General features: G+C 73.9%; 65 protein-coding genes and 1 pseudogene (1 of these 66 running past the window's edge). 34 read left to right on the top strand and 32 right to left on the bottom strand.

What is annotated here, in order from left to right; genetic code table 11:
* Positions 1 to 355 (bottom strand): annotated as a pseudogene (locus IE275_RS47230) (MSCRAMM family protein) (its annotated part extends 584 nt beyond the left edge of the window); the annotation flags it as partial.
* Between the two features lie 474 nt (positions 356 to 829).
* On the bottom strand, positions 830 to 2,728 hold the full coding sequence (gene htpG, locus IE275_RS17125) for a molecular chaperone HtpG (RefSeq protein WP_189712177.1): 1,899 nt from the start codon (positions 2,726 to 2,728) through the stop codon (positions 830 to 832).
* A gap of 271 nt (positions 2,729 to 2,999) precedes the next feature.
* On the opposite strand from htpG, the gene IE275_RS17120 reads away from it, so the two are divergent.
* Entirely contained in the window at positions 3,000 to 4,178 is a 1,179-nt protein-coding gene (locus IE275_RS17120; protein WP_189712176.1) for an MFS transporter, read from the top strand.
* A gap of 50 nt (positions 4,179 to 4,228) precedes the next feature.
* Positions 4,229 to 5,059, top strand: coding sequence for a maleylpyruvate isomerase family mycothiol-dependent enzyme (locus tag IE275_RS17115; RefSeq protein WP_189712175.1), 831 nt, complete (start codon positions 4,229 to 4,231; stop codon positions 5,057 to 5,059).
* On the opposite strand, the gene IE275_RS17110 is transcribed toward IE275_RS17115, so the two are convergent.
* Positions 5,052 to 5,495: a MarR family winged helix-turn-helix transcriptional regulator gene (locus IE275_RS17110; protein WP_189712174.1), complete on the bottom strand. Its 444-nt coding sequence runs from the start codon at positions 5,493 to 5,495 to the stop codon at positions 5,052 to 5,054. The two genes, IE275_RS17115 and IE275_RS17110, sit on opposite strands and share 8 nt — an antisense overlap.
* 85 nt (positions 5,496 to 5,580) lie before the next feature.
* Here IE275_RS17110 and IE275_RS17105 point away from each other — a divergent pair, with 85 nt between their 5' ends.
* Positions 5,581 to 7,077, top strand: a complete 1,497-nt coding sequence (locus IE275_RS17105; protein ID WP_189712173.1) for an MFS transporter — start codon at positions 5,581 to 5,583, stop codon at positions 7,075 to 7,077.
* Positions 7,078 to 7,156: 79 nt separating this feature from the next.
* Positions 7,157 to 7,441, top strand: coding sequence for a DUF6332 family protein (locus IE275_RS17100; protein ID WP_189712172.1), 285 nt, complete (start codon positions 7,157 to 7,159; stop codon positions 7,439 to 7,441).
* On the opposite strand, the gene IE275_RS17095 is transcribed toward IE275_RS17100, so the two are convergent.
* From IE275_RS17095 to IE275_RS17085, 3 genes are all read right to left on the bottom strand, one after another.
* Complete coding sequence (locus IE275_RS17095) at positions 7,402 to 8,067, bottom strand: response regulator transcription factor (RefSeq protein WP_189712171.1); 666 nt, start codon at positions 8,065 to 8,067, stop codon at positions 7,402 to 7,404. The genes IE275_RS17100 and IE275_RS17095 overlap by 40 nt on opposite strands.
* Positions 8,064 to 9,293, bottom strand: coding sequence for a sensor histidine kinase (locus tag IE275_RS17090; protein WP_189712170.1), 1,230 nt, complete (start codon positions 9,291 to 9,293; stop codon positions 8,064 to 8,066). The genes IE275_RS17095 and IE275_RS17090 overlap by 4 nt, the downstream gene beginning before the upstream one ends.
* Before the next feature lie 514 nt (positions 9,294 to 9,807).
* On the bottom strand, positions 9,808 to 10,509 hold the full coding sequence (locus IE275_RS17085) for a TetR/AcrR family transcriptional regulator (protein WP_189712169.1): 702 nt from the start codon (positions 10,507 to 10,509) through the stop codon (positions 9,808 to 9,810).
* Between the two features lie 152 nt (positions 10,510 to 10,661).
* Here IE275_RS17085 and IE275_RS17080 point away from each other — a divergent pair, with 152 nt between their 5' ends.
* Positions 10,662 to 11,117, top strand: a complete 456-nt coding sequence (locus IE275_RS17080) for a nitroreductase family deazaflavin-dependent oxidoreductase (RefSeq protein WP_189712168.1) — start codon at positions 10,662 to 10,664, stop codon at positions 11,115 to 11,117.
* Positions 11,118 to 11,129: 12 nt separating this feature from the next.
* On the opposite strand, the gene IE275_RS17075 is transcribed toward IE275_RS17080, so the two are convergent.
* Entirely contained in the window at positions 11,130 to 12,368 is a 1,239-nt protein-coding gene (locus IE275_RS17075) for a geranylgeranyl reductase family protein (RefSeq protein ID WP_189712167.1), read from the bottom strand.
* A gap of 193 nt (positions 12,369 to 12,561) precedes the next feature.
* Here IE275_RS17075 and IE275_RS17070 point away from each other — a divergent pair, with 193 nt between their 5' ends.
* The gene (locus IE275_RS17070; RefSeq protein ID WP_189712166.1) at positions 12,562 to 13,917 is read left to right on the top strand and encodes a dipeptidase; all 1,356 of its coding nucleotides are present in this window, start codon (positions 12,562 to 12,564) and stop codon (positions 13,915 to 13,917) included.
* Positions 13,918 to 14,176: 259 nt separating this feature from the next.
* Here IE275_RS17070 and IE275_RS17065 read toward each other — a convergent pair whose 3' ends face one another.
* From IE275_RS17065 to IE275_RS17055, 3 genes are all read right to left on the bottom strand, one after another.
* The gene (locus IE275_RS17065; protein WP_189712165.1) at positions 14,177 to 15,220 is read right to left on the bottom strand and encodes an NUDIX hydrolase; all 1,044 of its coding nucleotides are present in this window, start codon (positions 15,218 to 15,220) and stop codon (positions 14,177 to 14,179) included.
* Positions 15,221 to 15,370: 150 nt separating this feature from the next.
* Positions 15,371 to 15,559: a hypothetical protein gene (locus IE275_RS17060; protein WP_189712164.1), complete on the bottom strand. Its 189-nt coding sequence runs from the start codon at positions 15,557 to 15,559 to the stop codon at positions 15,371 to 15,373.
* A 290-nt stretch (positions 15,560 to 15,849) separates the two neighbouring features.
* Positions 15,850 to 16,794 (bottom strand): ROK family protein, encoded by a 945-nt coding sequence (locus tag IE275_RS17055; protein WP_189712163.1) that lies wholly within the window; start codon positions 16,792 to 16,794, stop codon positions 15,850 to 15,852.
* A 234-nt stretch (positions 16,795 to 17,028) separates the two neighbouring features.
* Between IE275_RS17055 and IE275_RS17050 the strand changes: the two genes are divergently transcribed.
* From IE275_RS17050 to IE275_RS17040, 3 genes are all read left to right on the top strand, one after another.
* Positions 17,029 to 18,066, top strand: a complete 1,038-nt coding sequence (locus IE275_RS17050; protein ID WP_189712162.1) for a LacI family DNA-binding transcriptional regulator — start codon at positions 17,029 to 17,031, stop codon at positions 18,064 to 18,066.
* Positions 18,067 to 18,072: 6 nt separating this feature from the next.
* Positions 18,073 to 18,810 (top strand): hypothetical protein, encoded by a 738-nt coding sequence (locus IE275_RS17045; protein WP_189712161.1) that lies wholly within the window; start codon positions 18,073 to 18,075, stop codon positions 18,808 to 18,810.
* 356 nt (positions 18,811 to 19,166) lie between these two features.
* Positions 19,167 to 19,556, top strand: coding sequence for a VOC family protein (locus IE275_RS17040; protein ID WP_189712160.1), 390 nt, complete (start codon positions 19,167 to 19,169; stop codon positions 19,554 to 19,556).
* A gap of 26 nt (positions 19,557 to 19,582) precedes the next feature.
* Here the strand turns inward: IE275_RS17040 and IE275_RS17035 are convergent, their stop codons facing one another.
* The gene (locus IE275_RS17035) at positions 19,583 to 20,887 is read right to left on the bottom strand and encodes a DUF6986 family protein (RefSeq protein WP_189712159.1); all 1,305 of its coding nucleotides are present in this window, start codon (positions 20,885 to 20,887) and stop codon (positions 19,583 to 19,585) included.
* Between the two features lie 184 nt (positions 20,888 to 21,071).
* Between IE275_RS17035 and IE275_RS17030 the strand changes: the two genes are divergently transcribed.
* On the top strand, positions 21,072 to 21,983 hold the full coding sequence (locus IE275_RS17030) for an endonuclease/exonuclease/phosphatase family protein (RefSeq protein WP_189712158.1): 912 nt from the start codon (positions 21,072 to 21,074) through the stop codon (positions 21,981 to 21,983).
* Between the two features lie 59 nt (positions 21,984 to 22,042).
* Here IE275_RS17030 and IE275_RS17025 read toward each other — a convergent pair whose 3' ends face one another.
* The 4 genes from IE275_RS17025 to IE275_RS17010 all read right to left on the bottom strand — a co-directional run bounded on the left by IE275_RS17025 (position 22,043) and on the right by IE275_RS17010 (position 25,195).
* Positions 22,043 to 23,005 (bottom strand): electron transfer flavoprotein subunit alpha/FixB family protein, encoded by a 963-nt coding sequence (locus tag IE275_RS17025; protein WP_189712157.1) that lies wholly within the window; start codon positions 23,003 to 23,005, stop codon positions 22,043 to 22,045.
* Positions 23,006 to 23,056: 51 nt separating this feature from the next.
* Positions 23,057 to 23,845: an electron transfer flavoprotein subunit beta/FixA family protein gene (locus tag IE275_RS17020; RefSeq protein ID WP_189712156.1), complete on the bottom strand. Its 789-nt coding sequence runs from the start codon at positions 23,843 to 23,845 to the stop codon at positions 23,057 to 23,059.
* Between the two features lie 218 nt (positions 23,846 to 24,063).
* Complete coding sequence (locus IE275_RS17015; RefSeq protein ID WP_189712155.1) at positions 24,064 to 24,573, bottom strand: flavin reductase family protein; 510 nt, start codon at positions 24,571 to 24,573, stop codon at positions 24,064 to 24,066.
* Between the two features lie 208 nt (positions 24,574 to 24,781).
* The gene (locus IE275_RS17010) at positions 24,782 to 25,195 is read right to left on the bottom strand and encodes a thioredoxin family protein (RefSeq protein ID WP_189712154.1); all 414 of its coding nucleotides are present in this window, start codon (positions 25,193 to 25,195) and stop codon (positions 24,782 to 24,784) included.
* Positions 25,196 to 25,270: 75 nt separating this feature from the next.
* Between IE275_RS17010 and IE275_RS17005 the strand changes: the two genes are divergently transcribed.
* The 3 genes from IE275_RS17005 to IE275_RS16995 all read left to right on the top strand — a co-directional run bounded on the left by IE275_RS17005 (position 25,271) and on the right by IE275_RS16995 (position 27,774).
* On the top strand, positions 25,271 to 25,687 hold the full coding sequence (locus IE275_RS17005; RefSeq protein WP_189712153.1) for a DUF4395 domain-containing protein: 417 nt from the start codon (positions 25,271 to 25,273) through the stop codon (positions 25,685 to 25,687).
* 187 nt (positions 25,688 to 25,874) lie between these two features.
* On the top strand, positions 25,875 to 26,603 hold the full coding sequence (locus IE275_RS17000; RefSeq protein WP_189712152.1) for a lysophospholipid acyltransferase family protein: 729 nt from the start codon (positions 25,875 to 25,877) through the stop codon (positions 26,601 to 26,603).
* Positions 26,604 to 26,691: 88 nt separating this feature from the next.
* Complete coding sequence (locus IE275_RS16995) at positions 26,692 to 27,774, top strand: hypothetical protein (protein WP_189712151.1); 1,083 nt, start codon at positions 26,692 to 26,694, stop codon at positions 27,772 to 27,774.
* Between the two features lie 12 nt (positions 27,775 to 27,786).
* Here IE275_RS16995 and IE275_RS16990 read toward each other — a convergent pair whose 3' ends face one another.
* The 5 genes from IE275_RS16990 to IE275_RS16970 all read right to left on the bottom strand — a co-directional run bounded on the left by IE275_RS16990 (position 27,787) and on the right by IE275_RS16970 (position 33,059).
* A complete protein-coding gene (locus tag IE275_RS16990) occupies positions 27,787 to 29,109 on the bottom strand; it encodes a hypothetical protein (RefSeq protein WP_189712150.1) in 1,323 nt (440 codons plus the stop codon).
* A gap of 49 nt (positions 29,110 to 29,158) precedes the next feature.
* The gene (locus tag IE275_RS16985) at positions 29,159 to 29,734 is read right to left on the bottom strand and encodes a transglutaminase domain-containing protein (RefSeq protein WP_189712149.1); all 576 of its coding nucleotides are present in this window, start codon (positions 29,732 to 29,734) and stop codon (positions 29,159 to 29,161) included.
* Between the two features lie 75 nt (positions 29,735 to 29,809).
* The gene (locus tag IE275_RS16980; protein ID WP_189712148.1) at positions 29,810 to 30,883 is read right to left on the bottom strand and encodes a threonine aldolase family protein; all 1,074 of its coding nucleotides are present in this window, start codon (positions 30,881 to 30,883) and stop codon (positions 29,810 to 29,812) included.
* A complete protein-coding gene (locus IE275_RS16975; protein ID WP_189712147.1) occupies positions 30,880 to 31,626 on the bottom strand; it encodes an SDR family NAD(P)-dependent oxidoreductase in 747 nt (248 codons plus the stop codon). The genes IE275_RS16980 and IE275_RS16975 overlap by 4 nt, the downstream gene beginning before the upstream one ends.
* Before the next feature lie 35 nt (positions 31,627 to 31,661).
* Complete coding sequence (locus IE275_RS16970) at positions 31,662 to 33,059, bottom strand: DUF6421 family protein (protein WP_189712146.1); 1,398 nt, start codon at positions 33,057 to 33,059, stop codon at positions 31,662 to 31,664.
* Positions 33,060 to 33,316: 257 nt separating this feature from the next.
* On the opposite strand from IE275_RS16970, the gene IE275_RS16965 reads away from it, so the two are divergent.
* Positions 33,317 to 34,000, top strand: coding sequence for a glycerophosphodiester phosphodiesterase (locus IE275_RS16965; RefSeq protein WP_189712145.1), 684 nt, complete (start codon positions 33,317 to 33,319; stop codon positions 33,998 to 34,000).
* 6 nt (positions 34,001 to 34,006) lie between these two features.
* Here the strand turns inward: IE275_RS16965 and IE275_RS16960 are convergent, their stop codons facing one another.
* Positions 34,007 to 34,555: a GNAT family N-acetyltransferase gene (locus tag IE275_RS16960; RefSeq protein WP_189712144.1), complete on the bottom strand. Its 549-nt coding sequence runs from the start codon at positions 34,553 to 34,555 to the stop codon at positions 34,007 to 34,009.
* A gap of 124 nt (positions 34,556 to 34,679) precedes the next feature.
* Between IE275_RS16960 and IE275_RS16955 the strand changes: the two genes are divergently transcribed.
* Positions 34,680 to 35,072, top strand: a complete 393-nt coding sequence (locus tag IE275_RS16955) for a VOC family protein (RefSeq protein ID WP_189712143.1) — start codon at positions 34,680 to 34,682, stop codon at positions 35,070 to 35,072.
* A 445-nt stretch (positions 35,073 to 35,517) separates the two neighbouring features.
* Positions 35,518 to 36,282: a VOC family protein gene (locus IE275_RS16950; RefSeq protein ID WP_189712142.1), complete on the top strand. Its 765-nt coding sequence runs from the start codon at positions 35,518 to 35,520 to the stop codon at positions 36,280 to 36,282.
* A 10-nt stretch (positions 36,283 to 36,292) separates the two neighbouring features.
* Here IE275_RS16950 and IE275_RS16945 read toward each other — a convergent pair whose 3' ends face one another.
* The 3 genes from IE275_RS16945 to IE275_RS16935 form a co-directional block, all read right to left on the bottom strand.
* Positions 36,293 to 38,860, bottom strand: a complete 2,568-nt coding sequence (locus tag IE275_RS16945; RefSeq protein WP_189712141.1) for a carbohydrate-binding protein — start codon at positions 38,858 to 38,860, stop codon at positions 36,293 to 36,295.
* 114 nt (positions 38,861 to 38,974) lie between these two features.
* Positions 38,975 to 39,643, bottom strand: a complete 669-nt coding sequence (locus IE275_RS16940; protein ID WP_189712140.1) for a MarR family winged helix-turn-helix transcriptional regulator — start codon at positions 39,641 to 39,643, stop codon at positions 38,975 to 38,977.
* Positions 39,640 to 41,331, bottom strand: coding sequence for an FUSC family protein (locus tag IE275_RS16935; protein ID WP_189712139.1), 1,692 nt, complete (start codon positions 41,329 to 41,331; stop codon positions 39,640 to 39,642). Before IE275_RS16935 ends, IE275_RS16940 begins: the two co-directional genes overlap by 4 nt.
* A 147-nt stretch (positions 41,332 to 41,478) precedes the next feature.
* Between IE275_RS16935 and IE275_RS16930 the strand changes: the two genes are divergently transcribed.
* From IE275_RS16930 to IE275_RS16910, 5 genes are all read left to right on the top strand, one after another.
* Positions 41,479 to 42,024 carry a DUF5134 domain-containing protein gene (locus tag IE275_RS16930; RefSeq protein WP_189712138.1) on the top strand — a complete coding sequence of 182 codons (546 nt, stop codon included), beginning with the start codon at positions 41,479 to 41,481 and terminating at the stop codon, positions 42,022 to 42,024.
* 132 nt (positions 42,025 to 42,156) lie between these two features.
* Positions 42,157 to 43,092, top strand: a complete 936-nt coding sequence (locus IE275_RS16925) for a M56 family metallopeptidase (RefSeq protein ID WP_189712137.1) — start codon at positions 42,157 to 42,159, stop codon at positions 43,090 to 43,092.
* Positions 43,093 to 43,161: 69 nt separating this feature from the next.
* Positions 43,162 to 43,833, top strand: coding sequence for a phosphatase PAP2 family protein (locus tag IE275_RS16920; protein ID WP_189712136.1), 672 nt, complete (start codon positions 43,162 to 43,164; stop codon positions 43,831 to 43,833).
* Complete coding sequence (locus tag IE275_RS16915; RefSeq protein ID WP_189712135.1) at positions 43,830 to 44,345, top strand: hypothetical protein; 516 nt, start codon at positions 43,830 to 43,832, stop codon at positions 44,343 to 44,345. Before IE275_RS16920 ends, IE275_RS16915 begins: the two co-directional genes overlap by 4 nt.
* A 209-nt stretch (positions 44,346 to 44,554) precedes the next feature.
* Positions 44,555 to 45,361, top strand: coding sequence for a TetR/AcrR family transcriptional regulator (locus IE275_RS16910; protein WP_189712134.1), 807 nt, complete (start codon positions 44,555 to 44,557; stop codon positions 45,359 to 45,361).
* On the opposite strand, the gene IE275_RS16905 is transcribed toward IE275_RS16910, so the two are convergent.
* Positions 45,349 to 46,851 (bottom strand): LVIVD repeat-containing protein, encoded by a 1,503-nt coding sequence (locus tag IE275_RS16905; protein WP_189712133.1) that lies wholly within the window; start codon positions 46,849 to 46,851, stop codon positions 45,349 to 45,351. The genes IE275_RS16910 and IE275_RS16905 overlap by 13 nt on opposite strands.
* A gap of 178 nt (positions 46,852 to 47,029) precedes the next feature.
* Between IE275_RS16905 and IE275_RS16900 the strand changes: the two genes are divergently transcribed.
* From IE275_RS16900 to IE275_RS16890, 3 genes are all read left to right on the top strand, one after another.
* On the top strand, positions 47,030 to 47,668 hold the full coding sequence (locus tag IE275_RS16900) for a DUF305 domain-containing protein (protein WP_189712132.1): 639 nt from the start codon (positions 47,030 to 47,032) through the stop codon (positions 47,666 to 47,668).
* A gap of 165 nt (positions 47,669 to 47,833) precedes the next feature.
* Complete coding sequence (locus tag IE275_RS16895; protein WP_189712131.1) at positions 47,834 to 49,168, top strand: FAD-dependent oxidoreductase; 1,335 nt, start codon at positions 47,834 to 47,836, stop codon at positions 49,166 to 49,168.
* 146 nt (positions 49,169 to 49,314) lie between these two features.
* On the top strand, positions 49,315 to 50,712 hold the full coding sequence (locus IE275_RS16890) for a nucleobase:cation symporter-2 family protein (protein ID WP_189712130.1): 1,398 nt from the start codon (positions 49,315 to 49,317) through the stop codon (positions 50,710 to 50,712).
* Positions 50,713 to 50,825: 113 nt separating this feature from the next.
* Here the strand turns inward: IE275_RS16890 and IE275_RS16885 are convergent, their stop codons facing one another.
* Positions 50,826 to 52,214 carry an extracellular catalytic domain type 1 short-chain-length polyhydroxyalkanoate depolymerase gene (locus IE275_RS16885; RefSeq protein WP_189712320.1) on the bottom strand — a complete coding sequence of 463 codons (1,389 nt, stop codon included), beginning with the start codon at positions 52,212 to 52,214 and terminating at the stop codon, positions 50,826 to 50,828.
* Between the two features lie 269 nt (positions 52,215 to 52,483).
* Here IE275_RS16885 and IE275_RS16880 point away from each other — a divergent pair, with 269 nt between their 5' ends.
* Complete coding sequence (locus IE275_RS16880; RefSeq protein WP_189712129.1) at positions 52,484 to 53,290, top strand: pectate lyase; 807 nt, start codon at positions 52,484 to 52,486, stop codon at positions 53,288 to 53,290.
* Positions 53,291 to 53,369: 79 nt separating this feature from the next.
* Here IE275_RS16880 and IE275_RS16875 read toward each other — a convergent pair whose 3' ends face one another.
* Positions 53,370 to 54,116, bottom strand: a complete 747-nt coding sequence (locus IE275_RS16875) for a PaaX family transcriptional regulator C-terminal domain-containing protein (RefSeq protein WP_189712128.1) — start codon at positions 54,114 to 54,116, stop codon at positions 53,370 to 53,372.
* 71 nt (positions 54,117 to 54,187) lie between these two features.
* Between IE275_RS16875 and IE275_RS16870 the strand changes: the two genes are divergently transcribed.
* Positions 54,188 to 55,840, top strand: a complete 1,653-nt coding sequence (locus IE275_RS16870) for an acyl-CoA dehydrogenase family protein (RefSeq protein ID WP_189712127.1) — start codon at positions 54,188 to 54,190, stop codon at positions 55,838 to 55,840.
* 109 nt (positions 55,841 to 55,949) lie between these two features.
* On the opposite strand, the gene IE275_RS16865 is transcribed toward IE275_RS16870, so the two are convergent.
* Positions 55,950 to 56,528: an Rv1733c family protein gene (locus IE275_RS16865; RefSeq protein WP_189712126.1), complete on the bottom strand. Its 579-nt coding sequence runs from the start codon at positions 56,526 to 56,528 to the stop codon at positions 55,950 to 55,952.
* A 272-nt stretch (positions 56,529 to 56,800) separates the two neighbouring features.
* Between IE275_RS16865 and IE275_RS16860 the strand changes: the two genes are divergently transcribed.
* The 8 genes from IE275_RS16860 (at position 56,801) to IE275_RS16825 (ending at position 64,295) form a co-directional block, all read left to right on the top strand.
* Positions 56,801 to 57,886, top strand: coding sequence for a WD40/YVTN/BNR-like repeat-containing protein (locus IE275_RS16860; protein ID WP_189712319.1), 1,086 nt, complete (start codon positions 56,801 to 56,803; stop codon positions 57,884 to 57,886).
* Between the two features lie 355 nt (positions 57,887 to 58,241).
* On the top strand, positions 58,242 to 59,015 hold the full coding sequence (locus tag IE275_RS16855) for a thioesterase II family protein (RefSeq protein ID WP_189712125.1): 774 nt from the start codon (positions 58,242 to 58,244) through the stop codon (positions 59,013 to 59,015).
* A 743-nt stretch (positions 59,016 to 59,758) separates the two neighbouring features.
* Positions 59,759 to 60,598 carry a thiamine pyrophosphate-dependent dehydrogenase E1 component subunit alpha gene (locus IE275_RS16850; protein WP_189712124.1) on the top strand — a complete coding sequence of 280 codons (840 nt, stop codon included), beginning with the start codon at positions 59,759 to 59,761 and terminating at the stop codon, positions 60,596 to 60,598.
* Positions 60,595 to 61,578, top strand: a complete 984-nt coding sequence (locus IE275_RS16845; protein WP_189712123.1) for an alpha-ketoacid dehydrogenase subunit beta — start codon at positions 60,595 to 60,597, stop codon at positions 61,576 to 61,578. The genes IE275_RS16850 and IE275_RS16845 overlap by 4 nt, the downstream gene beginning before the upstream one ends.
* Entirely contained in the window at positions 61,575 to 61,823 is a 249-nt protein-coding gene (locus IE275_RS16840; RefSeq protein WP_229870300.1) for a biotin/lipoyl-containing protein, read from the top strand. Before IE275_RS16845 ends, IE275_RS16840 begins: the two co-directional genes overlap by 4 nt.
* A 73-nt stretch (positions 61,824 to 61,896) precedes the next feature.
* Positions 61,897 to 62,145: a phosphopantetheine-binding protein gene (locus tag IE275_RS16835; RefSeq protein WP_189712122.1), complete on the top strand. Its 249-nt coding sequence runs from the start codon at positions 61,897 to 61,899 to the stop codon at positions 62,143 to 62,145.
* Positions 62,142 to 63,077 (top strand): ketoacyl-ACP synthase III, encoded by a 936-nt coding sequence (locus tag IE275_RS16830; protein WP_189712121.1) that lies wholly within the window; start codon positions 62,142 to 62,144, stop codon positions 63,075 to 63,077. Before IE275_RS16835 ends, IE275_RS16830 begins: the two co-directional genes overlap by 4 nt.
* Before the next feature lie 117 nt (positions 63,078 to 63,194).
* Positions 63,195 to 64,295 carry an MDR/zinc-dependent alcohol dehydrogenase-like family protein gene (locus tag IE275_RS16825; RefSeq protein ID WP_229870298.1) on the top strand — a complete coding sequence of 367 codons (1,101 nt, stop codon included), beginning with the start codon at positions 63,195 to 63,197 and terminating at the stop codon, positions 64,293 to 64,295.
* Positions 64,296 to 64,360: 65 nt separating this feature from the next.
* Here IE275_RS16825 and IE275_RS16820 read toward each other — a convergent pair whose 3' ends face one another.
* The 4 genes from IE275_RS16820 to IE275_RS16805 all read right to left on the bottom strand — a co-directional run.
* Positions 64,361 to 70,660 (bottom strand): type I polyketide synthase, encoded by a 6,300-nt coding sequence (locus IE275_RS16820; protein WP_229870296.1) that lies wholly within the window; start codon positions 70,658 to 70,660, stop codon positions 64,361 to 64,363.
* A 5-nt stretch (positions 70,661 to 70,665) separates the two neighbouring features.
* Entirely contained in the window at positions 70,666 to 90,816 is a 20,151-nt protein-coding gene (locus IE275_RS16815) for a type I polyketide synthase (RefSeq protein WP_189712120.1), read from the bottom strand.
* Positions 90,817 to 90,903: 87 nt separating this feature from the next.
* Positions 90,904 to 106,611, bottom strand: a complete 15,708-nt coding sequence (locus tag IE275_RS16810) for a type I polyketide synthase (protein ID WP_189712119.1) — start codon at positions 106,609 to 106,611, stop codon at positions 90,904 to 90,906.
* The coding region (locus IE275_RS16805) for a type I polyketide synthase (RefSeq protein WP_189712118.1) at positions 106,608 to 115,343 on the bottom strand (8,736 nt) is incomplete at its 5' end. The genes IE275_RS16805 and IE275_RS16810, both read right to left, overlap by 4 nt.

Below are 115,343 nucleotides of genomic sequence, written 5' to 3'. Positions count from 1 at the left end.
CGGCGGCGGTGATGAGGACGTAGGTGCCCTCCCCCGGCGCCTCGACGGAGTAGAGGCCGTCGGCCCCGGCGAGCGCGCGGCCCACCTGGCGGCCGCCCGGCGAGATCAGCGTGACGGAGGCCCCGCACACGGGTACGTCCTCCGCGCCCCGGACCTGTCCACGCACGGCGTGACCGCCTGCCCGTCCGCCGTCGGCCAACCCCGGTACGACCGCGACCAGTTCGGCCACGGCGCGGGCGAGCGGGACGGCCACGGCGGCTCCGACGGCCCGCCCCTCCTGGGCGACTGCCGCATCCACGGGCCGCCGCTCCGGGACGACTGCCGCATCCACAGCCCGCCACTCCGGGGCTGCCCGCCCGTCCTTCGAGGCCGGCGCGGCGGCCGGACCGCCCGCCGGCAGCTGCCGTCGCGGCCGCCCCTTCCCCTGCCGCCGTCCCGGAACGAACGCGGCGACGGCAAAGGCCAGCACGGCGACGAGGAAACCGGTCCGCGGCGCCGCGGGCTCCCCCGGCGTCTCGGAATCGCCGGCCGGTATGGACTCCGCCGGCGTCTCGGGATCGCCGCCCGGCACGGACTCCCCCGTGACCACGGAATCGTCGCCCGGTATGGACTCCCCCGTCACCACGAGATCGCCGCCCGACAGGGGCTCCCCCGCCTCGGCGGGCCGCGAAGGGGCATGGGGCATGGTGGGGCCTCCGTGGGGGGACGCGAGCCGGCACGACTGCGCAGCATCGTAGGCCTAGTTGATTGAGTCAACCAATTAGGAGGCGGGGTGTGCGGCCGGTGAAGAATCCGGGCAGGAGGAGGCCTCCTGCCCGGCCCCGAGGCGTTACAGCGAGCGCTCCAGATGGTCCGCCACCAGCTTCACGAACCGTCCCGGCTCCTTCGGCCGGCCGCCCTCGGCGAGCACCGCGAGACCGTGCAACAGCTCGGCGGTCTCCGCGAGTTCGGTGCGGTCCTCACGCTCCTTGTACGCCTGGTTCAGGCCCTTCACCAGCAGGTGACCGGGGTTGAGTTCGAGGATCCGCTGGGCCGTGGGCACCTCCTGCCCCATCGCGCGGTACATGTTCTCCAGCGCCGGGGTGAGGTCGTGGGCGTCGGAGACGATGCAGGCCGGGGAGACGGTGAGGCGGGACGAGAGGCGGACCTCCTTGACGTCCTCGCCGAGCGTCTCCTTCATCCAGCCGAGCAGCCCGGCGTACTCCTCGCTCCGCTTCTCCCGCTCGCCGTCGCCCTGCTCGCCGTCCTGCGTGCCGAGGTCGACCTCGCCCTTGGCGACGGAGCGCAGCCGGCGGCCGTCGAACTCGCCCACGACGTCGACCCAGACCTCGTCGACGGGGTCGGTGAGCAGCAGGACCTCGATGCCCTTGGCCCGGAACGCCTCCATGTGCGGGGAGTTCTCGATGCTCTCGCGGGTCTCGCCGGTCAGGTAGTAGATGTCCTCCTGGCCGTCCTTCATCCGCTCCGCGTACGCCGCCAGCGTGGTGGGTTCGTCGTCGGCGTGCGTGCTCGCGAACGACGCGACGGCGAGGAGGGTCTCGCGGTTGTCGGAGTCGGAGAGCAGCCCCTCCTTCAGGACCGAGCCGAACTCCCGCCAGAACGTGGCGTAGCGGTCCGGGGCCGCGGTCATCGTGTCCTTGACCGTGGAGAGGATCTTCTTCGTCAGCCGGCGCTGCATCATCCGGATGTGGCGGTCCTGCTGGAGGATCTCGCGGGAGACGTTCAGCGAGAGGTCCGCCGCGTCGACCACACCCTTGACGAAGCGCAGGTAGGGCGGCAGCAGCGCCTCGCAGTCGTCCATGATGAAGACGCGCTTCACATACAGCTGCACACCGCGCTTGTAGCCCTGCGTGTAGAGGTCGTGCGGGGCGTGCGAGGGGACGAACAGCAGGGCCTGGTACTCGAAGGTGCCCTCCGCCTGGAGCCGGATCGTCTCCAGCGGCTCGCGCCAGTCGTGGCTGATGTGCTTGTACAGCTCGTGGTACTCGTCGTCGGACACCTCCTCGCGCGAGCGCGCCCACAGGGCCTTCATCGAGTTCAGCGTCTCGGGCTCGGGAGCGGCGTCCCCGTCGGTCTTCCCGGGGACGGTCCGGATCGGCCAGGTGATGAAGTCCGAGTACCGCTTGACGATGTCCTTGATCGTCCAGGCGGAGGTGTAGTCGTGCAGCTGGTCGTCGGAGTCCGCCGGCTTGAGGTGCAGGGTGACCGACGTGCCCTGCGGCGCGTCCTCCACCGTCTCCAGCGTGTAGGTGCCCTCGCCGCGCGAGGACCAGCGGGTGCCCTGGCTCTCGCCGGCGCGCCGGGTCACCAGGGTCATCTCGTCGGCGACCATGAAGCCGGAGTAGAAGCCGACGCCGAACTGCCCGATGAGCCCCTCGGCCCCGCCCGCGTCCTGCGCCTCGCGCAGCTCCTTCACGAACTGCGCCGTGCCCGAGTTGGCGATGGTGCCGATCAGCCGGCCCACCTCGTCGTACGACATCCCGATGCCGTTGTCCCGCACGGTGAGCGTGCGGGCCTCGCCGTCGGTCTCGATGTCGATGTGCAGGTCGGAGACGTCGGCGCCGAGCGTGTCGTCCTTCAGCGCGGCCAGGCGCAGCTTGTCCAGCGCGTCGGAGGCGTTGGAGACGAGTTCGCGCAGGAAGACGTCCTTGTTCGAGTAGACCGAATGGATCATCAACTGGAGCAGCTGACGGGCCTCTACCTGGAACTCAAACGTTTCAGTCGGCATGGTTCGCGTGTACCTCACGGTTTCCGGGGACTCCAGGACAGATGAACCCACTCTAAAACACCAAGTCAGGCGGCAATCAAGCTCGTTCGAGGTCACCTGTGCGGATCGAACGGCCCTTCGACCGGTTTCGCGCGGGGTCCCGCCGGTCCACCCCGACGGCCGAACGGCGCGGGGGCCCACCCGCCCCCGCCCACGCTCCCTTGCCCCGGCCCGCGGCCGCACCTAGCCTGACTTTGTGCCGCAAATAAACAAAACCCGATCGCACAACGTCGTGCCGGGCCCCGACCTCACCCGTCTCCGGATCGTCCTGACCGCCTTCTTCGCCCTCGACGGCTTCGTCTTCGCCGGCTGGGTCGTCCGCATCCCCGCCATCAAGGAGCAGACCGGCGCCTCGGCCGGCGCCCTCGGACTGGCCCTTCTCGGTGTGTCCGCGGGAGCGGTCGTCACCATGACGCTGACCGGCCGGCTGTGCCGGCGCTACGGCAGCCATCCGGTCACGGTCGTCTGCGCGGTGCTGCTCTCCCTCAGCGTCACCCTGCCCCCGCTGACCCACTCCGTCCCGGCGCTCGGCGCGGCCCTGTTCGTGTTCGGCAGCGCCTACGGCGGGATCAACGTCGCGTTCAACAGCGCCGCCGTCGATCTGGTCGGCGCGCTGCGCAGGCCGATCATGCCCACCTTCCACGCGGCCTTCAGCCTGGGCGGCATGATCGGCGCCGGGCTGGGCGGGCTGGTCGCGGGCTCCCTCTCCCCCACCCGCCATCTGCTCGGCCTCGGGATCATCGGCCTGCTCGTCACGGCCCTCGCCGGACCCCCGCTGCTGCGGCAGGCCCCGCCCCGGCCGCCGGACGAGCGCACGGGGGCCCGGCCCGGCAAGGCGGTACCGGGTACGGGCTCCGACCGCCTCGATCCCCGCACCCGGCGGCTCGTCGTCGTGTTCGGGCTCATCGCCCTCTGCACGGCCTACGGCGAGGGCGCCCTCGCCGACTGGGGCGCGCTCCATCTCCAGCAGGATCTGGGCAGCTCGGCCGGTGCCGCGGCCCTCGGCTACTCCTGCTTCGCGCTCGCCATGACCCTCGGCCGGCTGACCGGCACCACGCTGCTCGAACGGTTCGGCCGCACCCGTACGGTGGTGATCGGCGGTTCCGTCGCGGCGGCCGGGATGCTGCTCGGCTCCCTGGCCCCGGCGCTCTGGGCGGCTCTGCTGGGGTACCTGATCACGGGGCTCGGGCTGGCCAACCTCTTTCCGGTGGCCGTCGAGCGCGCGGGCACGCTGGCCGGGCCCAGCGGGGTGGCCGTCGCCTCCACCCTCGGCTACGGCGGCATGCTCCTGGGCCCGCCCGCCATCGGTTTCCTCGCCGAGTGGCTCTCCCTCTCCGTCGCCCTCACCAGCGTGGCCGCCCTGGCGGGCCTGGCCGCGCTGATCGGCCTGGGCACGCGACGGGCGGGCTGAGGCGGGCGTTCACGACGGCGGCCCGCTCCCCGTCCGGCAGACTCACCCCCATGGAGACCTCCGAGTTCATCCGCATCCTCGACCGGGAAGGGCGGGCGCTGGCCGACGCGGCGGCCGGGGCCGGGTCCGACGCCAAGGTGCCGACCTGTCCGGAGTGGCAGGTCAGGGACCTGCTGCGGCACACGGGCATGGTGCACCGCTGGGCCGCGTCGTTCGTGGCCGAGGGCCGCACCACCTACCACCAGGAGGAAGGCCGGCCGGACCTGGACGGCGCCGAGCTGCTGGAGTGGTTCCGCGAGGGGCATCGCCGACTCGTCGACACACTGGCGTCGGCCCCGCCCGACGTGGACTGCTGGCACTTCCTGCCCGCGTCCTCGCCGCTCGCGTTCTGGGCGAGGCGGCAGGCGCACGAGACGGCCGTGCACCGGGCGGACGCCGAGTCGGCGCTCGGCCGCACGCCGGAGGCGATCGCCGCCGGGATCGGCGCCGGCTTCGCGGCCGACGGGATCGACGAACTGCTCGGCGGATTCCACGCACGCACCAGGAGCCGGGTGCGCACCGAACGACCCAAGGTCCTGCGGATCCGGACGATGGACACGACGGACACGGCCGGTACGGCGGATACGGCGGATACGGCGGATACGGCCGGTACGGCGGGCACGACCGGCGCGGACGACGCCACCGGCGGCGCCGTATGGACCGTACGGCTGTCGCCCGAGCCGCCCGCGACGGAGCGAGGCGCCGACGGGGAGGCCGATTGCGAGATCTCCGGGCCGGCGGGCCTGCTCTACCTGGCGTTGTGGAACCGGTCGCCGTTCCCCGAGGTGACGGGGGACGCGTCGCTCGCGGCCCTGTGGCGGGAGCGGTCCGCCGTCATCTGACGTCGGTCTCCGGGCGGGCGAGCATCCGCGTCAACACCGCGCGCTGCACGGGCAGGACGTCGCCGTGCAGCGCGCGCCCCTTTCCGGTGAGCGCCACCCGGACGCCCCTGCGGTCCTCGGGACACATGCCGCGCTCCACGAGTTCGTCCTTCTCCAGCCGGGCGATCAGCCGGGACAACGCGCTCTGGCTGAGGTGGACGCGCTCGGCGATCTCCTGGACGCGGTAGCTGCACACGGCGCCCGGCGCGGCGGTCACGGCAGTCGCGGCGAGCACGTCGAGCACCTCGAAGTCGCTTGCGCACAGGCCGTGCCGCTGGAGCGCGCGGTCGAGTTCGCAGTGGGTGCGCGCGTGCAGCGCCAGCATGTCCCGCCACTGCTCCACGAGTGCCTGATCGGCCTCATCGGGCTGCCCGGCCCCTGCCTTCTTCGCCGCCATGGCCGCACCGTAGCAGAGAATCGAAATTATTGCAGCGGAATTAAATGCGTTTGCATTCGATGCATACGCATGTACTGTCTGCGGCATGACCTCTCCGCTCACCACCCCCGCCGCCCCCTCCTCGGCGGTGCGCTGGACCTCCCGGCTGTGGGGCACCCTGCTGGTGCTGTGCGCCGCGATGTTCCTGGACGCGCTGGACGTGTCGATGGTCGGCGTCGCCCTGCCGTCCATCGGCTCCGACCTCGGCCTGTCCACCTCGACGCTGCAATGGATCGTCAGCGGCTACATCCTGGGCTACGGCGGCCTGCTGCTCCTCGGCGGCCGCGCCGCCGACCTGCTGGGCCGCCGCCAGGTCTTCCTCGTCGCCCTCGGTGTCTTCGCGCTGGCCTCGCTGCTCGGCGGGCTCGTCGACTCCGGTCCCCTGCTGATCGCCAGCCGCTTCATCAAGGGCCTGAGCGCGGCCTTCACCGCCCCGGCCGGCCTGTCGATCATCACCACGACGTTCCCCGAGGGTCCGCTGCGCAACCGCGCCCTGTCCATCTACACCACCTGCGCCGCCACCGGCTTCTCCATGGGCCTGGTCCTGTCCGGTCTGCTCACCGAGGCCAGCTGGCGCCTGACCATGCTGCTTCCCGCGCCGATCGCCCTCATCGCGCTGGTGGCGGGCCTGAAGCTGCTCCCGCGCAGCGACCGCGAACGGAACCACAACGGCTACGACGTCCCCGGCGCCGTCCTCGGCACCGCGTCGATGCTGCTGCTGGTCTTCACCGTCGTACAGGCGCCGGAAGCCGGCTGGACCTCCGCCCGTACGCTGCTGTCGTTCCTGGCCGTGGCCGTCCTGCTGACCGTCTTCGTCCTGGTCGAACGGCGCTCCGCCGGACCGCTGATCCGGCTCGGCGTACTGCGCTCCGGGAGCCAGGTCCGCGCCCAGCTCGGCGCGATGGCCTTCTTCGGCAGCTATGTCGGCTTCCAGTTCCTCGCCACGCTCTACATGCAGTCGCTGCTGGGCTGGTCGGCGCTGCACACGGCGCTCGCGTTCCTGCCGGCGGGCGCGCTGGTGGCGATCTCCTCGACCAAGGTGGGCTCGGTCGTGGACCGGTTCGGCACGCCACGGCTGATCGCGGCGGGCTTCGCCCTGATGGTCGCCGGGTACGCGCTGTTCCTGCGCGTGGATCTCGACCCGGTGTACGCGGCGGTGATCCTGCCCAGCATGCTGCTGATCGGCGCGGCGTGCGCGCTGGTCTTCCCCTCGCTCAACATCCAGGCCACCAACGGCGTGCCGGACCACGAGCAGGGCATGGTCTCGGGGCTGCTCAACACCTCCGTGCAGGTGGGCGGGGCGATCTTCCTCGCCGTGGTGACGGCGGTGGTGACCGCGGGCGCCCCGGCCGACCCCACTCCGCAGGCCGTCCTGGACAGCTACCGCCCGGGCCTGGCGGTGGTGACGGCCGTCGCCGCCGTCGGCTTCCTCGTGACGCTCACCGGACTGCGCACCCGGCGCGGACAGGGCTCGGTCGTGGTGGCCAAGTCCGTGGAAGCGGAGACAAAGGCGCCTTCGCAGTCGGTGGCGGTTCGCGACTAGGGAGCGTCTCGACGTCTTCCTGAAGTGCGCCCGGCGGGGTCTGTTGCCCCGCCGGGCGCCCGGCTGTGAGACTCGGTGCATGAGCGGGTACGGGGGGCGGCGCACACAGGCCGAACGGGACGCGGTCACCGTGGAGATCGGATACGCGCTGGCCAGCGCGGCGTTCGTGGCGGCGGTGACCTTCGGGGCGCTCGCCGGTCCGGCCCTGCTCCTCCCGCTCCCCCACCTGGCGGAGAGGTTCCTGGCACGGGCGGCGCCGGTGCTCGCGCCCGTGGTGTTCGTGGTCCGGGTGGTGTCCGTGCTCGTCGCCTTCCGGCAGCGGCCTCAGCCCAGCCAGCCCGGGCGCACCAGCCCCGACTCGTAGGCCAGGACGACCAGTTGGGCCCGGTCGCGGACGCCCAGCTTCACCATGGCGCGGCTGACGTGGGTCTTGGCGGTGAGCGGGCTGACGACCAGCCGGCGGGCGATCTCCTCGTTGGACAGGCCGATGCCGACCAGGGCCATCACCTCCCGCTCCCGCTCGGTCAGCCGGCCCAGCTCGTCCGCCGCGGCGGGCTCCTTGGAGCGGGCGGCGAACTCGGCGATGAGCCGGCGCGTCACCCCCGGTGAGAGCAGCGCGTCCCCGGCCACCACCGCCCGTACGGCGCGCAGGAGTTCGTCGGGTTCGGTGTCCTTCACCAGGAAGCCCGAGGCGCCGGACCGGATCGCCTCGAAGACGTACTCGTCGAGTTCGAAGGTGGTGAGCATGACCACCTTGACCTCGGCGAGCGCCTCGTCACCGGTGATCCGGCGGGTGGCGGCCAGTCCGTCGAGCAGGGGCATGCGGATGTCCATCAGGACGACGTCCGGCCGCAGCGCGCGCACCCGGCGCACCGCCTCCTCGCCGTCGGCGGCCTCCCCGGCCACCTCGATGTCGGACTGCGCGTCGAGCAACGCCCGGAACCCGGCCCGGACCAACGACTGGTCGTCGGCGAGCAGTACGCGGATCACTGGTCCTCCCCCTCGGCCGGCAGTTCGGCGAGCACCCGGAACCCGCCGTCGGGGCGCGGCCCCGCCTCGATCGTGCCACCGAGCGCCGCGGCCCGCTCCCGCATTCCGGCGAGTCCGTTGCCGCTGCCGCCCGCGTCCGCGCCGGTGGCCGGGCCGTCGTCGTCGATGCGCAGCCGCACCGTCCCGCCCGCCCGTTCCAGCCGCACGCGCGCGTGACGCGAACCGGAGTGCCGTACGACGTTGGTGAGGGCCTCCTGGACGATCCGGAAGGCGGCGAGGTCGGTGCCGGGCGGCAGCCGGGGCGGTTCCCCCAGGACGTCGACGGTGAGGCCGGCGCGGGCCGCCTGCTCCACCAGTTCGGGCAGCCGGTCCAGGCCGGGCGCCGGAGCGCGCGGCGCGGCCCCGGGCGCGCGGAGGGTGTCGAGCACCTGGCGCACATCGCCGAGCGCTTCCTTGCTGGCGGACTTGATGGTGGTGAGGGCGGTACGGGCCTGGTTCGGGTCCGAGTCGAGGAGGGCGAGGCCGACGCCGGCCTGCACGTTGATGACGGAGAGGCTGTGCGCGAGGACGTCGTGCAGCTCGCGGGCGATCCGCAGCCGTTCCTCGTCGGCGCGCCGCCGGGCCGCCCGCGCGCGTTCGGCCCGCTCCCCGGCCCACTGCTCGCGCCGGGTCCGGGCCAGTTCCGCGACCGCCACGATCGCCACCAGCCAGCCGGTGACGACGATCTCCTGCCCGAAGGAGGCCGGTGTGTCCCCGGACGGCGGCAGCCATCGGTACAGCCAGTGCGCGACCAGCAGATGGACGGCGCACAGGATGCCCAGGGCCGTCCAGGCGGCCCGGCGGTGCCCGGCGACCACGGCGCCGAAGCAGGCCACGGCCACGGTGAAGAAGACCGGGCCGTACGGGTATCCGGCGCCCAGGTAGAGGGCGACCGCGACCGAGGTGCCGAAGACGACGGCCACCGGGTACCGGTGACGCCACAGCAGGAGGCCGCAGGCGACGAGGAGCAGGGCGCGCGCGAAGGGGTCGAGCGGGGCCCGCTCGGCCTCCTGGGCGTGGGCCGCGAAGGTGGAGCCGGCGAGGACGAAGGCGGTGAGCAGCAGGGTGGACCGCCAGGGCCATCGGGCCGCCCGCGGTTCGTCGTCCGCCCAGCGGCGCAGCCACGGCGGCCCGTGCCGCCACCACCGCCCCGGGCCGCCGCCCCCGCTCACCTGGAGTTCGTCCATGCCCGCCACGCTAGACGCCGCCGGCCCCGGCGGACGTCCGCCGGACGAGGTGACCGTCCCTACTCCCCCTGACGTACGTCCGCCGGGCGAGGACCGTCCGCCGGATCACGGGCACCGACCTGCGCCGCCAGTCGCTCCGGTCCGGGGGCGCGGTGGTTCGACGCGTCCGGGAGCGGGGCGGACCACTCCCGGAGCCGTACGCCCCCGCGACGCACACGCACGCCCGCTCGGCCGGGCGGGCGGGCGGGAGGGAGGGAGGGAGGGAGGGAGGCCGACACCGCGGCCGGCACACGTCACGCGACCCGACACCGCACGCCGGCGCACACCACGCAACCCGACACCGCACCTCGACGCATCTCCGGCAGCCCCGGCCCCGGAAAGCCACCGCACGCACACCCGGCCCCGCCTCCGACGCCGCAGGCCGGCACACGTCACGCAACCCCACACCGCACGCCGGCGCACGTCACGCAACCCGACACCGCGCGTCAGCGCACCGCAGCCCCGCCCCCGCAGGTCAGCCCCCCTCGCGCAGCCCGACCCCGTGCGCCAGTCCGGTCACGGCGTGCCGGAAGAACGGCTCGCGGTCCTCCACCACGCGGTGGAACTGCCCGAACACCTCGAAACCGACCAGTCCGTAGAGCTGGGCCCAGGCCGCGACCAGGGCCGCGACCGTTTCCGGGGGCAGGTCCGGGGCCAGGTCGGCGGCCATCCGCTCGGCCTCCGGGCGCAGCTCGGCCGGCAGCGGCAGCGGGGCGAGTCCGGGACCCTGGCCGGCGTCCCGCACGATGCCGATGAGGAGGAGGCCGACCCGGGCGGCGGCGGGGACGGTCGACTGGGGGGCGCTGTAACCCGGCACGGGGGAGCCGTAGATCAGCGCGTACTCGTGCGGACGGTCCAGTGCCCAGCCGCGTACCGCTTCACAGACCGCGACCCAGCGCCGGACCGGGCCGGCGCCGGCGTCGGCGACGACGGTGTGCGCGGCCTCCGCGCGCTCGCCGAGGGAGTCGTAGGCGTCGATGATGAGCGCGGTCAGCAGGTCGTCGCGGCTCGGGAAGTAGCGGTACAGGGCGGAGGAGACCATGCCCAGCTCGCGGGCCACGGCGCGCAGCGAGAGCTTGGCGGCGCCCTCGGCGGCGAGCCGGCGGCCCGCCTCCTCCTTGATGGCGGCGGTGACTTCGATCCTGGCGCGGGCCCGGGCGCCCTGTGGGGTGCTCATACGGCCAGTGTCCCATGAAAGCAGAGCAGTGCCCACATTCGAGAGCGGTGAACAAAAAAGAGAGCACCGCTCTTGCCATGCCACACCGAACTCCTGCACACTCGAATCGAGCGAGAGCAGTGCTCACACTTTCCGCCGAGGAGGCAGCAGCCATGTCCACCCACGTCCAGAAGCCCGGTTGGTTCACCGTCAACGTCCTCAACCGCTCCGTGGCCTGGCTGACCCGCCGCGGTCTGAGCGTCTGGGGATCCCGGGTCCTGGCGGTCCGCGGCCGCAAGAGCGGCGAGTGGCGGACCACGCCCGTGAACCTGCTGACCGTCGACGGACAGCAGTACCTGATCGCACCGCGCGGCCATGTCCAGTGGACGCACAACATGCGCGCGGCGGGCGGCGGCGAACTGCGCCTCGGCAGGAGCGTGGAGGAGTTCACCGCGGCGGAGGTCGCCGACGACGACAAGGCCCCGCTGTTGCGGGCCTACCTCAAGCGCTGGAAGGCCGAGGTGGGTGTCTTCTTCAACGGGATCGGGCCGGACTCGCCCGAAGCCGAGCTGCGCCGGATCGCCCCCGACCATCCGGTGTTCCGGATCACCGTCACGAACCGACGGTGATCCGGCACGGCCTCAGGAATCGCTCTCCTCGGCCGGCGGCGTCTCCCGCCGGTCCATGGCGGCCAGTCCGCGCTGGGCCATCGGGTGGGAGCGGATCAGCTCGCCCAGGGTGGTACGCCCGCGGGTGATGTCCGCGAACGCCCGCCAGGCCGGGCGGAAACCGGTGAGAGCCGCGTGGAACAGCCCCGGCCGGCGCTCGAAGAGCGTGAGCATCCGCTTGCCCACGGACATCTCCACGCCGAGGCCCGCCTTGACGGCGAACGCGTAGTTCAGGGCCTGGCGGCGGGTGTCCACCGCGTCGTGCGCCTCGGAGATCCGGACCGCCCACTCGCCCGCCAGCCGGCCCGAACGCAGGGCGAAGGAGATGCCCTCGCGGGTCCACGGCTCCAGCAGACCCGCCGCGTCCCCGCAGACCAGCACCCGGCCGCGCGACAACGGGGAGTCGTCGGCACGGCAACGGGTCAGATGACCGGAGGAGATGCTCGGCTCGAAGCCGGCGAGGCCGAGGCGGCCGATGAAGTCCTCCAGATACCGCTTGGTGGCGGCGCCCTCGCCGCGCGCGGAGATCACACCGACGGTCAGCGTGTCGCCCTTGGGGAACACCCAGCCGTAACTGCCGGGCATCGGCCCCCAGTCGATGAGAACGCGCCCCTTCCAGTCCTCGGCGACCGTGTCGGGCACCGGGATCTCCGCCTCCAGGCCCAGATCCACCTGGTCGAGCTTCACACCGACATGCGCTCCTATGCGGCTCGCGCTGCCGTCCGCGCCGACCACCGACCGCGCCAGCACGGTCTCGCCGCCCTGGAGGACGACCGCGACCGTACGCCGGTCCGGCACCGCCGAGCCGTGCTGCTCGACCCGGCTGACCGTGACGCCGGTCCGCAGCTCGGCGCCCGCCTTCTGGGCGTGCTCGACGAGCTGCTGGTCGAACTCGGGCCGGTTGATCAGCCCGAAGAGCATCTGCCGGGACCGTCGCGTCCGGGTGAAGCGCCCGTTGTTCGAGAAGGTCACCGCGTGCACCCGGTCGCGGAAGGGCAGGTCGAAGCCGGGTGGCAGGGCGTCGCGTGAGGGGCCGATGATGCCGCCGCCGCACGTCTTGTAGCGGGGCAGCTCCGCCTTCTCCAGCAACAGGACACGCCGCCCCGTGACAGCCGCCGCATAGGCGGCCGAAGCCCCCGCGGGTCCCGCGCCCACCACGACGACGTCCCACACCTGCCGCACGTCGTCCGCCGAAGAGTTCTCGCTGCTCACGATGGTCTACTGCTCCCGATCAAGCCGCTTGCCGCACCTGTCCCCCGCATCCTACGGCGGAGATCGCCACGGTCCGCTGTGGGAGGATCGACGGCGTACGCGAACCCCACCCCGGCAGGCGCGTACGCTCGCACGGTCACCCGTGCGGACCACTGTTCATCCGTACAACGTCGCACCCACAAGGAGCGTGCCCATGTCGTCGAATCCGGTCGCCGAGACCGTCGCCTCGCTGATGCCCAGGGCGCGGGCGGAGCTCACCGAACTGGTGGCCTTCAAGTCGGTGGCGGACTTCGACCAGTTCCCCAGGAGCGAGAGCGAGGCCGCGGCCCGCTGGATCATGGACGCGCTCGGCGCCGAGGGCTTCCAGGACGTCGCCGTCCTCGACACGCCGGACGGCACCCAGTCGGTCTACGGCTACCTCCCCGGGCCCGCCGGCGCGAAAACGGTTCTCCTCTACGCCCACTACGACGTGCAGCCGCCGCTCGACGAAGCCGCCTGGACCACCCCGCCGTTCGAACTGACCGAGCGTGACGGCCGCTGGTACGGGCGCGGCAGCGCCGACTGCAAGGGCGGCGTCGTCATGCACCTCCTCGCGCTGCGCGCCCTCAAGGCGAACGGCGGCGTCCCGGTCCACGTCAAGGTGATCGTGGAGGGCTCCGAGGAGCAGGGCACCGGCGGTCTGGAGCGGTACGCCGAGGAGCACCCGGAGCTGCTCACCGCCGACACCATCGTGATCGGCGACGCGGGCAACTTCCGGGTCGGCCTGCCCACCGTCACCTCCACCCTGCGCGGCATGACCATGCTGCGGGTGAGCGTCGACACCCTCGAGGGCAACCTGCACTCCGGCCAGTTCGGCGGCGCCGCGCCCGACGCGCTCGGCGCGCTGATCCGTGTCCTGGACTCGCTGCGCGCCGAGGACGGCTCGACCACCGTGGACGGGCTGACCGACGACTCCCGCTGGGAGGGCCTCCAGTACGACGAGGAGCAGTTCCGCCGGGACGCCAAGGTGCTGGACGGCGTGGAGCTGATCGGCTCCGGCACGGTCGCCGACCGCATCTGGGCCCGCCCGGCCGTCACCGTGCTCGGCATCGACTGCCCGCCCGTCGTCGGCGCCACCCCGTCGGTGCAGGCGGCCGCCCGTGCGCTGATCAGCCTGCGGGTGCCGCCGGGCATGGACGCCGCCGAGGCGACGAAGCTGCTCCAGGCCCACCTGGAGGCGCACACCCCGTGGGGCGCCCGGGTGAGCACCGAACAGATCGGCCAGGGCCAGCCGTTCAGCGCCGACACCACCAGCCCGGCGTACGCGGCGATGGCCGAGGCGATGGCGGTGGCCTACCCGGGCCAGGAGATGAGTTACGCCGGCCAGGGCGGCTCCATCCCGCTGTGCAACACCCTCGCGGCCCTGTACCCGGACGCGGAGATCCTGTTGATCGGGCTGAGCGAGCCGGAGGCGCAGATCCACGCGGTCGACGAGAGCGTGTCCCCGCAGGAGCTGGAGCGGCTGTCGGTGGCCGAGGCGCTCTTCCTGCGCACCTACGCGGCGGGCTGATCCCGCGCGGGGAACGGCGGACAACTGCCGTTCCCCGCGGTGCCGATCGGGCTCGTGTCCGCGAACCTCCCACCTGCACCGGCACGTCGGCGCTTCGCGTGCGGCCGCGCCGAGGGGCTGCGGCCGGGGGAGGTTCCGCAGGGGCCGCTTCGCCGGTGAGCCGGCACGCGCCGGTCGCCGTCTGCGGGGGGCTTCGAGCGCCGACCGCGCGAACGGGGCGACTCACCGCCGTACCCGGCGGAGCCGGTGTCCCGGGCACTCACCCGAGCGGAGTGCCGGCCTCCAGGTACAGCGCCGCCCCGCGCTCCCGCGCCCGCAGCGCCCAGCGCAGCCGCTCGTAACGGACCGGCGGCAGCAGGCCGGCCGCCTCCTCCTCGGTGACGAAGCGCCAGCCGCGCAGTTCGGGGCCGGGCAGCCGCAGACCGGCGGCGGCGGCGGAGTCCAGCCGTCCGCCGTCGAAGAGGAGACGCAGCCCGCCGTACCGGGGCGGCAGCGGCCGTTCCCAGTCGACGACGAGCAGCCGGGGTACGTCCCGCAGCAGGATGCCGGTCTCCTCCTCGACCTCGCGCATCCCCGCGCGCGCGGGCGCCTCCCCCGGTTCCACGACCCCGCCGGGGAACTCCCAGCCGGGCTTGTAGGTCGGGTCGACCAGCAGCACCCGGTCCTGTTCGTCGAAGAGCAGCACCCCCGCGGCCACGGTCTCGGCGGTGGGCTCGGGGGTCTGCACGATCTCGCAGGCACGTGCGGCGCCGCTGCCGACGGCCTCGGCGATCCGGGCGGCGGCCTCGTACGGAGTGAGGGCGCCGGTGTCGATGGGATGGGCGTCGGCTGTGAGCCAGGAGGCGAGCGCGGCCCGGTAGGGCTCGATGTGGTCGTAGGACCACTGCCGGATCCGTATCTCGCCGTCGGGGAGGTCGGCCGGGACCTCCCGGCCGGCTATTCGCTCGCGCAGGATCGTTTCCGCCGGGGCGAGGAGCACATGCCGGACGGGGATCCGGCGGGCGGCGAGACCGCCGAAGATCTCGTCCCGGTACTCCTGGCGGAGCAGGGTCATGGGGACGACGAGGGTGCCGCCGAGTTCGCCGAGCAGCGCGGCGGCGGTGTCGATCACGAGCCGGCGCCAGATCGGCAGGTCCTGGAAGTCGCCGACCTCGGCGAGGCGCTTGGGCGGCAGCAGGTGCGGCAGCGCTCCACCGATGACCTCGGGGTCGAAGAGCGTGCTGTTCGGGAGCAGGTCGATCAGTTCCCGTGCGGTGGTGGTCTTTCCCGCACCGAACGCGCCGTTGATCCAAACGACGGTCACGGTTCCCCCTCTTCTGTTGGCCCCCTGAGGCTTGCCCGCTCCACCCTGCCATGGAAACCAGTTCCCGTTGAGGGCGCACGAACGCGGTGGCGCCGGTGCCCCCTTCCCCGCGGGACACCGGCGCCAGGGGCTTCTCGCGTCGCGTCGGCCCTACTGCCCGAGCGCGTCGTCGTCGACGGCGAGACTCTCGCTGGCGATCGTGTGGTCGAGGCTGCTGAGGGTGTCACCCACGTTCAGACCGTCGAGGTCATCGGCCCCCTGGCCGTGCGAAGGGGTGATCGCCGCGACGACGAATCCGGTGGCCAGGGAGGCGATGGCGAGCATGCTGCGCTTCTTCATGCCCGGATCAACTGCACGAGCGGGCTCGGGGTCACGCGTTTTCCCGCACCGGGCCGCGCGATGCCACGCCGCCGCGCGCGGCGCGCCCCGAGAGGGGAGCGGGGGGCGGCCGAACATCGCGGGCGGGACCGGACCGACGGGCCCATGATTCCGGGGAGGACGGGGCGACCCGGTCGGGACCCGCCCGGCGCTCCGTCTCCGCCCCGTCCGGCTGTTCGAGCGGCCCGCCGGACCGGTTGCGGCCGGCCGGTCCGCCCACGAACCGCCTGAACGTTCCTGCTCCGCCCGGTTCAGACCCGTGCCGCCGTCGCCCCCGCCAGGGCCGCCGCGGCCGCCCCCACCAGGCCCGCGTCCGTGCCCATCCGGGCCGGGGCCACGGTCAGGCGCTGGACGAAGGAAAGGGTCGCGTAGTCGGCGAGGAAGCGGCGCAGCGGGGCGAAGAGGATCTCGCCCGCCTTGCCCACGCCGCCGCCGATCACCGCGATGTCGATCTCGACGAGGGTCGCGGTGGCCGCTATGCCGGCGGCCAGGGCCTGGGCGGCACGCTCGAAGGAGGCCACCGCGACCGGGTCGCCGGCCCGGGCGGCGGCGGCCACTGCGGCCGCGGAGGCGTCGCCGTCGGGGCCGGGCCGCCAGCCGTTCTCCAGGGCCCGGCGGGCGATGTTGGGCCCGCTGGCGATCCGCTCCACGCAGCCCCGGGAGCCGCACGGGCAGGGGTCGCCGTCGAGCTCGACGCAGATGTGGCCGATGTGGCCCGCGTTGCCGGTGGGGCCCGCGTGCAGCCGTCCGCCCAGGACCAGGCCGCCGCCCACCCCGGTGGAGACCACCATGCACAGCGCGTTGTCATGACCGCGGGCGGCGCCCTGCCAGTGCTCGGCCGCCGTGATCGCCACGCCGTCGCCGATCAGCTCGACCGGCAGGTTCCCGGTCGCCGCCCGGACCCGGTCGACCAGCGGATAGTCGCGCCAGCCGGGCACGTTGACCGGGCTGACCGTGCCGGCGGAGGCGTCGACGGGACCCGCGCTGCCGATGCCGAGGGCGTAGGCGCGCGGCCACAGCGGTGACACGGTCAGCTCGGCCAGCACCTCCTCGACGGCACGCATCACCGTGTCGCCGTTCTCCCGCGCGGGAGTGGGCCGCTGCGCGCGCAACAGGATCGTGCCGTCGCCGTCCACCAGCGCTCCGGCGATCTTGGTACCGCCGATGTCGAGCGCGGCCACGAGGTCGGTCTGCATCAAGGTCTCGGTTCTCCCCGTCAACCATGGAAAAGGTCCGGCCGGTCCAGCGCTGGGGGACGCGGGCCGAAGATGGGCGATGAACAGTGTCCCCTGCATCTGACAACGTTGTCCAGGCTCTATGCTCGACGCCACATCCTCATACAACCCCAGGGACCCGCGCAGCCCCCTCGCAACATTCTGTGGAAGAGGCGTGGCCGGCCTCCCGTGGACGACAGGACAGGACACCGCATCGTGCCCGAGACGCCCCGCCGCCCCGACAGCCGCTACGGCAACCGTCCGACCATGAAGGACGTCGCCGCCCGCGCCGGAGTGGGCCTCAAGACGGTCTCGCGTGTGGTGAACGGCGAGCCGGGGGTCACCCCCGAGACCGAGCGGCGCGTCCAGGAGTCCATCGAGGCGCTGGGCTTCCGCCGCAACGACAGCGCGCGCGTCCTGCGCAAGGGCCGCACGGCGAGCATCGGCCTGGTCCTCGAGGACCTCGCCGACCCGTTCTACGGCGCCCTCAGCCGCGCCGTGGAGGAGGTGGCCCGCGCCCACGGCACGCTGCTCATCAACGGCTCCAGCGCCGAGGACCCGGAGCGCGAGCAGGAACTGGCGCTGGCGCTGTGCGCCCGCCGGGTGGACGGGCTCGTGGTGATCCCGGCAGGGGACGACCACCGTTATCTGGAGCCGGAGATCAAGGCGGGCGTGGCCACGGTCTTCGTCGACCGCCCGGCCGGGCGGATCGACGCCGACTGCGTCCTGTCGGACAACTACGGCGGCGCCCGCGAGGGGGTCGCCCATCTGATCGCGCGCGGGCACCGCCGGATCGGCTTCATCGGCGACATGCCGCGCATCCACACCGCGGCGGAGCGGCTGCGCGGCTACCGGACCGCGATGCAGGACGCCGGGATACCCGTCGAGGACGCCTGGATGTCGCTGGGCGCCACCGATCCGCAGCGGGTGCGCCACGCGGCCGAGGAGATGCTGTCCGGGCCCGAGCCGGTCACGGCCGTCTTCTCCGGCAACAACCGGGTGACGGTCACCGTGATCCGGGTACTCGCGGAGCGGACGCGTCCGGTCGCCCTGGTGGCCTTCGACGATCTGGAGCTGGCCGACCTGCTCCAGCCCGGCGTCACCGTGGTCGCCCAGGACGCGGCCGCGCTCGGCCGTACGGCGGCGGAGCGGCTGTTCCGGCAGCTGGAGGGCGGCCTCGCCACCCCCGAACGGATCGAGCTGCCGACCCGGCTGATCGCCCGCGGCTCGGGCGAGCTGCCCCCGGCGGACTGAGACGAGATGGCCGAGAGTCACGAGCACCGCACACTGGAGGCGTTGGGCCTGGCCGACGCGCCGCGTGACCGTCCGCTGTCCTACCCCGGAGCCTGGCCCGCCGAGTCGGGGCTGCTGGACGGCGATCTGCTGCTTCCGCTGGACCGCCTCACGCACCCCGGCCGCGCCCCGGTCCTGGCCGTCGGTTCCAACGCCAGCCCCGCCCAGCTGCGCCACAAGCTGGCCGCGCCGGGGGCCGGCTCACCCGTCCCGATGGTGAGGGCCCGGGTCACCGGCATCGACGTCGGCGTCTCCGCGCACATCAGCCTCCACGGGTACGTGTCCGCCTCCCCCGTCGTCGCCCCCGAGGTCTCACGGGAGTTGTTCGTCATCTGGCTGGACGACGACCAGCTCGCCCGCGTCGACGCCACGGAGCCGAACTTCGACCGGGTCCGGCTGCCCGCCCCGCGGTTCCGTGTCGAGCTGGACAACGGCGAGACGCTTCCCGAGGTGTTCTCGTACGTGAATCGCCATGGCGTGCTGCACAACGGGAGCGGCTTGGCGCGCAGCCATCCCGGCCAGCGCCCGCTGATCGCCGAACTCCTGGCGGGATCGGTGGAGTTGCGGCGAAGGTTCGGGGTGACCCCGGAGGAGTTCGCGGCCCGGGCGCGGGCCGACGCGCGGCTCTGCGCGTGGGGTACACGTCTGTTCGCGAAGGAGAAGTGGGTGACGAACTCCGGGCTGGAACGGCTGCGTTGTGGCTAGGGCCTGTCTTTCGGATCAGGCCGGCTCCGGTCCGCGGGAGTTGCCAGAGGGGCCGAGCGGGGTCGTGGGAGCCCCTCCCGCTCGAGCGAAGCCGAGAGTGGGGGAGCGTGCAGCTGCAAGGCGGAGGAGGGCGGCAACGCGGTGGGGGCACCCCCGGCCGGAGGCTGGGGGACGTTGACAACCGACGACAACGCCGCTGGGGGTCCCCCCTCTGGGGGAGTGCGTGCCAGACCCCGCGACCCCCGGCAAGATCCGAAAGAGAGGCCCTAGGATCCTGGCACGGCATCGCGTGTCGGTCACCGTCCGGGTGAGGCATGGAGGTGCCCGTGAGTTTGCCTTACGGAGGCATTCCACACATGTCAGTCGAGCTGAATCACACCATCGTCCACTCCCGTGACAACCGGGAGTCCGCCGCATTCCTCGCCCACGTCCTCGGACTCGAGGTCGGGACCGCATGGGGCCCGTTCGTCCCGGTCGGCACCGCGAACGGCGTCACCCTGGACTTCGCCGCCGTCCCGGCGGAGTCGATCGTCATGCAGCACTACGCGTTCCTCGTCTCCGACGACGAGTTCGACGCGGCCTTCGAGCGGATCACCCGGGCCGGGATCACGTACTTCGCGGATCCGCAGGGCAGGCGGCCGGGCGAGATCAACCACCATCACGGCGGCCGGGGCCTGTACTTCATGGACCCCGCCGGGCACGGGATGGAGATCATCACGCGCCCGTACGAGTTCCCCGAGCAGTAGCCCCCGACGGCCCCGCGGGGCCGTGACTACTGCGCCGAGGCCGTGAGATCGCCTCGCCGAGGTGCCGCGAAGCCCTCCAGGGCCGCCCGGGTCAGCCCGGTCGCACCGGTCACCTCTGCGAGGTCGAGCGCCCCGCAGTCCAGGCCGCGCAGGAGATAGCCGCCGAGGGCCTTCGCGGTGGCCGGCTCGTCCATCACGTCGCCGCCTTCCCGGCCGGCGTACCGGGACAGCCGCTCGGCCGCCTGCGCGAAGCCCTCGCGGTAGAAGGCGAAGACGGCCGCGTAACGGGTGGGGATGTGTCCGGGGTGCATGTCCCAGCCCTGGTAGTAGGCGCGGGCCAGGGCGCGCCGGGTGAGGCCGTAGTGCAGCCGCCAGGCGTCGTGGACCCGCTCGGTGGGGCCCACGGGCAGCACGTTCGTGGAGCCGTCCGAGACGCGTACGCCGGTGCCGGCCGCGGCGACCTGCATGATCGCCTTGGCGTGGTCGGCGGCCGGGTGGTCGCTGGCCTGGTGGGCGGCCGACACGCCGAGGCAGGCGCTGTAGTCGAAGGTGCCGTAGTGCAGACCGGTGGCGCGGCCCTCGGCCGCCTGGATCATCCGGGCGACGGTGGCGGTGCCGTCGGCGGCGAGGATGGCCTGGCTGGTCTCGATCTGGATCTCGAAGCCGAGCCGCCCGGCGTCCAGCCCGCGCGCCTTCTCGAAGGCCTCCAGGAGCCGGACCATGGCGGTGACCTGTTCGGGATAGGTGACCTTCGGCAGGGTCAGCACCAGGCCGTCGGGCAGGCCGCCCGCCTCCATCAGGCCGGTGAGGAAGATGTCGAGGGTGCGGATGCCGCGGTCGCGCACGGCGGCCTCCATGCACTTCATGCGGATGCCCATGTACGGGGCCGCCGTGCCGTTCGTGTACGCCTCGGCCACCAGCCGGGCCGCCCGGGCGGCGGTCGCGTCCTCCTCGGCGTCCGGACGGGGGCCGTAGCCGTCCTCGAAGTCGACGCGCAGGTCCTCGACGGGCTCGCGCTCCAGTTTGGCGCGCACGCGCGTGTACACGGGCTCGGCGAGGTCGTCGGAGAGGCCGAGGACGGCGGCGAAGGAGCCGGCGTCGGGGGCGTGCGCATCGAGGGCGGCGAGCGCCTGGTCGCCCCAGGAGCGGATCGTGTCGGCGGCGAAGGCGTCACCGGGGACGTAGACGGTGTGGACGGGCTGGCGGGTGCCGGGGTCGCCGGGGTAGCGGCGGTCGAGTTCGGCGTCGACCGGGGCGAGGGAGGCGCTGATCTCCTCGCTGACGGCGCCCGCGAGGCTTGTCGCGACCGTCTCCTGCTGGCCCTGACCCATCCCGCACCCTCCTGTTTTCCGCTGTACGGAATCAACAATCCGTAGAATGAAGCTATCCGTGGACCTTCCGACGGGTCAACACCCTGTCCACGCCGTGGTCCGCTGTGATCACTTCCGCATCCGCACCCCCTTCCGCACCGGCCGTGCTCACCTTCATCCTGGCTCACGAGGCGAGGGGGGATCCATGACGGGTGACGCGAGGCCGACCCGGCGGGCCGGGCTGAGAACCTTGGCGGCCGCCGCGGCCGCCGTGCCCCTGCTCGGCACGGCCGGGTCGTCCGCGGCCCGTCACGAGAGCTCCGCGCCCCGCAGGAGGGCGAGGCGGGTACCTCCGTTGGAGGTCATGAGCTTCAACCTGCGCGTCCCCGCCGCCAAGGACCCCTGGCCGCTGCGCCGCCCGGTCATGCGCACGCTGCTGCGGCGGGCGGCCCCGCAGGTGATCGGCACCCAGGAGGGGCAGTTCACCCAGCTGCGGAACGTCTGGGCCGACCTCGGGCCGCACTACGACTGGATCGGCACGCCCGGCAGCGGCAACGAGGAGTCCACGGCCGTCTACTACGACGTCCGCCGGCTCGACCCGGTCGAGCACGATGTCTTCCGGCTCTCCGACACGCCCACCGTGCCCGGATCCAGCACCTGGGGCGGGGCCTTCCCCCGGCTGGTCACCCGGGTCCGCTTCCGGGACCGGCTCGACGCGGGACGGGAGTTCCACGTCCTCAACACCCATCTCGACCACCGCGGCGCGTACGCGCGCTCGCGTGCCGCCGCCCTGATCGCCGAACGGATCCGCGGCCTCGGCCCGGACCTGCCTGTCCTGCTGACCGGGGACTTCAATGCCGCCGCCCACGCCAGCACGGCCTACGACACGCTGCTGGCCTGCGGACTCGTCGACACCTGGGACACCGCGCGGCGGCGCGGACCGGCGTACGGGACGTTCCACGGGTATCAGGCGCTGAGGCCCGACGGGGACCGGATCGACTGGATCCTGGCGACGCCCGGTGTCACGGTGCACCGGTCGTGGCTCGACACGTTCGCCGTGGACGGCCAGTACCCGAGCGACCATCTGCCGCTGCTGGCGTCGCTGAGCCTGGGCTGAACGCGCCGAGGCCCCCGTGACCGGTGCGGTCACGGGGGCCTCGTACAGCCGGTCGGCGATCAGCCCTTGCGGGTGTTGATCTCCTCGGTGAGCTGCGGGACGACGTCGAACAGGTCGCCGACGACGCCGTAGTCGACCAGGTCGAAGATCGGGGCCTCGGAGTCCTTGTTGACGGCCACGATGGTCTTCGAGGTCTGCATGCCGGCGCGGTGCTGGATGGCGCCGGAGATGCCGTTGGCGATGTAGAGCTGCGGCGAGACGGACTTGCCGGTCTGGCCGACCTGGTTGGTGTGCGGGTACCAGCCCGCGTCCACCGCGGCGCGGGAGGCGCCGACGGCCGCGCCGAGGGAGTCGGCGAGGGCCTCGATGATCGCGAAGTTCTCGGCGCCGTTGACGCCACGGCCGCCGGAGACGACGATCGCGGCCTCGGTCAGCTCCGGGCGGCCGGTCGACTCACGCGGCGTGCGGCCGGTGACCTTGGTGCCGGTGGCCTTCTCGGAGAAGGTCACCGCGAGGGCCTCGACCGCGCCGGCGGCCGGGGCGGCCTCGACCGCCGCGCTGTTGGGCTTGACGGTGATGACCGGGACGCCCTTGGAGACACGGGACTTGGTGGTGAAGGACGCGGCGAACACCGACTGGGTGGCCACCGGGCCCTCGTCGCCGGCCTCGAGGTCGACGGCGTCGGTGATGATGCCGGAGCCGATGCGCAGCGCCAGGCGGGCGGCGATCTCCTTGCCCTCGGCGGAGGACGGGACGAGCACGGCGGCCGGGGACACCACCTCGACGGCGGCCTGGAGCGCCTCGACCTTCGGTACGACGAGGTAGTCGGCGTACTCGGAGGCGTCGTGGGTGAGGACCTTGACGGCGCCGTGCTCGGCGAGCGCGGCGGCGGTGTTCTCGGCACCGGCGCCGAGGGCGACGGCGACGGGCTCGCCGATGCGGCGGGCGAGGGTCAGCAGCTCGAGGGTCGGCTTGCGGACGGCACCGTCCACGTGGTCGACGTAGACGAGGACTTCAGCCATGGGATTGCTCTCCTGCGAAACGAAGTTGAGGGGCGGTCGGCGTGTCGAGCCTTAGATGAACTTCTGGCTCGCGAGGTACTCGGCGAGCTGCTTGCCGCCCTCGCCCTCGTCCTTGACGATCGTGCCGGCGGTGCGGGCCGGGCGCTCGGACGCGGTGTCGACCGCGGTCCAGGAGCCCTCCAGGCCGACCTCTTCCGCCTCGATGTCGAGGTCGGACAGGTCCCAGGACTCCACCGGCTTCTTCTTGGCCGCCATGATGCCCTTGAAGGACGGGTAACGCGCCTCGCCCGACTGGTCGGTGACCGACACGACGGCCGGCAGGGAGGCCTCGAGCTGCTCGGAGGCGGCGTCGCCGTCCCGGCGGCCCTTGACGGTGCCGTCCTCGACGGAGACCTCGGACAGCAGGGTGACCTGCGGGACGCCCAGGCGCTCGGCCAGCAGGGCGGGGACCACGCCGGCGGTGCCGTCGGTGGAGGCCATGCCGGAGATGACCAGGTCGTAGCCCGCCTTCTCGATGGCCTTGGCCAGCACCAGGGAGGTGCCGATGGCGTCGGTGCCGTGCAGGTCGTCGTCCTCGACGTGGATGGCCTTGTCGGCGCCCATGGACAGCGCCTTGCGCAGGGCGTCCTTGGCGTCTTCCGGGCCCACCGTCAGAACGGTGATCTCCACGTCGTCGTCGGAGTTCTCGGAGATCTGCAGCGCCTGCTCGACGGCGTACTCGTCGAGCTCGGAGAGCAGACCGTCCACGTCGTCCCGGTCGACGGTCAGGTCATCGGCGAAGTGCCGGTCGCCAGTGGCGTCGGGCACGTACTTCACAGTGACAACGATCCTCAAGCTCACGCCGGCTCTCCTACTGCATCGTCAGTTCTCGGCTGCCCTTCTCCAGGCAGCATAGGCGCCACAAGCGGCCGATCCCGATCGGGGCGGCCCGCGCTCCGAACGAAATATTACTCGTCAGTACACCCAGTTCCTGCCCGCTAAGCAAGCGCTTTGAACTGTGACGTCTGCAACGCAGCGTAATCGGAATTCGATGGCTCCGCAGGAGAGCGCGGCAGTGATCAATCCCGCAGAGCGGTGAACCGGCCCTGGTGGTAGAGCAGCGGACGGCCCGCGCCCGCGGGGTCCCCCAGGACGACCTCGGCCAGCACGATGCGGTGATCCCCGGCCGGCACCCGCGCCACGATGCGGCACACCAGCCAGGCGAGCACGTCGTCCAGGACGGGCACCCCTTCGGGCCCCTCCCGCCAGACGGTGGGCGCGCCGAAGCGGTCGGCACCGCTGCGGGCGAAGGTGGCGGCCAGTTCCCGCTGGTGCTCACCGAGCAGGTGCACGCCCACGTGCTCCGCCCCGGATATCGCGGGCCAGCTGGAGGCACCCGTGCCGATGCCGAAGGAGAGCATCGGGGGCTCCGCGGAGACGGAGCTGAGGGAGGTGGCGGTGAAGCCGACCGGCCCGCCGTCGCCGGACGCGGTGATCACGGCGACTCCGGCCGCGTGCCGCCGGAAGACGGAACGCAGGAGATCGGGGGAGGCGAGCTGAGGGGCGCGGAGGTCGGGCGTGGCCGTCATGGAGTTGTCCTTCTGCGGGAAGAGGCGTCGGCGTCCTTGGGTGCTCAACGGCCCGGACAGCGCGCGCTCGCGGTACGGGCGAGGTCGATATGGACCCGTCCGTGGAGAAGGAGTTCCTCAGGCATACGGTCAGGCTGACGAGAGGTGCCGGGCAGCGTCAAGTACGTCCCGGAATCTGGGAGATCCCTCACCGTCCCCCGACGGCCCGTCACACGGCCTCGCCCAGGGCCGCGATGACGTCGGCCTTGCGGGGCTGGCCGGTGGCGCGCCGCACCACCCGGCCGCCGGCGTCCAGGACCAGCACGGTGGGGGTCTTGAGGATCTCCAGCTCGCGTACGAGCTCCAGGTGCTCCTCGGCGTCGATCTCGATGTGGGCGACGCCGGGGACCAGACCGGCCACCTCGCCGAGGATCCGCCGGGTGGCCCGGCAGGGCGCGCAGAAGGCGCTGGAGAACTGCACGAGCGTGGCCCGCTCCCCCAGTTCGCCGCCGAGCCTGTCCGCGCCCAGCCGCTTCCCGTCGTCGCGCCCGCGCACCCGTACCCTCCCGCTCCGCCGCTGTTGCAGCACTCCGAGGACGCCCGCGGCGGCGAGCACCAGCACACACACCACCAGTCCGGTCATCAGCTGCTCCAGCGTTCATGAGACTGCAAAGATTCCCGCCCCCAGGAATCGTTTCCGCTGCGGAATGCTTGATTCATGGACATCGATGCGAGAGGCCCCCGTTTCGGGGCCGCCGTGACGACCGTAGTGCTCGCGGTCGTTCTGGTCACGGGCAGTGCCTGGCTGCTGGCCTGGCAGACGCTGGCGTTCGCGCTCGGCGCGGCGGGGGGCCCGGCGCGCTCACCGTACGGCTGGGCGTTCCGCACGCTGGTGCGGCCGCGGATCGGGCCGCCGACCGCGTTCGAGTCACCGCGGCCGCCGCGGTTCGCGCAGGCGGTGGGGCTCGTCTTCGCGGTCCTGGGACTGGCCGGTTACGCGCTGGGACCCCAGTGGCTCGGACTGGCCGCGACCGGCGCGGCGCTCGCGGCCGCCTTCCTCAATGCCGCTTTCGGGTACTGCCTGGGATGCGAGATGTACCTGCTCGTACGGCGGGTGACGGTGCGCACGGAGTAAAGGCGACTTAAAAGCCCGAGGTGGATCAAGGGGACGAAGTGACGAGGATCTCGTCGCAGTGGGGCACCAGGACTGGCTCCTTGGCCGTTCTTCGGGCACGATCTGCGACATGCCGTAAACCTACGGCTGCGTAACTTTGCCCGAGGGGTATCCCTCTCCCGGGCAGAAGGAAGGGTCCGTCCCGCCCATGGCAGAGCTTGTCTACCGTCCCGTCGTCGGCCTCGCCCAGACCCTTTTCAAGGCCTGGGACCTCAAGATCGACTGCAAGGGGTCGGAGAACATCCCGCGCTCGGGTGGAGCCGTGCTGGTGAGCAACCACATCAGCTACCTCGACTTCATCTTCAACGGCCTGGCGGCGCTCCCGCAGAAACGTCTCGTTCGGTTCATGGCGAAGGAGTCCGTCTTCCGCCACCGGATCTCCGGTCCGCTGATGCGCGGGATGAAGCACATCCCCGTGGACCGCAACCAGGGCGAGGCGGCCTACCAGCACGCGCTGGCGTCCCTGCGCTCCGGCGAGATCGTGGGCGTCTTCCCCGAGGCGACCATCTCGCAGTCCTTCACGCTGAAGAGCTTCAAGTCGGGCGCGGCCCGGATGGCGCAGGAGGCCGGCGTCCCGCTGATCCCGATGGCCGTCTGGGGGACCCAGCGGCTGTGGACCAAGGGCCACCCGCGCAACTTCAAGCGCAGCCACACCCCGATCACCATCCGGGTCGGCGAGGCGATCGAGGCCTCCCGCGACAAGTACGCGGGCGCGATCACCCGTCAGGTGCGCGAGCGCGTCCAGGAGCTGCTGGAGGCCGCCCAGCGCGCCTACCCGGTCCGCCCCAAGGACGCCCACGACACCTGGTGGATGCCGGCCCATCTGGGCGGTACGGCGCCGACGCCGGAGCAGGTGCGCGCGGCCGAGGCCCGCTGACCCCGGCCCACCCGCGGCCGGTACGGCCCCCGGCCGGAGCGGACGTGGCGGCGGCCGGTAGGGTCCCGGTCTCGTAAGCGGAGGCCGGGTGCCCGGGGCCGTCGAGCGGTCCCCGGCCCGGCCGTCGACCGCCGGACGCGCTACGGGGGCGAAGATGCGGCGCTGGATCAAGGTGTCGGTGACGGCCGCGGTGATACTCGGCCTGGGCGGCTGGATCGCCGCGCCGTACGCACAGGACTGGTGGCTGGTGCGCAACGTCTGTGACGGCGCGCTGCCCGGCGACGCGGTACGGCGGATCGCGCCGGACGGCCTGCACTTCACGGACGAACAGACCGACCGGAGCCGGGAGCTGGGCGACTACCGCTGCTTCCTCGCCTACGAGGGCGACGACGGCGACGAGGCACAGCTGCTGCACCTCCAGGCGTACACCCGGCGGGACGACCAGGACCGGCGGTTCTTCTCCTCCTTCCCCGAGGAGGGCTTCTCCGAGCAGGCACCCCTGGCGGACGGGGTGCCCGGGTTCGTCGACTCGGGCGGCTATCTCCAGATCCTGCTCACCTGCCCGGACCTCGGGAAGGACGCCGAGGGCCGCAAGCGCTCCCTGCTGGTGCGCGGCTGGCTGGGCCGCGAGGCGGTCCTCGACCGCCGGGCGGTCTACGAGACGCTCGTGGCCTTCGCCAACTCCGCGTCGGACCGCACCGGTTGCGGTGCCGAACCGCTGGAGGTCCCGGCCGGCGAGCTCGGACCGGTGAAGATCGAACGCGAGCCGGAGCCGGTGCCGCTCGCCGAGGCCGGCGACACGGCCTGCGGCCTCCTGGCGAAGGCCGGACTCCCCCGGCCGTCCGAGTGGCGGCTTGCGTCGCTGCTCAACGAGGCGGCCCCGAGCGGGCGTTGCGACCTGTACACCGAGGAAGCGGGCGACTGGCGCAAGCGGCTGACCCTCGTCGCCTGGTACGGCGACTGGAGCAACCGCCTGGCCGTGGACGAGGACGGCGTACGACGCCCCGGGACGGCGACCGCCCGGTGCGACGGCGAGGCCGCCAACTTCGCGGTCAGCGCCTCCGACGAGCTGCCCGGGGTGGGCCGGGCGAAGCAGCGGGAACTGCTGGAGTCCTTCGCGCGCGAGCGGACGCGGCTGCGGGGCTGCTCGGATCCCGTGCTGACCGGCTGATCCCCCGGGCTGTCACATCAGCAGCCACAACGCCCGTACGTAGGCGTCGTCCATGATCTGCCGTACGGCGCTCACGCGGCCGTCCGGCACGTCGCGGGCCTCGGCCCAGGCGTCCACGGTCCGGAACATCTCGTACCGGCCGTCCGCGTAGTCGCCCCGCAGGGGTCCCGAGGCCGGCCGGTCGGCGATGTCGCCCATCGGCGGCCGGGTCGTCGCCTGCCGCGCGGCGGGCCGGTACGCACCGCGGGTGTGCCGCCGTACCGCCGCGTCGAAGTCGGCGAGGTCGGGGATGACGCCTTCCCTGGCGTAGCCCGCCCGGTACTTCATCAGGGTGCCGATGCGCTCGCCGATGTCCTCGAGGTCGTTGTCGGGCCAGGTCGTGGCGGTCGACGACCAGCCGCCCTTCTTCTTCTCGGGACGGAAGTCGGGGTCGCCGCCCTGCCGGGTGAGGCGTTCCAGGTAGTGGGCGAGGTAGGCGCGCTCGGCGTCGTAGAGGATCGCGAACGCCTCGGGATCCTCGGCGAGTTCGGCGATCAGAGCGTCCGGGTCGGGGCGCGCGTCGAGGGAGGAGTCGGCGTACTCGAAGTCGGCGTGGGCCTCGCCGGGGGCGAGGAAGCGGCCGTAGCGGGTCCAGCCCTGATCGTCCGGCGCGGCCAGCTCGGGCGAGGCCGTCGGGCGGGCGGCGTCACTGACGGAACTCAGGAAGCGGGAGCCGTCCACGATGTACTCGGCCATCATCCGGGCCACACCGGGCGCCATGCCCGCCGGGAGTTCCGTGTCGTACAGGGCCGCGGCGACGGCGTAGGCGCCGCGGGCCTGGGCCATGGTGTGCGGGCGCCCCGGGCCCGTGGCGCGGGTGGCCGAGTCCACGAGGGCACCGAGGACCTCCCCGCCGTCCCCGCAGGGGTTCTCGTGCACCAGCAGCGCGCGCACGGCGGCCAGCCGGGACAGGTCGTCGCCGGGGTCGAGCGCCCGGGTCGCGGCCGCCGGATCCTTCGCGAGGGCGCGGGTGGCCGCGGGGATCTCCTCACAGGGCGTGCCGTCACCGGACGCGGCGAGGACGAGGGGGACTGCCGTGGCGGTCGCGAGCAGCGCGAGGGCAACGGCGGCGGTGAGCAGCCGGTGCTTCTTCAGCCGGGTGAGGAGGGTGGGGGTGGGGGCAGGCTCGGAGGCCGGTCGGTCGGCCGGGCGCGGCGCCTCGGGGCTGTCGGGCTCGCCCGGCCCCGCTCGTCTCGGCTGCTCGGCCCCGGCCGTGCCGGGCGCCGGCGGCTTCTTCGGCCGCGGTCCCGTGGTCCCTTCCGCATCGGCCCCGTGGGCCGCTCCCCCGTCACGCATGCCGGGGAGGTTAGCGACCGCGACCGGGCGGGGATGCGGCGGGGGGTGGTCAGGACAGGGTGGCGGGGAGGGTCTCCCAGAGGTGGGGGCGGTCCCGTGCGGCCTTCAGCGCGTCCAGGACGGCCGGGTGGGCGGTGGCGTACAGGCCCGGATAGTCCAGTTCGCCCGCCTCGGGGTCGGGCAGGAAGGCCAGCCGCTCGCCGTCGAGGGAGAACCGGGCGTCCACCCCCGGCTTGTTGCCGCGCGGGTCCTGGCGGTGCCAGGCGCCGTTGAACCGGACGGCGACCAGCCCGTGCACGACGTCGAACCTCTGGTAGCAGAGCGCGGTGGGGATGTCCTCGGCCCGCAGCAGCGCGGCCAGCGCGTGGGCCTTGGCGTAACAGATGCCCGTGCCCTGCGCGAGGACGTCGGAGGCGCGCCAGGTGACGCGCGGATCGCCGGAGTCCTGGGAGTGGGGGATGGTGTCGCGCACGAACTCGAACGCCAGACGTGCATAGGCATACGAGTCGGTGGCGTCCTTGGCGAGCCGCGCGGCCGTTTCACGGACGAGCGGGTGGTGATGGTCGACGACCTCGTCAGCGGCCAAGTAGGCGGACAGGTCGGGGTTCTCCTGGATCAGCTCCATGGCCGCAGAGCATAGAAACGCGATCACCCGATCGTCAATTATTTTTCGAGTGACCGCATATCTATGCAGAGTCGGCTACTGGCGCGCCATCTCCTCCTTGACCGCCGCGACGAACGTGTCCACGTCCTCCTCGGTCGTGTCGAACGCGCACATCCAGCGCACGACGCCCGCCGCCTCGTCCCAGAAGTAGAACCGGAACCGCTTCTGGAGCCGCTCGCTCACCTCGTGCGGCAGCTGCGCGAAGACGCCGTTGGCCTGCACCGGGTAGAGGATCTCCACGCCGTGCACCGCGCGCACGCCCTCGGCGAGCCGCTGGGCCATCTCGTTGGCGTGCCGGGCGTTGCGCAGCCACAGGTCCTTGGCGAGCAGCGCCTCCAGCTGCACCGACACGAAGCGCATCTTGGAGGCCAGCTGCATGGACAGCTTGCGCAGGTGCTTCATACGGCGGACGGCGTCCTGGTTGATCACCACGACCGCCTCGCCGAAGAGCGCGCCGTTCTTCGTGCCGCCCAGGGAGAGGATGTCGACGCCGACCGCGTTGGTGAACGTCCGCATCGGGACGTTCAGCGAGGCCGCCGCGTTGGCTATCCGGGAGCCGTCGAGATGGACCTTCATGCCGTGCTCGTGGGCGCGGTCGCAGATCGCACGGATCTCGTCGGGCGTGTAGAGGGTGCCCAGCTCGGTGCTCTGGGTGATCGAGACGACCTGCGGCATCGCCCGGTGCTCGTCCTCCCAGCCCCAGGCCTGCCGGTCGATCAGCTCGGGGGTGAGCTTCCCGTCCGGGGTGGGAACGGTGAGCAGCTTCAGCCCGCCCATGCGCTCGGGCGCGCCGCCCTCGTCCACGTTGATGTGGGCGCTCTCGGCGCAGATCACCGCGCCCCAGCGGTCGGTGACCGCCTGGAGCGCGACGACGTTGGCGCCGGTGCCGTTGAAGACCGGGAACGCCTCCGCCGTGGGACCGAAGTGACCGCGGACGATCCGCTGGAGGTTCTCGGTGTAGTCGTCCTCGCCGTACGCCACCTGGTGGCCGCCGTTGGCCAGGGCCAGGGCGGCCATCACCTCCGGGTGGGCTCCGGCGTAGTTGTCGCTGGCGAAACCGCGGACCTCCGGGTCGTGGTGACGACGTGCGTCGGTCTTCGGGGGGTTCACGGCTTCTCGGTGAGCCACAGACGCTGTCCGTTCACTTCTCCGGCGGGCTTCTCCCAGACTCCGGCGATGGCCTCGGCCAGGTCCTTGACGTCCGTGAAGCCCGCGAACTTCGCGTTGGGGCGCTCGGCGCGCATCGCGTCGTGCACCAACGCCTTCACCACCAGGATCGCAGCCCCGGAGGTCGGCCCCTCGGCGCCGCCGGCCTTCTGGAAGAAGTCGGCCAGGGCCAGCGTCCACGCCTCGGCGGCGGCCTTGGCGGCGGCGTAGGCGGCGTTGCCCGCGGTGGGGTGGCTGGCGCCGGCCGCGCTGATCAGCAGGTAGCGGCCGCGCTCGCTGCGCTGGAGGGCCTCGTGGAAGGCGAGCGAGGTGTGCTGCACGGTCTTGACGAGCAGGAGCTCCAGGAAGTCCCAGTCGTCGAGGCTGGTCTTGGTGAAGGTCTCGCTGCCGCGCCAGCCGCCGACGAGGTGGACCAGGCCGTCGACCCGGCCGAAATCCTTCTCGACGCGGGTGGCCCACTCGCGGGTCGAGTTCAGGTCGAGCAGATCGACGGTGTCCCCGGTGACGGTGGCACCGCCGGCCTCGTAGCGGGCCGCGTCGACGGCCTCCGCCAGGCGCTCGGGGTCGTTGTCCGAGCCGACCACGGTGGCACCGTGCCGGGCGAGCTCGAGCAGTGCCGCCCGGCCGGCGGGTCCGCCCGCGCCGGCCACCGCGATCACCGCACCGTTGAGAGCCCCGTTCCCCATCCTTGCCTCCTGCTGAGCGGTGTTCGTTCGGTCGCTCACGCGGCGACCCTTTCGGCACTGTCCGCCGTGATGCCCCGGGTGGAGGCGATCACGTTCTTCAGCTTCTTGGAGAGTGCCTCATAGAACATGCTCAGCGGAAACTCGTCCGCAAGCACGTCATCCACGAGCTTGCGCGGCGGCAGGGTCAGGTCCAGGGCGTCGGGGCCCTTGGCCCACTTGGATCCCGGGTGCGGGGCGAGATAGGTCGAGACCAGCTCGTAGCCGGCGAACCAGTGGACCAGCTTCGGGCGGTCGATGCCGTCGCGGTACAGCGTCTCGATGTCGGCGCACAGCTGGTTGGTGACCTGCGGGGCGCGTTCCCAGTCGATGAGCAGCTTGTTGTCGGTCCAGCGGACGACATCGTGCTTGTGCAGGTAGGCGAAGAGCAGCTGGCCGCCGAGGCCGTCGTAGTTGCGGACGCGCTCACCGGTGACCGGGAAGCGGAACATCCGGTCGAACAGCACGGCGTACTGCACGTCACGGGCCTGCGGGACGCCGTCGGCCTCGAGCTTCACGGCCTCCTTGAAGGCGGTGAGGTCACAGCGCAGCTCCTCCAGGCCGTACATCCAGAACGGCTGGCGCTGCTTGATCATGAACGGGTCGAAGGGCAGGTCGCCGTGGCTGTGGGTGCGGTCGTGGACCATGTCCCACAGGACGAAGGCCTCCTCGCAGCGCTTCTGGTCGTGGACCATGGCGGCGATGTCCTCGGGCAGTTCCATGCCCAGGATGCCGACGGCCGCGTCGGTGACCCGGCGGAAGCGGGCGGCCTCGCGGTCGCAGAAGATGCCACCCCAGGAGAAACGTTCCGGCGCCTCGCGGACGGCGATGGTCTCCGGGAAGAGCACGGCGGAGTTGGTGTCGTACCCGGCCGTGAAGTCCTCGAAGGTGATCCCGCAGAACAGCGGGTTGTCGTAGCGGGTGCGCTCCAGCTCGGCCAGCCAGTCCGGCCAGACCATGCGCAGCACGACCGCTTCGAGGTTGCGGTCGGGGTTGCCGTTCTGCGTGTACATCGGGAAGACGACCAGGTGCTGGAGGCCGTCCCGGCGGTCGGCGGCCGGCTGGAAGGCCAGCAGCGAGTCCAGGAAGTCCGGCACCTCGAAGCCGCCCTCGGACCAGGCGCGCAGGTCGGCGACCAGGGCGCGGTGGTATGCGGCGTCGTACGGGAGCAGCGGGGACAGCTCCTCGACGGCCTCGGTCACCCGGCGGACGGCCTGCTCGGCCTCCGCGCGCTCCGGGGCGCCGTCGGCCGTGAAGTCGATCGACCCGTCCTTGGACTGCCAGGGGCGGATCCGCTCCACGGCATCCTTGAGCACGCGCCAAGCCGGGTGCTCCACCACCCTGGTCACCGGAGGAACGCTCTCCCCCATCGCCGCCTGCACAAGAATTTCCGTCATGTCCCATCCTCCACGGGAGAACCTCGCGTCATGAAGACCGTATACATACGGGGTTTCCTTCAGCAAGTGGAGCCTCGGGAAATTATCCTGCGTGACCGCATCTTCACCGCACTTTTTCCCGTTGGACATCGCAGGAGCGAGCGCTTCCGCTAGCGGCTTCCCGCGGAACGGCGGGCCACACGTGTCCATGACCGGCACGGGCGGTTAGGCTGCGAGCTTCTCCAGCCCCCGACGTCCCGACGGAAGCGAGTCCCGTCTTGAACTTCCTCACCATCGGTCACCGTGGAGTCATGGGCGTCGAGCCCGAGAACACCCTGCGTTCCTTCGTGGCGGCCGAGCAGGCAGGCCTCGATGCGATCGAACTCGATCTGCACCTGAGCAGAGACGGCGCACTGGTGGTCATGCACGATCACGACGTGGATCGGACGACCGATGGGAGCGGTTCCATCTCGGATCTCACGCTCGAGGAACTGCGCGCACTGGACGCGGGCCGCGGCGAGCGGGTGCCGGTCTTCGAGGAGGTCCTGGACGCCGTGACGCTGCCGCTCCAGGCCGAGATCAAGGACGTGCAGGCGGCGCGGGCGCTCGCCGAGGTGCTGCGCGAGCGGGACCTCGCGGAGCGGGTCGAGGTGTCCTCGTTCCACGACGCGGCGGTCGCCGAGACGGCCCGGCTGGTGCCGGGCGTGCGCACCGCGCTGATCGGCAGCCGCTACGGCCTCGACATCGTCGACCGCGCCGTGGACGCCGGTGCCGCGACCGTGTGCCTGAACCTGCGGCGGCTCACCCTGGAGATCGTCGAGGAGGCCCGGAAGCGGGACCTCAGGATCATCGGCTGGGTGGTGAACACCGCGGACCAGCTGCGACTCGTCCACGCCCTGGAGCTGGACGGCGCCACCACCGACTATCCCGAACTGGGCCGCACGGCCCGCGCCGCGGGCTGACCGCGCTCAGTCCAGCGGCTTGACCAGCAGCTCGAACTGGAGGTCGGTGCGCTGCGGGATGCCGAACCGCTCGTCGCCGTACGGGAAAGGGGTCATCCGGCCCGTACGGCGGTAGCCGCGGCGCTCGTACCAGGCGATGAGGTCGTCGCGCACGGAGATCACCGTCATGTGCATCTCGGCGACGCCCCAGGCCGCGCGGGCCTGCCGCTCGGCCTCCGCGATGACGGTCTTGCCGAGGCCGGCGCCCTGGAGGACCGGGCTGACCGCGAACATGCCGAAGTAGGCGTGGTCGCCGCGGTGTTCGAGCTGGCAGCAGGCGACGGTCCGGCCGTCCTGCTCGACGACCAGCAGCCGGCTGTCGGGCGACCGGACGACGTCCCGCACTCCCTCGGGGTCGGTCCGCTGCCCCTCAAGGATGTCCGCCTCGGTGGTCCAGCCGGCCCGGCTGGCGTCCCCGCGGTACGCCGACTCCACGAGCGCGACCAGCACGTCCACATCGGCGTCGGTGGCGTCCCGGAAGGTGAGTCCGGTGGCGGCGGTGGCGGCGGTGTCCATGGAGGGGATCTCCGATCTCGGGCGCGGCTCGGGCAGGGACGAGCGTAACGCTCCTGCCGGTCGGGCCATTCTCTCGGATCCGGCGGGCGGCAAGATCCGAAAGAGAGGCCTAGGCTCCGGGTGCATGGTGCACGTACTGAGCAGCAGGACCCTCCTCCGCCCGGCCGACCCGGAGCGTTCCCGACGCTTCTACGGCGAGCAGCTGGGCCTGGCCGTCTACCGCGAGTTCGGTACGGGGCCGGAGCGCGGGGTCGTCTACTTCCTCGGCGGCGGCTTCCTGGAGGTCTCGGGCCGGTCGCCGACCCCGCCGGACCCCGCCGTACGGCTGTGGCTCCAGGTCGCGGACGTGACGGCGGCCCACGAGGAGCTGCGGGCGCGGGGGGTCGGAATCGTGCGGCCGCCGGTGAAGGAGCCGTGGGGGCTGGTCGAGATGTGGATCGAGGACCCGGACGGGACACCGATCGTGCTGGTGGAGGTACCGGCGGACCATCCGATCCGGTACCGGCCGGGGATCTGAGACGCCGGGTCGCGGGGAGAGTGGAGGGGGCTTAGGCGCATGCGCGCCTGGCCTACGGCGGCCGGTGGGCCCCGGCGGGGCTCGTGCCCCGGCTTCGGAGGCCGGCAGCCCCCGCGAGCCCACGCCCCGGCGTCGGCGACACCCGCACCCGCACCCGCACGCACACCCACACCCACACCCCATAGACGCACCGTCGGAGCCGTACCGCCAGGTGCCCGTCCCGGCGATCGGGAGCCGTGCGCCGTACCCGTCCCACCAGCCGGTCAGCGCTGCGCCGGACGCTCCCCCGGTGGTCCGGGGCCGCAGGTCAGGTGGGTCGCCGGGGGCCGTTCCTCTCGGGGTTGGTGTGGGTGCGGCCAGCGGATGCCGGAGGGCGGGTCGGGGCATAGCGTGCTGAAGGGGGTTCCCTCTCGGGAGAGCGGACCGGAAGACCGGAAGGAACGCCATGAAGCTCGACGCGCCCGTGCCCGGCGGGCCCTGCTGGGCGGAGCTGGGGACCGGTGATCTGGAGGCGGCGAAGCGGTTCTACAGCGAGCTGTTCGGCTGGCGTCCGGAGCAGGATCCGCGGCAGGAGGCCGGCGGCTACACGGTCGCGCACCTCGGCGAGGCGGCCGTCGCCGCGCTGACCCCCCTGTACCAGGAGGCGCAGCCCTGCGCCTGGAGCGTGTCGTTCGCGGTGTCGGACGCCGATGTCAGCGCCCGGCTGGTGGCCGAGGCCGGCGGCACGGTGCTGGTGGGGCCGATGGACGTGTTCGACGTGGGCCGTTTCGTGGTCGCCCTCGATCCGGGCGGTGCCGCGTTCCAGCTGTGGCAGGCGGGCGTGTTCCCCGGCGCGGGGCTGTTCAACGCGCCGGGCTCGCTGGGCTGGGTGGAGCTGCTGACCCGTGATCCCGACCGGGCGGAGACCTTCTACACGACGGTGTTCGGCTGGACCGTCCACTCCTCGGAGAACTACATCCAGTGGGGCGTCGGCGGCGCGGACTTCGGCGGCATGATCAGGATGGACGAGAAGTTCCCGCCGGAGGTGCCGCCGCACTGGCTGCCCTACTTCGCGGTGGCCGATGTCGACGCCTCCGCGCGGACGGCGGTGGAGGCGGGGGGAAGCATGCTCATGGAGCCGGCCTCGGTGCCCCAGGGCCCGCGGATCGCGGTGCTGCGCGATCCGCAGGGCGCGGTGTTCGGTGTGTACCGGGCGGGCGACGAGGGGTGAGCGCCGGCCGTCAGAGGAGCGGGGTCACGGTCACCCGGTCCAGCACGGGGGCGTACGCGGAGCGCTGACCGTGCGGGTTGCGGGTGACACCGTCGAAGTCCGGCAGGAGGTCGGCGGTGAAGGTGAGCGTGTTGGTGCCCCGGCTCAGGGTGACGGGGACGGACAGCTCGGCGAAGTTGTTGAAGTGGAACGTGGTGGGGAACAGCACGCGCCGCGGGGCGCCGCCGTTGACGGAGAGGTCGGCGTGGCGGCAGACGGGGTCGGGGTTGTAGTGCGTGGCGGGCGCCTGCTCGCCGTTGGAGTAGCGGATGGTGAGGGCATGACGGCCGGCGCGTACGGCGGTCACGGTGAGGGTGAGCGCGTTCGCCGTTCCGGCGCCGATTCCGTCGACGGCCTTGCCGCCGGTGGCGTACGGGTGGGCGCCGGTGACGCGTGCCGTGCCCGTCAGGACGCCTTCCTCCGCGGGGAAGGTGGCGGTCGGCAGCCGTCCCCGCGAGGGGCCGACGCGCAGCCGGTCCACGACCAGCCGCTCCGAAGTCCCGGTGACCGTCAGCTTGTTGACCCCGCCGGGGAGGAAGAGCGCCACGGCGCCCGCCCGGAGGTCACCGGCGTCCTCGTTGTTGACGGTCAGCTTCCCCTCGCCGTGGCCGAGCCGGCCGACGGTCACACTCGCCTCGCCGGCGGCGGCCGCGTGCACCCAGAAGGTGACGGTGCCGCCCGGTGGCAGCACGACCGCCCCTCGGTCGATGCGGGCGCCCGCGCCGAGGACGGCGTGTTCGGCGTCGTAGACCGCGTCGGCCTCGGGGTACAGGGCCAGGTCGAGCCGGTCGACGACGGCATCGCCCCGGGTGGTGCCGAGTTCGGGGTCCCGGGCGGCCAGGGTGAGGGTGTGGCGTCCGGCGGTGAGGCCGACGCGGGTGTCGGTGCGGCCCCAGACGGCCCACTGGTGGCCGAGGGGCAGCAGCAGTTCCCGGGGGCGGTCCCCGTCGACGCGGAGGAAGACGTTGGTGGGCCCGAACTCCCGTACCAGATCGGCCTCGTTGTGGGAGTTGGCGTAGACGGAGAGGTCGTAGGTGCCGTCCGAGGGGACGTCGACGTCGAAGGAGAGGACCAGGTCGGAGCCGGTGCGCAGGCCGCCCACGTGGTGGCCGCCGGAGGTCGCGAACCTGCCGACTCCCGAAGGGGATTCCTCGGGGCCGTGCAATTGGTGTCCGCTGCCGGTGGGGGTGGCGTCCTCGGCCCTGTAGGTGCGCCGCCAGAGGACGGAGGGTGGCAGGAGGGGGGTGTCGGGGCCGCCGGGCCGGAGCGTGAGCTGATAGGCGGACATCTCGTCGAGGGCGTCGACCGGCAGGGTCACCGTGCCGTCCACGACCGGGAGTTCGGTGTCGAGCAGCCGCAACGGCTGCGCGCTGGGCCCGAGTTGGCCGGTCCACGGGAACTCCTCCAGGCGGGCCCGTACGGTCGCGCCCAGGAGTCCGGCGTGGGCGACGACGATCCGCGCGGCACCGCCCGAGCCGCCGAACAGCACCCTGGCCTGCCGCTTGTCCCGGTCGAGGGTGGCGACGCCCTGGAGGGTGTACGGGACGTCGGGGTGCGGGGCGGTGACCCGGACGGTGTCGCCCGTGAGCCGGCCGTAGGCGTTGAACAGCCACCACTGGCCGTTGCCGTACCGGGCCTCCACCGTCGAGTCGTTGAGGTTGCCGGCGATGTTCCAGTAGGCCATGTCGGCGTCGACCTTGCAGTCCTCGACGGCGGAGACCCACTGGATCATCCGGCCGGGGACGGAGAGGTGGTGGCTGTGCGCGTACTCGTTGATGTTGACCGGCAGCGGGCCGATGCCCAGCGCGCGTTCCATCTCCCGGTACCGGGCCACGTTCGTGCGGATCTCGGCCGGTGAGGACAGCTCGTGCCAGGTGACGACGTCGGGCAGGACGTCGTGGTCCCGGGCGAACTCCAGGAAGTCCCTGACCTCCGGCCACAGGAGGCAGGTGTTCGGGCCGGCGACGCGGGCGCCGGGGTCGAGATCCTTGATCAGGCGGTACACGTCCCGCCAGGCGGTGAAGTAGGGGCCGGGCGCGGTGCGCCAGGAGACGCCGTCGTGGCTCCACTCCCCGGTGCCGAACATGTTGTCCTCGGGCTCGTTGAACGGCACGTACACGAGGTGGGAGCGCAGGGTGCCGAGCGTCGCCGCGTACGCGACCTGGGTGCGGACCCGTTCCTTCAGGTCGGCGAGCCGTGCCGCGCCGTCGGCGCCCGGCCATACGTAGGGGAAGCCGCGGTAGCTGTCGGGCACGTAGACGTACACGTCCCGGCCGCCCGCGGCGACGAACGACGGCAGGATCTCCAGGGCGTCGGCGCCGGGGTGCTGGACGCCGTCCTGGGCCTTGGTCGAGACGGTGCGGACGGCCATGCCCTCGACGAGGTTGCGGCTGGGGACGCCGTCGCCGTAGAGGCCGTAGAGCGTGCCGGCGGCGCCGCCGTGGAAGGGGCCCGTCTCCGTGCCGAGGTCGACGGTGAGGGTGTCGGGGGTGCTCTCGGGGGCGGGCACAGTGGTCTCGGGGGCGGGCACGGCTTCCATACGCCTGTCCTCCACGTTGTTCGACATGTCGAGCGGCGGTCGATGGATCGGATCGCGACCCGCTCGAACGTAGAGAGGACCACCGCTCGGCGTCAACGGCCGCGCACCGGCCGGTCAGGGCCGCAGCGTCCGCATGCGCCCTTCCAGCCGGCTCAGCAACTCCCCCAGCAGGTCGGCCAGTTCGTCCTGTCGGCCGGCGTCCAGGGCGGAGAGCACGGCGCTCTCGTAGGCGAGCTGCTCGGGCAGGATGCCGTCGACCAGCTCCCGGCCGGCGTCCGTGAGCCGCAGGTGGGCGACACGGCGGTCCCGGGTGTCGCCGCGGCGTTCCACCAGGCCGCGTTCGGTGAGCTGCTTGACCCGTTTGGTGACGGCGGCCCCGGAGGAGAAGGTCTCGCGGGCCAGGTCACCGGGGGTCAGTTCGTGGCCGGTCCGCCGGAGCGCGCCGAGCAGGTCGAACTCCGGCCGGCTCAGCCCGGCCCGCCGCAGCGGCGCGTCCTCGGCCTGCTGAAGGAGGGCGGCACACCGGTTGACCCGCCCGATGATCTCCATCGGACCGGTGTCCAGATCGGGCCGGACGGCCCGCCACTGCCGGACGACACCGGCGACCGTGTCCGTGCGTGCGGGGGCTTCGGGCAGGGCGTGCCGGCCGGGGGCGGCGGTGGCCGGGGGCGGTGCGGACGGGGTGTCACCGGCCTCGGGCCGCTCCCGTGGCTCCCCCGCGCCGGCGGCGGTGCCCCCGCCCGTCTCGTCTCCGGCCGCCGGGCGTCCCTGCGTCGCCGTCATCGCCGTACGTCCTCCGCTCGCGCGTGGGTGTTGCGGGCCGGGTGGAGTCCCTGGCGCCGTACCGTCGCCGCGAGCGTACGGTGTGCGGACCGCTCGGCCGTGACGACCCGCTCCTCGGGGAGGGCACGCTGCCACCACTCGCCGGAGGCGGCGTCGGCGGTGGTGCGCAGGTCGACCAGGGCGGCGGCGAGGCCCCGGCGGGCGGACTCCAGGGCGGCGGGGGCGGGGCGCGGCTCCGTCAGCAGATGCGCGGCGCGGTCGCGGGCGCCCTCGACGGCCGTGAGTGCGTGTCCGAGACGGTCGCCGGCGCGGCGGTTGGTCACGGCGACCGCCGCGACGAAGCCGACCGCGGCACCCACGAGGGTGTCCGCGACCCGTTCGGTGATCAGCCGGCCCGAGTCCTGGTACTGGGCGAACTCGGTGACGAGGAGCGCCATCGGGGTCACACAGACGCTGCCGAGCCAGTAGTTGCGGCTGATGAGCGCCTCGGCGCCGAAGTTCAGCGCGAGGCAGACGAGCACGAGCGCCGCCGGGTGGACATGGGCGAGCGGGACCAGCGCGGCGAAGGCGAGGACGCCCGCGAGGTTCCCGACGACCCGCTGGACCGCACGGTTCCAGGTGAGGGTGACGTTCGCCTGGTAGAGGGACGCGGCGGTGACCACGGCCCAGTACGGGCGGCCGACACCGAGCGCGAGGGAGGCGTATCCGGCGAGGGCGCAGCCGAGGGCGGTGCGTACGGCGACGGGGGCGAGGGGGCCGAGCCGGTGCCACAACGGGGGCTGTCCGGCGGCCCGGTCGGCCTCGGCGCCGAGGAGTTCGTCGTTGTCCGGGCGGTCGCCGCCCACGCGGTGCCGGTCCGCACGGCCGCCGTCCGCACGGCCGTCGGGGCGCGGGAGCGGTCCCGTGCCGCGCAGGTCGCGGGCCCAGGCGCGCAGCCGTGCCGGGTCGGCGTCGGCGGGGGTGGCGAGGGCCGCCTCGGCGCGGACGACGAGCCGTTCCAGGGCGAGGCGCGTGCCGTCGCCGCGGACCGACAGCAGCGTCTGCCAGGCCGCGTACACCCCGGCCGCCGCGGCGGCCCGGGCCCGGGGCCCGTGCGCCGTGCGCGCCCCGGCCTGCTCGGCGTATCCGGCCGCCAGGGTCAGCGCGTGGGCGGTGGCGCGGCGCTCGGGCCCGTGCGGGCGTGCCAGACCCGGCGCCATGCCGACGATCCAGGCCCAGGCGCCGGCGGCGAGGGCGAGCGCCAGATGGCCGGGGACCTGCCCGAGGGTCTGCGGCACGAACAGCGAGGCGGAGGTGATGAAGGTGAGGACCACGTTGGCGGGCGGGCCGAGCCGGGTCGCGTCGCAGAGCGCCTTCTGCACGGCCGCCAGAAGGGCCCCGACGGTGACCAGGACGACGGCGTTCGAGGTGAGCGAGGCCGCCACCAGGGCGACCGCCAGTCCGGCGGTCATGCCCAGCACGACCCGCGCCAGGACACCGGCGCGGGCCGCGTAGGGGCGGTTGTGGGCGTACAGGGCGCACAGGGACCCGGCCATCGTGTACATCGCCAGGTCCAGCCGGCCGAGGGCCAGCAGGAGCAGGTTCGGCGGGGCGACGGCGGCGACCACGCTCAGGGCGGGCTTGAACCAGATGTCGGAGGGGCGGTTGAGGCGCAGCACGCCGGCGAGCGGAAGACGGGGTCCGGGCATACGTATCAATTTAGCATGTGTTTTACTCGTGAAATAAATACCACCGTGCTCCGCCGCATGCTCCCCGTGTACACCCTTGCGCTCGCGTGCGCGCCGCATGCCGTGGGCATCGCATCCCTCGACGCGACGTCGAGCGGGGAGGTGCGCGTGCACGGACCGGCTTCGCCCGGCTGGCTGCTGGTCGCGCTGTGTGCGGCGACCGGCGCCTACTGTCTGCTGCGGATGCGCAGCAACGTCGAGGAACAGCGCCGGGCCGCGGGCGGCGAGGCGCTGATGGGCTTCGGCATGGCCGTGATGGCCGTGCCCGCGGCGGTGTTCACCCCGCCCGCGTGGACCTGGCCGGCCTACGCGACGGTGTTCGGCGCGGCCGCGCTGCGGGCCCTGTGGGCCTCCCGCGCGAGCACGCACCATCTGCACCATCTCGTCGGCGCCACGGCCATGGTCTACATGGCGGCGGTGATGGCCGGCTCCCCGGCCCACGCGCACGGGCACGCCGACCCCGGCGTCCCCCTGCTGACGGGCGCGCTGCTGCTCTACTTCACCGGGTACGTCCTGGTGGCCGGAGCCCGGCTGCTGCCGGTGGCGGCGGGGGCGGGCGGGACCGCCGTCGCCTGGAGCGACCGGCCCGAGCTGGCGCGGGCGTGCCGGCTGTCGATGGGGATCGGGATGCTGGCGATGCTGTTGACCATGTGATCGGCCAAGTGGCTCATTCGATGCTCAAGTACCCGCCGGACAACGGCAGTCGGCACCCTTCGGCCGTGGTCTGCGTCACTTGCCGTGACAACGCGTACCCCTGAGCGGCGCGCCGCTCATAGGGTGCTGCCCATGATGGTCCCCGCGGTCCTGATGCTGCTCGCCGCCCTGACCGCCGTGGCCGCGCCCCGGCTCATCGCACGGGCGGACTGGCCGGACCGCGAACCGGTGGTCGCGCTGTGGGCGTGGCAGTGCGTGGTGGCCGCGGTCCTGCTGTGCTGCGCCCTGTCGATGACGCTCAGCGCGGCCGACGCCTGGCAGGCGGTGCGCGGCCATGTCTTCGCACCGGCCCCGCGCGCGGTCGTGGAGGCCTACGCGCTGGGTTCGACCGGCCCCTGGGCGGCGGCGACCGCGGTGGCGCTGGCGTGCGGCGGGCTGTGGAGCGGGGCGATGCTGGTCCGCGAGATCGTACGGGCCAGGAACCGGAGCCGGTCGCGGCGGACCGTGCTGCGGCTGCGCGCGCCGCTGCTGCCCGGCGAGGAGGCGACGACCGGGGGGCTCGTGGTGCTGGAGGGCGAGCGGCCCGACGCCTGGTGGCTGCCGGGCGCTGCGCCCCGACTGGTCGTCACCACGGCCGCGTTGCAGCGGCTGAAGGGGCGTCAGCTGGACGCCGTGCTCGCGCACGAGCAGGGGCACGCGCAGGCACGGCACGACTGGCTGCTGCACTCCTCGTCCGCGCTGGCCACCGGGTTCCCGCAGATCCCGGTGTTCGCCGCGTTCCGGGACGAGATGCACCGGCTGGTCGAGCTGGCCGCCGACGACATGGCCTCCCGTCGCTTCGGGCGCCTCACCACCGCGCTGGCGCTGGTCGAACTCAACGAGGACCGAGGTGTCTTCGGCCCCTCCCCCACCCCGCTGGCCCATGTCCCGCAACGGGTGAAGCGGCTGCTCACACCGCCGGACCGGCTGTCGGCGGCCCGTCGGCTGCGGCTGACGGCGACGGCCTCCGTGGTGCCGGTGATCCCGGTGCTGGTGACGCTGGTGCCGGGGCTGCGGGCGCTGGGCTGAGTGTCCGCGGCGGCCGGATCAGGGGCCCCAGGTTGGCCTCCCACCCCATGGGTCGGCGAGGATCGCAGTATGCACAACCCGTCCGTCGACTCCCCGCCCCGCCCTCCGGCCCTGCGCACGGCTCTCCGTCTCTCCCTGCTCCTGGGCGTGGGCTCGCTGGTGCTCCTGGTGCTGGTGGCGGCGGACTGGCACCCCCTGCTCTCGGCCGACGACGACATCGCGCGCACCACGCACCGCTGGGCGGTCGCCGACCCGGACGTCACCCAGCTGTGCCGCATCCTCACGGACTGGGTCTGGGATCCATTGACCATGCGTCTGCTGGGGGCCGCGGTGGCCGTGTGGCTGGTGTGGCGGTACGCGGACTGGTGGACGGCCGCATGGCTGGCGGTCACGTCGGCGGTCGGCACGCTCGTCCAGCAGGGCCTCAAGGCCGCGGTCGGCCGTGCGCGCCCGGCCTGGCCCGACCCGGTCGACTCCGCCCACTACGCGGCATACCCCTCCGGCCACGCCCTGACCGCCACGGTGATGTGCGGCCTCCTGCTGTGGCTGCTCCACCGCCATGGCGTCGGACCCGCGGTGTGGCGTACGGCGGTGGCGGTGGCCGTGGTCTCCGTGGTGGGCGTCGGCCTGACCCGGATCTGGCTGGGCGTGCACTGGACCTCGGACGTGCTCGGGGGCTGGCTCCTGGGCGCCGCCCTGGTCGGCCTGGCGATCGCCGTCCATCTCCGCCGGCACCCATGAGCATGCCGGGGCGGCGATACGGCTATGTGGGGCCGGAGGACATCCGGCGGGCGGTGACTCCCGGCGCCGGCGGCCGGGTGATCCGTACCGTCGCCGACCTGGACGCGTACGCGACACGGGACGGTGAGCCGTACACCTACGTCGTCGGGCCGGACGGACTGCTGCGGCTGGCGCCCCGCCGCAGTGAGCACGTGGCGTGCGCGGGCGGCGGTGACGTCCTCGCCGCGGGCGAGATCGCGTGGGGGCACGGGCCGCACGGCTGGGAGGTCCGGGAGGTCAGCAACCAGTCCACCGGCTACTGCCCCGATCCCGATTGCTGGCCCGCCGTGGCCGCCGCCCTGGACCGGGTGGGCGTCGGCCGCCCCGACGGCTTCACCCACGCGCTGGTGTTCCGGCGCTGCGAGCGGTGCGGCGAGCGCAATGTGGTGCGTGAGGGGGTCTTCGTCTGTGTGTTCTGCGACGAGGAACTGCCGCTCGTCTGGAACCTGGCTCCGCGGGGTCCGCGCGGGTGACGGACGCGCGCTCCCGGCTCCGTCATGGAACGGCCCGGGACAGGTCCTGGTCGGTAGCCCAAGGCCACCATCAGGGGGAAAGCACGCCCGCTCTGGGCGATCCCCCGCGTCGCCCAGAGCAGGCGGCAGCCCGGCCCGCTCCATGACGGAGCCGTCCGGGATGCGTTGAGTATAGTTGGCTGGCAGCCAGTCAACGCAGGAGTTACAGGATGTGCCCGCGCAGCGCCTCGGTCAATGAAGAATTGCGACGGCGTTCCCGGGAGCGGCTGCTTCAGGCGGCGGTCGAGTCGGTGAGCGAGCACGGCTACGAGGCGACGACGCTCGGCGACATCGCGGACCGCGCGGGCACGGCCCGCGGACTGGTGTCGTACTACTTCCCCGGCAAGCGCCAGCTGGTGCAGTCGGCCGTGCACCGGCTGATGCACCGAACGCTGGAGGAGGCGCTGGAGCGGGAGCCGCGCACCGAGGACGGCCGGGAGCGGATGGCACGGGCCATCGACGCGATCCTGGGGCTGGCCGAGAACCGTACGGTCCTGATGCGCCAGCACATGGCGGGGCTGCTCCAGGCCGAGGGGTTCGTGCGCTGCCCGGAGCAGCAGCGGCTGGCCGAACTGCTGCGGGACACGCTGGCCCGGCACGGTTCGCGGGACGTGGACGCCGACTACCCGATGCTGCGCGCGGAGCTGATGGGCGCCGTCTACGCGGTCGTACTGCCCAACGTGGGCATGCCGGCCGCCGCGATCAGGGCGGAGCTGTTCGAGCGCTACGGGCTGGCTTGGGAGCTGGGGGTCCCGCCGGACGCCGAGGCGCCCGGCGGGAGGTGTGACACGGACCTGTCGCGCTTCTTCGCGACGGACGCGCCGGGGCCGGCCGCCGCTCCGGGGCCGGCCGAGCCGACCGATCCCATGACGCCACCGGAACCCGGGTCGCCGGGCCCGGCGGAGTCGACGAACGGGCCGGAGCCGGCGGACCGGCCGGAGTCGGGCGGTCCGCCGGCCGGGGATCAGTCGAAGTAGTCCGGCTGGGTCTGGACGTTCAGCTCACGCAGGTGGACCCGCTTCGCCGGATCCGTGCGCCGGTCGCTGAGCTTCAGCACGTCGAAGCCCTTGGCGATGTCGTTCGAGTAGATGTAGCCGTTGTAGTAGTACGCCGACCAGGCACCGCCCGTGACCAGGCCGGTGGTGGAGATCGGACCGCGCTCGAAGTACGCGATCTCCTTCGGGTTCGAGGAGTCGGTGAAGTCCCAGACCGAGACGCCGCCCTGGTACCAGGCCTGGACCATGAGGTCCTTGCCCTTGACGGGGATCAGCGAGCCGTTGTGGGCCACGCAGTTCTCGGTGGCCGCCTGGTGGCGGGGGATCTTGTAGTAGCTGCGGAAGACGAGCTTGCGCTTGTCACCCTTGCCGACGATGTCGTAGATGCCGTCGGCGCCGCGGTTGGGGCCGATCTCCGCGTTGCACGTGGCCGCGCCGCCGCCGCCCAGCTCGTCGGTGAAGACGACCTTGTTCGCCTTCTGGTTGAAGGTCGCCGAGTGCCAGAACGCGAAGTTCACGTTGTCCTGCACCCGGTCGATGACCTTCGGGTTCTCCGGGTCCTTGATGGAGAACAGGATGCCGTCGCCCATGCAGGCACCGGCCGCGAGGTCCTTGTCCGGCAGCACGGTGATGTCGTGGCAGCCGGTGGTCTTGGACACGCCCGGGTTGGTGGGCGAGCCGGGGTTGCCGCCGCCGTCGGGGCCCTCGCCCGGGAAGAGGACGGGGAAGTTCACGACCGCCGCCTCCTCGGGCGCCTTGCGGGGCACCTTGATGACGGAGATGCCGTCGTGCGGGGGCTGGCAGTCGGGGTAGGTGGCGCTGGGCGAGTACGAGGAGACGTACAGGTAGACGTTCCTGCGCTCGGGCACCAGGGTGTGGGTGTGCGAGCCGCAGGCGGTCTCGACGGCGGCGACGTACTTCGGGTTCGCCTTGTCGCTGATGTCGAAGACCTTCATGCCCTCCCACGAGGACTTCTCGGTCGCGGGCTGCGTGGTGCTGTTGCAACTGCTGTCGCTGCGCGAGGAGTCGGTGGACAGGAAGAGCAGGTCGCCGGAGACGGAGATGTCGTTCTGCGAGCCGGGGCAGAGGACCTGGGAGACGGTCTTCGGCGCCTTCGGGTCGCTGATGTCGAAAATGCGGAAGCCGTCGTAGTTGCCGGCGAAGGCGTACTTGCCCTGGAACGCCAGGTCCGAGTTGGTGCCCGCCAGCGCGTCCTTGGGGATGTTCACGAGGTGCTGGATGTTGTCGGAGTGGACGATCTCGTCCTGTCCGGGTATCTCGCCGTCGGCTATCGCCTCGGCCGCGTCGGCCTGCGCGCTGCGGGAGATTCCTTGCTCCGCGGCGGGACCGTCCCCCGGGTCGGGGGTCGCGGCCGCCGGGACCGCGGTGAGCAGCGCGGCCAGGAGTCCGGTACAGGCGGCCACGACGCCCAACCGTCTGCGCCGCGTTCGGGGATCGTTCAACAGGGTCACTGCGTCCTCCCTAGTTGCCGTTCACTCGGGAACGGTTCACGGTGCTCCGAAGTATCGTCTTCATCATGCACAGATCAATGGTTGGCAACGCATTCGTCATGAATGTTTTTGATCAGTAGGGCAAAGATTCCCGAGTGGACGGTCCCGTTCCCCAACCCCCTTGCCCCTGGAGGTCGTTGTGCTCAACCGCCGCGCATCGCTCGTCACCGCGGCCGCGCTGCTCGTGCTGGCCCTCGCCGCCTGCGACTCGGACACGGAGACCAAGTCGGGTGCGGCGGGCGGGCCTTCGGTGATCGCGCCGGGCGGGCCGGGTGAGGCGAACAGGACCCTGTCCGCCGAGGACGCGGCCGCTCAGCGCGCCGAGGACGACACCCCCAACGCGGCCGACGTGTCGTACGCGCGCATGATGATCGAGCACCACGCTCAGGCCCTGGAGATGACCGAACTCGTGCCGGACCACGCCCGGTCGGGGGACGTGAAACGTCTGGCCCTGCGCATATCCGCCGCGCAGGGACCGGAGATCGAGGCGATGCGGGGCTGGCTGAAGACGCACGGCAAGCCGGAGACCGCCGGGACGCACACGCACACCGCGATGCCCGGCATGGCCACCGAGGCCCAGCTGACGAAGCTGCGCGCGGCGGACGGCAAGGCGTTCGACGACCTCTTCCTGAAGCTGATGATCACCCATCACGAGGGGGCGATCACCATGGCCACGGACGTCAAGGCACAGGGCAACAACCTGCTGATCGAGGAGATGGCGGACGACGTGGTGGCCCAGCAGACGAGCGAGATCACCCGGATGCGCGGGATGCTGTAGCCCGGCCCGGCCTCGCCCCGGCCCTGAAGTGACCACGTGATCACTTTCCGTACGGGCGGACCCGCACGGGTCTCGTGGGCACGGCACCCTGTCAGCGGAGCACCGGCGGTGCGATGCTGGAGATACCAGCGAGCTCCTCCGTCCCGTGGGGGAAGGGGTACCGCCGTGCTGCGTGTCGCCGTCGTCGGATCCGGGCCGAGCGGGGTCTACACCGCCCAGTGCCTCGTCCAGCAGGATCCCGAGGTGCTCGTCGACGTCCTGGACCGGCTGCCGTGCCCGTACGGCCTGGTGCGGTACGGCGTCGCCCCGGACCACGAGAAGATCAAGTCGCTCCAGGGAAACCTGCGGACGGTGCTGGAGCACGAGCGGGTGCGCTTCCTCGGCGGGGTACCGGTCGGCGCGGGCGGGGTGCCCGTCGCCCGGCTGCGCGAGCTGTACCACGCGGTCGTGTACTGCGTGGGCGCGTCCGCCGACCGGCACCTCGGCATCCCCGGCGAGGAGCTGCCGGGCAGCTGGTCGGCGACGGAGTTCGTGTCCTGGTACAGCGCCCACCCGGACGCCGGGGCCGGCGGCTTCGTGCGGGGCGCCCGCTCGGCCGTCGTGGTCGGCGTGGGGAACGTCGCCGTGGACGTCGCGCGGATCCTGGCCCGCGGCGAGGCCGAGCTGAGCCCCACGGACATGCCCGAGGCGGCGCTGGCCGCGCTGGCCGCGAGCGGGGTGACCGAGATCCACATGGTGGGGCGGCGCGGCCCCTCCCAGGCCCGCTTCACCACCAAGGAGCTGCGGGAACTGGGCGGACTGCCGGACACCGAGGTCCTCGTGGACGCGGCGGAGCTGGCGCTGGATCCGGCGTACGGCGACCCGTCCGGGCTGCCGGCGGCACAGCGCCGCAACGTCGAGGCACTGCGCGGCTGGACGGCCCTGCCGGCCCGGGACGCACGACGGCGGATCCGGCTGCGGTTCTTCCTGCGACCGGTCGAACTGCTCGCGGACGGCGGCCGGGTGGGCGCGGTGCGCTTCGAGCGGACCGCGCCGGACGGGCACGGCGGGGTGACGGGCACCGGCCGCTTCGAGGACGTCGAGGCGCAGTTGGTGCTGCGGTCGGTGGGCTATCGCGGGGTGCCGCTGGAGGGGCTGCCGTTCGACGCCGGGCGGGGCACGGTGCCGCATCGCGCCGGCCGGGTGCTGCGCGGGGACACGGTCGCGCCGGGCGAGTACGTGGCCGGCTGGATCAAGCGCGGCCCGACCGGTGTCATCGGCACCAACCGGCCGTGCGCGAAGGAGACGGTGGCCTCCCTCCTCGAGGACGCGCCCGCCCTCGCCGGCACACCGGCGCCCGGGGACGCGCTGCCGCTGCTGCGGGACGCCGGGGCCGAACCGGTGGGATGGGACGGGTGGCTGGCGATCGAGCGGGCCGAGGCGGCGCTCGGGGCCTCCCTGGGGCGGGGCGTGGTGAAGCTGCCGGACTGGGCGGCCCTGCGGGCGGCGACGGGCCGCTGAGCGGGACACACATCGGCAACACCGGCGAAATCAACAATCTGTGTAAGCGTCGTACGGTCTCGTGCTGTCCGGATCTCGCCCCCTCTCCTGCCTCCTGGTCTTCTCTCGGCCCTTCCCTCCCCCTCCTCCGCCGCTCTGGAGCGCCCATGGCCACGCCCGCACCCATGCCCACGCCCGTTCATCCCGTCGACGAGGTGCCTCCCATACGGCAGTTGGCCGCCTTCGGCCTTCAGCACGTGCTCGCGATGTACGCGGGCGCGGTCGCCGTGCCGCTGATCGTGGGCGGCGCGATGCGGCTGTCGGCCGCCGACCTGGCGTATCTGATCACCGCCGATCTGCTGGTGTGCGGGATCGCCACGCTGATCCAGTGCGTCGGCTTCTGGCGCTTCGGCGTGCGCCTGCCGATCATGCAGGGCTGTACGTTCGCCGCCGTCTCGCCGATGGTCCTGATCGGGACGACGGGCGGCGGACTGCCCGCGATCTACGGCTCGGTGATCGTGGCCGGCCTCGCGATCGTGCTGCTGGCGCCCGTGTTCGGACGGCTGTTGCGCTTCTTCCCGCCGCTGGCCACCGGCACGGTGATCCTGATCATCGGTCTCTCGCTGCTGCCGGTCGCGGGCAACTGGGCCGCGGGCGGCGCGGGTTCGGCGGACTTCGGGGAGCCGAAGAACCTGGCGCTCGCCGCGTTCGTCCTGGCGGTGGTGCTCGGCGTGCAGCGCTTCGCACCGGAGTTCCTGAGCCGGATCGCGGTGCTCGCCGGCATCGCGGTGGGGCTCGCGGTGGCGGTGCCGTTCGGTTTCACGGACTTCGGCGGGGTCGGCGACGCCGACTGGATCGGGGTCAGTACGCCCTTCCACTTCGGCGCGCCCACGTTCGAGGCCTCGGCGATCATCTCGATGCTGGTCGTGGCGCTGGTGACGATGACCGAGACGACCGGTGACCTGATCGCGGTCGGCGAGATGACCGGCCGCAAGGTCGAGCCGCGCTCACTGTCGGACGGACTGCGCGCCGACGGCCTCTCCACCGTCCTGGGCGGCGTCTTCAACACCTTCCCCTACACGGCGTACGCGCAGAACGTCGGGCTGGTCGGCATGACCCGGGTGCGCAGCCGCTGGGTGGTCGCCGCCGCGGGCGGCATCCTCGTGCTGCTCGGGCTGCTGCCCAAGCTGGGCGCGGTCGTGGCGGCGATCCCGGCACCGGTGCTCGGCGGCGCGGGTCTGGTGATGTTCGGGACGGTCGCGGCGAGTGGCCTGCGCACCCTGGCCGAGGTCGACTTCAAGGGCAACCACAATCTGACGGTGGTGGCGGTCTCGGTCGCGATGGGCATGCTGCCGGTGGGTGTCCCGACGGTCTACGCGAAGTTCCCCGACTGGTTCCAGACGGTGATGAACAGCGGGATCAGCGCGGGCTGTGTGACGGCGATCGCGCTGAACCTGGTCTTCAACCACCTGCCGGTCAAGGGGGGTTCGGCCGTCGAACCCGTCGCGCCGAAGACGGGCGGCGGCGAGGAGCCCGCCGGACAGCCCCGGGAGAAGGCCGTCTAGGTGTGATGGCGGCCCGTCCGACAGGTGCGGTGGCGGCCCGTCCGACGGCCGTTGTCGGACGGGCCGGTCCGTGGGTGGCCGGTCGGTCGCACGACCGGCCACCCGTGGGTGCGTCAGCCCGTGGTGCAGGCCGCCCCGTTGAGGGTGAACGCGCCGGGCGCCGCGCTGTTGCCCGTATGGCCGGCCTGGTAGCCGATGGTGACGCCGGCGTTCGGCGCGATCGTGCCGTTGTACGTCGCGTTGGCCGCCGTCACCGCGCCGGAGGCCGGGCTGTAGGTGGCGCCCCAGCCGTTGGTGATGGTCTGCCCGGACGGCAGGGTGAAGCCGAGCCGCCAGCCGACGATCGTGGTGGTGCCGGTGTTGGTGACGGTCACGGAGCCGGTCAGGCCGGTGTTCCACGCGTTGGTGGTGGCGGCCACCCGGCAGCTGCCGGGCTCGGGCTCCGGGACGGGCCCCGCGCTGTCCAGGCCGAAGAAGGTGAGCACCCGGGCCGCCATGCCCCAGGCGTACAGGTTGTGGCCCACGCCTTGGAGGCTGATGGCCTCCACGGGTGCCTGGTCACCGGTGCCGCCGTACCGGGTGCGGGTCCAGCCGGCGGCGGGGGCGTCGGTGGCGGCCGGGGTCTGGTTCAGGCCGCGTACGTCGGTCCACTGCTTGATCTCCTCGCCGAAGTCGGGGTAGCGCAGCACGTCGTCCTCGGTTCCGTGCCAGAGCTGCATCCGGGGCCGAGGTCCGGTGTAGCCGGGGTGGGCGCCGCGGACCAGGTCGCCCCACTCCTTCGCGGTGCGGATCACGGTGCCGCCGGAGCAGGCGCTGTTCCACTCGGAGCCGTCGGTGGTGGCGAAGCAGGCGAAGGGCACTCCGGCGAAGGCGGCACCGGCGGCGAAGACGTCGGGGTAGTCGCCGAGCAGGACGTTGGTCATCATCGCCCCGGAGGAGATGCCGGTGGCGTAGACGCGGCCGGTGTCGGCGGAGTAGGCGGCCGTGACCCAGTCGATCATCGACTTGATGCCGACGGGGTCGCTGCCGCCGCCGCGCCGCAGGGCCTGGGGCGAGGAGACGTCGAAGCACTTGCTGCCGCGGGTGACGGACGGGTAGACGATCACGAACCCGTAGCGGTCGGCGAGTTGGGCGTACTCGGTGCCGGAGTACATCGCCGGGCCGGAGCCTCCGCACCAGTGGACGGCGACGAGAACGGCCGGGTGCTCGGTGACGCCGGCCGGGGCGTAGACATACATCTGGAGGTTGCTGGGGTTGGTGCCGAAGCCGGTGACCTCGGTGAGGGTGGCGGCGGGGACGGGTGCCGCGGCCTGGACGCGGGCGGCGCCGGCGACGGGCGGCCCGGCGGCCCCCGTCCCGGCGGAGGCGGCGGGTGCGGTGAGCAGCGCGGCGGTGAGGAGGAGCACGAGGGCGCCGAGTAACGAGCGCAGTGCTCTCCTGGGGGAGTTGAACACGTACCGGCCCCTTTCTGTGGGGGGAGCGTCCGCCTCGCATAGTGGCATGCACATGCCTGTCATGGAAGCGCTCCCACGCCAACTTCCCGGACGCTCCTGTCGCCCGAAAGGCCATCCGGGAGGTGGCCGAATGTGTGCTGCACGAGGCGTTGACTAGAAAGCGCTTACCCCCTACGTTCCGTTCAGCAGTGTGACCGAGCCGCTTATCCGGATCCCCAAAAGGCCGCACTGTGCCACGCTCCATGTTCACTATGACGCTCATCGTTCACATATGCGTCAAGCGGAGCACCCCCGCCCCCACACAGAAGGAACGGGACATGACTTCTGCGACACGACCGCGCGCCCGCAGGCGCGCACTGGCCGGGTCACTGGCCGCGGTCAGTATGTCGATTGGCATGATCATGGCCAGCGGCAGCCTCACTCCGGCGAGCGCCGCCACCTGGCCCACCGCGACCGGCAGCCAGGCGGTCTCCTCCACGATCTCGCTGTCCGGCACCAAGGACTACGGGATGATCCGCCTCTACGGCACCGGCGACCTGGGCAGCGGCAGCCAGGACGAGGACCAGGGGCCGATCCTGGAGCTGGCCGCCGGCACGGTCCTGAAGAACGTCATCATCGGCGCGCCCGCCGCCGACGGCATCCACTGCAAGGGCAGCTGCACGCTCCAGAACGTCTGGTGGGAGGACGTCGGCGAGGACGCGGCCACGTTCCGCGGCTCCTCGTCGTCCAACGTGTACACCGTCTCGGGCGGTGGCGCGCGGTCGGCCAGCGACAAGGTGTTCCAGTTCAACGGCGCCGGAACGCTCAACGTCTCCAACTTCGCGGTGCAGAGCTTCGGCACGTTCATCCGCTCCTGCGGCAACTGCTCGACGCAGTACAAGCGGACGATCAACCTCAACACCATCGAGGCGACCTACTCGGGCAGCAAGCTCGTCGGCATCAACACCAACTACGGCGACAGCGCGACCCTGAAGAAGATCACGATCGTCGGCGACAGCAGCAAGAAGATCATCCCGTGCCAGAAGTACATCGGGAACAACACGGGCGCCGAGCCGACCACGAACGGCACCAGCGCGGACGGGACGTACTGCAAGTACGCGTCCTCGGACATCACCTACAAGTAGGCCCGACCAGGTCCCTCCCCCCACGGTGAAGGCGGCCGTACGAAGCGCCCCCGCACGGCGCTTCGCACGGCCGCCGTCCCTATGCGCCGAGGGTCGCGGCGGTGAGATCGCGCCGGTACTCCTCGTACGCGGCGCGCAGGGCCGGCCCCGGCCAGTCGGTCGGCAACAGCGCGGGGGGCAGCACGGGGTCGGCGAGCAGATGCCGTACGACCGCCGCGACGGCCGTGAAGCGGTCGGCGGGGCGGTGGGCGCGCTCCGCGTGGGCCAGCAGGGCCCTGGCGGTGTCCGCCCAGGCGTCCAGCGGCCACAGGTCCGCGGCCAGTGCGCGGGCGGGCCGGTCGGGGCGCGCGGTGAAGTGCCGAACCACGTCGTCGAGGCCGCCGGGCCAGGGGCGGCCGAGGTTGGCGGGCCGCAGCCACACGCCCTCGCGGAGTTCGGCGAGCCGCAGGGCGGTCAGCCGGGCGCGCAGTTCGGCGCGTTCGGCGGGACCGCGGCCGGTCGCGGTGATCACGGCCATCTGCCAGTCGCCGTCCCACGCGCGCGTGTCCGGACTCATCGCGTCGTCCTGGCGGCGCTGGCGCTCCAGCAGCCGGTCGCTGAGCCGGTAGACGCCGGCCGTGCGCCGCAGGTCACCGGCCGCCACCATCCGGCTGAGCGCGGCCCGCACCGTCGATCCGCCCACGCCGAAGGGCTCCACCCCGCGCACCAGGTCCTTCGCCGGCAGCTCGGGCGGGTGCGTGCCGAGCAGCAGGCTCAGGACCACCGACCGCGCGGACAGCGGCCGCAGGTCCACCCCGCCGGGTTCCGCCGAGACGTTCATCCGCATGGGCACGTACTGTACGTCCCCCTTGATGTTGCACTATTGCTACAGCCGCAGCGCAAGTGCAACATGGGGGCATGACCTCGACACCCGCGCAGTCACCGCCGTACGCCACGCACGACGTGACCAACCAGCCGCCGCCCCTGGCGCCCTACGACGCCTCCGCCGACCCCGCCCTGCTGGAGGGGCTGCGCCGGGAGGGCGCCGGATGGGCGGAGGCGGACGTCCGCCGGATCGGGCTGCTCGCCGGGGGCGCCGAGGCGCAGGAGTGGGGCGAACTGGCCAACCGGCACGAGCCCGTGCTGCGCACCCACGACCGGTACGGCCATCGCGTCGACGAGGTCGACTTCCACCCGAGCTGGCACGAGCTGATGCGGGTCGCCGTCACCGAGGGGCTGGCGGGCGCGCCCTGGGCCGACGGCCGGCCCGGCGCCCATGTGGCCCGGACCGCCGGCGGCCTGGTGTGGGGCCACACCGAGGCCGGGCACGGCTGCCCCACGTCCATGACCTACGCGGCCGTCCCCGCGCTGCGCCGTGAACCCGAGCTGGCGAAGGTCTACGAGCCGCTGCTGACCGGCCGGGAGTACGACCCCGGACTGCGCGTACCGGCACAGAAGCGCGGGCTGCTCGCCGGGATGGGGATGACGGAGAAGCAGGGCGGCTCCGACGTCCGGACGAACACCACGGCCGCCACGCCCACGGCCGAGCCCGGGGTGTACACCCTGCGCGGGCACAAGTGGTTCACCTCCGCGCCGATGTGCGACCTCTTCCTCGTCCTGGCGCAGGCTCCCGGCGGGCTGTCCTGCTTTCTCGTGCCGCGTGTGCTGCCCGACGGCACGCGCAACACGTTCCGCGTCCAGCGGCTGAAGGACAAGCTCGGCAACCGCTCCAACGCCTCCTCCGAGCCGGAGTTCGACGGGACCGTGGCCTGGCTGGTGGGGCCCGAGGGGCAGGGTGTGAAGACCATCATCGAGATGGTCAACTGCACCCGCCTGGACTGCGTGATGTCGTCCGCGACGCTGATGCGCAAGACCCTCGTCGAGGCGGGTCACCATGTACGGCACCGGGGCGCTTTCGGCGCGCTGCTGATGGACCAGCCGCTGATGCGCAACGTCCTGGCCGACCTGGCGCTGGAGTCGGAGGCGGCGACCACGCTCACCCTGCGGCTGGCCGGGGCGGCCGACCGGGCGGTGCGCGGGGACGCGGGTGAACAGGCCTTCCGGCGGATCGCGACCGCCGTCGGCAAGTACTGGGTGACCAAGCGGGGGCCGGCCTTCACCGCGGAGGCCCTGGAGTGCCTGGGCGGCAACGGGTACGTGGAGGACTCCGGTATGCCCCGGCACTACCGCGAGGCGCCGCTGCTGTCGATCTGGGAGGGCTCGGGCAACGTCAACGCGCTCGACGTGCTGCGGGCGTTGACCCGTGAGCCGGGGACCGCGGAGGCCCTCTTCGGCGAACTGGCGCTGGCCCAGGGGGCGGACGCCCGGCTGGACGCGGCGGTCGCGCGGCTGCGGACCCGGCTGGGCGAGGCGACACCGGCCGGGGCCCGCCGCCTGGTGGAGCAGATGGCCCTCACCCTCCAGGCCTCCCTCCTGGTCCGCCACGCCCCGCCCGCCGTCGCCGACGCCTTCTGCGCCACCCGGCTGGGGGGCGATTGGGGGTACGCCTTCGGCACACTGCCGGACGCGGCGGACGTGGACGGGATCCTGGAGCGGGGGCTCGCCTTTTAGGCGGGGGCCGCTTTTCAGCGGGGGCTCGCCTTTGGGCCGGGGGCTCGCCTTGGAGGGGGAGGGGCAGCCCCACCAGCCCCACCAGCCCCACCAGCCCCGAACGGCCCGCTCACCCCATCCGTCTCCCCCACACCGCGTCGAACAGGGCCCAGTCCGTGTCCCACTGGTCGATCCGGCGGCGTTCCAGGCTGCTGCGCAGAAGGCGGCCACCGACGAACGGGAAGGCGGCGGCGCCCATGCCGGCCAGGCCGCCGACCAGGGAGGCGCGGAGCCGGGCCTGGGCGGGGGTCGCCGGTTGGGCGACCAGGCGGCCCTGTCGGTCCGTCCAGACGGTGACGGCGGTGCCGGTGGGGCTGCCGGCGCCGACCCGGACCTGGCCGTTGTGGGCGGAGCCGTCCGGGCCGGTCCAGGCGACCTCGGCCCACACATGGTCGCCCCCGGCGGAGCCACCCGCGGCCTTGCCGGGCGCCGGTTCGGTCAGCCGGCCCACCAGCGGGCGCCACTCGACGCGTTCCCGGGCGAGTTCCTGCTCCACGGAGCCGGCGGCCGCCCATCCGGCCAGGACCCCGACGAGGACGGTCAGCGCCCACGCGCCGAGCAGGATCCAGGCCTCCACCGTGTCGGCGCGACGCTTGAGCGGGTTGCGCCGCCAGCGCCACAGCCACACCTTCGGACCACCGAACGCCATCGAAGGCTTCCTCCTCATGAACACGCGAACCTCCAGGACCGCCCTCCCATACGGCGCGGGCGGTCCCGATGCTCAGGGCGGGTCCCGCGTCCCGACGGTCGCACGGGCCCCGCGGCGCGCGCAGGCGTCCGTCCGAATGTGGCCGACGTCTTGCGGTCGTGCTTCCGCCTCACCACGGTGACCTGCGACGACGCCCTTCCCGCAGGTGACTGTCAGTGGTGGGGTGCAGACTGGCCGGTGTCTGGGACAAGGACGTCGCGGAGGTGATCGGCATGACCGGGGCACTGCTGGCCGTGGGCACACGAAAAGGCCTGTTCATCGGGCGCCGCAGGGGTGGCGCCTGGGAGTTCGACGAATCCCCTTATTTCAACGCCCAGGCGATCTACTCGATCGCCATCGACACCCGCGGGGACCGCCCGCGGCTGCTGGCCGGCGGTGACAGTGCGCACTGGGGCCCGTCGGTGTTCCACTCCGACGACCTCGGTCGCACCTGGACCGAACCGGCCAAGCCGGCCGTCAAGTTCCCGCGGGACACGGAGGCTTCGCTGGAGCGGGTGTGGCAGCTGCACCCGGCCGCCGCCGAACCGGACGTGGTGTACGCGGGCACGGAACCGGCCGCGCTGTACCGCTCCGAGGACCGGGGCGAGACCTTCGAACTGGTCCGTCCCCTGTGGGAGCATCCGACGCGCTCGCGGTGGGTGCCCGGTGGCGGCGGTGAGGGCCTGCACACCGTCCTCACCGACGAGCGCGACCCGCGTGCGGTGACCGTGGCGGTGTCGACGGCCGGGGTGTTCCGCACCACCGACGCCGGCGCGAGCTGGGAGCCGTCCAACTCCGGTGTCTCCGCGGTGTTCCTGCCGGATCCGAACCCCGAGTTCGGCCAGTGTGTGCACAAGATCGCCCGGGACGCGGAGAACCCGGACCGCCTCTATCTCCAGAACCACTGGGGTGTGTACCGCAGCGACGACGCGGGCGCGCACTGGACGGACATCGGCGAGGGCCTGCCGTCCACGTTCGGCTTCGCCGTCGCCGCCCACCCGAGCCGGGGCGACACGGCGTACGTCTTCCCGATCACGGCCGACGCGGACCGGGTGCCCGCCGACCACCGCTGCCGGGTGTTCCGCACGGCGGACGCGGGCAAGAACTGGGAACCGCTCACGGCGGGCCTGCCGCAGGAGGATCACTACGGCACGGTGCTGCGCGACGCGCTGTGCACGGACGACGCGGACCCGGCGGGCGTGTACTTCGGCAACCGCAACGGCGAGGTGTTCGCCTCGGCCGACGACGGCGACAGCTGGCGGCAGCTCGCCTCCCATCTGCCGGACGTGCTGTGCGTACGGGCGGCGGTGATCGACTGAGCTGCACCGGGAGCTGCGGGACCGGTCGGGCGCGGGGAACGACGGGCGCGGGCGGCGAGGGCCGTAGGGGCGACGGAAACGGGAAGGGCCGTAGGACGGCGGAAGCGGGGAGCGCCCCTTACCCCGGCGGCACCGGCCGGGGGCGGCCTCGATCGGAGAAACGTAGATCACTTGTTCGTCACGACCCAGTACGGTGGAGCTGTGCCTCATCCGAGGCCTGCGGGTTCTCCGGCGAGACGGCGTCAGAACCTGTGCTGTGACGGGGAGTCCGGCCGCCGGTCGGTGGTGGGCGTCCCGTGCGGCGCCCGGGCGACGCCTCTCGCCGGTGGACGGCACCACACGACCGAGGAGTGACATGACCGCGTTCGACAGCCCCGCCGACTCGCCCTGGATACGACGGTACGCGCCCGCGCCCGACGCGTCGGTCCGGCTGGTGTGTCTTCCGCACGCGGGTGGGTCGGCGGCCTTCTACACCAAGCTGGCCAAGGCGCTGGGCCCGGACGTCGACACCCTGGCGGTGCAGTACCCGGGCCGGCTGGACCGCCGGCACGACCCGCTGATCAAGGACCTGGCGGAGCTGGCGGACCGGCTGGTCGCGGAGCTGGTGCCGTGGACGGACCGTGGGATCGCGCTGTTCGGGCACAGCCTGGGAGCGGTGCTCGGGTTCGAGGTGGCCCGGCGGCTGGAGGCCATGGGCCGTGCTCCGCTGACGCTGTTCGTCTCCGGGCGCAACGCGCCGTCCCGCCACCGGCGGGAGTTCAGTCATCTGCTGGACGACAAGGCGCTCATCGAGCAGGTGAAGGCGCTCGGCGGCACCGACCCGCGCGTGTTCGAGCACGAGGAGCTGGTGCAGCTCGCGCTGCCGGTGATCCGCGCCGACTACGAGGCGGTGGACGGCTACCGGTACGAGCCGGGGCCTTTGCTGAGCTGCCCGGTGACCGTGCTGAACGGCACGGACGACCCCAAGGTGTCGCCGGAGGACACCGACGCGTGGCGGGAACACACCACCGGCGCCTTCGACTCGGTCGTCTTCCCGGGCCGGCACTTCTATCTCGTGGACCGGCACGCGGAGGTGACGGACGCGATCACGCGCCGGCTGGTGGATCTGACCAGTAAGCAGCGGATATAGCGCCGTGTAAGGCCACGCTGTGCGTGTGCGGACGCCGCGGGGACGGGATGCGCCGCCCGCGACGGCTCCGTTAGGCTGCATGACAGCACGGGTGTTACCCGTGCGACGGGGGAAGGAACTGAAGTGATGGCCCAGTTGACTGTGCCGATGCCCGACGTCGGCCGCACCATCAGGCTCTCCGCCGGACCCGGTCGTGCCGGGTCCCCGACGCGGGCGCCCTCACCACCCGGACCGGTCCGCTACGGACCAGGCCGCGTCGTGTCCTACCGCGCGCCCGCGCTGTCGTCCGAGAAGCCGTAACCCACCCTCTCCGCAACCGTTTCCGGTAGCCGTCCGCCGCCCCGCACCCCTTGCCGGGCGTGCTCGTCGGTGGCGTCGTCGTGCGCCGGAACCGGGCTGCGGCGTGCAGGGAGCCCGGTGGGCGTTCCGCCCACGCGGGCCCGGCGGCCGGGGCAGCCGGAGAGGCCGGGACACCGAGGGAACGGACCCGTCGCCGACGGGTCCGCGCCTCGGTCCCCCACTCTCCCTGGGTGAACACCAGTTCCCCGCTCCCCCACGCGTTCCCGCGCCCGGCCGCCGGTGCGCGGCGCCTTCGGAGGGAGGAGCCCCCGGGGGTGTTTCGTGCGGCACGACGACAGACAGCTCACCGACGAACCTACGACTGGTGATCAATGATCTTGAAGTCAGAATCCGAGCAGGCAATAGATCCAGACGACGACACACGGCGGTCGCTGCTGCGTCACATGCTCGTGGCGAGAGGCATCGACGAAGAGGCCCGTCAGCTCCAGAAGCAGGGCGCCCTGGACCTCTGGCTGTCCTGCCAGGGGCAGGAGGCCGCGCAGGTGGGCTCCGCGCTCGCCGTGGGCCCGCAGCCGACCGTCTTCCCCAGTTACCGCGAGCACGCGGTCGCCCTCCTGCGGGGCGTGGCGCCGGACGAACTGGTCGCGCAGTGGGCCGGCCGGACGTTCTGCGGATGGGATCCGCGGCGGCTGCGGTTCTTCCCGTACACGCTGGTCCTGGCCGCGCAGACGCTGCACGGCGTCGGGTACTCCCTCGGACAGCGGTTGCAGGGGCGGGAGGACTTCGTCGTCGTGTACGTCGGCGACGGCGCCACCAGCGAGGGCGACATGTCGGAGGCGATGAACCTGGCCGCCGTCGAGTCGGCGTCCGTGCTGTTCGTCTGCCAGAACAACGGCTGGGCCATCTCGAAGCCCGCCGACGAACAGATGCGCACCTCGGTGGCCGAGCGCGCCCAGGGGTTCGGGATCGAGGCCGTCCAGGTGTCGGGGCAGGACCCGGAGGCCGTCTTCTCGGCGTGCGCACGGGCCGCCGCCCATGTCCGCGGGGTGCGGGCGCCGTACCTGGTGGAGATCGAGGTGGGACGCATCCACGGTCACTCGACCTCCGACGCCCAGGAGGTGTACCGCAGCCGGGACGACATCGCGCGGACCAGGGCGGCGGACCCGGTGACCGCCTACGCGGACCGGCTGGCCGGTCTGGGGCTGGTGGACACCGCCTGGCTCGACGCCGTCGGCGCGGAAGTGCGGGAGCTGCGGGAGCGGTTGATGAAGGAGTACGCGTGACGAGCACCGTGCGGTCCCCCGGTCTGGCGGAGTCGATCAACACGACCCTCGCCGATCTGCTGGAACAGGATCCGAGACTGCTGCTGCTCGGCGAGGACATCGGGCGTCTCGGAGGCGTGTTCCGGGTCACCCGGGGTCTCCAGGAGCGCTTCGGCAGGGACCGGGTGCGCGACTCGCTGCTGGCGGAGTCCACCATCGTCGGCCAGGCCGTCGGGATGGCGATGAGCGGGCTGGTGCCGGTCTGCGAGATCCAGTTCGACGGGTTCACCTATCCCGCGGTGAACCAGCTGGTGACGCAGGCGGCCCGGATCGGCGGCCGGTGGAACGGCCAGGTCAGTCCGAGCCTGGTGGTGCGGATCCCGACCGGCGGCGGCTTCCGGGGCGTCGAGCACCACAGCGAGTCCAACGAGGCGCTCTTCGCGCGCGCCCCCGGCATCTCGGTGGCGTGTCCCTCCACCGGCGAGGACGCCGACCAGATCCTGCGCCACGCGGTGACGCTCGGGTCGCCCGTGGTGATGTACGAGCCCATCCGTCTGTACTGGCGGCGGAACACACCCGTCCGGGATCCCGAGCCGGCGAGGTCGCCGACCTCGGCCCGGATCGTGCGGCGGGGCTCGGACCTGACGATCGCCACCTTCGGCGCGGTCACCCACGAGGTCCTGGAAGCGGCGCACGCGCTCGGCCCGACGGTCGACGTCGAGGTGGTGGACCTGCGGTGGGTGGCGCCGCTCGACATGGACACGGTCCTGGAGTCGGTCGCCAGAACCGGGCGGCTGCTGATCGTGCACGAGGGGTCGAAGGACGTCGGCATCGGCGCCGAGATCGCCGCGTCGGTGGCCGAGCACGGCTTCGACGCGCTCCGGGGCCCGGTCCGGCGGCTGGCGCCCGACCGTCGCGCGTATCCCCCGGCGGATTTCGAGAAGGACTATCTGATCGGTGTGCAGGAGATCAAGGACGAGGTGCTGGTGATGACGAAGTGAGCGACTCCCCCCTGGACATGCACGTTCCCGGCTTCGGGCACGGCCTCGGCGAGGCCCTGCTGATCGAGTGGGTCGCCGCGGTCGGCGACCGGGTCGAGCGGGGTGACGTCATCGCGGTCGTCGAGACCGACAAGGCGAGCACGGAGATCGTGGCGGAGCGCGGCGGTCTGGTCGCGGCCCACTCCGCGACGGTCGGCACGATCCTCAAGTCCGGTGAGGTGCTGTACCGGTTGGCGGCCGAGTAGCCGCCCCTGCCTCACCCCGGGCCCCAGGCCCCCGGACTTCCACCCCATCCAGTCAGTTGCACGGAGAAGGAACATGAGCGACATCGAAAGCCGTATCGCGGACACCATGCTGGCCAAACTGCGCGAGCGCGACCCGTCGTTGGGCCCCGACGACCTCTCCCGGCCGGTCGCCGACCTCGACCTCGACTCCCTCGACCTGGTCGAGCTGCACCAGCAGCTGGAGCGCGCGCTCCAGGTCAAGGGCGATCTGAAGGAGACGGCGGGCTTCGCCTTCCTGGACGACTTCAGCACCTACTTCGTGAAGCTGGCGAGCCGGGGATGAGCGCGGGCATCGTCGACATCGCCACCGCGAAGCCGGGCCGGACGATCGACAACGACCACTTCGCGTCGATCGGCCTCACGGACGAGTGGATCAGGCGCCGCAGCGGCATCGCGGCACGCTCCTGGCTGCCGGACGAGGTCCCCCTGGCGGAGGTGGCGGCGGAGGCCTGCGCACCGATCGTGACCAGGATGGACGACCCGTCCTCGATCGGCGCCCTGGTCGTCGTCAGCACCTCGGTGCGCCAACGCGTGCCGGGCATCGCGCAGAAGGTGGCCCGGCTCGCCGGGCTGGGCCCCTCGGTGCTGGCCTTCGACATGAACGCGGCCTGCTGCGGCTTCGTCTACGGACTGGTCACCGGGCTCTCCCTCTGCGACGCGGGTCAGGCCCGGTCGGTCCTGGTGTGCTCGGTGGAGGCCATGTCCCGGCTGGTGGACCGCACCGACCGGCAGACGGCGTGCATCTTCGCCGACGGCGCCGCGGCCGTACTGCTGGAGGACCGCGCGGAGTTCGCGGGCTTTCGCCAGACCGCGGGCTGCGACGGCTCCCAGGAGGCGCTCATGCGGGAGACGGACGCGGGCGGCATCCATCTCGACGGGATGCAGGTGTACGACCGCGCCGTGCGCCGGATGTCGGAGTCGGCGCAGTACCTCTTCGACGAGGGGCCCGCGCCGACGGTCCTGGTCGGCCATCAGGCGAACGGCCGGATCCTGGAACAGGTCCGCAGCTTCACCACCCATCTCGGCGTGCCCTTCGTGAACCGGATCGCGCACGCGGGGAACACGTCGTCCGCGTCGATCCCACTGGCGTTCGCCGAGGAGCTGGAGGCGGGTTCGCTGCCCTCCGCGGGCCGGCTCGGGGCCGTCGCCTACGGCGCCGGCGAGGCATGGGGCGGTGTCTCGGTGGGCTACCGGGTGCCGGCGACGGCCCGCTGACCGCACCGCGAACCCGGGGAACGTACTCGATCACAGGAGGTTGTCATCTACTCACCAGAAGCCTGGGTCCTGCGCTCCGGTGCGACGGCCGGCCCGCACGACGGCGGACCGGGTGCCGTGCTGCGCCGCGATCTGTTCACCTTCGGCCCGCTGGAGGAGGGTGAGGCGCTGGTGGAGCCGATCCTCGGCTCCTGGGAGGCCAACATCGACCATGCGCTGGCCCGTTCGCCGATCGACGTGTGCAGCAGCCGCGGCGAGGACGCGGTGGTCCTCGGCAACCTGGGCGTGGTGCGGGTCCTCAAGGTGAACGCGGGCGGCCGGGACGTGCGGGTCCGTGAAGGGGACCTGTGTCTGCTCCTGCCGTTCGGCAAGCTCGACCGCTTCGGCTACGCCGAGCTCGCCTACGCCTACGACGCCCCGCACACCGTCGGCCTGCTGGCGAAGCGGTCGAAGATGGACGTACGGCTGCTGCTGCCGGTCCCGGACGGGACGGCGTACTCGCTGCCGCAGTGGGCCACGTACGGGCGGTACTTCACCGCCTGGGACAACTGGCGCAAGGCGTACGGCTGCTGGCGGACCCAGGTCCCCGACGACGACCCGGCGAACCACCTGGTGTTCGGGTGGGGCGGCGGGGTGGCCTTCGCCGAGCTGATGCTGGCCAAGCGGGCCGGGTTCCGGGTGGCGATGACGGCGGGCTCGGACGAACGTGTCGCCTTCCTGCGGGAGAACGGCATCGTCGCGGTGGACCGCCGCCGGTTCCCCGCCCTGTCGCTGCCCACCCGGCAGGAACGGACGGACCGTGAGCGGCACCAGCGGCGGCGGACGTCGGTCGAGGAGTTCCTGGGGGTCGTCGAGGAACTCAGCGACGGCCACGGGGCCGCGGTCTTCGTGGACAACATCGGCGAGCCGCTGTACGACGTCACGCTGAGGGCCCTGGCCCGTGAGGGCGTCGTCACCACCTGCGGCTGGAAGGCCGGGATGCGGCTGTCGCATCTGCGGGGCGCCGAGTGCATCAGCCGGCACATCCATGTGAACACGCATGTGTGGCGGCTGCCGGACTCGCCGGGCATCCGGGACTTCCAGGAGGCGGAGGGCTGGATGGCGCCCGAGGGGTCGGACGTGGTCTACGACTTCGACCGGGTGCCCGAACTGGCCGACGACTACGCGAACGGCAGGATCGGGTCCTACTTCCCGATGTACCGCGTGAACCCGCTCTGAGCGGCCGGCACGGCTGACACGGGTCGGCCCCGGCGTCCGTACGGGCGCCGGGGCCGACCTCGTGTTCAGGAGCCGGCGAGGCCGAGCCAGTCCAGGACCGGGCGGGCGGCCGCGGCGGCGTGCTCCTCCAGCATGGTCCAGTGGTTCCCGGGCACCTCGCCCGCGGTGTGCGGCAGGTGCCAGGAGGCCTGCGGCGCGGGCGGCCCGCTCCGGTCCTCGTCGAGGATCCGGCCGGCGGCGCGCAGGAACAGGGTGGGCGCGGCCACCTCGGCCGGCTTCCAGTCCGCGAAGGCCCTGAAGTAGCCGCCCATGCCGGTCAGCCGGGCGAAGTCCACCCCGTCCACCATGCCCTCCCGGTCGAACATGCTGTCCATGAAGACCGAGGCGAAGCCCTGGACGACGTCGTGGCCGGGCAGATAGGTGTCCAGCAGCACCACACCGGCGGGTGCCTCCCCGAGGCTCTCCAGCCGGGCCGCGACCGCATGGGCGAGCCAGCCGCCGGAGGAGTGCCCGACCAGGACGACGGGCTCGCCCTCGGCGCGGGTGCCGCGGACGGCGTCCGTCAGACAGGCGACGGCCGCCTCGGCCGAGCGCGGCAGCGCGGAACCGTCGGCGAAGCCCGGCGGGACCAGCACCGACACCTCGCAGACGTCCTGGAAAGCGGCCGCGAACCGCGCGTACTGGTGGACGCTGGTCAGGGCCACCGGGGCGGCGAAGCAGACCAGCGACGGCCGCCCCGGGCCCCGGGAGAGCCGTACCGGCCGCGGGGCGTGGGCGGTCGCGTGTTCCGTGTCGAAGCCGGGGCGGATCCGGGCGGCGGCCATGAGGAGTTCCACGCCGTCCTCGTACTGGCCGGCCTCGCAGGCCTGCCGGAACAGGGCCTCCACGGAGCCCGGCGGCGGACCGGCGGGGACGCCGGCCGTCGCACCGGCGGGTCCGGCGCTGTCAGCGCTGTTCTCGGGTCCGGCCTCCGCCAGCAGCGCGCGCAGATGTGCGGCGACGGCGGCCGGGGTGGGGTGGTCGAAGATCAGCGTGGCCGGCAGCGGGAAGCCGCCCGCCGCGGTGAGGCGGTTGCGCAGTTCGATGGCGGCCAGCGAGTCGAAGCCCAGGTCCGTGAACGGGTGCTCGGCGTCGACCGCCGCCGCGGAGGTATGGCCGAGCACCGCGGCCACCTGCTCGCGCACCGCCGTGGCGAGGAACTCCTCCCACTCGCGCTCCGGCAGATCCCGCAGGGCACGCCGCAGACCGCCCGGGTCGCCGGTGGCGGCCGCCGCCCGGGTGTGCCGGGCCCGGGGCCGTACGAGGTCCCGCAGCAGCGGGGGCAGCAGATCGCCGGCCGGACCGCCGGCGTCGAGCCGCATGGCCACCAGCGTGGCGTCCGGGCCCGCGGTGGCCGCGTCGAACAGCGCGAGGCCCTCCTCGTCGGACAGCGCGCCGAGTCCCACCCGGCGCAGCCGGTCCAGTTCGGCCGAGCCGAGCCCCTCGGTCATCCCGCTGAGCCGGGCCCACATGCCCCAGGCCGCCGAGACCGCGGGGCGGCCCTGCTCCCGCCGGTGGTGGGCCAGCGCGTCCAGGAACGTGTTCGCCGCCGCGTAGTTGCCCTGCCCGGCGCCGCCCAGCGTGCCCGCGAGGGACGAGAACAGCACGAACATCGACAGGTCGTCACCGGCGGTCAGCTCGTGCAGGTTCCAGGCTCCGTCCACCTTGGGACGCAGCACCTCGGCCAGCCGCTCCGGGGTCATGGAGCCGATCAGCCCGTCCGCGACCACGCCCGCCGTGTGCACCACACCGGTCAGCGGGTGTGCGGCCGGTACGGCGGCCAGGACGGCGGCCAGCGCGTCCCGATCGGCGACGTCGACCGCCGCGACGGTGACGGACGCGCCCGCCGCGCTCAGGTCCGCGACGAGTTCGGCGGCGCCCCGGGCGGCCCCGCCCCGCCTGCTGGTGAGCACCAGGTGCCGTACGCCCCGCTCGACGACCAGGTGCCGGGCCACCAGGGCGCCGAGGGCTCCGGTGCCACCGGTGACGAGCACGGTGCCTTCGGCCCGCAGGGGTTCGGAGGCGGACTCCGCCGGGGTCGTACGGGCCAGCCTGGCAGCCGACACCGCACCTTGACGGATCGTCATCTGCGGCTCGGTGGTGCCGAGAGCGGCGGGCACGGCGGCCGCGGACTCCGGGGTGCCGTCGAGGTCCAGCAGCACGAAGCGGCCCGGGTGTTCGGCCTGCGCGGAACGCACCAGCCCCCACACCGCGGCCGCCGCCGGATCCGTCACCCCGGGGGCCACCGCGCCCTCGGTGAGCACGACGAGCCGCGCCGCCGCCGGGGCGTCGTCCGCCAGCCAGGTCCGCAGCAGGTCCAGCGCGGCGGCGGCCAGCCGGTGGGCGCGGTCCGCCGGGTCCGTGGCGTCGACGGGATCCGGCAGCGCGGCCAGCACCAGGTCCGGGGCCACGCCGCCGGCCTCCCGCAGCGCCGCCAGGTCCCGGTGGCCGTCCACGGCTGTGCCCGCGTCCTCGAACGCCCGGCGCAGCCCGGGGCCGTCGAGGCCCAGCAGGGCGCAGCGCGCGGCGCGGGCCGCCGGGGCGTCCGGTGCCGGGAGGGGGGTCAGGGGGGTCAGATGGGTCAGCGGGGTCCACTCCAGCCGGAACAGCGAGCGCCGGTACGCCCCGGCCCGCATCCCGTCGGCGCCGACGGGGCGCAGCACCAGGGACGCCACGGAGGCCACGGGGTCGCCCGAGGGGTCGACGGCCGCGAACGACAGCGCGTCCGTGCCGGCCGGGGCCAGCCGCACCCTCAGCGAGGCGGCACCCGTGCGGTGCAGCCGTACCCCGCTCCAGGAGAACGGCAGCCGTCCCCGGCCGATGTCGGCCAGCGGTCCGCCCAGGTTAAGGCCGTGCATGGCCGCGTCCAGCAACGCGGGGTGGATGCCGAACCCGTCGGCCGTCTGCCGTACCGGCTCCGGAGCCTCGATGTCGGCGTACACCTCGTCGCCCAGCCGCCAGGCGGCCCGCAGGCCCTGGAAGGCCGGGCCGTAGCCGAGGCCGGCGTCGGCCAGCCGCTCGTGGAGACCGTCCGGCGACAGCGGCTCCGCCCCGGTGGGCGGCCAGACCGTCGGCGTCCAGGCGGGCGTGGGGTCCTGTCCGGCGGGCGCGAGCGTGCCCTCGGCGTGCAGGGTCCACTCCGGGTCGGTCGTGGGACGCGCGTACACCCGCACCGAGCGGCGGGCGTCGTCGTCGGCCGGGCCCACCACCAGCTGAAGGGCGACCGCGTCCTGTTCGGGGAGAACCAACGGGGCCCGCAGGGTCAGTTCGGCCAACTCGCCGCAGTCCAGCCCCTCCCCCGCCCGCAGGGCCAGTTCGACCAGGGCCGTTCCCGGGAGCAGCGCCACACCGGTCACGGTGTGGTCGGCGAGCCACGGGTGGGTCTCCAGGGACAGCCGCCCGGTGAGCAACAGCCCACCGGAGTCCGGCAGTTCCACGGTCGCACCGAGCATCGGGTGACCGGCCGGGCCCAGCCCGGCGTACTCGATGTCCCCCGCCGAGACCCCGCTGTCCAGCCAGTACCGCTCCCGCTGGAAGGCGTACGTCGGCAGCTCCACCCGCCGTGCGCCCCGACCGGCGAAGAACTCCGGCCACGCGACCGGCACTCCCCGCGTGTGGGCGTGGGCGATCGCGGTGGTCAGGGTCTCGGTCTCCGGGCGACCGGCACGCAGGAGCGGAAGGCCCAGAGCCTCCACACCCTCGGGCAGACACTCCTGGCTCATGGCGGACAGGACACCGTCCGGACCGAGTTCGATCAGCGTACGGACGCCGTGATCGGCGAGCGTGCGTACGCCGTCGGCGAAGCGGACCGCCTCGCGGACATGGCGGACCCAGTACTCCGGGTCGCACAGCTCGGCGGCGGTGGCGAGTTCACCGGTCAGGTTGGACACGACGGGGATGCGCGGGGACTCGTACGACAGGCTCTCCGCGACCTTGCGGAACTCCGCGAGCATGGGCTCCATGCGCGGGGAGTGGAAGGCGTGCGAGACCGTGAGCCGCTTGGTCCTGCGGTCCCCGAAGACGGCCGCGACGGCCAGGACCGCGTCCTCGTCGCCCGAAATCACGGTGGAGGAAGGGCCGTTGAGCGCGGCGATGGACATCCCGTCGACGAGGGCCGCCGTCACTTCCTCCTCGGTGGCCTGCACCGCCACCATCGCGCCGCCCTCGGGCAGCGCCTGCATCAGACGGCCTCGCGCCGCCACCAGCCGGCACGCGTCGTCCAGCGACCACACACCCGCGACGTGCGCCGCCGCCAACTCACCGAGGGAATGACCGGCGAGGTGGTCCGGCACCACGCCCCAGGCTTCCAGCAGCCGGAACAGCGCCACCTCCAGGGCGAACAGGCCCGCCTGGGTGTGGATCGTCCGGTCGAGAGCCGTACCGCCCTCGAACACCACCTCGCGCAACGGCCGGTCCAACTCGCCCTCGAACCCGGCGCAGACCGCGTCGAAGGCCTCGGCGAAGACCGGGAAGGTGTCGTACAACTCCCGTCCCATGCCGGCTCGTTGTGCGCCCTGGCCGGTGAACAGGAAGGCGGTCCTGGCGCGGCGGGAGACGACTCCCCGCACCAGAGCGGGCGCGTCGCGGTCCTCCGCGAGGGCCGTCAGGGCGGCGGTGAGGGTGGCGCGGTCCGTGGCCACGAGCGCGGCGCGGTGGTCCATGGACGTGCGGGTGGTGGCCAGGGAGAGGGCGATGTCCTGGGGCGCCGCGTCCGGGTGGGCGCCGAGATGGGTGCCGAGGCGGTGGGCCTGGGCCCGCAGGGCCTGAGGGGACCTGGCGGAGAGGATCCAGGGCACGGTGGTGGTCCGTACGGTGGTCTCGGCGGCCGGGGCGGACTCCTCGGGGGCCTGTTCCACGATGGCGTGCGCGTTGGTGCCGCTGATGCCGAAGGAGGAGACGCCGGCGCGGCGGGGGCGGCCCGTCGTCGGCCACCGCCGGGTGTCGGTCAGGAGGGAGACCCGGCCCGCGGTCCAGTCGATCCGGGGCGAGGGTTCGTCGATGTGCAGGGTCGGCGGCAGCACGCCGTGCCGCATCGCCATCACCATCTTGATGACACCGCCCACGCCGGCGGCCGCCTGGGTGTGCCCGATGTTGGACTTGAGCGAGCCGAGCCAGAGCGGGCGGTCCTCGGCCCTGTCCTGGCCGTACGTGGCCAGCAGCGCCTGTGCCTCGATGGGGTCGCCCAGGCCGGTGCCGGTGCCGTGGGCCTCCACGGCGTCGATCTCGTCGGCGGACAGCCGGGCGTCGGCCAGTGCCTGCCGGATGACGCGTTGCTGGGACGGGCCGTTGGGTGCCGTCATGCCGTTGGAGGCGCCGTCCTGGTTGACGGCGGTGCCGCGCACCACGGCCAGGATCCGGCGGCCGGCCCGGCGGGCGTCGGAGAGCCGCTCCAGGACCAGCATGCCGACGCCCTCACCGAGGCCCGTGCCGTCGGCGGAGGCGGCGAACGCCTTGCAGCGGCCGTCCGGGGCCAGCCCGCGCTGCCGGGAGAACTCCAGCAGGGTCACCGGGGCCGCCATCACGGAGACCCCGCCGGCCAGGGCCATCGTGCAGTCCCCGGAGCGCAGTGCCTGGGCGGCGAGGTGCAGCGCGACCAGGGAGGACGAGCAGGCGGTGTCGAGGGTGACCGCGGGACCCTCCAGCCCGAAGGTGTAGGCCAGCCGCCCGGACGCGATGCTGCCCGAGTTGCCGTTGCCGATGTATCCGGCCACGTCGTCGGGTACGCCGCGCAGCCGGGCCGCGTAGTCGTGGTACATCAGGCCGGCGAAGACGCCGGTGCGGCTGCCCTTGAGCGAGGTGGGGTCGATGCCCGCGCGTTCGAAGGCCTCCCAGGAGGTCTCCAGGAGCAGGCGGTGCTGCGGGTCGGTGGCCAGGGCCTCGCGCGGGGAGATGCCGAAGGGCGCGGGGTCGAAGTCCGCCGCGTCGTAGAGGAAGCCGCCCTCTCGCGCGTAGGCGGTGCCGATGCGGTCCGGGTCGGGGTCGTAGAGGCCGTCCACGTCCCAGCCGCGGTCCCGGGGCAGTCCGGCGACCGCGTCGGTGCCCTCGGACACCAGCCGCCACAGGTCCTCCGGGGAGCCGACGCCGCCGGGATAGCGGCAGGCCATGCCCACGATGGCGATCGGCTCCTGGTCACCGGCCTCACGTTCGCGCAGCCGCAGCCGCGTCTCCTGGAGGTCGGCGGTCACGCGCCGCAGATAGCCGAGGAGTTTCTCCTCATTGGTCCCGGGACTCGTCACGGACTGGTTCGCTCCTCGCAAGTGGTCTTCAGGGGTGTGGGTCATGGCGGTTCCGGCCATGGCGGTGCGGGCGACGGTGGTGCGGGTCATGGCGGTCACAGCCCTCCGAGTTCGCCGTCGATGAAGTCGAACAGCTCGTCGGCGGTGGCCGTCCCGAGGTCGCGGGCGGGTTCCGCGGCCTCCGGTTCGGTGCGGAAACGGCTCCACTTGGCGAGCAGGGTCTGGAGCCGCACGGTGACCTCGTCGTACGCCGTGTCGTCCGGGGCGACGTCGGACAGGGCGTCCGGGGTGATCGCGGAGAGGGCCGACTCCATCCGGGTCAACTCCGCCAGCAGCGGGGCCGTGGCCACGGGTTCGGCCAGGTCCAGGTCGTCCAGCAGCCGGGCCGCGAGCCGCTGCGGGGTCGGGTGGTCGAAGACCAGGGTGGCGGTGAGACGGAGGCCGGTGACCTGGTTGAGCCGGTTGCGCAGCTCCACGGCGGTCAGCGAGTCGAAGCCGAGTTCGCTGAACGCCTGGTCGGGTTCGACGGCGTCCGCAAAGGTGTGGCCCAGGACGTCGGCGACCTGGCCGCGGACGACGTCCAGCAGCACCTTCACCCGGTCCGCCACGGGTACGCCCAGCAGGCGGGTGCGCAGCGAGGTGCCGTCCGTGGCGTCCTGGCCCCGCGCGGTCCGGCGCAGCGGTCCGCGGACCAGGTCGCGCAGCAGTGCGGGGACGGCCGCCGCGCCGCCGGGCGCCAGGTCCAGGCGGGTCGGCACCAGCAGCGGCTCCCCCAGTGCCTCGGCCGCGTCCAGCAGCGCGAGGCCCTCGGGCGCGGACAGGCCGGTCATGCCGGAGCGGGCCATACGGCGTACGTCGACCTCGCCGATGCCGTCGGCCATGCCGCTGTTGATGCCGGCCGCGTCGGCCCACAGGCCCCAGGCGAGCGAGGTCGCGGCGAGGCGCCGGGCCCGGCGGTGGTGGGCCAGGCCGTCGAGGAAGGCGTTGGCCGCCGCGTAGTTGCCCTGGCCCGGTCCGCCGAAGACACCGGCGGCCGAGGAGAACAGCACGAACGCCGACAGGTCCAGCCGCTCGGTGAGCGTGTGCAGGTGCCAGGCCGCGTCCACCTTGGGGCGCAGCACCCGGTCGACCCGGTCGGGGGTGAGCGAGCCGATCACGCCGTCGTCGAGCACACCGGCCGCGTGGACGACACCGGTGAGCGGGCGGTCCTCGGGGATGCCGGCGAGGAGCGCGGCGAGCGCGTCCCGGTCGGCGGTGTCGCAGGCGGCGACGGTGACGCTCGCGCCCAGGGCGGTGAGTTCCGCCGCGAGCGCGTCGGCACCGTCGGCCGCCGGTCCCCGCCTGCTGGTGAGCAGGAGGCTGCGGACACCGTGGGCGGTGACCAGGTGGCGGGCGACCAGGCTGCCGAGCGAGCCGGTGCCGCCGGTGATCAGGACGGTGCCGTCGCCGTACGGAGTGCGGGTCGGGTCGTCCGCCGTGGTGGCCGATGTGTCGGTGACGCGGCCCAGGCGGGCGGCGTGGACCGTGCCGTCGCGCAGGGCGAGCTGGGGTTCGCCGCCCGCGACGGCGCCGGACAGGACCCGCCAGGACGGGTCGCTGCCGTCGACGTCCAGGAGGACGAACCGGTCGGGGTTCTCGGTCTGCGCCGACCGGAGCAGACCCCACAGTGCGGCGCCGGCCAGGTCCGGCACGGTGTCGTCGGGCCGTGCGGCGACCGCGCCCCCGGTCACCACGACCAGGCGGGCGGTGTCGAGGCGGGCGTCCGCCAGCCAGGACTGGGCGAGTGCCAGCACGCCGTGCGTGGCGGTCCGTACCGCCTGCGGCGAGCGCTCGCCGCCCCCGGCGCACACCAGCACCACGTCGGGCACCGGGGCGCCGGCGGTGACGGCCTCGCCGAGCGCGGCCAGGTCCGGGTACGCGGCGGGCGGGGCGCCCGCCGCCTTGAGTCCCTCGGCCAGGCCGAGCGCGTCGGCGCCGAGCAGCGCCCAGGAGGCCGCCGTGCCCGCCGGGAAGGCGGGGTGCGGCAGCGCGGTCCAGTTCAGGCGGAACAGCTGATCGTGATGGCCGCCGCGGCCGCCCTGCGCGCCGGCGAAGGCGTCGGCCTGCACCGGGCGCAGGACCAGGGACTCCACCGAGGCGACCGGTGCTCCCGAGCCGTCGGCGACGGTGAGGGACACCACGTCCGGTCCGGCCGGCGCCAGGCGCACCCGCAGTGCGGTGGCGCCGGTCGCGTACAGGCAGACACCGGACCAGGCGAAGGGCAGCCGGATCCCGTCGGCGCCGGCCAGCAGGTCGCCGGGGCCGAGCGCGTGCAGTGCCGCGTCCAGCAGTGCCGGGTGCAGGCCGAACTGTCCGGCGTCGGCGGCCCGCGGGTCGAGGGTCACCTCGGCGAGCACGTCCGCGCCGTCCCGCCAGACGGCCCGCAGGCCCTGGAACGCCGGTCCGTAGTCGACGCCGTCCAGCGCCAGCCGCTCGTACAGTCCGTCCAAGGGGACGGGTACGGCGGTGGCGGGCGGCCAGACGCCCGTTCCCGCGGGGGGCGTCGCGTCGGGGCCGGTGACGCCGAGGAGGCCCTCGGCGTGCCGGGTCCAGACTCCGGCGGCCGCGCTCCCCCGGGTGTCGGGGGTGTCCGGCCGTGAGTGGACGGCCAGGGTGCGCCGCCCGGCCGGGTCGGCCTCGCCGACGGTGAGCCGTACCTGGACGGCGCCGTGGGCGGGCAGCACCAGCGGGCTCTCCAGGGTCAGTTCGTCCAGCCGGTCGCAGCCGACCTGGTCGCCGGCGCGTACGGCCAGCTCCACGAAGGCCGTGCCGGGCAGCAGCGCCGTTCCGGAGACCGCGTGGTCGGCGAGCCACGGGTGGGTGTCCAGGGACAGCCGGCCGGTGAACAGCAGGCCTGCGGAGTCCGGCAGTTCGACGGTGGCGCCGAGCAGCGGGTGCCCGGCGGTCGCCAGTCCCGCCGAGGCGACGTCGGCGGCGCCGGCCGGCCGCAGCCGCGGCCAGTACGACTGGTGCTGGAACGCGTACGTCGGCAGCATCACCCGGCGCGCGCCCCGGCCTTCGAGGACCGGCCGCCAGTCGACGGGGAGGCCGGCGACCTGGGCCTCGGCGAGCGAGGTCAGGAACCGGTCCGGGCCGCCGTCGCGCCGGCGCAGGCTGCCGACGACCGTGACGTCGGCGTCGATCTGCTGCACGGCGACCGTCAGCATCGGGTGCGGGCTCGCTTCCAGGAACGTCCGGTACCCGTCCGCCAGCAGCCGGCGCACGACCGGCTCGAACAGCACGGTGCCGCGGAGGTTGCGGTACCAGTACTCGGCGTCCAGTTCGGCGGTGTCGACGATCCCGCCGGTCACCGTCGAGTAGAACGGGATCCCGGTCGAGCGGGCCCGCACCGGGGCGAGCAGTTCCAGCAGGCGTTCCCGCAGCGGTTCGACCTGGGGGCAGTGGCTGGGCACCGACGCGGGGATGACCCGTACCCGGATGCCGTCCGCCTCGCACTCGGCGACGAACTCGGCCAGCGCCCGCTCGTCTCCCGCGAGGGTGACGGCGGTGGGGCCGTTGACGCCGGCCACCGACAGGGCGTCGCCCCAGCGGGCCACGCGCCGCTCCGCCTCCTCGGCGGAGATCATGACGGACGCCACGCCGCCCCGGCCGGTCAGCTCCTCGGCGAGCATGCGGCTGCGCAGCCCGACCACCCGGGCCGCGTCCTCCAGCGACAGCGCGCCGGCGACATGGGCGGCGGCAATCTCGCCCTGGGAGTAGCCGACCAGCGCCGCGGGCCGTACGCCGTGCGACCGCCACAGCTCGGCGAGCGACACCATCACGGCGAACAGCAGCGGCTGGACGACGTCCACCCGGTCGGTGTCCGGGGCGTCGGGCTCGCCGCGCAGTGCCGCCAGGAGCGACCAGTCGAGGAACGGCGCGAAGGCGGCGGCGCACTCCGTCATCCGCTCGGCGAACACCGGGGAGGTGTCCATCAGTTCGCGGCCCATCCCCAGCCACTGGGTGCCCTGGCCGGGGAAGACGAACACCGGGCCGCCGTGGGGCGCGGCGCCGGGGCCGCCCCGGACCACGCCGGGCAGTTCGCGGCCCTCGGCGAGAGCGGCCAACCGGTCCATGAACCGCGCCGGTTCGGCGGCCACCAGGACCGCCCGGTGGTCGAACACCGTGCGCGTGGCGAGCAGCGAGTGGGACACGTCCAGCGGGCGGAGCCCGGGGTGGCGTTCCAGGTGCTCCCGCAGCCGGGCGGCCTGGGCGCGGACGCCCGCGGCGGTCCGGGCGGACAGGAGCCAGGGCACCAGCTCCGGGGCGGTGTCCGGACCGTCCGCCCCGGCCGGCGACGCGATGTCCCCGCCGCCGAACCCGGCCGGCGGGGCGTCCTGCCCGTCCGGCTGCTCCAGGATGATGTGCGCGTTGGTGCCGCTGACCCCGAAGGAGGAGACGGCGGCCCGGCGGGGCCGGTCCAGGGCGGGCCAGTCGCGGGCCTCGGTGAGCAGTTCCACCGCCCCGGAGTCCCAGTCGACCTGCGACGACGGCGTGCCGACGTGCAGGGTGCGCGGCAGGACGCCGTGCCGCAGCGCCATCACCATCTTGATGAGGCCGGCGGCGCCCGCGGCGGCCTGCGCGTGACCGATGTTGGACTTCACGGAGCCGAGGAACAGCGGGGGCGTGTCCGCCTCGCGCCGGCCGTAGGTGGCCAGCAGCGCCTGCGCCTCGATCGGGTCGCCCAGCCGGGTGCCCGTACCGTGCGCCTCCACCACGTCGACGTCCCCGACGGACAGTCCGGCGTTGTCCAGCGCCTGCCGGATCACCCGCTGCTGCGACGGCCCGTTCGGCGCGGTCAGCCCGTTCGAGGCGCCGTCCTGGTTGACGGCGGTGCCGCGGACGACGGCCAGCACCGGGTGGCCGTTGCGGCGGGCGTCGGAGAGCCGCTCCACCAGGAGCATGCCGACGCCCTCGCCCCAGCCGGTGCCGTCGGCGTCGTCGGAGAAGGACTTGCTGCGCCCGTCCGGGGACAGCGCGCGCTGCCGGGAGAACTCGACGAAGGTGCGCGGCGTCGACATGACGGTCACCCCGCCGGCCAGCGCCATCGAGCACTCGCCCGACCGCAGTGCCTGCGCGGCCAGGTGCAGCGTCACCAGCGAGGACGAGCAGGCCGTGTCGATCGTCACCGCCGGGCCCTCCAACCCGAGGACGTACGAGACCCGGCCGGAGGCGACACTGCCCGAACTGCCGGCGCCGCCGACATCACCCTCGGTGTCCTCGTCCGGCGCCTGCGCCAGCAGCACCCCGTAGTCGTGGTACATCACTCCGGCGAACACACCGGTCCGGCTGCCCTTGAGGGTGGCCGGGTCGATGCCCGCCTGCTCGACGGCCTCCCAGGAGGTCTCCAGCAGAAGCCGCTGGTGCGGGTCCATCATCAGCGCCTCACGCGGGCTGATGCCGAAGAACGCCGGGTCGAACCTGGCCGCGTCGTGCAGGAAACCGCCCTCATTGGTGTACGAGGTGTGCGGGCGGGACAGCTCCGGGTCGTACAGCGCGTCGACGTCCCAGCCCCGGTCGGTGGGGAAGGCGCCGACGCCGTCCCGGCCGGTGGCCACCAGCTCCCACAGGTCGTCCGGGGACGCCACTCCGCCCGGGTAGCGGCAGGCCATGCCGATGATCGCGATCGGCTCGTCGGCCGCCGCGGCGGTGACCCGGGCGGGCGGCGCCGACTCGGGCTCCGCGCCGACCAGTTCGTCCCGCAGATGACGGGCCAGCGCCAGGGGCGTGGGGTAGTCGAACACCAGCGTGGCGGGCAGCCGCAGCCCGGTGCCCTGGTGCAGGCGGTTGCGCAGCTCCACGGCGGTCAGGGAGTCGAAGCCCGCCTCCCGGAACGCCTGGTCGGGGTCGACCGCGGCCGCGGAGGCGTGGCCGAGCACCGCGGCCACGTGCGTGCACACCAGTTCCAGCAGGCGCTGCTCGCGCTCGGCCGCCGGGAGTGCCGCGAGGCTCTGGGCGAGGCCGGATCCGGGGACGGACCGGTCGCCGGCGAGGCGGCGCCGGGCGGGTGCGCGGACGAGTGACCGCAGCAGGGCGGGGGCGTCCGCGGCGGCCGGCCGGCCGTCGGGCAGGCCGAGGTCCAGGTGCAGGGGCACGAGGACGGGCTCGTCGATCGTGGCCGTGTGGTCGAACAGGGCGGTGCCCTGCGCGGCGGACAGGGCCCGCAGACCGGAACGGCCCAGCCGTTCCCGGTCGGTCCCGGTGAGCGCGTCGGCCATACCGCCGCTCTGGTCCCACGGCCCCCAGGCCAGCGACTGTCCCGGCAGGCCGGACGCGGCGCGCAGCCGGGCCAGCCCGTCCAGGAACGCGTTCGCCGCCGCGTAGTTCGCCTGTCCCGCGCCGCCCATGACACCCGCGACGGAGGAGAACAGCACGAAGAAGGTGAGCGGCAGCCCACGGGTCAGCTCGTGCAGGTTCCAGGCCCCGTCGGCCTTCGGGCGGAGCACCGCGGCCAGCCGCTGCGGGGTCAGCGAGGCGAGTACGCCGTCGTCGGTGATTCCGGCCGCGTGCACCACGCCGGTCAGCGGGTGCTCGGCCGGTATCCCGGCCAGCAGCCCGGCCAGCGCCTCGCGGTCGGCGACGTCCACGGCGGCCACCCGCACCGAGGCGCCCAGCGCCTCCAGTTCGGCGACCAGCTCCGCCGCGCCCGGTGCCGCCGCGCCACGACGGCCCGTCAGCAGGAGTCGGCGTACACCGCGTTCGGCGACCAGGTGCCGGGCGAGTACGGCACCGAGGGCGCCCGTGCCGCCGGTGAGAAGGACGGTGCCGTCCGTCTCGGAGAGCCGAGGTGTCTTCGCCGGGGAGGTGGTGGCGGCGACAGCGACCCGGGTCAGCCTGGGCACCCGCACACCGCCACGGTCCACCGCGAGCTGGGGTTCGTCGCCGGCGAGGGCCTCGGTCAGCCGCTCGACCGGGACGGACCCGCCGTCGAGGTCCAGCAGGACGAACCGGCCGGGGTTCTCCGACTGCGCCGAGCGCACCAGGCCCCACACCGCCGCTGCCGCCGGGTCCGGCACCGGGTCCGCGTCGGGGTCCGGCACCCGGTCCGTACCCGGGTCCGGCACCAGGTCCGCATACGGGTCCACCGTCGCGCCCCGGGTCACGAACACCAGCCGAGCGGACGCGAACCGCTCGTCGGCCGACCAGGACTGCGCCAGCGTCAGCGCGGCGGCCACGGACTCGTGCGCCGCCGCCGCGCCCACGGCGGAGGCGTCGGCGCACACGAACACCACGTCCGGCACCGGGCCGTCCGGCACGGTCAGGTCCGGGTACGTGACGAGGTCCCGCCCGTCCGTACCGAGCGCCGAGGCGAGACCGAACACGTCGTCGCCCACGACCGCCCAAGCCCCTGCGGCCACCGTCCCCTCCGTCCGCTCGGGCAGCGGGATCCACTCGACGCGGAACAGCGACTCCTGGACGCCACCGCTGCGGGCCGCCCCCAACTGCCCGGCGCTCACCGGACGCAGCGACAGCGCGTCGACGCTCGCCACCGGGACGCCCTCGGGATCGGTGACCGTCAGCGCCACGGTGTCCGCGCCGCCGGTGCGGGACAGCCGTACCCGCACCGCCCGGGCACCTGCCGCGTGCAGGCTCACACCCGACCAGGCGAAGGGCAGCCGGGCCCGACCGGTGTCCTCGACGAGGTCACCCAGGCCGACGGCGTGCAGCGCCGCGTCCAGCAGCGCCGGGTGCAGCCCGAACCGTCCGGCCGTCTCGGCGATGTCCTCGCCGAGGGCCACGTCGGCGAACACCTCACCGGCGCGCACCCACACCGCCCGTACGCCCTGGAAGGCGGGCCCGTAGGTGAGTCCGGCGGCGGCGAACCCGTCGTAGAAGCCCTCGACGGCCACGGGGACCGCGTCCACCGGCGGCCAGGGCTCCGACTCCGTGCCCGGCACGGGACCGGCGGGAGCCAGCCGGCCGGCGGCGTGCCGGGTCCAGGCCTGCCCCGCTGTCCGGGAGTGGACGCTCAGGGCGCGGCCACCCGAGCCGTCGGCCTCGCCGACCGCCAACTGCACCTGCACCGAACCCCGTTCGGGCAGCAGCAGCGGCGCCTCCAGGGTCAGTTCCTCCAGGCGTCCGCAGTCGACCTGGTCACCGGCCCGGATGGCCAGCTCCACGAACGCGGTGCCCGGCAGCACGACCGACCCCTGAACGATGTGGTCGGCCAGCCACGGGTGGGTGTCCAGCGACAGCCGCCCGGTGAACAACAGCCCACCGGTGTCGGGCAGTTCGACGGCGGCCCCCAGCAGCGGATGGCCCGCCGCACTCATGCCGGCCAGCTCGACATTGCTCGCCGACACACCGATGTCCAGCCAGTACCGCCGGTGCTGGAAGGCGTACGTCGGCAGCTCCACCCGACGCGCGCCCCGACCGGCGAAGAACTCCGCCCAAGCGACCGGCACTCCCCGCGTGTGGGCGTGGGCGATCGCGGCGGTCAGGGTCTCGGTCTCCGGGCGACCGGCACGCAGGAGCGGAAGGCCCAGGGCCTGAACGCCCTCGGGCAGACACTCCTGGCTCATGGCGGACAGGACACCGTCCGGACCGAGTTCGATCAGCGTACCGACGCCCTGAGCGACGAGCGTGCCCATGCCGTCGGCGAAACGGACCGCCTCACGGACATGGCGGACCCAGTACTCCGGGTCGCCCAGGTCATCGGCCGTCGCCAACTCGCCCGTCAGGTTGGACACGACCGGGATACGCGGGGACTCGTACGACAGACCCTCCGCGACCTCGCGGAACTCCGCGAGCATCGGCTCCATGCGGTGGGAGTGGAAGGCGTGGGAGACCGTGAGCCGCTTGGTCCTACGGTCCCCGAAGGCGCCCGCGACGGCCAGGACCGCCTCCTCGTCGCCCGAAATCACCGTGGACGAAGGGCCGTTGAGCGCGGCGATCGACACACCGTCGACCAGGGCAGCCGTCACCTCGGCCTCGGTCGCCTGCACGGCCACCATCGCGCCGCCCTCCGGCAACGCCTGCATCAACCGGCCCCGCGCCGCCACCAGCGCGCAGGCGTCGTCCAGCGACCACACACCCGCCACATGCGCCGCCGCCAACTCACCGATCGAGTGACCGAGCAGCACCTGCGGGCGGATACCCCAGGACTCCAGCAGCCGGAACAGCGCCACTTCCAGAGCGAACAGCCCCGCCTGCGCATACACGGTCCGGTCGAGAGCCGAACCGCCCCCGAACACCAGCTCGCGCAGGGGTCGTTCCAGCTCACCGTCGAACCGTGCGCACACCGCGTCGAAGGTCTCGGTGAACGCGGGGAAGGTGTCGTACAACTCCCTTCCCATACCGGCTCGTTGCGATCCCTGCCCCGTGAACAGGAAGCCGACCCGGCCCTCCTCGGCCGCCACGCCCTGGACCAGGCCCGGTGTGCTTCCGTTCTCGATGAGCACGGTCAGTCCGGTCAGGAGTGCGTCCCGGTCGGCGGCGACCATGGCGGCCCGGTGGTCCAGGGCCGCCCGTGCGGTCGCCAGCGACAGACCCACGTCGGCGGGCGCCAGCTCCGGCATGGCCAGCACGTGGGCGCGCAGCCGCTCGGCCTGCGCACGAAGGGCAGCGGTGGTCTTGGCGGACAGGATCCAGGGGATCAGCGGTGAGACGGCCGGTGTCGGTGTGGCCGGCTCCTCGGCCGGGACGCGTTCCGGGGCCTGCTCCAGGACGACGTGGGCGTTGGTGCCGCTGATGCCGAACGAGGAGACGCCCGCCCGGCGCGGTCGCGCGAGCTCGGGCCAGTCCCGGGCCTCGCTCAGCAGCTCGACCGCGCCCGCTGACCAGTCGACCTGCCGCGACGGCTCGTCGACGTGCAGGGTGCGGGGCAGGACGCCGTGCCGCAGCGCCATCACCATCTTGATCACACCGGCGACACCGGCCGCGGCCTGGGCGTGGCCGATGTTGGACTTCACGGAGCCGAGGAACAGCGGCGAGTCCTCCGGGCGGTCCTGACCGTAGGTGGCGAGCAGCGCCTGCGCCTCGATGGGGTCGCCGAGCCGGGTGCCCGTGCCGTGCGCCTCCACCGCGTCCACGTCACCGGTGGACAGGCCCGCGTTGGCCAGCGCCTGCCGGATCACCCGCTGCTGCGACGGCCCGTTGGGGGCCGTCAGGCCGTTCGACGCGCCGTCCTGGTTGACGGCGCTGCCCCGCAGGACGGCGAGCACGGGATGCCCGTGGCGTTCGGCGTCCGACAGCCGCTCCACGAGCAGCATGCCGACGCCTTCACCCCAGCCGGTCCCGTCCGCCGCGTCCGCGAACGACTTGCACCGGCCGTCGGCCGCCAGCCCCCGCTGCCGGGAGAACTGGACGAAGGTGCCGGCCGTCGGCATCACGGTCACTCCGCCGGCCAGCGCCATGGTGCACTCGCCGGACCGCAGGGCCTGTGCCGCGAGGTGCAGGGCGACCAGCGAGGAGGAGCACGCGGTGTCCACCGTCACCGCCGGGCCCTCCAGGCCGAAGGTGTAGGCGACCCGGCCGGACACCACGCTGGACGAGGCGCCGGTCATCGCGTAGCCCTCGACGCTCTCGGCGGCGGTGTCGAAGCCGGCGCCGTACCCCTGGTAGCCGCAGCCGGCGAAGACGCCGGTCCGGCTGCCCTTGAGCGTGGCCGGGTCGATGCCGGCGTTCTCGAAGACCTCCCAGGAGGTTTCGAGGAGCAGCCGCTGCTGCGGGTCCATCGCCAGCGCCTCACGCGGGGAGATGCCGAAGAACCCGGGGTCGAAGTCCCCGGCCCGGTAGAGGAATCCGCCCTCGCGGACGTAGGCGGTTCCGGGGTGGTCGGGGTCGGGGTCGTAGAGGCTGTCGAGGTCCCAGCCCCGGTCGGCCGGGAACTCTCCGATGCCGTCGGCTCCGGTGGCCACCAGCCGCCACAGTTCGTCCGGGGAGGTGACGCCGCCCGGGTAGCGGCAGGCCATGCCGACGATCGCGATCGGCTCGTCGGACTGTACGGCGACGATCGGGCCGGCGGAGGCGGAGCCCGTGTCGGTGCCCTGGAGTTCCCGTCCGAGGTGCTCGGCGAGCACGGCTGCGGTGGGGAAGTCGTACACCAGGGTGGAGGGGAGGCCGAGGCCGGTGGCGGTGTTCAGCCGGTTGCGGAACTCGACCGCGGTGAGCGAGTCGAAGCCCAGCTCCTTGAAGGGGCGTTCGGCCGCCACCTCGTCCGGCGAGGTGTGCCCTAGTACGCCCGCCACCTCGGTGCGGACCAGTTCCAGCAGCGTCCTCGCGCGCTCCGCGTCGGACAGGCCGCGCAGCCGGCGTACCAGTGCCGAGTCCTCGACGGCGGCGGTGTGCTGCCGTCCCTCGGCCTCCAGGAGGTTGCGGACGTCCGGCAGGTCCCCGAGGAGGGGGCGGGGCCGGGCGACGGCGAAGCCGGGCAGGAACTGCTCCCAGACGACGTCGGCGACGGCCAGTGCGGAATCGTCGGCGTCCAGCGCCCGCTGGAGGGCGGTGACGGCCAGTTCCGGGGGCAGTGGCCGCAGCCCGCCGCGGCGCAGGTTCGCCTCACCGGCCGCGTCGGCCGCCGCGAGGCCCACCTCCGCCCAGGGTCCCCAGGCGAGCGCGGTCGCGGTCCGGCCGTGCTGCCGGCGCTGCTGGGCGAGTGCGTCCAGGTAGGCGTTGGCGGCCGCGTAGGCGCCCTGGCCGCCGCCGCCCCAGATCCCGGAGATCGAGGAGAACAGGACGAAGGCGTCCAGCGGTGTGTCGTAGAGCAGTTCGTGCAGGTTGCGGGCGCCGGCGACCTTGCCGGTCACCACGTCGGCGAACTCCTCGCCGCTCATCGTGGTGAGCGGGGTGTACTGGCCGATGCCGGCGGCGTGCACGACGGCACGCAGCGGGCGGTCGGCGGGCAGCCCGTCGAGCAGGCTCTCCAGCGCCGCCCGGTCCGCCACGTCACAGGCCGCCACGGTCACCTCGGCGCCGAGCGCGGTCAGTTCGTCGCGCAACCGTGCCGCGCCGTCGGCCGCGATGCCCCGGCGGCTGGTCAGGACGAGGTGTTCGGCACCGTTGCGGGCCAGCCAGCGGGCGACCTCGGCACCCAGCGCGCCGGTACCTCCGGTCACCAGCACGGTGCCACGCGGCCGCCACGGCGGCGTCCCGTCCGTCGTGGGCCGGGGGGCGTGAGTGAGCCGTCGCACGAACACGCCCGAAGCGCGTACGGCGAGCTGGTCCTCGTCGCCGATCCCGGACAGCACGCCGACCATGCGTCGCAGCGCGGGCTCGTCCAGCGTCTCGGGGAGGTCGACCAGACCGCCCCAGCGGTCCGGGTGCTCCAGGCCCACGACCCGGCCGAGCCCCCAGACCTGCGCCTGCGCGGCCCCGGCCAGCCGGTCGGACCGGCCCACCGAGACCGCGCCACGCGTCAGACACCACAGCGGTGCCGTGATCCCGGCGTCCCCGAGGGCGCGCACGAGTTCCAGGGTGGACCACAGGCCCGCGGTGACCGCGGGGCGGCTCGGGTGGGCGGACTCGTCCAGCGCGAGGAGGGACAGGACACCGGTGACGGGTCCGTCCACCTCCGACAGCCGTCGGGCCAGCTCCGCGCGGTCGGCCTCGGCGCCGTCGGCGGTCAGGACCACGGTCCGCGCCCCGCGCGCCTGAAGAGCGGGCACCAGGCCCTCGGCCGACCGGCCGCCGGGCCCGCCCTCGGGCGCCACCACGACCCAGGTTCCGGTGAGCGCGGTGACGGCGGTCTCCGGCACCGGCTTCCAGGTGACCTGGTAGCGCCACGCGTCGACGACCGACCGGGTACGGTGCCGCTCGCGCCAGGCGGACAGCATCGGCAGCACGACGCCCAGTGAGTCCCGCTCGTCCGCCCCGACTTCGAGGGCACCGGCGACGGCCGCCACGTCCGCCCGCTCCACGGCGTCCCAGAAGGCGGCGTCCACCGGATCGGCGTGGTCGACGGCCCCTGCGGCCGCGGTCGCCGTCCAGTACCGCTGCCGCTGGAAGGCGTACGTCGGCAACTCCACCTGGCCCGTGCTCCGGCCCGCGAAGACCCGCTCCCAGTCGACGGTGACGCCCCGGACGTGGGCCAGGGTGATCGCGCCGACGAGGGTCGCCGCCTCGCCACGCTCCGCACGAAGCGTCGGCACGAGCACCGCGTCGGTCTCGGCGATGCTGTCCTGTCCCATGGCGGACAGAACACCGTCCGGACCGAGTTCGATCAGCGTACCGACGCCCTGAGCGACGAGGGTGCCCATGCCGTCGGCGAAACGGACCGCCTCACGGACATGGCGGACCCAGTACTCCGGGTCGCACAGCTCGGCGGCGGTGGCGAGTTCACCCGTCAGATTCGACACGACCGGGATACGCGGGGACTCGTACGACAGACCTTCCGCGACTTTGCGGAACTCCGCGAGCATCGGCTCCATGCGGTGGGAGTGGAAGGCGTGGGAGACCGTGAGCCGCTTGGTCCTACGGTCTCCGAAGGCGGCCGCGACGGCCAGCACCGCCTCCTCGTCGCCCGAAATCACCGTGGAATACGGGCCGTTGAGCGCGGCGATCGACACACCGTCCACCAGGGCAGCCACCACCTCGGCCTCGGTCGCCTGCACGGCCACCATCGCGCCGCCCTCCGGCAGCGCCTGCATCAACCGGCCCCGTGCCGCCACCAGCGCGCAGGCATCGTCCAGCGACCACACACCCGCGACATGCGCTGCCGCCAACTCACCGATGGAATGGCCGAGCAGCACCTGCGGGCGGATACCCCAGGACTCCAGCAGCCGGAACAGCGCCACTTCGAGAGCGAACAGCCCCGCCTGCGCATGAACGGTCTGATCGAGAGCAGGCCCGCCCTCGAACACCACTTCCTTCAGCGACAGATCCCCGAACCGCGCACACACCGCGTCGAAGGCGTCGGCGAACGCGGGGAAGGACTCGTACAACTCCCGCCCCATGCCGACCCGTTGCGACCCCTGTCCCGTGAACAGGAAGCCGGCGGTGCGGCCGCCGTCCAGCACCGAGCCGTTCACCAGGCCCGGCACGTGCTCGCCCGCGGCCAGCGCCGCGAGGCCGGTCAGGAAGTCGGCCCGGTCGGCCGCGACCACTGCGGCCCGGTGCTCCAGAGCCGCCCGCGTGGTCGCCAAGGCGTGTCCCACCGTGGGGAGTTCGTCCTCCGGGTGGGTCTCCAGCCAGTCCTTCAGGCGCTGTGCCTGACCCCGCAGAGCTGCTTCGGTACGGCCCGACAGCACCCAGGGGACCACCGGCGAGGTCACCGTCGTGACCGGTTCCTCGGCCGGGGCCCGCTCCGGGGCCTGTTCGATGATGGTGTGCGCGTTGGTGCCGCTGATCCCGAACGACGACACCGCCGCCCGGCGCGGTCGCGCGACCTGGGGCCAGTCCCGGGCCTCGCTCAGCAGCTCGACCGCGCCCGCCGACCAGTCGACCTGCCGCGAGGGCTCGTCGACGTGCAGGGTGCGGGGCAGGACGCCGTGGCGCATGGCCATGACCATCTTGATCACACCTGCCACGCCCGCCGCGGCCTGTGTGTGGCCGATGTTGGACTTGATGGACCCCAGCCAGAGCGGCGAGTCCTCCGGCCGGTCCTGGCCATAGGTGGCCAGCAGCGCCTGCGCCTCGATCGGGTCGCCCAGCCGGGTGCCCGTACCGTGCGCCTCGACCACGTCGACATCCGTGGTCGACAGGCCCGCGTTGGCCAGCGCCTGCCGGATCACCCGCTGCTGCGAGGGGCCGTTCGGGGCCGTGAGCCCGTTCGACGCGCCGTCCTGGTTGACCGCGCTGCCCCGCAGGACGGCCAGCACACGGTGGCCGTTGCGCTCCGCGTCCGACAGGCGCTCCACGAGCAGCATGCCGACGCCCTCGCCCCAGCCGGTCCCGTCCGCCGCGTCCGCGAACGACTTGCACCGGCCGTCGGCCGCCAGCCCCCGCTGCCGGGAGAACTCCACGAACGTGCCCGCCGTGGGCATCACGGCGACACCGCCCGCCAGGGCGAGCGTGCACTCCCCCGACCGCAGCGCCTGCGCGGCGAGGTGCAGGGCCACCAGGGAGGAGGAACACGCCGTGTCCACGGTCACCGCCGGGCCTTCGAGGCCGAGGGCGTAGGAGATACGGCCGGAGGCGACGCTGGTCGAGATGTCGGTGATCGAGTACTCGGCCGAGTCGTCGTCCGGCGCGCTGCCGAAGCCGTAGCCCTGGTAGCTGGATCCGACGAACACACCGCACGCGCCGCCCTTGAGGGAGGTCGGGTCGATGCCCGCGCGTTCCACGGCTTCCCAGGAGGTCTCCAGGAGCAGCCGCTGCTGCGGGTCCATCGCGGCGGCCTCGCGCGGGGAGATGCCGAACATGCCGGGGTCGAAGTACCCGGCGTCGTAGAGGAAGCCGCCCTCGCGGGTGTAGGAGGTGCCGGGGTGATCGGGGTCCGGGTGGTAGACGGCGTCGAGGTCCCAGCCCCGGTCGGCCGGGAACTCCCCGATGCCGTCGGCGCCGGTCGACACCAGGTGCCAGAGGTCCTCCGGGGAGCCGACGCCGCCCGGGTAACGGCAGGCCATGCCGACGATCGCGATCGGCTCGTCGGACCCCACGGCACCGGCCGGGCCGGCGGCCGGCGCGGGATCCGCCCGGCCTGCGTCGCCGAGGAGTTCGTCGTGGAGGTGTGCGGCCAGCTCGGCGGGGGTCGGGTGGTCGAAGACGAGGGTGGCGGGGAGGCTCAGGCCGGTGAGGGTGTCGAGGCGGTTGCGGAGTTCGACGGCGGTCAGGGAGTCGAAACCGAGTTCCCGGAAGGCGCGGCCGTCGTCCACCGCGTCCGCCGAGGCGTGGCCCAGGACGCCGGCGGTCTCGGTGCGGACCAGCTCGGCGAGCAGCCGGTGCCGGTCGGTGTCGGGGAGGGCGGTCAGCCGGCGCAGGAGTGCGGAGTCGCCGTCCTCCGGGGTGACGTCGGTGACCAGGGCGCTGCGGGCCTCGGGCAGGTCGCCCAGCAGGGGGCTGGGGCGCAGTGCGGTGAATCCGGCGAGGAAGCGGTCCCAGGTCACGTCGGCGACGGCCACGGTCACGTCGGCGTGCTCGACGGCCTGGCGGAGCGCGGCGACGCCCAGTTCGGGGGCGAGCGGGGACAGGCCGCGGCGGCGCAGCTGTGCCTCGGCCTCGCCCTCGGCCATGCCGCCGCCGCTCCACGGGCCCCAGGCCACGGAGGTGGCGGTCAGGCCACGGGCGCGGCGCTGCTCGGCGAGGGCGTCGAGGTAGGCGTTGGCGGCCGCGTAGGCGCCCTGTCCGCCGCTGCCCCAGACGGCGGAGATGGAGGAGTACAGGACGAAGGCGTCCAGCGGTGTGTCGTGCAGCAGGGCGTCCAGGTTGCGGGCGCCGGCGACCTTGGCGCGCAGCACCTGGGCGAGTTCGGCCGGGTCGGTGTCGGCGACCGGGGTGAACTGGCCGGCGCCTGCGGCGTGCACGACCGCGCTGAGCGGCGCCTCGGCGGGCACCTCGGCGAGCAGCCGGGCCAGGGCGTCGCGGTCGGCCACGTCACAGGCCGCCACGGTCACCGTCGCGCCGAGCGCGGTCAGCTCCTGGCGCAGCTCCCGTGCCCCGGCCGCGGCCGGTCCCCGCCGGCTGGTGAGGATCAGGTGCGCGGCACCGTTGCGGGCGAGCCAGCGGGCGAACTCGGCGCCCAGCGCGCCGGTTCCGCCGGTCACCAGGACGGTGCCGCGCGGGCGCCAGGGGGCGGTCACGGACTCGGAGCGGGGGGCGCGGGCCAGGCGTCGGACGAACACGCCCGAGGCGCGCACCGCGACCTGGTCCTCGGTGTCGTCCCCGGCCAGCACCCGCAGGACCCGGGCCAGCGACCGCTGGTCCGGCGTCTCGGGCAGGTCGAGCAGGCCGCCCCAGCGGTCGGGGTGTTCCAGCGCCACGGCGCGGCCGAGGCCCCAGACCTGGGCCTGTGCCGGATCGGCGGGGCGGTCGGACCGGCCGACGGCCACCGCGCCGCGGGTCAGGCACCACAGCGGCGCCGTGATCTCGGCGGCCGGCAGCGCCCGGACCAGTTCCAGGGTGGCGGCGAGACCGGAAGTGACCTCCGGGTGGTCCCGGTGGGGGGTCTCGTCCAGGGCGAGGAAGGACAGCACCGCGCGGGCCGGCGGCGTCTCCCGCAGGAGGGGCAGCAGCGCGGCGACCGTGCAGTCGGCGGTGTCGACCTCGACGGTCGTGGGCTCGGCCCCGGCGGCGCGCAGGGCCGCGAGGACCGCGGTGGCCGTGGCGGACCCGCCGCGCGGCACCAGCGCGATCCAGCTGCCCGTCAGCGGCACCGGGTCGGTGGCGCGCTGCACCGGCTTCCAGAGGATGCGGTAGCGCCAGGAGTCCACGACGGACTGCGTCCGGTGCCTGCGCCGCCACGAGGACAGCACCGGCAGCACGGCGCTCAGCGAGGACCGCTCCTCCTCGCCCACCTCGAGCGTGTCGGCGAACGCCGCCACATCGGCGCGCTCCACGGCGTCCCAGAAGGCCACGTCCGTGGGGTCGGCCGCGGCGGACTCCGCGGTGACCTCGGGCCAGTACCGGTCGCGCTGGAAGGCGTAGGTGGGAAGGCTCACGGACACGGCACCGCGTCCCGCGAACAGCCGCGCCCAGTCGACCCGGACGCCGCGTGTGTGGGCTTGGGCGACGGCGGCGGTCACCGTCTGCGGCTCGGCCCGGTCGCCCCGCAGCACCGGCACGAACACCGCGCCGGACTGGTCGGCGCTGTCCTGCGCCATGGCGGAGAGCACCCCGTCCGGCCCCAGCTCGACGAACGTGGTCACGCCTTGGCCCAGCAGCGTCCGCACCCCGTCGGCGAAGCGGACGGCCTCGCGGACATGGCGGACCCAGTACTCCGGGTCGCACAGCTCGGCGGCGGTGGCGAGTTCACCCGTCAGATTCGACACGACCGGGATGCGCGGGGACTCGTACGACAGGCCCTCCGCAACCTGTCGGAAGTCCGCGAGCATCGGCTCCATACGGTGGGAGTGGAAGGCGTGGGAGACCGTGAGCCGCTTGGTCCTACGGCCCTCGAAGGCGGCCGCGACCGCGAGAACCGCGTCCTCGTCACCCGAAATCACCGTGGCCGAAGGGCCGTTGACGGCAGCGATCGACACCCCGTCGACCAGGGCAGCCATCACCTCGGCCTCGGTCGCCTGCACGGCCACCATCGCGCCGCCCTCCGGCAACGCCTGCATCAACCGGCCCCGCGCCGCCACCAGCGCGCAGGCGTCGTCCAGCGACCACACACCCGCCACATGCGCCGCCGCCAACTCACCGATCGAGTGACCGAGCAACACCTGCGGGCGGATACCCCAGGACTCCAGCAGCCGGAACAGCGCCACTTCCAGCGCGAAGAGCCCCGCCTGCGCATACACGGTCCGGTCGAGAGCAGGCCCGCCCTCGAACACCACTTCCTTCAGCGACAGATCCCCGAACCGCGCACACATCGCGTCGAAGGCGTCGGCGAACGCGGGGAAGGACTCGTACAACTCCCGCCCCATACCGGCCCGTTGCGAACCCTGCCCCGTGAACAGAAACCCGACCCGGCCGTCCTCGGCAGCCACACCCTGGACCAGACCCGGCGCCCCCCGCCCCTCGGCCAGCGCACCCAAGGCCTCCAGGAACCCGTCCCGGTCGGCGGCGACCACGGCGGCCCGCTGCTCCAGGGCCGCCCGTGCGGTCGCCAGCGACAGACCCACGTCGGCGGGCTCCGACTCCGGCATGGCCAGCACATGGGCGCGCAGCCGCTCGGCCTGGGCCCTCAGCGCTTCCGGGGTACGTCCGGACAGCACCCACGGCACCACCGGCGAGGTCACCGTCACCGGATCCGGCTGCGGCTGCGGCGTGCCGGCGGGTTCGTCCAGCGGGGCCTGTTCCAGGACGACATGCGCGTTGGTTCCGCTGATGCCGAACGAGGAGACGCCCGCCCGGCGCGGGTGTCCGGCCTCCGGCCAGTCCCGGGACTCGGTGAGCAGTTCCACCGCGCCGGCGGCCCAGTCCACCTGAGGCGAGGGCTCGTCGACGTGCAGGGTGCGGGGCAGCACGCCGTGCCGCATCGCCATGACCATCTTGATGACACCGGCCACGCCGGCCGCGGCCTGGGTGTGCCCGATGTTCGACTTCACCGAGCCCAGCCACAACGGCCGTTCCCCTGGCCGCTCCTGGCCGTACGTGGCGAGCAGTGCCTGCGCCTCGATGGGGTCGCCGAGCCGAGTGCCGGTGCCGTGCGCCTCCACGGCGTCGATGTCGGCGGCGGAGAGCCGGGCGTTGGCGAGGGCCTGGCGGATCACCCGCTGCTGGGAGGGGCCGTTCGGGGCCGTGAGGCCGTTGGACGCGCCGTCCTGGTTCACGGCCGAGCCCCGGACCACCGCCAGCACGTGGTGACCGTTGCGGCGCGCGTCCGACAGCCGCTCCAGAAGGAGCATGCCGACGCCCTCGGCCATGCCCATGCCGTCCGCGTCGGCGGCGAACGCCTTGGAGCGGCCGTCGGGGGCGACACCGCGCTGCCGGGAGAACTCGACGAGGGCGCCGGGGGTCGCCATGACGGTCACGCCACCCGCCAGCGCGAGCGAGCACTCGCCCTTGCGCAGGGCGTGCGCGGCGAGATGCACGGCGACCAGCGAGGAGGAGCACGCCGTGTCGATGGTGACCGCCGGACCCTCCAGACCGAGGGTGTAGGCCACCCGGCCGGAGAGCACGCTGCCCGAGGTGCCGGTGCCGACATAGCCCTCGGCCTCGCCGGGCGCGGTGCCGAAGAGCGCCGCGTAGTCCTGGCCGGCGATGCCGGCGAAGACGGCGGTCCGGCTCCCCTTCAGTGAGGCGGGGTCGATGCCCGCGCGTTCGACGGCCTCCCAGGAGGTCTCCAGGAGCAGCCGCTGCTGCGGGTCCATCGCCAGCGCCTCACGCGGGCTGATACCGAAGAACCCGGCGTCGAACTCCGCGGCCTCGTGCAGGAATCCGCCGCCCCTGACGTACGACCTGCCCGCGGCGTCCGGGTCGGCGTCGTACAGGGCGTCCAGGTCCCAGCCCCGGTCGGCGGGCAGCGGGGTGATCCCGTCGGCGCCGGACGCGACGAGCCGCCACAGGTCCTCCGGGGAGCCGACGCCTCCGGGGTAGCGGCAGCTCATCGCGACGATGGCGATGGGCTCCTGCTCCTTGTCGGTGGCCTCGCGCAGCCGGCCGTGTGCCTCGTCGAGTTCGGCGGTGACACGTCGGAGATAGGCGCGGAGCTTGTCTTCATTCGCCATGGGAGCGGCATCCATTCACACTTGCGGGGAAAACGGCGGGAGGTCGGCGGGCAGGGCGCGTCGTGCGCGGGGCGGGTGCCCGCGCGGTCAGCCCGTGCCGAATTTCTTGTCGATGTAGTCGAAGAGCTCGTCGTCCGTGGCCGAGTCGAGTTCGTGCGACGCGGCGGTGTCGTTCAGCGCCTCGGCCCGGGTCTCGCGCCATGCCGACAGCAGGGTCTGGAGTCGTTCCGTGACGCTGTCGAGCGCCTCGTCGTCCAGGTCCGTGCCGGCGAGTACGTCCGGGGTGAGGGCGGTGAGCGCGGATTCGAGCCGGCCGATGTCCTCCAGGAGCGGGACGGTCGGCGTCGAGGGCGCGGGGGCCAGTTCGGTGAGCAGGTGGCGGGCCAGGGCTGCCGGGGTGGGGAAGTCGAACACCAGGGTCGCGGGGAGCCGGTGGCCGCTGGCCGCGGTGAGCCGGTTGCGCAGCTCCACCGCGGTCAGCGAGTCGAAGCCGGCTTCCTTGAAGGACTGTCCGGCGCCGACGGCGTCCGGGCCGCCGTGGCCGAGGACCGTGGCGACATGGGTGCGTACGACGTCCAGGAGCACGCGTTCACGCTCCTCCTCCGGGAGCCCTTCGAGCCGGTCGCGCAGGCTGCCGCTGGTGTCGGGTGTCCGCGCGTCCCGGGTCCGGGCGGTGTCCGGGAGCAGGTCGCGCAGGAGCGCGGGGACCGGTACCCCGGCCTCCCGGGCCTGGGCCCGCAGGGCGCCCAGTTCCAGTCGGGCCGGCACCAGGACCGCTTCGGCGCGCCGGCCGGCGGCGTCGAACAGGGCGAGGCCGAGCTCGGCGGGCATGGGGCTGACGCCGCCGCGTGCCATCCGGACGCGGTCGGCCTCGTCGAGCCGTCCGCCCATGCCGGTGCCCTCCGCCCACAGGCCCCAGGCCAGGGACTGCGCGGGCAGGCCCTGGGTCCTGCGGTGCCGGGCGAAGGCGTCCAGGAAGGCGTTGGCCGCCGCGTAGTTGGCCATGCCGGGGCTGCCGAACGTGCCGGAGAACGAGGAGTACAGCACGAACGCCGACAGCTCCAGGGTCTTCGTCAGCTCGTGCAGGGCGAGTACGGCGTCGACCTTGGGGCGCAGGACCCGGTCCAGCCCGTCCGGGGTCAGGGTGCCGATCACGCCGTCCTCGGTGACGCCCGCCGTGTGGATCACTGCGGTGAGGGGGTGGGCCTCGGGAACGTCCGCCAGGAGGCGGGCGAGCGCGGCACGGTCGGCCACGTCGCAGGCGGCGACGGTCACCTGTGCGCCGAGTTCGGCGAGTTCCGCGCGGAGTTCGGGCATGCCGTCGCCGGCGGCGCCGCGCCGGGCGGCGAGCAGCAGGTGCCGGGCCTTGTGCTCGGTGACCAGGTGCCGGGCCAGCGGACGGGCGAGGCCGCCCGTGGCGCCGGTGATGAGGACGGTGCCCTCGGGGTCCAGGGGTACGGGCGCGGCGAATCCGGCCGAACCGGCTGAACCGGCCGACGTGGTGGGTTCGGCGGAGCCGGCCGGGATCGCCGGCTCGGCCGATCCCGCCCGCGCCAGCCGGGCCACCAGTACCCGGCCCGCGCGCAGGGCGAGCTGGGGCTCGCCGGTGCCGGTGGCCGGCCCGGCCGGCTCCGCCGTCGCGAGGGCCGCGCCGACGCCGTGCGGCAGGCGCCGCAGCGACTGCGGGTGGCCGTCCGTGTCGACGAGCAGGAACCGGTCGGGGTTCTCCGACTGCGCCGAACGCACCAGGCCCCACACGGGGGCGCTCGTCAGGCCGGGCACCTCCTCGGCCGGGTGCGTGGACACCGCTCCGCTGGTCAGCACCACCAGCCGGGACTCGGCGAACCGCTCGTCGGCCAGCCAGCCCTGGAGCAGGGCGAGGGCTTCGCGGGCGGTGGCGCGGGCCTGCTCGGCCGGGTCCGCGGAGGCGACGGCGGTCAGCGGGGCGAGGACGACCGGGGGTACAGGTGCGCCGCTCGCGACGGCGAGCCGCAGGGCGGCCTGATCGGCGTACGTCTCGCAGCCCGTGCCCGCCGCGCGCAGGGCGTCGGTCAGGTCCGGGTCCGGCGTGCCGAGCAGCGCCCAGGGGCCGGTGGCCGTGGTCGTCCCGGGCAGGGGCGGCAGGGCCTTCCAGTCGAGCCGGAACATCGAGTCGCCGCCGCCCGCGCCGGGCAGCCGGCCCGGGGAGACCGGGCGCGAGACCACCGCGTCGACCTCGGCCACGGGGGTTCCGTCGGTGTCCGTCACGGTCACCGCGAGGGTGTCCGGGCCGGCCGGGCGCAGGGTGACGCGCAGGCCGGTGGCCGCGGTCGGGGTGTGCACCCGGATGCCGCGCCAGGAGAACGGGCGTGTCGCCCGCATCCCGCCGGCCGCCGCGCCCATGAGCGCTTCGGCGGCGGCCGCCTGCAACGCCCCGTCGAGCAGGGCGGGATGCAGGGTGAAGCCGTCGGCCGGTATCCCGTCGGGCAGCCGGACCTCGGCGAGGATCTCGGTGGTGTCGGACGGGCCGTCCGGCGCGGTCCGCCGCCAGACGGCGCGCAACCCCTGGAAGGCGGGGCCGTACGCCACTCCGGCCTCGGCGAGCCGTTCGTGGAAGCCGGTGAGGGGCACCGGTTCGGCGCCGGCGGGCGGCCAGGCGGTGGTCGTGCGCTCCGGGCGCGGTCCGGTGGCCGTGAGGGTTCCCTCGGCGTGCCGGGTCCACGCCTCGGCGCCGTCGGCCCGGGAGTGCAGGGTGAACGGGCGGCGCCCGCCGCCGTCGTCTCCGGTCACGGTGAGCCGCAGGGCCACGGCGCCCGTCTCGGGCACCACCAGCGGTGCCTCCAGGGTGAGTTCCTCGACCTGCTCGTGGCCGGTCTCGTGGCCGGCCCGCAGCGCCAGTTCGGCGAACGCCGCGCCGGGCAGCAGGGCCGAGCCCAGGACGAGATGGTCCGCCAGCCACGGGTGGGTGGCGAGGGAGAGCCGGCCGGTGAGGACGAGGCCGTCGGAGTCGGGCAGTTCGAGGGCGGCGCCGAGCAGCGGGTGCCCGGTGGCGCCGAGGCCGAGACCGGTGGCGTCGCCCGCCGGGCGGGCGGCCGCCCGCGGCCAGTAGCGGCGGCGCTGGAACGGGTAGGTCGGCAGCTCCGCCGGGCGGCCGGACCGGCCGGCGAACACGGTGTCCCAGTCGGGTGTCGCGCCGTGCGCCTGGGCCTCGGCCAGTGACCGCAGGAAGCGGTCGGGGCCGCCCTCGTCGCGGCGCAGCGAGCCGACGGCGTGGGCGTCGCACGCCAGGTCGTCGAAGGTCTCCTGGAGGCCGAGGGTCAGTACGGGGTGCGGGCTGGTCTCGACGAAGAGCCGGAAGTCGTCCTCGACGAGCCGTCGGGCGGCCCGGTCGAGGCGGACCGGCTGCCGCAGGTTGGTGTACCAGTAGGCGGCGTCGAGTTCGCGGGTGTCGAGCCAGTCGCCGGTGACCGTCGACAGGAACGGGACGTCCCCGGCGCGCGGGGTGACGGGTGCCAGCGCGGCGAGCAGTTCGTCGCGCAGCGACTCCACCTGGGCGGAGTGGGAGGCGTAGTCCACCGGGATGCGGCGGGCCCGGATCTCCTCGGCCGCGCAGCCGGCGAGCAGCTCGTCGAGGGCCTCGGGTTCGCCGGAGACCACGACCGAGCCGGGGCCGTTGACCGCGGCGACCGACAGCCTTCCGCCGAAGGGCTCCAGACGGTCCGTCAGCTCGCTCTCCGGCAGCGCCACCGACACCATGCCTCCGTGTCCGGCGAGCGCGCCCAGCGCCTTGCTGCGCAGGGCGACCACCCGGGCGGCGTCCGGCAGCGACAGGGCGCCCGCGACACAGGCGGCGGCTATCTCGCCCTGGGAGTGACCCACCACCGCGGCGGGTCGCACGCCGTGGGCCCGCCACAGTTCGGCCAGCGAGACCATCACGGCGAACAGCAGCGGCTGTACGACGTCCACCCGCTCCAGCGGCGGGGTGCCGGGCAGGCCGCGCAGCACGTCGGCCGGCGACCAGTCGACGTGGGCGCGAAGGGCCGCGGAGCACTCCGCGAACCGCTGCGCGAACACCGGTGAGGTGTCGAGGAGTTCGGTGGCCATGCCGGCCCACTGGGAGCCCTGGCCGGGGAAGACGAAGACGGTCCGGCCGTCGGACCCGGCGGTCGCCTCCAGCACGTCGGGATCGCTGTCGCCCTGGGCGAGCGCGGTCAGGGCGCGCCGGAACCCGTCGGGGCCGTCGGCGAGCAGCACGGCCCGGTGGGCGAACGCGGTGCGGGAGGTGGCCAGGGCGTGTCCGATGGCGGCGAGGTCGTCCTCCGGGTGGGCGTCCAGGTGGGCGCGCAGCCGGACGGCCTGTTCGCGCAGGGCGGCGGGGCTCTTCGCGGACACGGGCCACGGCAGGAGCGCCGGGCCGTCGGCGATGTCGGCGAGGGTCTCCTCGGCGGCGGGTTCCGGTGCCTGTTCGAGGATCACGTGGGCGTTGGTGCCGCTCATGCCGAAGGAGGAGACGCCGGCGCGGCGGGGCCGTTCGGCGGCCGGCCACGGTGTGTGGCCGGTCAGCAGTGCCACCGCCCCCGACGACCAGTCGACATGCGGCGACGGCTCGTCCACGTGCAGCGTGCGCGGCAGCTCACCGTGCCGCATCGCCAACACCATCTTGATCACACCCGCCACACCCGCGGCAGCCTGCGTATGACCGATGTTCGACTTCACCGACCCCAGCCACAACGGCCGGCCACCGTCACGATCCTGGCCGTACGTGGCCAGCAACGCCTGCGCCTCGATCGGATCACCCAGCGTCGTACCCGTACCGTGCGCCTCGACCACATCCACCTCGGACGCCGCCAGCCGCGCGTTCGCCAACGCCTGCCGGATCACCCGCTGCTGCGACGGACCGTTCGGCGCCGTCAGACCATTGGACGCACCGTCCTGGTTCACCGCACTGCCCCGCAGCACCGCCAGCACCGGATGCCCGTTGCGCTCCGCATCCGACAACCGCTCCACCAGCAGCATGCCCACACCCTCACCCCAGCCCGTCCCGTCCGCGGCCGCCGCGAACGGCTTGCAGCGACCGTCCTGGGCGAGGCCCCGCTGGCGGGAGAACTCGGTGAAGGGGCCGGGGGTGCTCATGACGGACACCCCGCCCGCCAGCGCGAGCGTGCACTCGCCCTGCCGCAGGGCCTGCGCCGCGAGGTGCAGGGCGACCAGCGAGGACGAACAGGCGGTGTCCACGGTGACCGTGGGGCCCTCCAGGCCGAAGGTGTAGGCGAGCCGGCCGGACACCACGCTGGCCGCGTTGCCGGTGGCCAGGTAACCGCCCAGGTCCTCGGTGGAGTTCAGCAGCAGGCTCGCGTAGTCCTGGCCGTTGGAGCCGACGTAGACGCCGGTACGGCTGCCGCGCAGGGTGTCCGGGTCGATGCCGGCGGCCTCGAACGCCTCCCAGGAGGTCTCCAGGAGCAGCCTCTGCTGCGGGTCCATCGCCAGCGCCTCGCGCGGGCTGATGCCGAAGAAGCCGGCGTCGAACTCCCCGGCGTCGTGGAGGAATCCGCCCTCGCGGACATAGCTGGTCCCCGGCTGTTCCGGGTCGGGGTCGAAGAGCCGCTCCAGGTCCCAGCCGCGGTCGTCGGGGAAGGCGCCGATCGCGTCGACACCGTCGCGCAGCTGCCGCCACAGCTGCCGCGGGGAGCGCACGCCGCCGGGGAAACGGCAGCTCATGGCGACGATGGCGAGCGGTTCGTCGTACGGCGTCGTGGCCGTGGCGGGCTCGCCGGGCGCGGCCGGCCGGCCGCCGAGGAGTTCCGTGAGGAGGTGGCGGGCCAGTTCGCGGGGGGTGGGGTGGTCGAAGACGAGGGTGGCGGGCAGGGGCAGGCCGGTGGCGGCGGTGAGCGCGTTGCGCAGCTCCAGCGCGGACAGCGAGTCGAAGCCCAGCTCGCGGAAGGCGGTCCGGGTGGGGACGGCGTCCTTGGTGGCGTGGCCGAGGACGTGCGCCGCCTGCTCGCGCACCAGATCCTGGGCCAGGCGCTGCCGTTCGTCGTCGCCGGACAGTTCCGTCAGGCGGCGCACCAGGTCGGCGGCGCCGCCGGTCGCGGCCCGTGCCGCGCCGGTGGTGTCGACGCCGGGCAGGCCGGTGAGCAGGGTCCGCTGCCGGGGGCCGGTCAGCGGGGCGGCGAACCGTGCCCAGTCCACGTCGGCGACGACGAGGTGCGCCGCGTCCTGGCTCCAGCAGCGCTCCAGCACCCCGAGCGCCGTGTCCGGGTCCATCGGGGTCACGCCGCCGCGCGCGAGACGCTGTGCGGTCTCCCGGGTCTGCGCCATTCCGGCGTCGGCCCAGGCGCCCCAGCCGACGGAGAGGGCGGGCAGGCCTTCGGCACGCCGCTGTGCGGCCAGCGCGTCCAGCTCGGCGTTGGCCGCCGCGTAGTTGGCCTGGCCGGCGCTGCCGACGGCTCCGGCGACGGAGGAGAACAGCACGAACGCCGACAGGTCCAGGCCGCGGGTCTGCTCGTGCAGGTGCCGGGCCCCGTCGGCCTTGGCCCGCAGCACGGCCGCGAACCGGTCGGGCGTCAGCCCGTCCAGGACCCCGTCGTCCAGCACTCCGGCCGCGTGCAGTACGGCGGTCAGCGGCCGGTCGGCGGGGATCGCGGCCAGCAGGGCGGCCAGCGCGTCCGGGTCGGCCACGTCGCAGGCCGCGACGGTGATCTCGGCGCCGAGCGCGGTCAGTTCGTCCCGCAGCCGGTCCGCGCCCTCGGCGGCGGGGCCCCGGCGGCCGGCCAGCACCAGGTGCCGGGCGCCGTGCCGGACGAGCCACCGGGCGACCTGGGCGCCGAGCGCGCCGGTGCCTCCGGTGACCAGGACCGAGCCGGACAGCCGGGGCGCCGGCACCGGGCCGGCCGGCCCGGACGCGCGCACCAGGCGTCGTACGAACACGCCGGAGGTGCGGACCGCCAGCTCGGTCTCCTCCCCCGGGTCCGTGAGCAGGCCCGCGAGGCGGGCGCCGGTCCGGTCGTCGGGCGTCTCGGGGAGGTCGATCAGCCCGCCCCAGCGGTCGGGGTGTTCCAGGGCAGCGACCCGCCCGAGGCCCCACACCCGCGCCTGCGGTGCGGCGTGCACCGGGTCCGCGGGGCCGGTCGAGACCGCACCGCTGGTCACGCACCACAGCGGGGCGGTGATCCCGGCGTCGCCGAGGGCCTGGATCAGGGTGAGCGTGTCCTGCGCGCCGCGCGCGTGATCGGCGGCGAGCAGTGACAGCACGCCGTCGACCGCCGGCCCGTCGGCCTCGCCGGTCCCGGCGAGCCGTTCGGCGAGTGCGGTACGGCCGTCCGTGCCCGCCTCGACGGTGACCGTCCGGGCGCCGTGCGCGCCGAGGGCGCCGGCCGCCCCGGTGCCCCACTCCGGCAGTTCACGGCCGCCGGGGACGACGACCAGCCAGCGGCCGGACAGCGCGGGAGCGGCGGGGTGGGCCGACGGCTGCCAGGTGATCCGGTGCAGCCAGGTGTCGGTCACGGACCGGGTGCGGCTGTGCTGCCGCCAGGAGGTCAGGGCCGGGAGCACCGCGTCCAGTGAGGACCGCTGCCCGTCGGCGACGGCCAGGGTGTCGGCGACGGCGGCGACGTCGGCACGCTCGACGGCGTCCCAGAACGCGGCCTCGGCCGGGTCCGTGGCGGGCGCCGGGTGGGCGTCGGCCGGGGCCTGCGGCCAGTACCGGCGGTGCTGGAAGGCGTAGGTGGGCAGTTCGGCCGGAGCGGCGCCCCGGTCGGCGAAGAACCGCGCCCAGTCCACCGGCACGCCCCGGGTGTGGACGCCGGCGAGGGCGCCGACCAGGGTCGGGGCCTCGGGGCGGCCCTCCCGCAGCAGCGGTACGCACGTCACCTCGGCGCCGTCGGCCGCCGTCGCGTTCAGCGTCTCCTGGGCCATCGCGGTCAGCACGCCGTCCGGGCCCAGCTCGATCAGCGTGGTCACGCCCTGTCCGGCCAGCGCCCGGATCCCGTCGGCGAACCGGACCGGCCGGCGCACCTGGCGCACCCAGTACTCGGGCGAGGACAGTTCCTCGGGCGTGGCGGGCTCCCCCGTCACGTTCGAGATCAGGCCGATCGTCGGCGGACGGAACGTCAGTCCGGCGGCCACCTCGCGGAACTCGGCCAGCATGGGCTCCATGCGGGCGGAGTGGAAGGCGTGCGAGACCGGGAGCCGCTTCGTCCTGCGGCCCTGGGCGGCGAAGGCGGCGGCGATCTCCAGGACGGCGTCCTCGTCGCCCGAGACCACTGTGGCCGTCGGCCCGTTGACCGCGGCGATCGACACCCCGTCCACGAGGGCCGCCGCCACTTCCTCCTCGGTGGCCTGCACCGCCGCCATCGCGCCGCCCTCGGGCAGCGCCTCCATCAGGCGGCCGCGGGCCGCCACGAGCGCGCAGGCGTCGTCCAGCGAGAGGACGCCCGCCACATGGGCGGCCGACAGCTCGCCGATCGAGTGGCCCGCGAGCCAGTCCGGGGTCACGCCCCAGGACTCGACGAGCCGGTGGAGCGCGACCTCCAGGGCGAACAGGGCCGCCTGCGTGTACACCGTCCGGTCGAGGGCGGCCGGGTCCTCGGCCACGACCTCGCGCAGGGAGCGGTCCAGGCGTCCCTCGAAGCGCTCGTACACCTCGTCCAGGGCCCGCGCGAACGCCGGGAACGCCGCGTACAGTTCGCCGCCCATGCCGGTGCGCTGCGCGCCCTGGCCGGTGAACAGGAAGCCGACCCGGCCGCGGCCGGCGGTCACGCCCCGCACCAGGCCGGGGGCGGTGTGTCCGGCGGCCAGCGCGGCCAGTCCGGCGAGGAGTTCCGCGCGGCTCTCGGCGACGATCGCCGCCCGGTGGTCGAGGCGGGTCCGGGACACGGCCAGGGACAGGCCGACGCCGGCGGGGTCGGCCTGCGGTGCCGTCCGCAGGTGGGCGTGCAGCCGCTGGGCCTGGGCGGTCAGGGCGGCCTCGGTGCGGCCCGAGAGCAGCCACGGCAGGGCGGGGCCCGGTGTCGCCGGGGCGGTGGGTGCCGCGGTGGCGACCGGTTCCGCCGGGGCCTGTTCGAGGATCGCGTGGGCGTTGGTGCCGCTGATGCCGAAGGAGGAGACGGCCGCGCGGCGCGGCCGGTCCACGGCGGGCCAGTCGCGGGCCTCGGTGAGCAGTTCCACGGCGCCCGCCGACCAGTCCACCTGCCGGGACGGCTCGTCCACGTGCAGGGTGCGGGGCAGCACGCCGTGCCGCAGCGCCATCACCGTCTTGATGACACCCGCGACACCGGCGGCGGCCTGGGTGTGGCCGATGTTGGACTTCACCGAGCCCAGCCACAGGGGCCGTCCGGCGTCGCGGCCCTGGCCGTAGGTGGCCAGCAGGGCCTGCGCCTCGATCGGGTCGCCGAGGGTGGTGCCGGTGCCGTGCGCCTCCATCGCGTCGACGTCGCCGGCGGCGAGTCCGGCGGCGTCCAGGGCCTGCCGGATGACCCGCTGCTGGGCGGGGCCGTTGGGGGCGGTCAGCCCGTTGGACGCGCCGTCCTGGTTGATCGCGCTGCCCTTGACCAGGGCCAGCACCTGGTGGCCGTGGCGGCGGGCGTCGGACAGCCGCTCCAGCAGGAGCAGGCCGACGCCCTCGGCGAGCCCGGTGCCGTCGGCGGCGTCCGCGAACGCCTTCACCCGGCCGTCGGCGGCCAGGCCGCGCTGCCGGGAGAACTCCACGAAGGTGGTGGGCGTGGCCATCACGGTCGCCCCGCCGGCGAGGGCGAGGGTGCACTCGCCGTTGCGCAGCGACTGCGCGGCCAGGTGCAGGGCGACCAGCGAGGACGAACAGGCGGTGTCGACGGTCACCGCGGGGCCCTCGAGCCCGAAGGTGTACGCCAGCCGTCCGGAGGCCGCGCTGAGCGAGTTGGCGGTGCCCAGGTAGCCCTCGTCGCCGTCGACGGCGGAGGCGACCTGGGTGTCGTAGCCCTGGTACATCACGCCGGCGAAGACGCCGGTCCTGGTGCCCTTCAGGGTGCCGGTGTCGATGCCGGCCCGTTCGAAGACCTCCCAGGACGTTTCCAGGAGGAGCCGCTGCTGGGGGTCCATGATGCCCGCCTCGCGCGGCGAGATGCCGAACAGGCCGGGGTCGAAGTGTCCGGCGTCGTAGAGGAATCCGCCCTCGGAGGTGGCGGAGGTGCCGGGCCGGTCGGGGCCGGCGTCGCGCAGCAGCCGTTCCAGGTCCCAGCCGCGGTCGGTGGGGAACGCGCCGGTTCCCTCGCCGCCGTCGACGACCAGCTGCCACAGGTCCTCGGGGGACCGGACGCCGCCGGGGAAGCGGCAGGCCATGCCGACGACGGCGATCGGCTCGTCGGTGCGGACCGCGGCCCGCCGGCCGCCCGCGCTGGCCGCCTCGCCGGGGTGTCCGGTGCCGAGGAGTTCGGTGCCCAGGTGGCGGGCCAGTCCCTCGGGGGTGGGGTAGTCGAAGACCAGGGTGGGGGGCAGCCGCAGGCCGGTGGCGGTGCTGAGCCGGTTGCGGAGTTCCACGGCCGTCAGCGAGTCGAAGCCGAGGTCCTTGAACGCCTGGCCCGGCTCGACGGTGTGCGGTGACGCGTGGCCCAGCACGGCGGCCGCATGGGTGCGGACCAGGTCCTCCAGGGCGCGGTCGCGTTCGGCCGGGGGCAGTGCGGCGAGCCGTCGGGCCGTGTCCGGCAGTGTGCCGTCCGGGCGGGCGGCGGAGCGGGTCGCCGCCGGCCGGGCCGGGCGGTGCAGCAGTCCGCGCAGCAGATGCGGCTGCTCGCCGTCGCCGAGCGCGGCGCGCATCCGGGCGGGGTCCAGGTGCATGGGGGCCAGGACGGCGTCGTCGTACCGGCCGGCCAGGTCGAACAGGGCCATGCCCTCGGCGGCCGTCAGCGGGGCCATGCCCCGGCGCCGGATCCGGGCCAGGCCGGCCTCGTCGAGGCGGCCGGCCATGTCGGAGTCGGCCAGGTCCCACAGTCCCCAGGCCAGCGACCGGGCGGGCAGTCCGGCCGCCCTGCGGTGGGCGGCGAGGGCGTCCAGGAAGGAGTTGGCCGCGGCGTAACCGGCCTGGCCCGCGCCGCCCATGAGTCCGGCGGCGGAGGAGAACAGCACGAACGCCGACAGGTCGAGGCCGCGGGTCAGCTCGTGCAGGTGCCAGGCGCCGTCCGTCTTGGGCCGCAGGACGCGGGCCAGCCGGTCCGGGTCGAGGGCGGCCAGGACGCCGTCGTCCAGGACGCCTGCGGTGTGTACGACGGCGGTCAGCGGGTGCTCGGCGGGGATCGCGGCCAGCAGCCCGGCCAGCGCGTCCCGGTCGGCGACGTCCACGGCGGCCACCCGCGCCGAGGCGCCCAGCGCCTCCAGCTCGGCGACCAGTTCCGCGGCGCCCGGTGCCGCCGGGCCGCGGCGGCTGGTCAGCAGCAGCTGCCGGACGCCGTACTCGGCCACGAGATGCCGGGCGAGGACCTTGCCGAGGGCGCCGGTGCCGCCGGTGACCAGGACCGTGCCCTCGGCGTCGAGCGGCTCGGCGGGCTCGGTGCGCGCGGAGGGTGTGGTACGGGCCAGCCGGGCGGCGAGGGCGACGCCGTCGCGGACCGCGAGCTGGGGTTCGCCGGTGGCGAGCGCCGCGAGTGCCGTGCCGGGAGACTCCGTGTCGAGGTCCAGCAGGACGAAGCGGCCCGGGTGTTCGGTCTGCGCGGAGCGCACCAGACCCCACACGGCGGCGGCCACTGGGTCCGTCACCGGGTCGGCGGCCGTCGCGGCCATCGCGCCACGGGTCACGACCACCAGCCGTGAGGCCGCGGTCGCCTCCTCGGCCAGCCAGGAGCGCAGCAGCGTCAGCGCGGCGGTCACGGCACCGTGGACGGCGTCCGCGTCCGGCGGTCCGCCCGTCACCGGTGCCAGTACGAGGTCCGGCAGCGGATCGCCGGACGCGGTCAGCTCGGCGGCTGTCCGGTACGCCGGTGCCGGGGCGAGCCCGTCCGGCAGCCCGGTCCCGTCGCCCAGCACGGCGTACGCGACGGCGGCGGACGGTGTGGGGACCGGGGTCCACTCCACGCGGAACAGCGAGCCGTGGGGTGCGCTGCCCGCGTCCGGCCGGCCCGTGTCCAGCGGGCGCAGGGTCAGCGACTCGACGGAGGCGACCGGCGCGCCGGAGACGTCGCTCACCGCCAGCGACATCGCGTCCGTGCCCGACGGGGACAGCCGCACCCGCAGGGTCGTGGCGCCGGTGGCGTGGAGGGTCACGCCCGTCCACGAGAACGGCAGCCGGACTCCGTCGCCCGCCGGGGTGCCGGCGGCGATCGCGTGGAGGGCGGCGTCCAGCAGCGCGGGGTGGAGGCCGTAGCTCTCGGCGTCGGCCGCCGCGTCCCGCGGCAGCTCCACCTCGGCGGCCAGTCCGTCGTCGCAGCGCCAGACGGCGCGCAGGCCCTGGAACAGGGGGCCGTACTCCAGACCGGCCGCGGCGAGCCGGTCGTACAGGTCGTCGATCGGCACCGGGCGGGCGCCCGCGGGCGGCCAGGCCGCCGGGTCGGAGGGCGTGGCGGGGGCCGGTCCGGTGCCCTCTGCCAGGGCGCCTTCGGCGTGCAGGGTCCACGGCTCCTCGGCGGCGGCGCCCGCCGGGCGGGCGTGCACGCTCAGCCGGCGCAGCCCGGCCGGGCCGGGTGCGCCCACCAGCAGCTGGATGTCGACCGGGGCGGACGCGGAGAGCACCAGCGGCGCGTGCAGGGTGAGTTCGGCGAGCCGGCCGCAGCCGACCCGGTCGCCCGCGTGGACGGCCAGCTCCACGAACGCGGTCCCGGGCAGCAGGACGGTGCCCGTGACCGCGTGGTCGGCGAGCCAGGGGTGGGTGGCCGGGGAGAGCCGGCCGGTCAGCAGGAAACCGTTCCCGTCGGCCAGCGTCACCGCGGCACCCAGCAGCGGGTGTTCGGCCGGGCCGAGACCGAGTCCGGCGGTGTCGCCGGGCCGTCCGGCCTCCTCCAGCCAGTAGCGCTCGTGCTGGAAGGCGTACGTGGGCAGTTCGGCCCGGCCGGCGCCGTACCCGGCGAACAGGGCCGGCCAGTCGACCCGTACGCCCTGGGTGTGGGCCTCGGCGAGGGAGAGCAGGAGGCGTTCGGTGCCGCCCTCGCCACGGCGCAGGGTGCCCAGGGCGGCGGCCGCGCCGTCGATGCCGGAGAGCACCTCCTGCATGCCCATGGTGAGGACGGGGTGCGGGCTGACCTCGATGAAGACCGGGCGGGCGCCCGCGCACAGGGTACGGACGGCGTCCTCGAAGCGGACGGTCCTGCGCAGATTGCGGTACCAGTAGGCGGCGTCGAGGCCGGCGGTGTCGAGGGGTTCACCGGTCACCGTCGAGCAGAACGTCACCTGCGCGGAGCGGGGCGCGATCGGCGCGAGCGCGGTCAGCAGGCGCTCCTCGACGGCCTCCACGTGGGCGGAGTGGGAGGCGTAGTCGACGGCGACCCGGCGGGCCCTGACGCCCTGGGCCTCGCAGTCGGCGAGCAGTTCGTCCAGGGCCTCGGTGTCCCCGGAGACGACGACGGAGGCGGGCCCGTTGACGGCGGCGACGGAGAGCCGGTCCGCCCACCGGGCGAGGCGCCGCTCCAGGTCGGCGACCGGCAGCGCCGCCGAGACCATGCCGCCCCGGCCGGACAGGTCGACGAGGGCCTGGCTGCGCAGGGCGACGACCCGGGCCGCGTCCTGGAGGGTGAGGGCGCCCGCCACACAGGCGGCGGCGATCTCGCCCTGGGAGTGGCCGAGCACGGCGGTCGGCCGGACGCCGTGCGCCCGCCAGACCTCGGCCAGCGACACCATCACCGCGAACAGCACCGGCTGGACCACGTCGACCCGGTCCAGGGACGGCGCACCGCTCACGCCTCGTACGACGTCGAGCAGCGACCAGTCGGTGTACGGGGCCAGGGCGTCCGCGCACTCCCGCATCCGGGCGGCGAACACCTCGGAGGAGTCGAGCAGTTCGACGGCCATGCCGGCCCACTGGGAGCCCTGGCCGGGGAAGACGAAGACGATGTCCTCGGCGTGGCCGCCGGCCGTGCCGCGCACCACGCCGGCCGCGGCCCCGCCGTCGGCCAGGCTGTCCAGGCCCCGGAGCAGCGCGTCGCGGCCGGTGCCGACGACCACCGCGCGGTGCTCGAACAGCGCCCGCTCGCCGGCGAGCGACCGCCCCACGTCGGCCGGGCGCAGCCCGGGGCGGGCGCGCAGGTGCGCGGCGAGCCGGGCGGCCTGCTCGGTGAGGGCGGACTCGCCGCGGCCGGACAGGATCCACGGCAGCGGGCCCTCGGTGCCGTCCGCGGGCGCCGCCGCCTCCTCCTCCGGCACCGGTTCGGGCTCTTCGAGGATGACGTGGGCGTTGGTGCCGCTGACGCCGAAGGAGGAGACGCCGGCGCGGCGCGGGCGGCCGGTCGGCGGCCAGGGGGTGTTCTCGGTGAGCAGTTCGACGGCGCCCGCGGTCCAGTCGACCTCGGGGGTCGGCCGGTCGATGTGCAGGGTGCGGGGCAGGACGCCGTGCCGCATCGCCATCACGGTCTTGATGACGCCCGCGACTCCGGCGGCGGCCTGGGTGTGGCCGATGTTGGACTTCACCGAGCCCAGCCGCAGCGGCCGGCCGTCGGTGCGGTCCTGGCCGTACGCGGCCAGCAGGGCCTGCGCCTCGATGGGGTCGCCGAGGCTGGTGCCGGTGCCGTGCGCCTCGACCGCGTCCACGTCGGCCGGGGTCAGCCGGGCGTCGGCCAGCGCCTGCCGGATCACCCGCTGCTGGGCGGGGCCGTTGGGCGCGGTGAGCCGGCTGCTGGCGCCGTCCTGGTTGACGGCGGATCCGCGCACCACGGCGAGCACGGGGTGCCCGTTGCGGCGGGCGTCGGAGAGCCGCTCCAGCAGGAGCATGCCGATGCCCTCGCCCCAGCCGGTGCCGTCGGCCGCGCCGGCGAACGGCTTGCACCGCCCGTCGGCGGCCAGCCCGCGCTGCCGGGAGAACTCCAGGAACGTGCTCGGCGAGGACATCACGGTGACCCCGCCGGCCAGGGCGAGGGAGCACTCGCCGCCCCGCAGCGCCTGGGCGGCCAGGTGCAGGGTGACCAGGGACGAGGAGCAGGCGGTGTCCACGGTCACGGCCGGCCCTTCGAGGCCCAGCGTGTAGGCGACCCGGCCGGAGGCAATGCTGCCCGCGCTGCCCTGGCTGAGGTAGCCCTCGAACTCCTCGGGGATGTCGTGCAGTCGGGCCAGGTAGTCGTGGTACATCACCCCGGCGAAAACGCCGGTACGGCTGCCGCGCACCGACCTCGGATCGATGCCGGCGTGCTCGAACGCCTCCCAGGAGCCTTCCAGCAGCAGCCGCTGCTGGGGGTCCATGGCGACCGCCTCACGCGGTGAGATGCCGAAGAACGTGGCGTCGAACCCGGCCGCGTCGTGCAGGAACCCGCCCTCCCGCACATAGGAGGTGCCGGGGTGGTCCGGGTCGGGGTCGAACAGCCCGTCCAGGTCCCAGCCGCGGTCGGTGGGGAACCCCGAGACGGCGTCGGTGCCGGAGGACACCAGCCGCCACAGGTCGTCCGGTGAGTGGACGCCGCCGGGGAACCGGCAGCTCATGCCGACGATGGCGATGAGCTCCTGCTCGGCGGACTCGACCTCGCGCAGCCGCTGCCGCGTCTGGTGCAGGTCGGCGATGACCCGCTTGAGGTAGTCCCGAAGCTTCTGCTCGTTCTCCACGTGTCGTTCGCTCCTGGTGGCGTTCGGAAGGCGTTGGGGTTCGTTCACCGGGCGGGGTTCGTTCTCGGGGCGGGGTTCGCTCACCGGACGGGGTTCGTTCTCCGGACGGCTCATGACAGGCCGAGGTCCTTGTCGATCAGGTCGAAGAGTTCGTCGTCGGTCGCCGAGTCGAGCCGGTCCACGACGTCGAGGCCGTCGGCCGGCTCCTCGGCGCCGCCCGCCGGGCCGCGTCCGGTGCCGAGCTTGGACAGCAGGGCCTCCAGCCGCAGCACGGCCCGGACCCGTTCGGTCGGGTCGTCGGCGATCTCGGTGAGCCGTGCCTCCAGCCGGTCGAGTTCCTCGGCGACCGACCGGGTTCCGGCCGGGACGGCGGGCGCCAGCTCGGCACCGAGGTGACGGGCGAGTTCGGCCGGGGACGGATGGTCGAAGAGCAAGGTGGCGGGCAGCCGCAGTCCGGTGACCGAGGCCAGCCGGGTCCGCAGTTCGACGGCGGTCAGCGAGTCGAAGCCGGCCTCCATGAAGCCGCGCCCCGGCTCGAACGCCTCGACGGTGCGGTGCCCGAGGACGGCCGCCGCCTCTCTGCGCACCACCTGGAGCACGGCGCGTTCCCGCTCGCTCTGCGGCAGCCCGGCGAGCTGCCGGACGAAACCGTCCGAATCCTCCGACCCCGTCTCCCCGTCGCCGGGCCGCCCCGCCGTGCGGACCGGCACGGGCACCAGCCCGCGCAGCAGCGCCGGTACGGCCGTCCCGCGGGCGGCCCGGGCCCGCAGGCCCGCCAGATCCAGCCGTACGGGCACCGGCACCGGTTCGTCCGCGGCGTGCGCGGCGTCGAACAGCGCCAGGCCCTCGGGGACGGACAGCGGGGTCATGCCCAGCCGCCGGATCCGGGCCACGTCGGCCTCGGCCAGACCGCCGGCCATGCCCGCGTCGCCCTGGTCCCACAGTCCCCAGGCCAGCGAGGTGGCCGTCAGACCCTGGTCGCGCCGGTGCCGGGCGAGGGCGTCCAGGAAGGAGTTGGCCGCGGCGTAGGCGGCCTGGCCCGCGCCGCCGAACACCCCGGCGGCGGAGGAGAACAGCACGAACGCCGACAGGTCGAGTTCCCGGGTCAGCTCGTGCAGGTGCCAGGCTGCGTCCACCTTGGGCCGCAGTACCCCGGCCAACCGGTCGTGGCCGTAGGTGGCCAGCATGCCGTCGTCCAGGACGCCTGCGGTGTGCACGACGGCGGTCAGCGGGTGCCCGGCGGGGATCCCGGCCAGCAGCCCGGCCAGCGCGTCCCGGTCGGCGACGTCCACGGCGGCCACCCGCACCGAGGCGCCCAGCGCCTCCAGCTCGGCGACCAGCTCCACCGCGCCCGGCGCTTCCGGGCCCCGGCGGCTGGTCAGCAGCAGCTGCCGGACGCCGTACTCGGCCACCAGATGCCGGGCGAGGACCGCGCCGAGCGCGCCGGTGCCGCCGGTGACCAGCACCGTGCCCTCGGCGTCCCAGGCCGGCGTTCCGCCGTCCCCGCCCGTCATCCGCTCCAGACGCGGCAGCCGTACGGTTCCGGCGCGCAGCGCGAGCTGCGGGTCGAGAGGGCCGGCGCCCACGAGGTCGGCCAGCCCCCGCCAGGACGCGTCGTGGCCGTCGAGGTCCAGCAGGACGAACCGGTCGGGATGCTCCGACTGCGCGGACCGCACCAGACCCCAGACCGCGGCCTGCGCCAGGTCCGGCGACGGCTCGTCCGGGGCTCCGGTGGCGACCGCGTCGCGGGTCACCACCACCAGCCGGGCGCCCGCCGGCCGCTCCTCGGCCAGCCACTGCCGGGCCGAGGCGAGCACCGCGCCGGTGGCCGAGGCGACGGCCTCGGGCGCGCCGGGACGCGGTCCCGAGGCATCGAGGAGAACCAGATCCGGCACGGTGCCGCCGAGCGACGCCAGGTCGGGGCAGGCCGTGACCTGGACGCCGTTCGCCCGCAGCGCGTCGGCCAGCCCGAGGGCGTCCGGCCCGACCAGGGCACAGGTCGCGGCTGGGGAAACCGATGCCGTCCTCGCCGTGTCCGTGTCCGTGACCCAGCCGAGCCGGAACAGGGCGTCCCCGTGTCCGCCCCGGGCGGCCCTCAGCTGCTCCTCGGTCACCGGGCGCAGGGTCAGGGACTCGACGGTGGCCACCGGCAGCCCGCTGCGGTCCGCGACGTCCAGCGCCACCGCGCCCGACTCCGCGACCGACAGCCGCACCCGCAGGGCGGTGGCCCCGGCGGAGTGCATCCGCACCCCGGACCAGGCGTACGGCAGCCCGGTGGCCGCTTCCTCCCTCAGGCCGAGGGTGTGCAGGGCGGCGTCCAGCAGCGCCGGGTGCAGAGCGAACAGATCCGTACCGGCCAGGGTGTCCCCGGCCAGGGCGACTTCGGCGAACAGCTGGTCGCCGAGACGCCAGGCGGCCCGCAGTCCCTGGAACACCGGCCCGTACGCGAATCCGGCCCCGGCCGCACGGTCGTAGAGGGTGTCGACCGGCAGCGGTGTCGCCCCCGCCGGAGGCCAGACCGCCCAGTCGGCGGAGGGGGCGTCCGTCCCGACCCCGGCGACCACCAGCACGCCGGACGCGTGGCGGGTCCATTCCTCGTCGTCCGCCGCCCGCTCCGGCCGCGAGTGCACGCTGAAGTCGCGCCGCCCGTCCCCGTCCGGCCCGTTCACCAGCAACTGGAAGCGGACACCGCCCTGTTCGGGCAGGACCAGCGGTGCTTCGAGTGTCAGTTCCGCCACCTCGTCGCATCCGCCGCGGTCCGCCGCCCGCAGCGCCAGCTCGACGAAGGCCGTGCCCGGCAGCAGGACGGTGCCCATGACCGCGTGGTCGGCGAGCCAGGGGTGGGTGTCCAGCGACAGCCGCCCGGTGAACAACAGCCCACCGGTGTCGGGCAGTTCGACGGCGGCCCCCAGCAGCGGATGGCCCGCCGCCCCCAGCCCCACGGCCTCCACATCACCGCCGGCCCGACCACGGGCCAGCCAGTACCGCTCCCGCTGGAAGGCGTACGTCGGCAGCTCCACCCGACGCGCGCCCCGACCGGCGAAGAACTCCGCCCAAGCGACCGGCACTCCCTGCGTGTGGGCGTGGGCGATCGCGGTGGTCAGGGTCTCGGTCTCCGGGCGACCGGCACGCAGGAGCGGAAGGCCCAGGGCCTGAACGCCCTCCGGCAGACACTCCTGGCTCATGGCGGACAGAACACCGTCCGGACCGAGTTCGATCAGCGTACCGACGCCCTGAGCGACGAGTGTGCCCATGCCGTCGGCGAAACGGACCGCCTCACGGGCATGGCGGACCCAGTACTCCGGGTCGCACAGCTCGGCGGCGGTGGCGAGTTCACCCGTCAGATTCGACACGACCGGGATACGCGGGGACTCGTACGACAGGCCCTCCGCAACCTGTCGGAAGTCCGCCAGCATCGGCTCCATGCGCGACGAGTGGAAGGCGTGGGAGACCGAGAGCCGCTTGGTCCTACGGCCCTCGAAGGCGCCCGCGACCGCGAGGACCGCCTCCTCGTCACCCGAAATCACCGTGGAAGAAGGGCCGTTGACGGCAGCGATCGACACCCCGTCGACCAGGGCAGCCGTCACCTCGGCCTCGGTCGCCTGCACGGCCACCATCGCGCCGCCCTCCGGCAACGCCTGCATCAACCGGCCCCGCGCCGCCACGAGCCGGCACGCGTCGTCCAGCGACCACACACCCGCCACATGCGCCGCCGCCAACTCACCGATGGAATGGCCGAGCAGCATCTGCGGGCGGATACCCCAGGACTCCAGCAGCCGGAACAGCGCCACTTCGAGAGCGAACAGCCCCGCCTGCGCATACACGGTCCGATCGAGAGCCGAACCGCCCCCGAACACCACCTCCCGCAACGACAGACCCCCGAACCGCGCACACACCGCGTCGAAGGCATCCGCGAACACCGGGAAAGACTCGTACAACTCCCGCCCCATACCGGCACGTTGCGAACCCTGCCCCGTGAACAGGAACCCGACCCGGCCGTCCTCGGCGGCCACACCCTGGACCAGACCCGGCGCCCCCTGCCCCTCGGCCAGCGCACCCAAGGCCTCCAGGAACCCGTCCCGGTCGGCGGCGACCACGGCGGCCCGCTGCTCCAGGGCCGACCGAGAGGTCGCCAGCGACAGACCCACATCGGCGGGCTCCGGCTCCGGCATGGCCAGCACATGGGCCCGCAGCCGCTCGGCCTGGGCCCTCAGCGCTTCCGGGGTACGTCCGGACAGCACCCACGGCACCACCGGCGAGGTCACCGTCGTCATCGGCGCATCGGCCGAAGTCCGTTCCGGGGCCTGTTCGATGATGGTGTGCGCGTTGGTGCCGCTGATCCCGAACGACGACACCGCCGCCCGACGGGGCCGGTCCGCCGAAGGCCACTCCCGTGCCTCCGCCAGCAGCTCCACCGCACCCGCCGACCAGTCGACCTGCCGCGACGGCTCGTCGACGTGCAGGGTGCGCGGCAGCACACCGTGCCGCATCGCCATCACCATCTTGATCACACCGGCCACGCCGGCCGCGGCCTGCGTGTGCCCGATGTTGGACTTCACGGAGCCGAGCCACACCGGCCGGTCCTCCGGGCGGTCCTGCCCGTAGGTGGCGAGCAGCGCCTGCGCCTCGATCGGGTCGCCCAGCCGGGTGCCCGTACCGTGCGCCTCCACCGCGTCCACGTCCGTCGTCGACAGGCCCGCGTTGGCCAGCGCCTGCCGGATCACCCGCTGCTGCGAGGGACCGTTCGGGGCGCTGAGGCCGTTGCTCGCGCCGTCCTGATTGACGGCCGAGCCACGGATCACCGCGAGCACCGGGTGGCCGTTGCGTTCCGCGTCCGACAGCCGCTCCAGGAGGAGCATGCCCGCGCCCTCGGCCAGTCCGGTGCCGTCCGCCTCGGCGGAGAACGCCTTGCAGCGGCCGTCGGCCGCGAGGCCGCGCTGCCGGGAGAACTCCACGAACGTCGTCGGCGTCGACATCACGGAGACCCCGCCCGCCAGCGCCAGTTCGCACTCACCGGACCGCAGCGCCTGGGCGGCGAGATGCAGGGCGACCAGCGAGGAGGAGCACGCGGTGTCCACCGTCACCGCCGGGCCCTCCAGGCCGAAGGTGTAGGCGACCCGGCCGGAGGCGATGCTGCCCGAGGTGCCGGAGCCCAGGTAGCCGTCCACGCCCTCGGGAAGGTCCCCCACCTGGGAGGCGTAGTCCTGGTACATGATCCCGGCGAAGACTCCGGTGCTGCTGCCCTTCAGCGTGCCGGGGTCGATGCCGGCGCGTTCGAACGCCTCCCAGGAGGTCTCCAGGAGCAGCCGGTGCTGCGGGTCCATGGCCAGCGCCTCGCGCGGTACGACACCGAAGAACCCGGGGTCGAACCGCGCCGCGTCGTAGAGGAATCCGCCGTCGCGGGCGTAGGACGTGCCCGTGCTGTCCTGGTTCGGGTCGTAGAGCCGTTCCAGGTCCCAGCCGCGGTCGGTGGGGAATCCGCCGATGCCGTCGCCGCCGGTGGCGACCAGCCGCCACAGGTCCTCGGGCGACTCGACGCCGCCGGGGTAGCGGCAGGCCATGCCGACGACGGCGATCGGCTCGTCCGCCACGGCCGTGCGCGCGGTCGCCGCCGCCGTGGCGGCCCGCTCGTCCTCGTCGTCGCCCAGCAGGCCGGTGCGTATGTGGTCGGCCAGGGCGGCCGGGGTCGGATGGTCGAAGACCAGGGTCGCGGGCAGCCGCAGGTCCGTGGCCGTGGTGAGGCGGTTGCGGAGCTGCACCGCCGTGAGCGAGTCGAAGCCCAGCTCGGTGAAGGCCCGGCCGGCCTCGATCCGGTCGCCGGACGCATGCCCCAGCACGGTCGCGACCTCGCGCCGAACGAGTTCCAGGAGCGTACGGGTGCGATCGGCCGCCGGCAGGGCGAGCAGCCGTGCCTTCAGCGACTGCCGGTCGGCGAAGGCCGTTCCGGCTTCCGAGCGGCGCTTGGCGGGCCTGCGCAGCAGGCCGCGCAGTGGGGCGGGGACCGCCGCCGCCGGTTCGGCGGCCGGTGCGGCGGTGTCGAGGCGCATCGGGACGAGGACCGGTTCGGCGACCGCGCCCGTGGCGGTCGTCGCGTCGAACAGGGCCAGGCCCTCGGCGAAGGACAATGCGGTGATCCCGGCGCGCCGCAAGCGGTTCAGGTCCGTGTCGTCCAGGGCGCCCGCCATGCCGCCGGTCTGCTCCCACAGGCCCCAGGCCAACGAACGGGCGGGCAGCCCGGCCGTGTGCCGGTGGACCGCCAGCGCGTCAAGGAAGGCGTTGGCGGCGGCGTAGTTCGCCTGGCCGGCGCCGCCCAGCACGCCGGCCACGGACGAGAACAGCACGAACGCCGACAGGTCGAGGTCCCGGGTCTGCTCGTGCAGGTTCCAGGCCCCGTCCACCTTGGGGCGCAGCACCCCGGCCAGGCGTTCCGGGGTCAGTGCGCCGAGCACTCCGTCGTCGAGCACGCCGGCCGTGTGCACCACGCCCCGCAGCGGCCGCTCGGCCGGGATGTCCGCCAGCACCCGCGCCAGCGCGTCCCGATCCGCCGCGTCGCACGCGGCCACGGTCACCTCGGCGCCGAGTGCGGTCAGTTCGTCCCGCAACTCCGCCGCGCCCGGGGCGGTGAGGCCCCGACGGCTGGTCAACAGCAGGTGGCGTACGCCGTGTTCGGCGACGAGATGCCGGGCCACGACCGCGCCGAGCGCGCCCGTGCCGCCGGTGACGAGCACCGTGCCCTCGGTGTCCCAGGTTCCGGCTTCCGGCACCGCCGTCGTCCTGGCCAGCCGGGGCACGCGTACGGCGTCCCCCCGGACGGCGAGCTGCGGCTCGGCGGAGGCGAGCGCCGACGCCAGCACCGATGGGGAGACCGTGCTGTCGTCTTCGTCCGTGCCGAGGTCGACCAACACGAACCGTTCCGGGTGCTCCGACTGCGCCGAACGCACCAGCCCCCACACGGCGGCCGACGCCGGATCGACGACGTCCTCGCCCACTTCGACGGCCACCGCACCGCGCGTGACCACGACCAGACGAGCCTGCTCGAAACGGTCGTCCGCCTGCCAGGCCTGGATCAGCTCCAGCGCCCACCGGGCCGCCGCGTGCGCGCGTGCGGGCATGCCGTCCTCACCGGCGGCCACGGGCACGGGCGCCAGGACGACGTCGGGCAGCGGCCCGCTCGCGGCGGCCAGCTCGGCCGGACTCCCGTACTCCGCGTAGGCCGGATGCGTCGGGACCGTGCCGCCGTCGCCCAGCACCGCCCACGACCGCGAGGCTTCGGCAGGCTCGGCGGTGTCCGGCAGGGTGGGCCACTCGACCCGGAACAGCGCCCCCTGGTGCCCGGGGCGCGCGGCGTCGAACCGCTCGGCGTCCACCGGTCGTACGGTCAGCGCGTCTACCGTGGCGACGGTCAGGCCGGAGGCGTCGGTGAGCGTCAGCGCCAGCGCGTCCGTTCCGGCGCGGGACAGGCGTGCCCGCAGTGCGGTGGCGCCCGTCGCGTGCAGGGTCACCCCGGACCAGGAGAACGGCAGGCGCGCCCGACCGGTGTCGTCGATCAGGTCGCCCAGTCCGACCGCGTGCAGCGCCGAGTCCAGCAGCGCCGGGTGCAGACCGTACCGGCCGGCCTCGTCGGCCATGTCCTCCGGCAGGGCGACCTCGGCGAACAGTTCCCCGTCGCGTCGCCATACGGCCCGCAGCCCCTGGAAGACCGGCCCGTAGGCCAGCCCCAGGCCCGCCAGGCTCTCGTACAGCCCCTCGACCGGCACGGGTTCGGCGTCGGCCGGCGGCCAGGCCGGTGCATCGGGCCCGGTCGGGCCGTCGTCCGGGCTCAGGACGCCTTCGGCGTGCCGCGTCCACGTCCGGGCGTCGGAGGGGTCGTCCCCCGGCCGGGAGTACACGGTCAGGGTCCGCCGCCCCGCCTCGTCGACGTCACCGACCGCCAACTGGATCTGTACGGCGCCCCGTTCGGGCACGATCAGCGGGTTCTCGAAGGTCAGCTCGGCGATCCGGCCGCAGCCGACCTGGTCCCCCGCCCAGAAGGCCAGGTCCACCAGCGCGGTGCCCGGCAGCGGAACCGCGCCCAGGACGGTGTGGTCGGCGAGCCACGGATGCGTGTCCAGCGACAGTCGGCCGACGAGCAACAGACCACCGGTGTGGGGCAGTTCGACGACCGCGTCCAGCAGGGGGTGCCCGGCCGCGCCCGGCACACCCGGCTCCGCGTCCCCGGCGGACCGCCCACCGACCAGCCAGTACCGCTCGTGCTGGAAGGCGTACGTCGGCAGTTCCACCTGCCGCGCGCCACGACCCGCGAAGAGCGCCGCCCAGTCGACCGGGACACCCCGCACATGGACCGCCGCGACGGCCGAGGCCGACGTCAGGCCCTCGGCGCGGTCACCGCGCAACACCGGCACGAACACCGCGTCGGTCTCGGCGGCGGTGTCCTGACCCATGGCGGACAGGACACCGTCCGGACCGAGTTCGACGAACGTGGTCACGCCTTGGCCCAGCAGCGTCCGCACCCCGTCGGCGAAGCGGACGGCCTCGCGGACATGGCGGACCCAGTACTCCGGATCGCACAGCTCGTCGGCCGTCGCCAACTCGCCCGTCAGGTTGGACACGACCGGGATGCGCGGGGACTCGTACGACAGGCTCTCGGCCACCTCGCGGAACTCCGCGAGCATCGGCTCCATGCGGTGGGAGTGGAAGGCGTGCGAGACCGTGAGCCGCTTGGTCTTACGGCCCTCGAAGGCGGCCGCGACCGCGAGGACCGCGTCCTCGTCACCCGAAATCACCGTGGCCGAAGGGCCGTTGACGGCAGCGATCGACACCCCGTCGACCAGGGCAGCCGTCACCTC

Origin of the sequence: Streptomyces phaeofaciens (assembly GCF_014648915.1) — a bacterium.
In the GTDB taxonomy this organism is placed as follows: Bacteria; Actinomycetota; Actinomycetes; order Streptomycetales; family Streptomycetaceae; genus Streptomyces; species Streptomyces phaeofaciens.
Note: the sequence above shows the minus strand (reverse complement) of the source record. Positions and strands in the feature narration are given on the sequence as shown.

Coding starts and splice junctions, on each gene's coding strand:
- htpG (WP_189712177.1), bottom strand. CDS start 2,728: ATGCCGACTGAAACGTTTGAGTTCCAGGTAGAGGCCCGTCAGCTGCTC.
- IE275_RS17115 (WP_189712175.1), top strand. CDS start 4,229: ATGGAGACCTCCGAGTTCATCCGCATCCTCGACCGGGAAGGGCGGGCG.
- IE275_RS17110 (WP_189712174.1), bottom strand. CDS start 5,495: ATGGCGGCGAAGAAGGCAGGGGCCGGGCAGCCCGATGAGGCCGATCAG.
- IE275_RS17105 (WP_189712173.1), top strand. CDS start 5,581: ATGACCTCTCCGCTCACCACCCCCGCCGCCCCCTCCTCGGCGGTGCGC.
- IE275_RS17100 (WP_189712172.1), top strand. CDS start 7,157: ATGAGCGGGTACGGGGGGCGGCGCACACAGGCCGAACGGGACGCGGTC.
- IE275_RS17090 (WP_189712170.1), bottom strand. CDS start 9,293: ATGGACGAACTCCAGGTGAGCGGGGGCGGCGGCCCGGGGCGGTGGTGG.
- IE275_RS17085 (WP_189712169.1), bottom strand. CDS start 10,509: ATGAGCACCCCACAGGGCGCCCGGGCCCGCGCCAGGATCGAAGTCACC.
- IE275_RS17080 (WP_189712168.1), top strand. CDS start 10,662: ATGTCCACCCACGTCCAGAAGCCCGGTTGGTTCACCGTCAACGTCCTC.
- IE275_RS17070 (WP_189712166.1), top strand. CDS start 12,562: ATGTCGTCGAATCCGGTCGCCGAGACCGTCGCCTCGCTGATGCCCAGG.
- IE275_RS17060 (WP_189712164.1), bottom strand. CDS start 15,559: ATGAAGAAGCGCAGCATGCTCGCCATCGCCTCCCTGGCCACCGGATTC.
- IE275_RS17055 (WP_189712163.1), bottom strand. CDS start 16,794: ATGCAGACCGACCTCGTGGCCGCGCTCGACATCGGCGGTACCAAGATC.
- IE275_RS17045 (WP_189712161.1), top strand. CDS start 18,073: ATGGCCGAGAGTCACGAGCACCGCACACTGGAGGCGTTGGGCCTGGCC.
- IE275_RS17040 (WP_189712160.1), top strand. CDS start 19,167: ATGTCAGTCGAGCTGAATCACACCATCGTCCACTCCCGTGACAACCGG.
- IE275_RS17035 (WP_189712159.1), bottom strand. CDS start 20,887: ATGGGTCAGGGCCAGCAGGAGACGGTCGCGACAAGCCTCGCGGGCGCC.
- IE275_RS17030 (WP_189712158.1), top strand. CDS start 21,072: ATGACGGGTGACGCGAGGCCGACCCGGCGGGCCGGGCTGAGAACCTTG.
- IE275_RS17025 (WP_189712157.1), bottom strand. CDS start 23,005: ATGGCTGAAGTCCTCGTCTACGTCGACCACGTGGACGGTGCCGTCCGC.
- IE275_RS17015 (WP_189712155.1), bottom strand. CDS start 24,573: ATGACGGCCACGCCCGACCTCCGCGCCCCTCAGCTCGCCTCCCCCGAT.
- IE275_RS17010 (WP_189712154.1), bottom strand. CDS start 25,195: ATGACCGGACTGGTGGTGTGTGTGCTGGTGCTCGCCGCCGCGGGCGTC.
- IE275_RS17005 (WP_189712153.1), top strand. CDS start 25,271: ATGGACATCGATGCGAGAGGCCCCCGTTTCGGGGCCGCCGTGACGACC.
- IE275_RS17000 (WP_189712152.1), top strand. CDS start 25,875: ATGGCAGAGCTTGTCTACCGTCCCGTCGTCGGCCTCGCCCAGACCCTT.
- IE275_RS16990 (WP_189712150.1), bottom strand. CDS start 29,109: ATGCGTGACGGGGGAGCGGCCCACGGGGCCGATGCGGAAGGGACCACG.
- IE275_RS16985 (WP_189712149.1), bottom strand. CDS start 29,734: ATGGAGCTGATCCAGGAGAACCCCGACCTGTCCGCCTACTTGGCCGCT.
- IE275_RS16975 (WP_189712147.1), bottom strand. CDS start 31,626: ATGGGGAACGGGGCTCTCAACGGTGCGGTGATCGCGGTGGCCGGCGCG.
- IE275_RS16970 (WP_189712146.1), bottom strand. CDS start 33,059: ATGACGGAAATTCTTGTGCAGGCGGCGATGGGGGAGAGCGTTCCTCCG.
- IE275_RS16960 (WP_189712144.1), bottom strand. CDS start 34,555: ATGGACACCGCCGCCACCGCCGCCACCGGACTCACCTTCCGGGACGCC.
- IE275_RS16955 (WP_189712143.1), top strand. CDS start 34,680: ATGGTGCACGTACTGAGCAGCAGGACCCTCCTCCGCCCGGCCGACCCG.
- IE275_RS16950 (WP_189712142.1), top strand. CDS start 35,518: ATGAAGCTCGACGCGCCCGTGCCCGGCGGGCCCTGCTGGGCGGAGCTG.
- IE275_RS16945 (WP_189712141.1), bottom strand. CDS start 38,860: ATGGAAGCCGTGCCCGCCCCCGAGACCACTGTGCCCGCCCCCGAGAGC.
- IE275_RS16940 (WP_189712140.1), bottom strand. CDS start 39,643: ATGACGGCGACGCAGGGACGCCCGGCGGCCGGAGACGAGACGGGCGGG.
- IE275_RS16935 (WP_189712139.1), bottom strand. CDS start 41,331: ATGCCCGGACCCCGTCTTCCGCTCGCCGGCGTGCTGCGCCTCAACCGC.
- IE275_RS16925 (WP_189712137.1), top strand. CDS start 42,157: ATGATGGTCCCCGCGGTCCTGATGCTGCTCGCCGCCCTGACCGCCGTG.
- IE275_RS16920 (WP_189712136.1), top strand. CDS start 43,162: ATGCACAACCCGTCCGTCGACTCCCCGCCCCGCCCTCCGGCCCTGCGC.
- IE275_RS16915 (WP_189712135.1), top strand. CDS start 43,830: ATGAGCATGCCGGGGCGGCGATACGGCTATGTGGGGCCGGAGGACATC.
- IE275_RS16910 (WP_189712134.1), top strand. CDS start 44,555: ATGTGCCCGCGCAGCGCCTCGGTCAATGAAGAATTGCGACGGCGTTCC.
- IE275_RS16890 (WP_189712130.1), top strand. CDS start 49,315: ATGGCCACGCCCGCACCCATGCCCACGCCCGTTCATCCCGTCGACGAG.
- IE275_RS16885 (WP_189712320.1), bottom strand. CDS start 52,214: ATGCCACTATGCGAGGCGGACGCTCCCCCCACAGAAAGGGGCCGGTAC.
- IE275_RS16880 (WP_189712129.1), top strand. CDS start 52,484: ATGACTTCTGCGACACGACCGCGCGCCCGCAGGCGCGCACTGGCCGGG.
- IE275_RS16875 (WP_189712128.1), bottom strand. CDS start 54,116: ATGCGGATGAACGTCTCGGCGGAACCCGGCGGGGTGGACCTGCGGCCG.
- IE275_RS16870 (WP_189712127.1), top strand. CDS start 54,188: ATGACCTCGACACCCGCGCAGTCACCGCCGTACGCCACGCACGACGTG.
- IE275_RS16865 (WP_189712126.1), bottom strand. CDS start 56,528: ATGGCGTTCGGTGGTCCGAAGGTGTGGCTGTGGCGCTGGCGGCGCAAC.
- IE275_RS16860 (WP_189712319.1), top strand. CDS start 56,801: ATGACCGGGGCACTGCTGGCCGTGGGCACACGAAAAGGCCTGTTCATC.
- IE275_RS16855 (WP_189712125.1), top strand. CDS start 58,242: ATGACCGCGTTCGACAGCCCCGCCGACTCGCCCTGGATACGACGGTAC.
- IE275_RS16850 (WP_189712124.1), top strand. CDS start 59,759: ATGCTCGTGGCGAGAGGCATCGACGAAGAGGCCCGTCAGCTCCAGAAG.
- IE275_RS16835 (WP_189712122.1), top strand. CDS start 61,897: ATGAGCGACATCGAAAGCCGTATCGCGGACACCATGCTGGCCAAACTG.
- IE275_RS16830 (WP_189712121.1), top strand. CDS start 62,142: ATGAGCGCGGGCATCGTCGACATCGCCACCGCGAAGCCGGGCCGGACG.
- IE275_RS16820 (WP_229870296.1), bottom strand. CDS start 70,660: ATGACCCGCACCACCGTCGCCCGCACCGCCATGGCCGGAACCGCCATG.
- IE275_RS16815 (WP_189712120.1), bottom strand. CDS start 90,816: ATGGCGAATGAAGACAAGCTCCGCGCCTATCTCCGACGTGTCACCGCC.
- IE275_RS16810 (WP_189712119.1), bottom strand. CDS start 106,611: ATGAGCCGTCCGGAGAACGAACCCCGTCCGGTGAGCGAACCCCGCCCC.